At 64.4% G+C, this 90847-nt stretch carries 91 protein-coding genes, 1 other RNA gene and 1 pseudogene; 39 read left to right on the plus strand and 54 right to left on the minus strand.

Annotated elements, in window-relative coordinates:
• Window positions 1–124 precede the first annotated feature (124 nt).
• The 4 genes from VSX60_RS10535 to VSX60_RS10550 all read right to left on the minus strand — a co-directional run bounded on the left by VSX60_RS10535 (window position 125) and on the right by VSX60_RS10550 (window position 3391).
• On the minus strand, window positions 125–586 hold the full coding sequence (locus tag VSX60_RS10535) for a PilZ domain-containing protein (protein WP_327624127.1): 462 nt from the start codon (window positions 584–586) through the stop codon (window positions 125–127).
• A gap of 209 nt (window positions 587–795) precedes the next feature.
• Window positions 796–1815 carry a ketol-acid reductoisomerase gene (ilvC, locus tag VSX60_RS10540; protein ID WP_327624128.1) on the minus strand — a complete coding sequence of 340 codons (1020 nt, stop codon included), beginning with the start codon at window positions 1813–1815 and terminating at the stop codon, window positions 796–798.
• Window positions 1816–1826: 11 nt separating this feature from the next.
• Window positions 1827–2456 carry a TetR/AcrR family transcriptional regulator C-terminal domain-containing protein gene (locus tag VSX60_RS10545; RefSeq protein ID WP_327624218.1) on the minus strand — a complete coding sequence of 210 codons (630 nt, stop codon included), beginning with the start codon at window positions 2454–2456 and terminating at the stop codon, window positions 1827–1829.
• A gap of 188 nt (window positions 2457–2644) precedes the next feature.
• Window positions 2645–3391 (minus strand): pyridoxine 5'-phosphate synthase, encoded by a 747-nt coding sequence (locus VSX60_RS10550; protein ID WP_327624129.1) that lies wholly within the window; start codon window positions 3389–3391, stop codon window positions 2645–2647.
• Between the two features lie 294 nt (window positions 3392–3685).
• Between VSX60_RS10550 and VSX60_RS10555 the strand changes: the two genes are divergently transcribed.
• Window positions 3686–5308 (plus strand): hypothetical protein, encoded by a 1623-nt coding sequence (locus tag VSX60_RS10555; RefSeq protein ID WP_327624130.1) that lies wholly within the window; start codon window positions 3686–3688, stop codon window positions 5306–5308.
• A gap of 103 nt (window positions 5309–5411) precedes the next feature.
• Here VSX60_RS10555 and VSX60_RS10560 read toward each other — a convergent pair whose 3' ends face one another.
• From VSX60_RS10560 to miaA, 10 genes are all read right to left on the minus strand, one after another.
• Window positions 5412–6539 carry an ATP-dependent DNA helicase gene (locus tag VSX60_RS10560; RefSeq protein ID WP_327624219.1) on the minus strand — a complete coding sequence of 376 codons (1128 nt, stop codon included), beginning with the start codon at window positions 6537–6539 and terminating at the stop codon, window positions 5412–5414.
• Window positions 6540–6628: 89 nt separating this feature from the next.
• A complete protein-coding gene (locus VSX60_RS10565) occupies window positions 6629–6964 on the minus strand; it encodes a nitrile hydratase accessory protein (RefSeq protein ID WP_327624131.1) in 336 nt (111 codons plus the stop codon).
• On the minus strand, window positions 6954–7628 hold the full coding sequence (gene nthB / locus VSX60_RS10570) for a nitrile hydratase subunit beta (RefSeq protein ID WP_327624132.1): 675 nt from the start codon (window positions 7626–7628) through the stop codon (window positions 6954–6956). Before nthB ends, VSX60_RS10565 begins: the two co-directional genes overlap by 11 nt.
• Window positions 7625–8278: a nitrile hydratase subunit alpha gene (nthA, locus tag VSX60_RS10575; RefSeq protein ID WP_327624133.1), complete on the minus strand. Its 654-nt coding sequence runs from the start codon at window positions 8276–8278 to the stop codon at window positions 7625–7627. Before nthA ends, nthB begins: the two co-directional genes overlap by 4 nt.
• Window positions 8256–8915, minus strand: a complete 660-nt coding sequence (locus VSX60_RS10580) for a LysE family translocator (RefSeq protein WP_327624134.1) — start codon at window positions 8913–8915, stop codon at window positions 8256–8258. The genes nthA and VSX60_RS10580 overlap by 23 nt, the downstream gene beginning before the upstream one ends.
• 86 nt (window positions 8916–9001) lie before the next feature.
• A complete protein-coding gene (gene ilvN / locus VSX60_RS10585; RefSeq protein WP_327624135.1) occupies window positions 9002–9574 on the minus strand; it encodes an acetolactate synthase small subunit in 573 nt (190 codons plus the stop codon).
• Between the two features lie 133 nt (window positions 9575–9707).
• A complete protein-coding gene (locus tag VSX60_RS10590; RefSeq protein ID WP_327624136.1) occupies window positions 9708–11492 on the minus strand; it encodes an acetolactate synthase 3 large subunit in 1785 nt (594 codons plus the stop codon).
• A gap of 316 nt (window positions 11493–11808) precedes the next feature.
• Window positions 11809–12618, minus strand: a complete 810-nt coding sequence (locus VSX60_RS10595; protein ID WP_327624137.1) for a DUF1206 domain-containing protein — start codon at window positions 12616–12618, stop codon at window positions 11809–11811.
• Window positions 12619–12636: 18 nt separating this feature from the next.
• A complete protein-coding gene (locus VSX60_RS10600) occupies window positions 12637–13479 on the minus strand; it encodes a GGDEF domain-containing protein (protein ID WP_327624138.1) in 843 nt (280 codons plus the stop codon).
• Window positions 13480–13553: 74 nt separating this feature from the next.
• Window positions 13554–14462: a tRNA (adenosine(37)-N6)-dimethylallyltransferase MiaA gene (gene miaA / locus VSX60_RS10605; RefSeq protein WP_327624139.1), complete on the minus strand. Its 909-nt coding sequence runs from the start codon at window positions 14460–14462 to the stop codon at window positions 13554–13556.
• Window positions 14463–14475: 13 nt separating this feature from the next.
• Here miaA and serB point away from each other — a divergent pair, with 13 nt between their 5' ends.
• Window positions 14476–15366: a phosphoserine phosphatase SerB gene (gene serB / locus VSX60_RS10610; RefSeq protein ID WP_442873084.1), complete on the plus strand. Its 891-nt coding sequence runs from the start codon at window positions 14476–14478 to the stop codon at window positions 15364–15366.
• A 14-nt stretch (window positions 15367–15380) separates the two neighbouring features.
• Here serB and VSX60_RS10615 read toward each other — a convergent pair whose 3' ends face one another.
• The 8 genes and pseudogenes from VSX60_RS10615 to VSX60_RS10650 form a co-directional block, all read right to left on the minus strand.
• Window positions 15381–17009, minus strand: a complete 1629-nt coding sequence (locus tag VSX60_RS10615) for a Do family serine endopeptidase (RefSeq protein ID WP_327624141.1) — start codon at window positions 17007–17009, stop codon at window positions 15381–15383.
• 182 nt (window positions 17010–17191) lie between these two features.
• Window positions 17192–18178: an L-histidine N(alpha)-methyltransferase gene (gene egtD, locus VSX60_RS10620; protein WP_327624142.1), complete on the minus strand. Its 987-nt coding sequence runs from the start codon at window positions 18176–18178 to the stop codon at window positions 17192–17194.
• Window position 18179: 1 nt separating this feature from the next.
• A pseudogene (gene egtB / locus VSX60_RS10625) lies at window positions 18180–19453 on the minus strand (ergothioneine biosynthesis protein EgtB).
• 460 nt (window positions 19454–19913) lie between these two features.
• Window positions 19914–20099 (minus strand): DUF2065 domain-containing protein, encoded by a 186-nt coding sequence (locus VSX60_RS10630; protein ID WP_327624143.1) that lies wholly within the window; start codon window positions 20097–20099, stop codon window positions 19914–19916.
• Window positions 20096–21196 carry a protease modulator HflC gene (gene hflC / locus VSX60_RS10635; protein WP_327624144.1) on the minus strand — a complete coding sequence of 367 codons (1101 nt, stop codon included), beginning with the start codon at window positions 21194–21196 and terminating at the stop codon, window positions 20096–20098. The genes VSX60_RS10630 and hflC overlap by 4 nt, the downstream gene beginning before the upstream one ends.
• Window positions 21196–22371 carry an FtsH protease activity modulator HflK gene (gene hflK / locus VSX60_RS10640; protein WP_327624145.1) on the minus strand — a complete coding sequence of 392 codons (1176 nt, stop codon included), beginning with the start codon at window positions 22369–22371 and terminating at the stop codon, window positions 21196–21198. Before hflK ends, hflC begins: the two co-directional genes overlap by 1 nt.
• A gap of 199 nt (window positions 22372–22570) precedes the next feature.
• Complete coding sequence (locus VSX60_RS10645) at window positions 22571–23089, minus strand: dihydrofolate reductase (RefSeq protein ID WP_327624146.1); 519 nt, start codon at window positions 23087–23089, stop codon at window positions 22571–22573.
• Entirely contained in the window at window positions 23089–23883 is a 795-nt protein-coding gene (locus VSX60_RS10650) for a thymidylate synthase (protein ID WP_327624147.1), read from the minus strand. Before VSX60_RS10650 ends, VSX60_RS10645 begins: the two co-directional genes overlap by 1 nt.
• Before the next feature lie 231 nt (window positions 23884–24114).
• On the opposite strand from VSX60_RS10650, the gene ssrA reads away from it, so the two are divergent.
• The 4 genes from ssrA (at window position 24115) to VSX60_RS10670 (ending at window position 25629) form a co-directional block, all read left to right on the plus strand.
• Window positions 24115–24482, plus strand: a transfer-messenger RNA (tmRNA) gene (gene ssrA / locus VSX60_RS10655).
• Window positions 24483–24545: 63 nt separating this feature from the next.
• Window positions 24546–25139, plus strand: a complete 594-nt coding sequence (locus VSX60_RS10660) for an SspB family protein (RefSeq protein ID WP_327624148.1) — start codon at window positions 24546–24548, stop codon at window positions 25137–25139.
• Window positions 25140–25147: 8 nt separating this feature from the next.
• Window positions 25148–25396 carry a DUF4169 family protein gene (locus VSX60_RS10665; protein ID WP_327624149.1) on the plus strand — a complete coding sequence of 83 codons (249 nt, stop codon included), beginning with the start codon at window positions 25148–25150 and terminating at the stop codon, window positions 25394–25396.
• Entirely contained in the window at window positions 25393–25629 is a 237-nt protein-coding gene (locus tag VSX60_RS10670; protein WP_327624150.1) for a ribbon-helix-helix domain-containing protein, read from the plus strand. Before VSX60_RS10665 ends, VSX60_RS10670 begins: the two co-directional genes overlap by 4 nt.
• Window positions 25630–25737: 108 nt before the next feature.
• Here the strand turns inward: VSX60_RS10670 and VSX60_RS10675 are convergent, their stop codons facing one another.
• The gene (locus VSX60_RS10675; RefSeq protein ID WP_327624151.1) at window positions 25738–29694 is read right to left on the minus strand and encodes an AsmA family protein; all 3957 of its coding nucleotides are present in this window, start codon (window positions 29692–29694) and stop codon (window positions 25738–25740) included.
• Window positions 29695–29804: 110 nt separating this feature from the next.
• Entirely contained in the window at window positions 29805–31214 is a 1410-nt protein-coding gene (locus tag VSX60_RS10680) for an FAD-binding oxidoreductase (RefSeq protein ID WP_327624152.1), read from the minus strand.
• A 110-nt stretch (window positions 31215–31324) separates the two neighbouring features.
• Between VSX60_RS10680 and VSX60_RS10685 the strand changes: the two genes are divergently transcribed.
• On the plus strand, window positions 31325–31822 hold the full coding sequence (locus VSX60_RS10685) for a thioesterase family protein (protein WP_327624153.1): 498 nt from the start codon (window positions 31325–31327) through the stop codon (window positions 31820–31822).
• Between the two features lie 180 nt (window positions 31823–32002).
• Here the strand turns inward: VSX60_RS10685 and VSX60_RS10690 are convergent, their stop codons facing one another.
• The 5 genes from VSX60_RS10690 to VSX60_RS10710 all read right to left on the minus strand — a co-directional run bounded on the left by VSX60_RS10690 (window position 32003) and on the right by VSX60_RS10710 (window position 37511).
• Complete coding sequence (locus VSX60_RS10690; protein WP_327624154.1) at window positions 32003–32299, minus strand: hypothetical protein; 297 nt, start codon at window positions 32297–32299, stop codon at window positions 32003–32005.
• Entirely contained in the window at window positions 32244–33068 is an 825-nt protein-coding gene (locus VSX60_RS10695; protein WP_327624155.1) for a hypothetical protein, read from the minus strand. The genes VSX60_RS10690 and VSX60_RS10695 overlap by 56 nt, the downstream gene beginning before the upstream one ends.
• The gene (locus tag VSX60_RS10700; protein WP_327624156.1) at window positions 33037–33753 is read right to left on the minus strand and encodes an adenylate/guanylate cyclase domain-containing protein; all 717 of its coding nucleotides are present in this window, start codon (window positions 33751–33753) and stop codon (window positions 33037–33039) included. The genes VSX60_RS10695 and VSX60_RS10700 overlap by 32 nt, the downstream gene beginning before the upstream one ends.
• 71 nt (window positions 33754–33824) lie before the next feature.
• Entirely contained in the window at window positions 33825–35384 is a 1560-nt protein-coding gene (locus VSX60_RS10705; protein WP_327624157.1) for an NAD(P)-binding protein, read from the minus strand.
• A gap of 315 nt (window positions 35385–35699) precedes the next feature.
• The gene (locus VSX60_RS10710) at window positions 35700–37511 is read right to left on the minus strand and encodes a chloride channel protein (protein ID WP_327624158.1); all 1812 of its coding nucleotides are present in this window, start codon (window positions 37509–37511) and stop codon (window positions 35700–35702) included.
• Between the two features lie 241 nt (window positions 37512–37752).
• Here VSX60_RS10710 and VSX60_RS10715 point away from each other — a divergent pair, with 241 nt between their 5' ends.
• Window positions 37753–38817, plus strand: coding sequence for a serine/threonine protein kinase (locus tag VSX60_RS10715; RefSeq protein ID WP_327624159.1), 1065 nt, complete (start codon window positions 37753–37755; stop codon window positions 38815–38817).
• Between the two features lie 68 nt (window positions 38818–38885).
• On the opposite strand, the gene VSX60_RS10720 is transcribed toward VSX60_RS10715, so the two are convergent.
• Together VSX60_RS10720 and VSX60_RS10725 are read right to left on the minus strand one after the other, a co-directional pair.
• Window positions 38886–39920: an NAD-dependent epimerase gene (locus VSX60_RS10720; RefSeq protein WP_327624160.1), complete on the minus strand. Its 1035-nt coding sequence runs from the start codon at window positions 39918–39920 to the stop codon at window positions 38886–38888.
• Complete coding sequence (locus tag VSX60_RS10725) at window positions 39920–41206, minus strand: nucleotide sugar dehydrogenase (RefSeq protein ID WP_327624161.1); 1287 nt, start codon at window positions 41204–41206, stop codon at window positions 39920–39922. Before VSX60_RS10725 ends, VSX60_RS10720 begins: the two co-directional genes overlap by 1 nt.
• A gap of 181 nt (window positions 41207–41387) precedes the next feature.
• On the opposite strand from VSX60_RS10725, the gene VSX60_RS10730 reads away from it, so the two are divergent.
• The 3 genes from VSX60_RS10730 to VSX60_RS10740 all read left to right on the plus strand — a co-directional run bounded on the left by VSX60_RS10730 (window position 41388) and on the right by VSX60_RS10740 (window position 42978).
• Window positions 41388–41582, plus strand: coding sequence for a hypothetical protein (locus tag VSX60_RS10730; RefSeq protein ID WP_327624162.1), 195 nt, complete (start codon window positions 41388–41390; stop codon window positions 41580–41582).
• A gap of 232 nt (window positions 41583–41814) precedes the next feature.
• Entirely contained in the window at window positions 41815–42309 is a 495-nt protein-coding gene (locus VSX60_RS10735) for a tetratricopeptide repeat protein (RefSeq protein ID WP_327624163.1), read from the plus strand.
• Window positions 42310–42543: 234 nt separating this feature from the next.
• Window positions 42544–42978: a hypothetical protein gene (locus tag VSX60_RS10740; RefSeq protein WP_327624164.1), complete on the plus strand. Its 435-nt coding sequence runs from the start codon at window positions 42544–42546 to the stop codon at window positions 42976–42978.
• Between the two features lie 129 nt (window positions 42979–43107).
• Here VSX60_RS10740 and VSX60_RS10745 read toward each other — a convergent pair whose 3' ends face one another.
• Window positions 43108–43497: a hypothetical protein gene (locus VSX60_RS10745; RefSeq protein ID WP_327624165.1), complete on the minus strand. Its 390-nt coding sequence runs from the start codon at window positions 43495–43497 to the stop codon at window positions 43108–43110.
• A gap of 127 nt (window positions 43498–43624) precedes the next feature.
• Between VSX60_RS10745 and VSX60_RS10750 the strand changes: the two genes are divergently transcribed.
• From VSX60_RS10750 to VSX60_RS10800, 11 genes are all read left to right on the plus strand, one after another.
• A complete protein-coding gene (locus VSX60_RS10750) occupies window positions 43625–44440 on the plus strand; it encodes a helix-turn-helix domain-containing protein (protein ID WP_327624166.1) in 816 nt (271 codons plus the stop codon).
• A gap of 224 nt (window positions 44441–44664) precedes the next feature.
• Window positions 44665–46152, plus strand: coding sequence for a type II and III secretion system protein family protein (locus VSX60_RS10755; protein WP_327624168.1), 1488 nt, complete (start codon window positions 44665–44667; stop codon window positions 46150–46152).
• Window positions 46133–46423 carry a hypothetical protein gene (locus VSX60_RS10760; RefSeq protein WP_327624169.1) on the plus strand — a complete coding sequence of 97 codons (291 nt, stop codon included), beginning with the start codon at window positions 46133–46135 and terminating at the stop codon, window positions 46421–46423. Before VSX60_RS10755 ends, VSX60_RS10760 begins: the two co-directional genes overlap by 20 nt.
• A gap of 196 nt (window positions 46424–46619) precedes the next feature.
• A complete protein-coding gene (gene cpaB, locus VSX60_RS10765) occupies window positions 46620–47426 on the plus strand; it encodes a Flp pilus assembly protein CpaB (RefSeq protein WP_327624170.1) in 807 nt (268 codons plus the stop codon).
• A gap of 17 nt (window positions 47427–47443) precedes the next feature.
• Window positions 47444–48724, plus strand: coding sequence for an AAA family ATPase (locus VSX60_RS10770; protein ID WP_327624171.1), 1281 nt, complete (start codon window positions 47444–47446; stop codon window positions 48722–48724).
• Between the two features lie 90 nt (window positions 48725–48814).
• Window positions 48815–49249, plus strand: a complete 435-nt coding sequence (locus tag VSX60_RS10775) for a TadE/TadG family type IV pilus assembly protein (RefSeq protein ID WP_327624172.1) — start codon at window positions 48815–48817, stop codon at window positions 49247–49249.
• Entirely contained in the window at window positions 49246–49638 is a 393-nt protein-coding gene (locus VSX60_RS10780) for a TadE/TadG family type IV pilus assembly protein (RefSeq protein ID WP_327624173.1), read from the plus strand. Before VSX60_RS10775 ends, VSX60_RS10780 begins: the two co-directional genes overlap by 4 nt.
• Window positions 49639–49893: 255 nt before the next feature.
• Entirely contained in the window at window positions 49894–51315 is a 1422-nt protein-coding gene (locus VSX60_RS10785) for a CpaF family protein (RefSeq protein ID WP_327624174.1), read from the plus strand.
• A gap of 2 nt (window positions 51316–51317) precedes the next feature.
• Window positions 51318–52325: a type II secretion system F family protein gene (locus tag VSX60_RS10790; RefSeq protein ID WP_327624175.1), complete on the plus strand. Its 1008-nt coding sequence runs from the start codon at window positions 51318–51320 to the stop codon at window positions 52323–52325.
• A gap of 8 nt (window positions 52326–52333) precedes the next feature.
• Entirely contained in the window at window positions 52334–53305 is a 972-nt protein-coding gene (locus tag VSX60_RS10795; RefSeq protein WP_442873083.1) for a type II secretion system F family protein, read from the plus strand.
• Between the two features lie 2 nt (window positions 53306–53307).
• Window positions 53308–54693, plus strand: a complete 1386-nt coding sequence (locus VSX60_RS10800) for a pilus assembly protein TadG-related protein (protein ID WP_327624177.1) — start codon at window positions 53308–53310, stop codon at window positions 54691–54693.
• Between the two features lie 30 nt (window positions 54694–54723).
• On the opposite strand, the gene bhcD is transcribed toward VSX60_RS10800, so the two are convergent.
• From bhcD to bhcA, 4 genes are read right to left on the minus strand one after another with little or no spacing between them, the layout of a single operon-like run.
• Complete coding sequence (gene bhcD, locus VSX60_RS10805; RefSeq protein WP_327624178.1) at window positions 54724–55689, minus strand: iminosuccinate reductase BhcD; 966 nt, start codon at window positions 55687–55689, stop codon at window positions 54724–54726.
• 9 nt (window positions 55690–55698) lie between these two features.
• Window positions 55699–56862, minus strand: coding sequence for a 3-hydroxy-D-aspartate aldolase BhcC (gene bhcC / locus VSX60_RS10810; protein WP_327624179.1), 1164 nt, complete (start codon window positions 56860–56862; stop codon window positions 55699–55701).
• 12 nt (window positions 56863–56874) lie between these two features.
• Window positions 56875–57849, minus strand: a complete 975-nt coding sequence (gene bhcB, locus VSX60_RS10815) for a beta-hydroxyaspartate dehydratase BhcB (protein ID WP_327624180.1) — start codon at window positions 57847–57849, stop codon at window positions 56875–56877.
• A gap of 15 nt (window positions 57850–57864) precedes the next feature.
• Window positions 57865–59055 carry an L-aspartate--glyoxylate aminotransferase BhcA gene (bhcA, locus tag VSX60_RS10820; protein WP_327624181.1) on the minus strand — a complete coding sequence of 397 codons (1191 nt, stop codon included), beginning with the start codon at window positions 59053–59055 and terminating at the stop codon, window positions 57865–57867.
• 218 nt (window positions 59056–59273) lie between these two features.
• Between bhcA and VSX60_RS10825 the strand changes: the two genes are divergently transcribed.
• Together VSX60_RS10825 and VSX60_RS10830 are read left to right on the plus strand one after the other, a co-directional pair.
• Entirely contained in the window at window positions 59274–59504 is a 231-nt protein-coding gene (locus VSX60_RS10825) for a helix-turn-helix domain-containing protein (protein ID WP_327624182.1), read from the plus strand.
• A 23-nt stretch (window positions 59505–59527) separates the two neighbouring features.
• Window positions 59528–60202: an IclR family transcriptional regulator gene (locus tag VSX60_RS10830; protein ID WP_327624183.1), complete on the plus strand. Its 675-nt coding sequence runs from the start codon at window positions 59528–59530 to the stop codon at window positions 60200–60202.
• 191 nt (window positions 60203–60393) lie between these two features.
• Here the strand turns inward: VSX60_RS10830 and VSX60_RS10835 are convergent, their stop codons facing one another.
• Window positions 60394–61866 carry an NCS1 family nucleobase:cation symporter-1 gene (locus VSX60_RS10835; protein ID WP_327624185.1) on the minus strand — a complete coding sequence of 491 codons (1473 nt, stop codon included), beginning with the start codon at window positions 61864–61866 and terminating at the stop codon, window positions 60394–60396.
• A gap of 179 nt (window positions 61867–62045) precedes the next feature.
• On the opposite strand from VSX60_RS10835, the gene VSX60_RS10840 reads away from it, so the two are divergent.
• The 12 genes from VSX60_RS10840 to VSX60_RS10895 all read left to right on the plus strand — a co-directional run bounded on the left by VSX60_RS10840 (window position 62046) and on the right by VSX60_RS10895 (window position 71729).
• Window positions 62046–62894 (plus strand): MurR/RpiR family transcriptional regulator, encoded by an 849-nt coding sequence (locus tag VSX60_RS10840; RefSeq protein ID WP_327624187.1) that lies wholly within the window; start codon window positions 62046–62048, stop codon window positions 62892–62894.
• 139 nt (window positions 62895–63033) lie between these two features.
• Window positions 63034–64431 carry an allantoinase PuuE gene (gene puuE, locus VSX60_RS10845; RefSeq protein ID WP_327624220.1) on the plus strand — a complete coding sequence of 466 codons (1398 nt, stop codon included), beginning with the start codon at window positions 63034–63036 and terminating at the stop codon, window positions 64429–64431.
• Entirely contained in the window at window positions 64428–65294 is an 867-nt protein-coding gene (locus VSX60_RS10850) for a bifunctional allantoicase/(S)-ureidoglycine aminohydrolase (RefSeq protein WP_327624188.1), read from the plus strand. The genes puuE and VSX60_RS10850 overlap by 4 nt, the downstream gene beginning before the upstream one ends.
• Complete coding sequence (locus VSX60_RS10855; protein ID WP_327624189.1) at window positions 65291–65806, plus strand: ureidoglycolate lyase; 516 nt, start codon at window positions 65291–65293, stop codon at window positions 65804–65806. The genes VSX60_RS10850 and VSX60_RS10855 overlap by 4 nt, the downstream gene beginning before the upstream one ends.
• A 332-nt stretch (window positions 65807–66138) precedes the next feature.
• Complete coding sequence (ccoN, locus tag VSX60_RS10860; RefSeq protein WP_327624190.1) at window positions 66139–67797, plus strand: cytochrome-c oxidase, cbb3-type subunit I; 1659 nt, start codon at window positions 66139–66141, stop codon at window positions 67795–67797.
• Window positions 67798–67803: 6 nt separating this feature from the next.
• Window positions 67804–68538 carry a cytochrome-c oxidase, cbb3-type subunit II gene (ccoO, locus tag VSX60_RS10865; protein ID WP_327624191.1) on the plus strand — a complete coding sequence of 245 codons (735 nt, stop codon included), beginning with the start codon at window positions 67804–67806 and terminating at the stop codon, window positions 68536–68538.
• Between the two features lie 5 nt (window positions 68539–68543).
• On the plus strand, window positions 68544–68714 hold the full coding sequence (locus VSX60_RS10870; protein WP_327624192.1) for a cbb3-type cytochrome c oxidase subunit 3: 171 nt from the start codon (window positions 68544–68546) through the stop codon (window positions 68712–68714).
• Window positions 68705–69586: a cytochrome-c oxidase, cbb3-type subunit III gene (gene ccoP, locus VSX60_RS10875; protein WP_327624193.1), complete on the plus strand. Its 882-nt coding sequence runs from the start codon at window positions 68705–68707 to the stop codon at window positions 69584–69586. The genes VSX60_RS10870 and ccoP overlap by 10 nt, the downstream gene beginning before the upstream one ends.
• Window positions 69587–69605: 19 nt before the next feature.
• The gene (locus tag VSX60_RS10880) at window positions 69606–69791 is read left to right on the plus strand and encodes a hypothetical protein (protein ID WP_327624194.1); all 186 of its coding nucleotides are present in this window, start codon (window positions 69606–69608) and stop codon (window positions 69789–69791) included.
• 40 nt (window positions 69792–69831) lie between these two features.
• The gene (locus VSX60_RS10885; RefSeq protein WP_327624195.1) at window positions 69832–70611 is read left to right on the plus strand and encodes a DUF2189 domain-containing protein; all 780 of its coding nucleotides are present in this window, start codon (window positions 69832–69834) and stop codon (window positions 70609–70611) included.
• Between the two features lie 66 nt (window positions 70612–70677).
• Window positions 70678–71364, plus strand: coding sequence for a 5-formyltetrahydrofolate cyclo-ligase (locus tag VSX60_RS10890; RefSeq protein WP_327624196.1), 687 nt, complete (start codon window positions 70678–70680; stop codon window positions 71362–71364).
• Window positions 71361–71729, plus strand: a complete 369-nt coding sequence (locus tag VSX60_RS10895) for a DUF488 domain-containing protein (protein ID WP_327624197.1) — start codon at window positions 71361–71363, stop codon at window positions 71727–71729. Before VSX60_RS10890 ends, VSX60_RS10895 begins: the two co-directional genes overlap by 4 nt.
• 13 nt (window positions 71730–71742) lie before the next feature.
• On the opposite strand, the gene VSX60_RS10900 is transcribed toward VSX60_RS10895, so the two are convergent.
• The gene (locus VSX60_RS10900) at window positions 71743–72219 is read right to left on the minus strand and encodes an Rrf2 family transcriptional regulator (protein WP_327624198.1); all 477 of its coding nucleotides are present in this window, start codon (window positions 72217–72219) and stop codon (window positions 71743–71745) included.
• Between the two features lie 222 nt (window positions 72220–72441).
• Here VSX60_RS10900 and VSX60_RS10905 point away from each other — a divergent pair, with 222 nt between their 5' ends.
• The 3 genes from VSX60_RS10905 to VSX60_RS10915 are packed head-to-tail and all read left to right on the plus strand — an operon-like array spanning window position 72442 to window position 74517.
• The gene (locus VSX60_RS10905) at window positions 72442–72609 is read left to right on the plus strand and encodes a hypothetical protein (RefSeq protein WP_327624199.1); all 168 of its coding nucleotides are present in this window, start codon (window positions 72442–72444) and stop codon (window positions 72607–72609) included.
• Between the two features lie 11 nt (window positions 72610–72620).
• On the plus strand, window positions 72621–73316 hold the full coding sequence (locus VSX60_RS10910; RefSeq protein ID WP_327624200.1) for an NnrU family protein: 696 nt from the start codon (window positions 72621–72623) through the stop codon (window positions 73314–73316).
• Window positions 73317–73329: 13 nt separating this feature from the next.
• Window positions 73330–74517 (plus strand): NnrS family protein, encoded by a 1188-nt coding sequence (locus tag VSX60_RS10915; protein ID WP_327624201.1) that lies wholly within the window; start codon window positions 73330–73332, stop codon window positions 74515–74517.
• A gap of 85 nt (window positions 74518–74602) precedes the next feature.
• On the opposite strand, the gene VSX60_RS10920 is transcribed toward VSX60_RS10915, so the two are convergent.
• The 16 genes from VSX60_RS10920 to ahbB form a co-directional block, all read right to left on the minus strand.
• Entirely contained in the window at window positions 74603–76198 is a 1596-nt protein-coding gene (locus VSX60_RS10920; protein WP_327624202.1) for a gamma-glutamyltransferase family protein, read from the minus strand.
• Between the two features lie 35 nt (window positions 76199–76233).
• A complete protein-coding gene (locus tag VSX60_RS10925; RefSeq protein WP_327624203.1) occupies window positions 76234–77742 on the minus strand; it encodes a tripartite tricarboxylate transporter permease in 1509 nt (502 codons plus the stop codon).
• Window positions 77743–77760: 18 nt separating this feature from the next.
• Window positions 77761–78282 (minus strand): tripartite tricarboxylate transporter TctB family protein, encoded by a 522-nt coding sequence (locus tag VSX60_RS10930; protein ID WP_327624204.1) that lies wholly within the window; start codon window positions 78280–78282, stop codon window positions 77761–77763.
• 35 nt (window positions 78283–78317) lie between these two features.
• Window positions 78318–79292, minus strand: coding sequence for a Bug family tripartite tricarboxylate transporter substrate binding protein (locus VSX60_RS10935; RefSeq protein ID WP_327624205.1), 975 nt, complete (start codon window positions 79290–79292; stop codon window positions 78318–78320).
• Window positions 79293–80044: 752 nt separating this feature from the next.
• On the minus strand, window positions 80045–80440 hold the full coding sequence (locus VSX60_RS10940) for a bacteriohemerythrin (protein ID WP_327624206.1): 396 nt from the start codon (window positions 80438–80440) through the stop codon (window positions 80045–80047).
• 21 nt (window positions 80441–80461) lie between these two features.
• The gene (locus VSX60_RS10945) at window positions 80462–80959 is read right to left on the minus strand and encodes a hypothetical protein (RefSeq protein WP_327624207.1); all 498 of its coding nucleotides are present in this window, start codon (window positions 80957–80959) and stop codon (window positions 80462–80464) included.
• Window positions 80956–82527: a cytochrome b N-terminal domain-containing protein gene (locus VSX60_RS10950; RefSeq protein ID WP_327624208.1), complete on the minus strand. Its 1572-nt coding sequence runs from the start codon at window positions 82525–82527 to the stop codon at window positions 80956–80958. Before VSX60_RS10950 ends, VSX60_RS10945 begins: the two co-directional genes overlap by 4 nt.
• Window positions 82524–83348, minus strand: a complete 825-nt coding sequence (locus tag VSX60_RS10955; protein WP_327624209.1) for an SCO family protein — start codon at window positions 83346–83348, stop codon at window positions 82524–82526. Before VSX60_RS10955 ends, VSX60_RS10950 begins: the two co-directional genes overlap by 4 nt.
• Window positions 83336–84205, minus strand: a complete 870-nt coding sequence (gene cyoE, locus VSX60_RS10960; RefSeq protein ID WP_327624210.1) for a heme o synthase — start codon at window positions 84203–84205, stop codon at window positions 83336–83338. The genes VSX60_RS10955 and cyoE overlap by 13 nt, the downstream gene beginning before the upstream one ends.
• Window positions 84206–84215: 10 nt before the next feature.
• Entirely contained in the window at window positions 84216–85949 is a 1734-nt protein-coding gene (locus VSX60_RS10965) for a cbb3-type cytochrome c oxidase subunit I (protein ID WP_327624211.1), read from the minus strand.
• An 11-nt stretch (window positions 85950–85960) separates the two neighbouring features.
• Complete coding sequence (locus VSX60_RS10970; protein ID WP_327624212.1) at window positions 85961–86494, minus strand: hypothetical protein; 534 nt, start codon at window positions 86492–86494, stop codon at window positions 85961–85963.
• Between the two features lie 9 nt (window positions 86495–86503).
• The gene (locus VSX60_RS10975) at window positions 86504–86665 is read right to left on the minus strand and encodes a hypothetical protein (protein WP_327624213.1); all 162 of its coding nucleotides are present in this window, start codon (window positions 86663–86665) and stop codon (window positions 86504–86506) included.
• A gap of 77 nt (window positions 86666–86742) precedes the next feature.
• Window positions 86743–87537: a sirohydrochlorin chelatase gene (locus VSX60_RS10980; protein WP_327624214.1), complete on the minus strand. Its 795-nt coding sequence runs from the start codon at window positions 87535–87537 to the stop codon at window positions 86743–86745.
• Window positions 87521–89071 (minus strand): cytochrome D1 domain-containing protein, encoded by a 1551-nt coding sequence (locus tag VSX60_RS10985; RefSeq protein ID WP_327624215.1) that lies wholly within the window; start codon window positions 89069–89071, stop codon window positions 87521–87523. The genes VSX60_RS10980 and VSX60_RS10985 overlap by 17 nt, the downstream gene beginning before the upstream one ends.
• Complete coding sequence (nirJ, locus tag VSX60_RS10990; RefSeq protein ID WP_327624216.1) at window positions 89046–90254, minus strand: heme d1 biosynthesis radical SAM protein NirJ; 1209 nt, start codon at window positions 90252–90254, stop codon at window positions 89046–89048. Before nirJ ends, VSX60_RS10985 begins: the two co-directional genes overlap by 26 nt.
• Complete coding sequence (gene ahbB / locus VSX60_RS10995) at window positions 90254–90745, minus strand: siroheme decarboxylase subunit beta (protein ID WP_327624217.1); 492 nt, start codon at window positions 90743–90745, stop codon at window positions 90254–90256. Before ahbB ends, nirJ begins: the two co-directional genes overlap by 1 nt.
• Window positions 90746–90847: the final 102 nt, after the last annotated feature.

The raw sequence follows: 90847 nt of genomic DNA on the forward strand, positions 1-90847 counted from the left end.
CGCCAAATCCGACCAGCCCACGTCATTGCTTGGTCAACTTGGCGACGCGCCCACCAAGCCGCAGCTCGACAAGCGCATCTCAAATCCAAAGAGCAACTGTAATGCTAGGGGCCATGGCGCGATGCTACGACGCGGGATCGGTCCTGGACCAGGCGAACAGGCTTGAGAGCGCCGGCGGAAGGATTTCGGGCTCGATCCGGCGGATGCCGGGGGTCGACGCCGATTCGTGTTGAACCGAGTTCAGTTCGTCCAACGCCGCCGACTGACTCGCGACGGCCGCCTCCCTGTCGTCGTCCTGCTCATCCGCGATGTCGAGAAAGCGGATTCCCGCGAACATCGCCCGCCGGTAGACCAGGCGAGCGGGACGGGCGTGCTGGTCTTCTCCGACCCGAATTTCGAACGCCTTCGGCAGGTGCGCGGCTTCGTCGATGGTCAACAGCGCCCCGGTCGCCGAAAGATTGCGCACGATGCAATCGAAGGTCGAGAAGCCGCCGTTGAAGATCACCTTGGCGCGTTTGAGCGTCCGCATGCGCTGGGCGACGCGGCGTTCCGATCCATCGGGTTCGAGTTCTGGGAGCGCTGCCATGATGGCCTCCGGGACAATCTGCAAGCGGAATTATCCCAGACAGTCCTTTGCAAATGCTGAAGCCGGCCGGGACATTTTGACATTGTCGATCATGGCCGTTCGCCGCTCGGCTAGGAACGACACCTCTCGCAACGCTAAACGACGATGGCCGGGCAACCTCGTTGCCCGGCCATCCGATCTTCGATTCGGCGCGATAGGCGCGGGTCGAGCTAGTTGCGGGCCTTGTCGACCAATGCGCCGGACTTGATCCAGGGCATCATGCCGCGCAGCTTTTCGCCGACTTCCTCGATCTGGTGATCGTCGTTGCGGCGGCGGATCCCCTTGAAGCGGGCCATGCCGGAACGGTATTCCTGCATCCATTCGCTGGTGAACTTGCCGGTCTGGATGTCGTTCAGGACGCGCTTCATCTCGGCCTTGGTTTCGGCGGTGATGATGCGCGGGCCGGAGACGTATTCGCCCCACTCGGCGGTGTTGGAGATCGAGTAATTCATGTTGGCGATGCCGCCCTCATAGATGAGGTCGACGATCAGCTTGACCTCGTGCAGGCACTCGAAATAGGCCATTTCCGGCGCATAGCCGGCTTCCACCAGGGTCTCGAAACCAGCCCGGATCAGTTCCACCAGGCCGCCACACAGGACCACCTGCTCGCCGAATAGATCGGTCTCGCACTCTTCCTTGAAATTGGTCTCGATGATGCCCGAACGGCCACCACCGACGCCGCAAGCATAGGACAGCGCCAGATCGAGGGCGTTGCCCGAGGCGTCGCGATGCACCGCGACGAGGCACGGAACGCCGCCGCCCTTCTGGTACTCGCCGCGCACCGTATGACCGGGGCCCTTGGGCGCGATCATCACCACGTCGACCGTGTCCTTCGGCTCGATCAAGCCGAAATGCACGTTGAGGCCGTGGGCGAAGGCGATCGCCGCGCCGTCGCGAATGTTCGCGGCGATCTCGTCCTTGTAGATGTCGGCCTGCAGTTCGTCCGGCGCGGCCATCATCATCAGGTCCGCCCAGCCGGCCGCTTCGGCCACCGTCATCACCTTGAAGCCGTCGGCCTCGGCCTTCTTGGCGGTCGCCGAGCCCTGACGCAGGGCGATGGCGACGTCCTTGGCGCCGGAATCCTTCAGATTGAGCGCATGGGCGCGGCCCTGGCTGCCATAGCCGATGATCGCAACCTTGCGGGACTTGATGAGATTGAGATCGGCATCCCGATCGTAATAGACGCGCATGTCGTGTCCTCCTAGTTGATGTCTCCGGCCACGATCGGCCGGTTCTCGTCCGCCCCGTAAAGGGCGAAGAACTGATCCGCGGCGCGCTTGGCGTCGCGGTCGATATCGGCAGGGCGCAAATCAAGCGGTTCGCCGAGCAGAAGTCGGATCTGGACGTCGCGCACGACCAGACCGAAGAAGGTCCGGAAGGCGGCATCGACATCGTCGAAATCAAGAATTTCGGCCGCGCGCCCGGCCGCCAGCGCCGGCTTCAGCCGCCGGGCCATCGCGAACGGACCATTGTTCAGAACGATCGCACCGAGATCGGCGGTCTGGGAGCCGGCTTCTGCGACCGCGAGCCGGTTGAGCGCGACCGAGGTCGGCCCGGAGATTACCGTCAGCCAGTCGCGTGCGAATTGGGCAAGGTCGGAGTGAAGCTGCTGGCGCGTGTCGCGCCCGGTTCGGGCCGGAACGCCGCGCACCTTGGCCGCCTGCCAGCGGACGGTCGCGGTCAAAAGCCCGTCACGGTCGCCAAACCATTTGTAGAGCGTCTCCTTGGAACAGCTCGCTGCCCGCGCCACCGCCGCCATGGTCAAGGGACGCCGCGCCGCCACGACGAGGCCGAGCGCCGCATCGAGGACGTCGCGCTGGCGCGCCGTCATCGTGTTGCTGTCGAGATCCTCTATCGTCTGCACCCGCGCCACCCGTCCTGCTTGTGGTTCGCTTGCCCATCAGCCGTACCGTAACGTACGGTACGGCTATTTAGCGGCAATGGCGGCAGGGATCAAGCACCCGCTGAAAGGACGTCGGCAATGGCCCTGTGAAAGCCCTGCGTCACGAGAGCATCGGGTCAGGCATCCTGCCCGCAGGCGTGACAAAACCGGCGCACGGTCTCGGCCATACCGAATTCCAAAGCGTCGGCGGTCAATCCGTGGCCGATCGAGACCTCGGCGAGGTCGGGGATGCGCGCGACCAGCGGCGGCAGGTTGGCGACGGTCAAATCGTGCCCGGCATTGACTCCGAGACCGGTCGCCAGCGCCGCGTCGGCGGTACGCCCGAGACGCTCGATCTCGCGCGCCGCCGCGTCCGGATCGTCATGGGTCGCGCCATAGGGGCCGGTGTAGAGTTCGACGCGATCGCAGCCCGTTGCGGCGGCGGCCGCCATCGCTTCGGGTTCGGGGTCGGCGAACAGCGAGACCCGGGCGCCCTCGCCCTTCAACGCCATCACGATCGGCCTGAGAAACGCCGCCGCGGCAACGAAATCCCAGCCATGGTCGGAGGTCGGCTGGGAAGGATCGTCGGGGACCAGCGTCACCTGCTCCGGCCGCGCCGCGCGAACGAGTTCCAGGAACTCCGGCGTCGGATAGCCCTCGATATTGAACTCGGCGCCGGGAAATTCCGTATCGATCAGCCGGCGAATGTCCGGCAGGTCGGAAAAGCGGATATGCCGCTGGTCGGGACGCGGATGCACCGTCAGCCCGTGCGCGCCTGCCTGCAACGCGATCCGGCCCAGCGCGGTCACGCTCGGCCAAGGCAGGTCGCGCCGGTTTCTCAGCATGGCGACGGCGTTGAGATTGACGGACAGTTCGGTCGGCATGGCGGTCTCGCTCGGCGGCTAGAGCATCGGACCGAAAAGTGGATCCGGTTTTCGGATTATTCCGATGCTCAACCAAAGTGATAGAGCGTCCTTTGTGCGTCCGGATGGAAGCACTGGCGCTCTATTGCCGGCTCGGTAGCATAGAAGACGAAGGCTGTCCCTACTGGTGCCCTCCTCCCCGCCGAGCTCGGGTGCAGCGCGACACCACTGCGCTTGTTCGCATTGACAGGCCGGGGGCTCCCGACCCTATTCTGAAATCTCGGCGTTTTGCCGATGGTTCTGTGGGAGGACATGATGGGCGGCTCGAGATTTATCCCGATCCTGATCGCAGGCCTTGTGGGCCTGATCGTCGGCTGGTGGGCGGCGCCCGACTTCGATGAAGCCAGCGAAACCATGGCGGGGCAAATCGAGGAGCTGAAGGCCCCGATCGGTCAAATCCAAACCAACGTGGACGCGTTGAGCACTCGCCTCTCCGAACCGGCCCCCGACACTGGCGATACCGCGGCGACGGAAGCAGTCAACGCGCTGGGGTTGCGCTTCGACCAGCTGACGAACGAACTGCAGAGCCGCACCGACGCGATCACGCAGGCCGTCCAGGAACAGGCCGGCCAGGCCGCCGGCGGCGCGGCCGCCAAGCTGGACGAAATTGCGACCCAACTGAAGAGCCTCGAAGAGCGGATTGCGAGCGGCACGCCGCAGCCGTCGCCCTCCGAGGTGGCCGCCACGACGGCGACACCCGGCGGCGATCCTGCGGCGCTGGCAGAACAGATCGGCGCGTCCGGCGCCATCCTCCTGCCCGGTCAGGCGGCGATCTTCGGAGGCTACACTGTGCGGCTGACGGCGATTTCGGTCGAAAACGGCAGCGCGACCCTGGTCGTCAGCGATGGCGAAAACCAGGAGGTCGCGACGGGCGAGGCAATCAAGGTCCGCGAGACCTGCGAGGTCAGCGTCGCCGGCGTTACTGCCGGCGCGGCCTACCTCGCCGCGCAAGGGTGCGAGCAGTCGGCCGAGAGTGCGCCGCAGGCGGCAACGGCGCCGGAAGCTCCCGCCGATGGCCAACAGGCCGCGCGAGCCGCCACCGAAACGGCCCCCACGGATGGCGAGCAAGCAGCTTCGACCGGCGGTGAACAGCCGGCTCCGGAGACTGACGCCCAGGCAGCAGCGCCGGCAGAGCAGCAGCAGACCACTGAGGCGCCCGCTACTCCAGCAGCCCAGCCGGAAGGCCAGCAGCCGGCCGAACCCGTTAGCGCCTCGCAAAGCGGTGACGGCAACTCCGCCAGCGTGCCGACGGGCGGCACGGCCGTCTTCGGCGACACCCGCGTCTTCGTTTCGGCCATTGGCGAGAGCGACGCCTCGCTCTTCGTCGCCGGCAAGGGCCGCCAGACGGTCGCGACCGGTTCGGCGCTCGACGCCGGCAATGGCTGCATGGTGACCGTCGCCGGTATCGAGAATGGTCAGGTGCAATTGACCGCTGAGGGTTGCGCGAGCGGCGATTCCAGCGAAGGCCAGGCAGCAGCCGCGAGCGATGGCGCGCAACCCTCCGCCGCGGCGGACGCCGAGACGGCGGCCCCGACTGCCGAAGAACAGCCCACCGATGCAGCGGACAACGGTGCAGAGGCTGCGCCGGCCGCTGACACCGGCGAAGCCACGACACCCGCCGCCGATGAACCGGCGGCTCCGACAGGCGGCGACACGGCCGGTTCGGCATCCGGCCTGACGACCGGCCAGACCGCGACGTTCGGCGAGAAGAAAATCTTCGTCTCGGCGGTCAGCGACTCAGGCGCGACGCTCCAGGTGATCGGGGGCGATCGGCAGCAGGTGGAAACCGGCGGTGCGATCGATCTCGGCGATGGCTGCGTGGTCACGCTCGATAAGGTCGAAGACCGCAGCGCCTTCCTGTCAGCGGCGGGCTGCTGAGCCGGCCCGACGACAGCCCAATCAGCAAGAAGGCCCGCGATCACCGGATCACGGGCCTTTTTTCATGTCGCTTGGCCGTCCGCCTTCGCGACCGGGCGTCCATTTACTTGACGATCGTCAGCGTCTCCGCCGCGCGGGTGATCGCCGTGTAAAGCCAGCGCTCACGGGTTTCCTTGAAGGCCCAGCTTTCGTCGAACAGGACGACGTCGTTCCATTGCGAGCCCTGCGCCTTGTGGACGGTCAGGGCGTAGCCGAAGTCGAAATCGTCGAAGCGCTTCTTGGTCGCCCAGGGAATGTCGGCGTCCGGATCCTCGAAGGCGGCCTTCAAGAGCCGGATCTTCGCCGCGCCCTGGTCGATGTCGTCGTCGTCCGGCTTGACGATGAGATTGACGCCGGGCTTCGCTGTCTCGCGCGCGGCGGTCATCACCTGCCAGAGCGAGCCGTTGAGCAGCCCCTTCGGCGGATCATTTCGCAGACACACAAGCTTGTCGCCGGCCATCGGCAGCGGACCCTCAAAGCCCTTCAACTCGCGCAGTCGCGCATTGTAGCGCCGTCGCGTCCGGTTGGTGCCGACCAGAACCTGATCGGCGGCGAGCACCTTGTCGGTTTCCACATCGCGCTTGCCGATGATCTTGGCGGCCCCCCAGTCGCCATGCATCAGCTCCTTGCCCTCGCGGACATGCAGGGCGAGTTCGATGATCGGATTGTCACGCGCCTGGCGATGGATCTCGGTCAATAGAAAGTCGGGCTCGGCCTCGGTGAAGAAACCGCCGCCCGAGACCGGCGGAAGCTGGCCCGGATCGCCGAGCACGAGGATCGGCGTGCCAAAGGACATCAGATCGCGCCCGAGCGCCTCGTCGACCATGGAGCATTCGTCGACGATGACCAGCTTGGCCTTGGCGACCGGGCTCTGGCGATTGAGCGAAAAGGTCGGCGAGACTCGCGACGTCCCGCTCGCCTCGTCGGCGACGGTCTCCTCGCCGCGCGGTCGGTAGATCAGCGAATGCAGCGTACGGGCACTCTTGGCGCCCTTCGACCGCAACACCTGCGCCGCCTTGCCGGTAAAGGCGGCGAACTGCACCGAGCCATCGATGCCTTCGGCGAAATGGCGCGCCAGCGTCGTCTTGCCGGTGCCGGCATAGCCGAACAGGCGGAAGATCGGCTGATCGCCGTCTTCCAGCCATTGCGCGACGGCCTTCAGCGCGTCGTCCTGCTGGGGTGAGAGCTTCATGGGGGCAAATGGCAGGATTCGGGGCGACACGGCAACGACAAATCGACGCGCACTCTCGTCTTTCGACGTCTTTGCCCGGCCCCTCCGCCCTATTCCGTCCGGCCACGCCCCTCCGGATCGTTTGCCAGCACGATCGGCTGGCCATGCGGCGTCGCCCGCGCGGCGCGGCGCCAGGCGGCGGCCAGCCCCTCGACCTCTGCGGTGCCCGTCAGCCCTTTTTCGGCAAGCAACCCTTCGAGCGCGCCGAGAAAGCGCGGATAGTAATCGGACCCGTCCTCGGCCGCGTCCGACGCGTGCAGCGTTCGCCCGAGTGCTTCGGCCCATTCGGCGGCGGTGAAAACGCCGTTCTCCACGAGCGCGACCTGCAGTCCGAGAACTTCCGCCTGCCATGGCTCGGCGAAACGCTCGGGAGCGTCATTCGTCATCGTGCGGCACCGGTTCCAGATAACTTTCGAAGGCGTCGATCGAGACGGTCAGTCCCGGATCGCCATCCCTGCCCCACAACGCCGGACCGTCGAAGGCGACGGTGTAGAGCCATTGCGGCGCCTCCCCCTTGCCATGCGCGTCGGTGTCCGGAAACACATGGACGCCGTGGACGGAGTCGACCCGCCCGACGCGGCCACGGGCATAGCGCGGCAGCCGCGTGTGGCCGGTGGGATGCATCTCGATGGTGCGCACCCTGTCGCCGACAGCAAATCTGGCTGGCGTGATCGCCGGCCGGTCGACCGGAACGCCCTTGGCTAGCACCGCCGGCATGTCGGCGCCTGAGACCACGCGCTTCGGCGTCGGCGCATCGACGAGCGGCTCGCCACGATCGAGTTCGTCCTCTGTGACGAAACCATGGCGCAGCAGCAGCTTTTCAAGCGCCTTGGTCCAGATCTCGTAATAGCTCGAGCCGTAATAATCCGCCGGGTGCAGGCTTTCGCGCGCATGGCGGCTTTCGTCGATCGTCCAGGCGCCGAGCGTTCCCGCCGCAACGGTCAACCCCAGCGCACGCTTCTCCCAATCGGCGTGAAACAGCGGCTCGTTCGTCTCTGGGGCGACCGGGCCGAACCCCATCTGGCCGCCGAGATCCTGCGGGCCGTTCACTGGCCCGCACCGCTGATCGATTCCGGCGCGACGGCGAGCCCCGTCCCGATCATCGCGTCGCGCGTGACCAGATCGGCCAGTTGGTTCTCCTCCAGTCCGTCCGTCCCGGCCGGCCGCATCGGCACGACGAGATAGCGCATCTCTGCGGTCGAATCCCACACCCGGATCTTGACGTCCGGCGAGAGGCTTACACCGAACTCCTCCAACACCCCACGAGGGTCGATGACGGCACGGGAGCGATAGGGCGGCGATTTGTACCAGACCGGCGGCAGCCCGAGCACCGCCCACGGGTAGCAGGAGCAAAGCGTGCAGACGACGAGGTTGTGCGTTGCCTGCGTGTTGAATACCGCGCGCATGTGCTCGCCCTGCCGGCCGGTGAAGCCGAGCGAGGCGATCGCGGCCGTCGCATCCTCGCGCAGCCACGCCTCGAATCGTGGATCGGCCCAGGCTTTCGCCACCACCCGCGCGCCGTTGCGCGGCCCCACCTTGGTCTCGTAGGTTTCGATGATCGCGTCGATCGCGTCCCGGTCGACGAGCCCCTTGCGGGTCAGGATCGTTTCCAGCGCTTTCACCCGCGCCGTCATCGGGTCGAGATCATTGTCGTGGGCATGCCCATGATGGTGGGCGTCATCGTCGTGCGAATGGCTCATGGCCTAAAGCTAAGCCTGCCGCGCTTTCCTCGCAATATGCCTGGTCACAACAGCATCGCACCAGGGTCAGCGCCAGGAGCACCCCCATCGCGATGTTGAACCATTTCAGCCGCGCTGGATCGGCGAGGAAGCGCTTGAGCATCACCCCGAAGCCCGCCCAGGTCGACACGCTCGGCCAGTTGACCAAGGTGAAGGCCGCGGCAACGAGCACGACCGAGAGGAACGGTCGCGCGGGATCGGTGTAGATCGCCATCGCGGTGATCGCCATCACCCAGGCCTTGGGATTGACCCACTGGAACGCCGCCGCCTCGACAAAGGTCATCGGCCGCTCGCCACCCTTCCCCTCACTCATTCGGCGGGTCGTCGCGATCTTCCAGGCCAGAAACAGGAGGTAGGCACCGCCCGCGAGCTTCAGTGCGATATGGAGTGGCGGATAAGCTGCCAGCAACGCGCCGAGCCCAAATCCGACCGCCAGCAGCAACAGGCAGAACCCGCCGGCGATGCCGCACATGTGCGGGAAGGTCCGCCAAAAGCCGAAATTCACGCCCGACGCCAGCAGCATCAGATTGTTCGGCCCGGGCGTGATCGAGGCCACGAAGGCAAAGGCCAGCAGCGCGAGGAAGACGTCGGGGTTCATGACAATCAATCTTCAGGTCGGCTTTACTATCCTCTCGATCGGGACAGTCGTCGCGACCCAAGCGCCTGTACTCAACGCTTTGTGGCCTACATTCCCGCCTTGCCGCGCGACAGCGCCGCGACGCCCGTGCGGCAGACCTCGACGAGGCCGAGCGGCGCCATGATCGCAACGAATTTGTCGATCTTCGACGGCCTACCGGTGATCTCGAAGACGAAATGCTCGATCGAGGAGTCGATGACCTTGGCGCGGAAGACGTCGGCCAGCCGCAGCGCCTCGACGCGACCCTCGCCCTTGCCGGCCACCTTGACGATCGCCAGCTCGCGCTCGATCGGCGCGCTTTCGCCGTCTTCGCCCGCAACGCGGGTGAGATCGACGACGCGATGCACCGGCACGATCCGGTCGAGCTGGCTTTTCAACTGCTCGATCACATGCGGCGCGCCGCGGGTGACGACCGTGATGCGCGACAGATGCTTCTCGTGCTCGGTTTCCGAGACCGTCAGGCTTTCGATGTTGTAGCCACGGCCGGAGAACAGCCCGATCACACGCGCCAGAACCCCCGGTTCGTTGTCGACGATGATCGCCAGCGTGCGCGCCTCGTTCGCCTCCTTTTCGGGAGTGATGAAATAGGCCGAAGCGGGTGGCTGGACGGGTCTGTTCATGGTCGAACTCGGTACTCTGGAGATGGCGGCACCATAGAGGCGCGCGCGAAAAAGAAAAGCGTCGGCGCGGCGGTACAAACGCGCCGAAGCGCGAAAGCCGTCGAGACAATCCCCCGACGCGGCGCCGCTGCGTCTACACTAGCGCCTTGCCCTTGGCGTCGATGGCGCTGGCCACTGCCTCGTCGCTTGCCTCGTCCGGCAGCAGGATTTCGTTATGCGCCTTGCCCGACGGAATCATCGGGAAACAGTTGGCGAGATTGGCCACCCGGCAGTCGAACAGCACCGGCTTGTCGACAGCCAGCATCTCCTCGATCGCGTCATCGAGATCGCCCGGCTTCTCGCAGCGAATGCCGTGGCCGCCATAGGCTTCCGCCAGCTTGACGAAATCCGGCAGCGCCTCGGTGTAGGAGTGCGACAAGCGGTTGCCGTGCAAGAGCTGCTGCCACTGGCGGACCATGCCCATATACTGGTTGTTGAGAATGAAAATCTTGACGTTCGCTTGGTGCTGAACCGCCGTCGACATCTCCTGCATGTTCATCAGCACCGAAGCGTCACCGGCGATGCAGACCGACAAGGCATCGGGATGGGCGATCTGCGCGCCGATCGCCGCCGGCAGGCCGTAGCCCATCGTCCCCAGCCCGCCGGAGGTAAGCCAATGGTTCGGCTCCTCGAAACCATAGAACTGCGCCGCCCACATCTGATGCTGGCCGACCTCGGTCGACACGTAGGTTTCGCGGTCCTTGGTCGCCGCGTAGAGCCGCTGCACGGCGTATTGCGGCATGATGACGTCGTTGTTCGGCTTGTAGGCGAGGCAGTCGCGCGCGCGCCAGGTCTCGATCTGATCCCACCAGTTCGCCAGCGCCGCAGGTTCGCTCGCCTTGCCGCGCGCCTTCCAGAGTTCGACCATGTCCTTCAGCACATGGCCGACATCGCCTATGATCGGCAGGTCGACATGGACGTTCTTGTTGATCGACGAGGGATCGATGTCGATGTGGATCTTCTTCGAGTTCGGCGAGAACGCATCGAGGCGCCCGGTGATGCGGTCGTCGAAGCGCGCACCGACGCACAGCATCACGTCGCAGCCATGCATGGCGAGATTCGCCTCGTAGGTGCCGTGCATGCCGAGCATGCCGAGCCAATTCTTGCCGGACGCGGGATAGGCGCCAAGCCCCATCAGCGTCGAGGTGATCGGAAAACCCGTGCTCGCGACGAACTCCCGCAGCAGCCGCGTCGCCTCCGGTCCGGAATTGATCACGCCGCCGCCCGAATAGATCATCGGGCGCTTCGCGGCGGCCAGCATGGCGACCGCCGCCTCGATCCGGTCGCGGTCGCCGTCGAGCTTCGGCCGGTAGCTCTCATGCTGACGGATCGGCGGCGGCGGCGAATAGGTGCCGGTCGCGAACTGGACGTCCTTCGGCACGTCGACGACCACGGGGCCGGGCCGGCCAGTGGTGGCGACATGAAACGCCTCGTGCAACACGCGGGACAGGTCATTGACGTCCTTGACCAGCCAGTTGTGCTTGGTGCAGGGCCGCGTGATCCCGACCGTGTCGCATTCCTGGAAGGCGTCGGAGCCGATCAGCGTCGTCGGCACCTGGCCGGTGATGCAGACCAGCGGGATCGAATCCATCAGCGCATCCTGCAGCGCCGTCACCGCATTGGTCGCACCGGGCCCGGAGGTCACCAGCATCACCCCCGGTCGGCCGGTCGACCTGGCATAGCCCTCCGCGGCATGACCGGCGCCCTGCTCGTGCCGCACCAGAATGTGGCGAACCTCCTCCTGCTGGAAGATCTCGTCATAGATCGGTAGCACCGCGCCGCCCGGGTAACCGAAGATATCCGTGACGCCATTGTCCTTCAGCGCCTGGACGACCATTTCGGCGCCCGTCATTTCCCGCGTTTCCGCTGTCGCTTCCATCGTCGTGATCTTCCGTCTGCTGTCTGCCGGATTTGTCTGGCGCCGTTTCCTGTCCGGATATTTGCCGGAAATCGGCGCAATAAAAAAGGGCCGCTGGGGCCCTTTGGATGCGCACACGTGGCTATCGCCGGGCGGTCGCTAGACCGCCGCGCGTGTGCGCCTTCGTACTACGAGAATGCCGTTCGTGTTCATCGCACATGACGCTAAGCGCATCGGGACCGTCAGTCAACGCAATAGTGCGCGACCACTAAGGGCCGCGCACTATTGCAACAAGCTTAGATGTCGCGATCTCGAGACGCCGTGCCGATCGACGGCCTCAAACGACCGCCTCGATATTGATGCGGCGATACAGCGCCTCGGCCAGCGCGTAGATGCCAAAGGCCATCAGGCCAAGCCCGGTCAACGACAGCAGCGCCCAACCGTACAACCAACCTTCCATCGCCGCCAGCGCCGTGTCCAGCCCCGGCGTATCGCCACTGGCATAGGAGGCGGCACCGCTGAACAACAGCCCGGCAAGGACAAGGAAGGTGACGCCTCGGGCCATCAGTCCGAACTGGCAGACCGGGGTCAACCAGCTGCGGACTCCCTCGGGAATCTCCATGTACTTTTCAAAGCCGGCTTTGGCGCCCTTGAAGATGTGGGCCGCGCCCGCCGCTGCCATACCGAGGGCAACGATATAGGTGAGCCAGACGCCGTAGCCCGCCTCATAGGCCTTGGCGACAAGACCGTTTGAGCCGCCGCCACTCGCCATGCCGATCAGCAGGCTCGCGGCATAAAAGGCAAGCGCACCATAAGCCAAAGCGCTGAAGATCAGGCCAATCCGGACGAACATCCCTTTTGTGTCGGTACCGTGGTGGTCGACATCGAAGACGACCTGAACGATCCGCCAGGCGGCAAAGCAGGAAAGTGCGAGGACGAGCAGGCCGAGGAGAATGGTACCGAATGCCGACCCGGCGATCTGTCCGACCGCATCTTTGCTATCCATCGCCTCGCCGGAGGCGAACGCGGCGCGAAACGCGAAGTAGCCGATGATGAGAAACACCGCTCCCCGCGCCACATAGCCAGCCCTTGCGGCGTGCCGAAGCCAATCGCGGTTGTCGTCGGTCAGCTGGTGGGTGTCTGCCATAATCATCGCCTTATTTTACTAGGACGATACGCTATAGGACCGGATCCGTTCCCCGCCAAACGGAATTAGGCCGCCGGAATGGGCATAGACCCGATTGCGGCCGGATTGTTTGGCTCGGTAGAGCGCGATGTCGGCACGTTTGAGGAACGCGGCGTTCTCGTCGCCGGCGTTCGATACGGCCAAGCCGATCGACGCGGTGATGCGCAGGCTGACGTTGCCGACCCCGATGGTCAACATCGAGATAGCCTCACGGATCTGATCGGCGAAGCGTTGAAACTGCATCGCGCTCATGTTCGGCGCAACGACGGCGAACTCCTCGCCGCCCACCCTCGCGACGATGTCATGATAGCGCGTGCACTCGAACAGGCAGGTCGCCACCGACTTCAGGACCAAGTCGCCGACGTCATGCCCATGGGTGTCGTTGATCGCCTTGAAGTGGTCGAGATCGATCAGCATCAGCCCCAACGGACGTCCAATTCTGTCGAACTCAAGCAGATATTGCCGCAACGACTCGTCGAAAAAGCGGCGGTTGTTCATTCCGGTCAACGGGTCGGTCAGCGCGGCCCGTTCGAAATCCTGCGAGCGCTGCCGCAACAATCCCGCCAGCGAGTGCAGCTTGCCTTGCTCGCGGGCCTGTTGTCGGACCATCGGCAAGATCCAGAATAATCCGGCCAGCAAAGCGACGATCAGGCATGAAAACGTCGCCGCGAAGAGGATCGACTCGACCCGTTGTTCCTCTGGCAAACCGATTTCCGCCAGCGCCGACGCGGCGACACTGTGCCCCGCATAGGCACTCGCTGCCGCGGCGGCGATCGTGCACAGGAACAATGCGACCGACCATTCCGACTTGCTGATGTTCATGCAGAAGAAAAACCCGTTCTTTTCTGCCACGAATCACTAGCGCAATAGGTTCACCATCCGCTTAACCGTGTCGATCAAATTGACGAGATTAGATCGGCGTCGGGCGCTTCCAACCGCGCCCAGTCGGAACCGAACTGATGCCGGAACCAGGTTTCCTGGCGCTTGGCGTATTGCCTTGTGCGTGTCACCGCGCGGGCTGTCGCCGAGTCGAGGGTCAGCCCGCCGTCGAGCACCGCGCCGAATTCGGCGACGCCGATCGCTTTGGCCGCCGACCCCGCTAGCGCACCGGGAAGCGCTAAAAACGCGGCGACCTCGGCGAGCGCGCCGGCCGCGACCATCGCATCGAAGCGCCGCGCGATCGTCTCGCGCAGCCGACTTCGCTCCGGCGCAAGGATGATCTTCACGCATTTGCCACTGTCGAGCAGCCCCTCGCCCTCTCCCGCCTGCAAGGATGACAGCGGCGTTCCGGCTGCCTCGCCCACCTCCAGCGCCCTGACGATCCGTTGTCCGTCCGCCGGCTTTATGCGGGCTGCGGCGACGCGGTCCCGCTCCGACAAAAGCCGATGCAGCGCTGGCGCACCCTCTTCCGCCAGCCGCCGCCGCCATGTCTCGCGAAGCTCTGGCGCGACCTCTGGCATGGCATCCAGAAACCCTAGCAAAGCCTTGAAATAAAGCCCCGTTCCGCCGCAAAAAATGGGAATCCGTCCGGACGCGCGGATATCCGCGAGAACGGCTGCCGCCTGGCGTGTATACGTTCCAGCCGAGTAGGTTTCATGGGGGGGCACATGGCCGTAAAGGCGATGCGGAACCCGCTCGAGCTCGGCCGAAGTCGGCCGCGCCGTCAGGATTTCGAGCCCCGCATAGACCTGCATCGAATCGGCATTGACGATGACCCCGTCATGTCGCTCGGCGAGTTCGAGCGCCAGGCGCGACTTGCCGCTGGCGGTCGGCCCAGCTATCAGGATCGCCTGTTTTTCTGCCATCTCGGATCGCCATATCATGTTCGTCGCAACGCTCATCGCCGCACCGACCGGGGCCGGCCTGCCGGCTCGCGCCCTTGTCGACATCGCACGTGAGCTCGGTGTTCGACCTGAGACAGCCGACTGGCTCGACCCCGATTTCGCAGCCGATCTCGCCTTCGAGGCCGCTCCCTCACCTGAGCAGCGGCGCACCGTCGCCGAAATTGCCGCCGCCGGCCGCTTCGACTGCGTCGTGCAGCAGCGCGCGGAGCGGCGCAAGGACATTTTGATCGCCGACATGGATTCGACGATGATCGGCGAGGAATGCATCGACGAACTCGCCGCCGAGGTCGGAATCAAGGACCGCGTTGCCGCAATCACTGCCCGGGCGATGAACGGCGAGATCGAATTCGAACCCGCCCTCAGGGAGCGCGTTGCCCTGCTTGCCGGCTTGCCGGAGGCGGTCGTGGCCAAGGTGATTTCCGAGCGCATCACGCTCGCGCCGGGCGGCGCCTCGCTGGTCGCGACCATGCGGGCCAATGGCGCCTATACAGCCCTGGTTTCCGGCGGTTTCACGGTATTCACCGGTCCAATCGCCGCGCGCCTCGGCTTTCATGAAAACCGCGCCAACCGCCTGTGCGCCGAGGCGGGGCAACTCACCGGCCACGTCGAAGAGCCCATTCTTGGAGCCCTCGCGAAGGTGACGGCGCTGGAAGCGATCGCCGCAGAACGCGGTGTCGGGGCAGAGCAGGCGATCGCGGTAGGCGACGGGGCCAACGACCTCGGGATGATCAAGCGCGCCGGCACAGGCATCGCGCTCCACGCCAAGCCGGCAGTCGCCGCGCAAGCGCCCCACCGCATCGACCACGGCGACCTGACGTCGCTGCTGTTCGTTCAGGGCTACAGGCGGGACAAGTTCCAGCAATAGATCCCGGCACCGCCTCAGTCGATCGGCACCACGACGAAGCGCAAATCGCCATTGGCCGAGGCCAGGAGCAGCAGCGCGTTCTTGCGACCGTCCTCTTTCAGCTTGGCGATCTTGCTCGCGACCTCCTTGGCGCTGGACACCTCTTCCTGGGCGACTTCGCGTATCGTCACGCCGGCTTCGATGCCCTTTTCGGCGGCTCCTGAATTCGGCTTGACCGCGGTGATCACCACGCCTTTGGCGTCCTCGGCCAGGCTATATTGCTCGCGCAGCGGGCCATCCAGATCGGTGAGCGTCATGCCAAGGATTTCGACGCTCCCCATCTTGGAATTCTTGTCGCCGCTTGGTTTCGTCGAACTCCCCGTCGATTCCCCGGCCTTTTCCATCAGCTTTTCGCCGTCCTCCAGCCGGCCGAGGGTGACCTCGACCGCCATCGACTCGGCGGGATCGGCGGCGGCAGCCTTGCGCAGGATCTCGACCGGAACCGTCTGGCCGACGGGCGTCTCGGCGACGATGCGCGGCAGATCGCGGGACGTATCGATTTCGCGCCCGTCGAAGCTGACGATGACGTCGCCGACCTTCAACACACCGTTGTCGGAAGGGCCGCCGGGAACGATGCCCATCACCACCGCGCCCCTGGCTTTGCCGATGCCCAACCCCTTGGCGATGTCGTCGGTGACCGCCTGCAGCCGAATGCCGAGCCAGCCGCGCCGGGTCTCGCCGAACTCGCGCAGCTGGTCGATGACATTGACTGCGAGCTTCGACGGAATCGAGAAGCCGATGCCGATCGAGCCGCCGGTCGGCGAGATGATGGCGGTGTTGATGCCGACGACATTGCCGTGCATGTCGAACAGTGGGCCGCCGGAGTTGCCGCGATTGATGGCCGCGTCCGTCTGAATGAAATTGTCGTAAGGACCCGCGTTGATATTGCGGCCGCGGGCCGAGACGATGCCGATCGAAACCGAACCGCCGAGGCCGAACGGATTACCGATCGCCATCACCCAGTCGCCGATCCGCAGACTTTCCGAATCGCCGAACTGGACGGCGGTGAGCGGCGTTTCCGACTCGACCTTCAACACCGCAAGGTCAGTCTTCGGATCGGTGCCGAGCAGCTCGGCTTCGAGCTGCGTGCCGTCGGGAAAATTCACGGTGATCTTGTCCGCGTCGGCGATGACATGATTGTTGGTGATGATGATGCCGCTCGAATCGACAACGAAGCCGGAACCGAGCGACTGCAGGCGCCGCTCGCCGGCCCCGTCTTCCTGCTTCAAGAGATCGTCGAAGAAGTCCTGCAGCGGCGAGCCCTCGGGCGCCTCCAGCTTCGGCACGCCCCGCCCGGGCATATCGACATTCTGCGACGTTGAGATGTTGACCACCGCGTCGAGCAGCTTTTCAGCCAGATCCGCGACCGATTCCGGTCCCTTAAAGGGCGACGAGCCCGGAGTCTGCGGCGGCGTCGCGACATCTGTCTTGGGCACGGCGCCGTCGACCACCGGGGGAACAGGAAGCCCCGGCACGACGGCGTCGGGTGCCGGCACCGGATCGACCGGCTGCGCCCGGGCCGCGATCGGGGCAAAAAACGACGTAGCCGCCAGAACGAATCCAGCCGTGGCGGCAATCGAAAAGCGGCGCAGGCGGATTGTCATCATATGTCCTTTCGCAGGCTCGACACGGCGCCTCAAGCGCCGCGCGGCCACCTCATAGACGTGACCTCAAAAGGCCACGGAATCAAGAAGTATACGGCAAGGTGAAGCGTTGGTGATGGAAGCCACCCTGCACCCGTCCCGGCGTCCTGCGGTTGAGCGTCGCAGCATGTTGCTCCCTCGCCCTATGAGATCCGGGTCAGACCGGCATCCGCATCCCTTGGCGCAAGACCGACAATCGCGAAGCGTTTCCAGGAGTCGGTCCACACTTGATCGACGCTCCACGCGCTAGCGGCGGCAACGGCGGCGAAGCCTTCCAGCGAATATTTGCGCGAACTTTCGCTGTGGATCGTTTCACCGGCGGAGAAATCGAAGCGATGGCCGTCGATCCTGACGGTCCGGTCGTCGAGGCTCTTCAGGTGCATCTCCACCGCCGAGGTCTCGTCGTTCCAGCGCGCCTCGTGGACGAAGCGATCGAGAGGAAAGTCGGCCTCCAGCTCCCGGTTGATCCGGGCAAGAAGATTGAGGTTGAACGCCGCGGTCACGCCGTCTCGGTCGTCATAGGCGGCAAGGAGAATGCCGAGATCCTTCTTCAAGTCTATGCCGACTACCGCCCGCCCGCCGGACCCAGCGTGACGGCGCATCCGCCGCAAAAACGCATCGGTGTCGGCGGCGTCGAGATTGCCGATCGTCGAGCCGGGGAAAAAGCCGCAGCGCAGCCCATCGCTCGGAACATCCGCCGGCAGATCGAAATCGATGGTGAAGTCGGCGATCACCGGCACCACCTCAAGAGCCGGAAAGCGGCTTTCGATGCGGCGCGCCGACTGGCTCAGGAAATCGCCGGAGATATCGATCGGCACGTAAAGCGCCGGCTCGCCAAGTGCCTCCAGCAGGATTTCGGTCTTGATACCGGCCCCGGCGCCATATTCGAGCAGCGTGACGTGGGAGCCGCAAAAGGCCGCGATCTCCTCCGCTTCCGAGCGTAATATCCCGGTCTCGGTGCGGGTCGGATAATATTCGTCGAGCCCGGTGATCTCCTCGAACAACTCCGAGCCGCGGTCGTCGTAGAGCCAGCGGCTGGGCAGCACCTTGCGCGGCTGCGACAGCCCCGCGATCACGTCGGCGCGGAACGCTTCCCGCTGCCGATCGACCAACTCGGCCTGATCGAGCATCTCAGACGTCCTCCGCCAGCCGCAGACCGGAAAACTGCCAGCGGGCGTCTGGCGGGAAGAAATTCCGGTAAGTCGAGCGGATATGACTGGCCGGCGTCACGCAGGAACCGCCGCGCAAGACGAACTGGCCGCACATGAACTTGCCATTGTATTCGCCCACCGCGCCTTCGGCCGGCTTGAAACGCGGATACGGGGTGAACGGGCTGCGCGTCCATTCCCAAACGTCGCCGAACATCTGACGGAGCCCCTCCCCGGCCGCAGCGGCCGGCTTCGGCCGCAAGCGACCGGAATCGGCGAAGTTGCCTCCAGCTTCACGTCGCTCGCCGCGTGCTCCCACTCCGTTTCGCTGGGCAGGCGCCGCCCGGCCCACGTCGCGAAGGCGTCGGCCTCGAAATAGCTGACATGGGTGACCGGCGCCGATCGGTCGACCGGCTGCGCGCCGCGCAGCGTCATCGTCCAATACTCACCATCCCGCTCGTTCCAGTAGAGCGGCATCGACCATTTTTGCGCCAGGATCGTCGCCCACCCGGCCGAAAGCCACAACAGCGGATCGCGGTAGCCGCCATCGGCGATGAACTCCATCCACTCGCCGTTGGTAACCAGCCGGTCGGCCAGCCGGAAGGGCTCGATCAGCGCGCGGTGCCGCAGCCCCTCGCAGTCGAAGGCAAAGCCGTCCCCGTCATGGCCAATCTCGACGATGCCGCCCTCGTAGCTACGATAGCGCGCCGGGTCGGGCTCGCCGTTTCCAACGCCGAGCGGCTCCGGATCCTTGTAGGCGGGCCGCATCGGGTTTTGCGCGAACAGGTGCAGGATATCGGTCAGGAGCAGTTCCTGATGCTGCTGTTCGTGATGGCAGCCGAGTTCCACCAGTTCGGCCACTGCCGACGACGGGCTGGCATTCAACAAAGCCACGACGGCATCATCGACATGGTCGCGATAGGCGAACACCGCATCCAGCGACGGCCGCGTGATCATGCCGCGCATCGGACGAGGATGCCGCTCGCCGATCGTCTCGTAATAGGAGTTGAAGAGGAAATTGAAGCTTTCGTCGAACACCCGGTAGCCCGGAACGTTCGGCGCGAGCACCATGGTCTCGAAGAACCAGGTCGTATGCGCGAGATGCCATTTGGCGGGACTTGCGTCCGGCATCGATTGCACGGTCGCGTCGGCATCCGACAGAGGCGCGCCGAGACCGCGGCTCGCCTCTCTGACGGCACCATAAAGCTTCAGCGTCTGTGACGAGTCGGCCGAGCGGCTGGGGGAAGTAGCGACCATGACAACGGGTCCTTGTTCCAAGACTTCGCTTCAGCGAGCCATCCGGACATCGAGGCTCGCTGCGATCAGCCCCTGCAGCCCGCAGAAGCACGAAGGGCATGACGTAGCCCACGCAAAGCATCCTGCAAGGCGATCACGATCATTCTATCGGTCGGCGACCCACGATGCCTTTCGTCTCAGGCCGGATTTTAAGGTGATCGCTTCAGGGAGGACCAGACGCGTCGCAACATTGTGATGCGCGGCTGACAGGTCGACGCGTCTCGCGGGGCCGGCATCGCGCCTTCGGACCTGCAACGGAAGCGACACAGCGGCTGTCCAGAGCGCCGAATCGCCGGACGACCGACCGACGGGACATCAGATCCGGAAAATGCGACTTCTTCAATTTATCGAGAGGATTATCGCCGCATTCGCCGAAACGACCGCGCGCGTAAAAAGCCACAGGGTCAGGCGCAAGCCACCGTCAGTGGCGCACGAGCCAGACCAGACCGACACCGAGGATCATTGCGACGAGCCCACCGGCCCGCATCGAGGCATCCGGCATCGCCTCGGCCATCCGGCCGATCCGCCGGATCGTGTCGGGAGACATGCAATAGACGACGCCCTCGATCACCAGAAGGAGACCGAGGGCGGCAACGAAATCCGTCACTGGGTGGCGGCAGCCGGTTGATCGGCCTCAGCCGCCGCGCCCTGTTCGGCGGTGGGCGCCGCGTCTGACGCGGGCGCCAGTTCAGGGGCGGCCGCAGCCGCCTCGCCGCTCGTCGCCGAGTCCGTCGACGAAGGTGCGGCCGCTTCGGGCTGCGCCGGCGCTTCGGCGGATGGTTGTGCGCCCAGGAGATTGGCACCGGACGCACCGATTCCCTCATCAGAGCCGCCATCGGCCCTGAAATAGCGGAAGAATTCGGAGTCCGGCGACAACACCAAGGTCGTTCCGGAATTCGTCATCGCTTCCCGGTAAGCCTGCATCGACCGGTAGAAGTCGAAGAACTCCGGGTTCCGGCCGTAGGCTTCCGCGAAGATGCGGCTGCGCTCCGCTTCACCCTCACCCTGCAGGATCTCGGCGTCGCGCTGCGCCGAGGCGACCGTTTCGACGACCTCGCGATCGGCGGCGGCACGAATTCGGCGGGCGGCAACCTGGCCACGCGCCCTGAGGCGTTCCGCCTCGGCGAGGCGCTCAGCCTTCATGCGCTCGTAGGTCTGTTGCGAGACCTCCTGCGTCAGATCGGTGCGGCGAATCCGCACGTCGGTCAGCTCGAGGCCGAGCGAGGTGGCGTCCGGCCGAAGCTGGTCGCGCACCTGGCGCATCATGTCGGCGCGCTCCTCGGACAAGGCGGCCTCGAAGCCGCGCAGGCCGTAGACCCGACGCAGTGCCGCGTCGAGGCGGGTGCGCAGACGCTGTTCGGCCTGCTCGACCGATCCCGAGACCGTCAGCGCGAACCGAGCCGCGTCCGAGATATGGTAGACGAGAAACGCGTCGACCTCATAGAACTTGCCGCCGGACACCTGAACCCGGATGTTGTCGAGGTCGAAGCGCAACAACCGGTCGGGGAGCTTCCTGACATTGTCGGCACCAGCGAAGGAGAAGGGCAGCTTGAAGTTCAATCCCGGCGCGTCGACAACGCGCTGAATTTGGCCAAAGCGCAGAACGACGGCCTGCTCCTTCTCGTTGACGATAAAGATCGAGTTCCACAGGAGAAGCAGAACGACGGCAGCCGCGATGGCAATCGCGTAAAAGCGGTTGTTCATCAGTTCGCTCCCTGCGGTGCCGGTGCCGCCGTATCGCCGGAGTTCGCACTATTATCCGATCGGCTCGGACGCTGCAGTTCGTTCAGCGGCAGATAGGGCACGACCCCTTGGGTCCCGCCGGCGCCTTTCTCGACGATCACCTTGTTGGAATCGCGCAAGACCCCTTCCATGGTTTCGAGGAACAGACGCTTGCGCGTCACGGCCGGAGCCGCTTCGAATTCCTTCAGGATTGACGAAAAGCGCTGCGCCTCACCTTCGGATTCCTGGACGACTCGGTTCTTGTAACCGGCCGCATCCTCGCGGACCTGCGCCGCCTCACCGCGGGCCTGGCCGACCTTGTTGTTTCTGTAGCGATTGCCTTCCTCGACGAACCGGTCCTCGTCCTGTTCGGCGCGCTGCACCTCGTCGAACGCGTCCGCGACCTGGCTCGGCGGTGCGGCGTCCTCGATCGAAATCCCGTTTATCCGAAGACCGGCACCATATTCGTTCATGGTATCCTGGGTGATCTGACGCACCTCCTCGGCGATCCCGGCGCGATCGTCACGGAACACGTCCTGAACCGGGCGACGCCCGACCACTTCGCGCATGGCGCTTTCCGAAACCTGCTGCAGCATGGCAACCGGATCCTGAACGTCGAAGAGATAATTGGCCGGATTGTCGACCTGATAGAGAACCGCGAACTGCACATCCACGATGTTCTGATCACCCGACAGCATCAGACCGGAGTTCTCTCCACGCTGGCCGCTGCCAAGCGTCATCTGACTCTCGACGACCGGCACCGTATCCACCGTCTCGAGCGGCCACAGCATGAAATGCAGTCCGGGCTGCGACAATTCCTGCTTAGGCTTGCCGAACAACATCTCGACGCCGACCTCGTCCGGCTGGACGGTGTAGACGGACTTGAAGAGCCACAGCACCAACAGGCCGGCAAAGATGAGAATTCCCCATGCCGCGAAGCCCGGCACGCCGGAACTCCCGCTACCGCCGCCGCCGCCGGGTATCGCCCGCCGCAGCCGGTCTTGGCCACGCCGCAGGATGTCCTCCAGATCGGGAGACCCCCCAGCGCCGCCGGTTGGCCGTGGGCCTTGCGGGCGTTGGCCCCAAGGACCTCCATTGCCGCCATTGCCGCCGCCTTTCCAGCCGCCGCCGTCGCCGGTCTGATTGCTCCAGGGCATCGATATCCTTCCAGTTCCGAGAAATCCGTGGCCGTCGCCTGCGACGATCCAAGCGTCAATCTGTTAGTGTCCTTATAGGAACTGCCAAATCCGCTTTCAACGCAAGCGCAACCGTTTCACCTCCCTAGGCGTCATGATGGTGAACGGCAACCGCGGATCGGCGCACATTTCGGAAACGACGAACGCTCCCGACTCGACCTCAGCTCCGGCGCCGCTCGTAGATGAGGAAGCGGCTGTCGGCGCTGTCGTTCTCGGAGCGCGGACAGGTTTCTTCGTGAAATTTGTGCCAGACGGCGGGGTCGATCGCGGGAAATATCGCATCCCCCTCCACCACGGCGTCGATTTCCGTGACCATGAGCCGATCGGTTCGGTCGAAAAGCAGGCGATAGATTTCGGCGCCACCGACGATCGCGACCTCGTCTGCCCCGCGCCTTTGGGCACATTCGAAGGCAAGGTCGAGCGCCGTCTCCGGCGAGTGTGCCAGCAGCGCCCCTTCGTAAGGCAGGTCGGCCGAACGGGTCAGCACGATGGTGTCGCGTCCGTCGAGCACCCGACCGATCGCGTCCAGCGTCTTGCGTCCCATGATCATCGGCTTGCCCATGGTCAGACGACGGTAGCGCTTGAGATCGCTCGGCATGCGCCACGGCATCGCGCCGTCCTTGCCGATGACGCCGTTGCGGGCCATCGCGACGATGGCGACGAGTTCGGGTCGGCGCATCAGACGGCCACCTTTGCCTTGATGTGTCCGTCGGCCTCGTAGCCTTCGAGGCCCATATGCGCGATGCGGAAGGCGAACAGGTCGGTGATCTCGGGATCGAGCCACAGCGTCGGCAGTGAACCGGGCTTGCGGGTCAGTTGCAGCCGCGCCTGCTCGAAATGATTGGCATACAGATGCGCGTCACCCAAAGTGTGCACGAAGTCACCTGGCTGGAGGCCGGTCGCTTGGGCGACCATCGCGGTCAACAGTGCATAGGAGGCGATGTTGAACGGCACCCCGAGGAAGATATCGGCCGAACGTTGGTAGAGCTGGCACGACAGCCGCCCGTCGGCGACGTAGAACTGGAACAGGCAATGGCAGGGCGGCAGCGCCATCTCGTCGACCAGCGCCGGGTTCCAGGCCGTGACGATCAGTCGGCGCGAATGCGGATTGCGCCGGATCTCGTCGACGACCTTGGCGATCTGATCGATGTGGCCACCGTTATAATCGGGCCAGGAGCGCCATTGCGCCCCGTAGACCGGGCCGAGGTCGCCGTTCTCGTCCGCCCACTCGTCCCATATGCGGACCCCGTTCTCCCTGAGATAGGCGATGTTGGTGTCGCCCTGCAGAAACCACAGCAGTTCGTGGGCGATCGACTTCCAGTGCAGCCGCTTCGTCGTCAGCATGGGAAAGCCGGCGGACAGATCGAAGCGCATCTGATGACCGAAGACCGAGCGGGTTCCCGTGCCGGTCCGGTCGGAGCGGTCGGTCCCGTGGTCTAGGACATGGGCGAGAAGATCCAGATACTGGCGCATGGCGACATTCCCTCCGGTTCAGGCAAGACCGGCTCTCGGCAGATTACTGCGGCGACGTCCTCGATCGGGAGCGCGTGTTATCAGAGTTTGATCGGCGAAACGATCGATGAAGACGGTAACCGGAGAAGCCGGCCGACAGGGGCCTTGCGACCCGAAATCCTCCCAGCCGGCCGTCCCCGGCTGTTCAGTTGATCGACTTTGACCGATTCCCTCAAGTTTCGGAAGCGTCTAGCCCTTTTCATGCCGTGACGATCCCCTTATATTGCGCGTGCCGGCTTTCGGGTCGGCTATGGCGATAAACGGCCGATGTAATAAACCTATCGGACCCGGGGGCGGTACCCGGCGCCTCCACCTGGACCCACGTTTCGCTTCGCATGAGCGGTGGGTCCAGGCGGGGGCGAAATAGGATCGACGAGGGCGTAAAGATCGGACTTTTGCTCGGCATGGTACCACCGTTATCGGGCTGTTTTATAGTTGCAAACGACAACTATGCGGAAGCACGTCTCGCTGCGTAAGCAGTGTGATCGCTTCAATTCAAGTCCTGGGGGTTCGCACTTCTAGGCGGGGTTCGGAGGCACCTGGCAACAGAAGCCTCCACTTTTTTATGGGGTGCGTTTGAACCGCCCGCCCCCTCCGCAGCTACGAGAATTCAGGACACCGCAATGGGCCAGGACCTTATCCGTTACGATGTTCTCGCGCAGGAGGCGCTGCGCGGCGTGATCCGAAAGGTGATCGGCGAGGTCGTCAAGACCGGCCTTCCGGGCGAGCATCATTTCTTCATCACCTTCCTGACCTCCGCGCCGGGTGTGCGCATTTCCTCGCGGTTGCGCGAAAAATATCCCGAGCTGATGACCATCGTCATCCAGCATCAATATTGGGACTTGCAGGTCACCGACACGACCTTCGAAGTCGGCCTATCCTTTTCCGACATTCCCGAACGTCTGCTGATTCCCTTTGCCGCGATCCGGGGCTTCTATGACCCGGCGGTGAACTTCGAACTCGAATTCGACGTCAGGGGGATCGACGCCGCCAACGAGCAGTTGGATGCCTCCGAGGAAGGCGAATCGCACGGCCCGGTTCTGGTTGGCTCGCCGACCCAGATTGCTCCGGCCAAGGCCGCGACGAAGCCGAAGAGCAAGAAGTCGCCCAAGGATAAGCCGAAGACCACGACCGAGAGCGAAGAGGCCGGGGACGAAGCGCCGGAAAAGAAAGATGCCGACGTCGTCTCCCTCGACGCGTTCCGCAAGAAGACCTGAGCCCGGCGATGTCCGCCGACATCGTCAATCTCCGGCTCGCCCGCAAACGGCAGCGGCGTGGCGCGGCGGAGCTTGAAGCCGACGCCAATCGAATCCGGCATGGAACGCCGAAAGCGCTGCGGGACGAAGCCCGTGTCGAGCGGGAGCGTGCGAGCCGTCTGTTGAACGGTGTGAAGCGCGACCGTGCGGCGCCGGTGGAAGCCGAACCGTCCGCACCTGCCCTTAAGAGCCCGGACGAGACCGGCAAGCCGTCGTGATCGTCAAGCGCTCGCTGGCGATCCGTGGCCATGCGACATCGATCAGCATCGAGGACAAATTCTGGAACCGCCTGCGCGCGATCGCAGCGGCACGCGGTCTGGCGCTCGCCGCGCTGGTGGCGGAGATCGATGCGGCCCGCGCGCCGAACACGAACCTTTCCTCCGCCATCCGGCTGTTCGTTCTGGACGAGGCGCTGGCGCGCGCCGATCCTCCATCCGGGGGACACGGCTGACTCCATCGGGCGTCATGCCGATTTGCGCCGCATGAACCCGCGCGTTGCATTCGGCCGGAGAGACCCTTTCAGCGTAGGCGGATGAGCTCCTGTCACCGCGAGTTGGTATCAAAACTCCAGCGGATTCTCGACGCCCGGCAATGAGGGAAAGCGGGTTTTCCCACCCGACGGCGCGCTGGGAAGCGGCCTGTCGAAGTCCAGCCTCGGCGCCGCGCTGGCGCTCGGTGCCGGCGGCGGCTGGCTTTGCTGCTGGCGTCGGCGTTCCGCGGCTTGGCGTTGGCGTTGAGCTTCCGCTTCGGCTTCGCGGCGGCGCGCTTCCTCCGCCTCTTTGCGACGCGCTTCTTCGTTCTGCCGCGCCTCTTCTTCCTCCGCGCGACGCGCTGCCGCCTGTTCTTCCCGCAGTCGCGCCGCTTCGGCCGCCGCCTGCTCCGCCCTGAGCCTCTCGGCCTCCTCGGCGGCACGCTGCTCTTCCGCGATCCGCATCGCCTCCGCCGCCCGCCAGCGGTAGAATCGCGCTTCACGCCGCAGCCGCAGGGTCTCCTGAAGGCTCTCCTGCATCGCCTCCACCCGCGCCTGTTCACGCTCCAGCGCGCGCACCGCGAGGTAGTTGGCGAGCGCCGTCGCATCGACCAAAAGCGCCGGCTCGGCAAGCGGGCCGGTCAGGGAATAGAACACCGTCGGCTCAGCCCCTTCCACGCGGTCGTCACCGGGTTCGATGGCCAGTGTGAGATCGGCGGCGACCGTCAGATCGGTCAGGTCCACGGTCCCGTCCAGGGTCAGTTTCTCATCGCCGTCCTTTATGCTGACCGGCGCAAAGCGGGCGCGCCCCGCCGTCACGGAGAAGGCGCTCGTTGCGGCCGGAACGGCAAAGCTGGTTTCGGCCGACAGAGCCCGCAGCGTCGCGCCGGTATCAGTGTCGGGCTTGAAGCCCTCCTGATCAGCCGCCGCAAGCAGCGGCCGGAATACCCCCTGCGGCACGCCGGGCACGCGCGCATTGGCGATCGCGACCTGACCGGCGCCGGTTAGACCCGATACCAGCGCCCCATAGGACTGGCCGGTACTGTCGAGCCGGATATTGCCATCGAGACTCGCAGTCGCCCCATCGACTGCCAGATCAGGCCAGAATTTGGCGAGATCGAAGCCGCTGGCCTCGGCTTCGAGCGTCCATCCGCCAATGCCGTTGGCATTGCGCAGCATTAGCCGGCCGTCGAGACGTCCGCCCGCCGCGGCGACGCTCGCTTCGTCGAAGGTCAGATTGCCCGCGTCTGCCGACATCCGGGAGGCAAAATCCGTCATGACCGGACCACCAAGGTCGAGCTGCGCGGCGGTAAGCGCCACCGAAAAATCGAGACCGGCAAGAGAACTCGGCCGGAACGCCTCGCTTGGCCAAAGTCGCTTTGGGTCGCCGTCGTCGAGCGCGCGCCCATAGACCAGGCTCGCAAGCCACGGCATCGACAATTTGTCGAGGCGCACCGTCCCCTCGAAAGGTTGCCCGCGTTGTTTTCGCAAGGCGGCGTCGATCGTCGAACCGGCGATCTGGCCGCCCAGGTCGCGGATGGTCCAGTCACCTCGCTCATAGACGACCGTCCCGGTCAGATCGAGCGGGGCGGCGTCGAGCGACGCGCCAAGTTCGACGCCGCTCGTGCGCAGCCATGGCAGCGCGTCGCCGCTCTTGACATAAAGCGAGACGTCACCGCCGGAAATTCCCTCGGGCGTCATATCGAGGGTACCATCCAAACTGATTTCACTTCCCGGCGCGCGCAATGTCGCCGAGGTGACGATGGGCCCGGTCGCCGAGGCCGACAAAGACAGCTCCGCTTCCAGCGGCGCCGGCGCGCCGGCTTCCATGGCTGTCAGCCCGAGCTGGCCGAGCAAAACTGTCGGCCGATCGTTCTCCAGACGCAGATCGAGACCGAACCGACCACTCTCCGCACGCGCGTTGAGGCCGTTCTCAATCGAGGCCGACAGATCGATCTTGCTGCCATTGGCGGTCCCGTCGAGACGCACCAGCAGGCTCGGCGGTTGTCCCGCCTCGCCTCCGATCGTCTCCACCGCACCAGCGAGGGCCAGCGGCGCCAGACGCGCCGCCTGCCCGTCGATCGCTTCAAGCAGGGGTACTCCCGGAAACCGCGAACGAAGGAATTCGAAGAACTGCTCCGGCTTCCCGGAATCGAGCGCCACGGCGAGCCGCCCGCGGGTATCGCCGCTGAGTTGCGACAGCTCCCCCCGGGCCGACAGGCTGGCGCCGGCGAGACCGTCGACGTCGAGCTTGCCGATCGCCAGCGTGTCGCCGTCGTAACGGATATCGCCGTCGATGCGCTCGGCAGAGGCATTGCGGAACGTCACCGGGCCGGCGGTCAAGGCGACATCGAACTGGTCGGCGTTCGCCAGCGCGTCGGACGGGCCGGTAAACAGTCGCGTCAGGGCAAGTAGCGCGTCGAGATCGACCTTCCCCCCCTCCATATCCGCCGCGATCGTCGTCCGCTCGCCTACCCTGGAGCGCTCCAGCCGGCCGGTAAGTTGGTCGCCACCGATGTCGAGTTCCAGGTCGGTGAAGACCTGTTTTTCGGCGGTCAGCACCGTCTTCGCCGCCAACCCGGCGCCGGCCAGGGCGCGCACCGACGGGTCGACATCGCCGGTCAGCCAGTCGGAAAAGCCGGATGGCTGGCGGGAGACCACAAGCAGGTCGCCGCGAAAGCCGAAGCTCTCGTCGAGATCGACGACACCGCTCGCTTCCAGCCGGGTCCGGCCCGGCAGTTCCGCCGCGAAGCGGGCCAGCGTCCAGCCGGATTCGGTCGGGCTTGCCGAAAACGCGACATCGCGAATCGTCGTGTCGCCGGCGACGACCACCGGCAGCGAGATGGCCACGGTACCAGGGATCGTCGGCCGGGGAATGTCGGCGAGGACGGCGCGCACCGCCTCCAGCCGCTCCGCAAATCCGATCGCGGCGGCTTCCGGGCTCGCCTCGCCTGTCTCCGCGCCGCCGGATGCGATCGTGTCGACATCGACCTGCTCACCTTCGAGATCCAGCGCGAAATGCGGCACCGCCTTGAAATCGAGGCGGCCTTGGCCGGTCAGGAGATAGGGCTGCTTGCTGCCGCCCGCCTGGACCCTGAGGTCGAGGACTTCTGCGGCGGTGGGTGTCAGGGTCACCGCTCCGACCGCCCTGACCGGCAAGACATCCGGCTTCAACGACGTATCGGCCGCAGTGTCGGATGATGCCGCGTCAGCCGCCGCGAAGGGGTTGCCGTCGACCACCGCGGCGCCGCCCGTCGCCGCCTCCGGCAATGGCCGCCTGATGACGGCGGTGCCGGCGAATTGCGGCCGCCCGTCCTCGAACCGCGCGGCGCCGTCGAGCGCAATCTGGGTGGCGAGCGTCTCGTTGGCGGTGACGAGGCGAACCGGTACCGATCCATCCGCCTGCCGCGTTCCGGCCGCCAGCGTAAAGGCGACTGCCTCGCCGCCCAGCTTGAAGCGACCGCTTCCGTCGAGCGGTCCGGCCAGTGAGCCGGCCGACAATACCGCCTCGACGCCGGACAACTCGTGGCTGCGTCCGGTCAGGCCGTTCTCGATACGGACCGTGCCGTTGGTGATCGCGACATTGTCTAGCACCACCGTCGCGCCGGTTGGAATCTTCGACTTCTCCACCACCCAGTCGATCGAACCGTCCGGCCGAATCGGAATCCGGATGGAGGGCCGATCCAGCGACATCGAGTAGATGAAAATCTCGCCGGAGAGATAGGGCGCCAGTTCCGCGTCCATCCGAAACCGGCCGATCGTCGCCAGCGCCGCACCCGATTCGTCCAGCACCTCGACATCCCCGAAGATGACCGACGGAAACGGCAGCAGCCGCGCCGAGGCTTCACCCCTGACGACCACGTCGCGGCCGAGAATCGTCGAGGCCTCGCGCTGGAAATCGTCGCGATAGGCGGTCCAGTCGATGAAATACGGCGCCACCAGCGCCCCGATGAGCGCCAGCACCAAGAGGCCGCCGAAAAGAACGAAGGCTCTGACCAGGATGGGGCTCCTCTTCTCGTGGTCGCAATTGCGGCGAGCCCGCGCCACATGATGCCAAGCGCCGCTTGTCTCGCGCTGACCGCCGCCAGCCGTTCGGCCGGGCCTTCAAAGGATAGGCCAGAACCGGGCCCCGATGTCGAGACCTGACCGCGTCCGGATCAGGGCAGGATTTTGCCGGGGTTGAGGATATTGTCCGGATCGAGCGTGGTCTTGATGGCGCGCATCACGTCGACGGCATCGCCCAGCTCCTTGCGCAGATAGCCGCGCTTGCCCTGTCCGATGCCATGCTCGCCGGTACAGGTGCCGTCCATCGCGACCGCCCGCTCGGCGAGCCGCGCCATGAAGGCTTCCGCTGCGGCGATCTCCTCGGCGCTGTCCATGTCGAGCAGCAGCGTCACGTGGAAATTGCCGTCGCCGACATGGCCGACGATCGGCGCGATCAGGCCGGCCGCATCGATGTCGCCTTGCGTTTCCGCGATGCATTCGGCGAGCCGCGACACCGGCACGCAGACGTCGGTCGCGATGCCCTTGGCGCCGGGGCGCAGCGCCAGCGCCGCCCAGTAGAACTGGTGCCGGGCCTTCCAGAGCTGCGCCCGCTCCTCGGTCCGCTTGGCGCTCTGGAACGGGCCGCCGCCGTGGTCCTCGGCGATCGCGGCGAACAACTCGGCCTGCTCGGCGACCGAATTCGCCGAGCCGTGGAACTCCAGAAACAGCGACGGCCGCGCCTCCAAATCGAGCTGCGAATGGACGATCGCCGCCTGCATCGACAACGTGTCCAGCAGCTCGATCCGGGCCACCGGAATTCCGGCCTGGATGGTCTGGATCACCGCGTCGCAGGCGCTTTTGACGTCCGGAAACGGGCAGACGCCGGCCAGAATCGATTCGGGAATGCCGTAGAGCTTCAGATTGAGCTTGGTGATGATGCCGAGCGTGCCCTCCGAGCCGACCAGAAGCCGGGTCAGGTCGTAGCCGGCTGAGGTCTTCTTGGCCCGCCGCGCGGTGCGGATGATCTTGCCGTCGGCCATCACCGCGGTCAGCCCGATGACGTTGTCGCGCATCGTGCCGTAGCGCACGGCGTTGGTGCCCGACGCGCGGGTGGCGGCCATGCCGCCGAGGCTGGCGTTGGCGCCCGGATCGATCGGGAAGAACAGCCCAGTGTCGCGCAAATGCGCGTTCAGCGCCTCGCGGGTGACGCCCGGCTCGACCGTGCAGTCGAGATCCTCGGCATTGACGGCGAGCACCTTGTCCATGCGCGACAGGTCGAGCGAAATGCCGCCCTCCGGCGCGTTGACATGGCCTTCCAGCGACGAGCCGGTGCCGAAGGCGACGATCGGCGTTCGATACTCGCCGCAGAGCTGAACGAGCGTCTGCACCTCGTCCTCGGTTTCGGCGAAGAACACCGCGTCCGGCATCTGGTTCGGCAGATAAGTGGTCGAATGGGCATGGGCGCGCCGCACGTCCTCGCCGGTGACCAGCCGCTCGCCGAATCGCTGCTTCAGCACCGAGACCGCGCTGGCGATGCCCTCGCGCTTGGCCGGCCGTTCCGCCAGGATGTCCGCTAACGCCATGATGCTCTTGCTCCCTTCCCGTCCGTCGCCTCGATGGATCGCCGGATTTGACTTCCCTACGCCTTGCGGCTTTCCCTTGCCGCAACGTCCACCCGCAAAGAAGAGCCCCGATGACGCCAGAGCCGCCGCAGCCGTTCCGTTCGCCCCTGATGGACCTCGAGCCCGGTTGGATCGACTATAACGGCCACCTCAATCTTGCCTATTATCACGTTCTGTTCGACCGGGGCATCGACGCCCTGTTCGACGCGATCGGGCTCGGCGAGCCATATCGCGCCACGCGCGGCTACACCACCTACTCCGCCGAGACCCATGTCTGCTATCTGCGCGAGGTGCCGCCGAAAGCGCGCGTCTATGCGACCGCGCAGATCGTCGGCCTCGACGCAAAGCGGCTGCACATTTTCCAGGAGCTGTTCCACGAGGACGGCTGGCGCACCGCGACGCTGGAAAGCCTCAGCCTGTCGATCGACCAGAACCACCCGTCGGGCGGCCCGAAGGTGGCCCCCTTCCCGGCCGACGTGTTCGCAAGGGTGGCGGACGTGGCGGCGGAGCACGCGAAGCTGCCGACCCCGGACCGGCTGGGGCGTGCGGTGCGGTTGGGGCGGGGGTGAGGGTGAGGGTGAGGGTGAGGGATATGGTTCTGCACTACGGCCTTGGCGATCCTCGCGGCTGATGACCCCGACAATGTCCTCGGACCATGGCAGGAATGGCCTGAAGGTGAGCGGGAACGGGCGCGCTGCCCCTCGTCGCAGAAGCGCCAACGACAGCTTTTTCCAACCGTCGATCGGTCTCTACCGTGGCGGCAAACCCATTTCCACGAGGCGGTCCAGCTGGACTGTGATCCCCGCTACCAGCGCGGGCCATTTCGGAAAGTAGAACGAGTACTTGATCACATTATGGGTCAATTCGGGCCGGATCGTCAGCGCCTTTGACAAAGCCCGGTCCGCCACCGGCTGATCGTCACGTTTGAGCGCGACTACGGCGACTGCGATATGGACGAAGGCTTCCGCGCCGGGAAGCCGGCTGGCGGCATCAAGATGCTCGCGGACATTTTCGCCCAATTCCATATCCCGCATCCAGAGGGCCATGACGACCATCCAATGGAAGGACCAGGCCAACCGGGTCCCTTGGGCTGAGGCGAATGGCCTCCAGCCCCGCTCGCAGCATCTCGTCCGTATCGGGCTCGGCCTGGAAGAGATTGACGAATGTCTGGGCGCTGTAGACGGCAGCATCATTGTCGTTCAATGCCACGGCCCGGGCGAGGGCGTCGCGGATGGTAAGGAGCCGAGCGAGGGCGACATAGCCGGTCTCGAGCCGATCGTCGAGCCGTATCGCCATGCGGGCATGGTAGATGCCCGTCAGCATTTCGGCCCCGGGATCACTGCTCCGCCCGGAATAGATTCTCATTGAATGCCACTGACCCAGCAGGGCGTGGGGGAGCGCGTAGGCGGAATCGGCCTTGGTGGCGGAATGGAAAAGATCGAAGGCCGTGTGGATTCCTTCGATTGTCCGGGCCTCCATTTCGGAAAGGCCACGCTGGCACATTTCCCAGGCCGATAGGTTTTCGGGCGGCTTACGACGGGAGACCTGGCGTTCGTGTGCGCCGATTTCGGGAGCAAGGCGGGTGACGACCCGTCGGGTGATGTCATCCTGAAAATCGAAGAGGGAGGCCCTGTTCCCATCATACCTGTCGGACCATATCTGTTCGACGGTATCTGCTTCGATCAATTGTACGGAGACTCGCAGGCGATCTCCCGCTCCACGGACAGCGCCCTGAACCACATATCGCACACGCATATCCTGTGCGATCTGGCGAATATCCTTCTCACCCCCCCCTGTAGGAAAAGCTCGATCCACGGGCGATGACGAACAATGAGCGGAAACGTGACAGTTCGTTGATGATCTCGTCGGCGATTCCCTCGGCCAGAAATGAGTTCTCTCCCGAAGCCGACGCATCGTCGAAGGGCAGCACGATCACGGACGGGCGGTCGGCGCTTCCCGGTTGCACTGCGGCGCCGGCATCTTCCACACCGGTTTCGACCTGCCAGACCTCGACCGGAAACGGGATGTTGCGCACGAACTGCTTGCCGCGCGGGCAGACGCTCAGCTCGGTGTCGGCGAAGAGCATGTCGCGAACCGATCGCGAAATACAGACGCCGTTGGGAGGGCACAAGGTCTCCAAACGCGCGGCGATGTTCACCACATCGCCCAATACGTCGTCTCCGTCGATCAAGACGCTCCCGTGGTTCACGCCGATGCGAAAGCGGATACGGTTGTCATCGCACCGGCCCGCTTCGTGGCGGTGAACTGCCCGCTGCACGACCTGTCCGGCGCGAACGGCCGCCATAGGATGGGGGAATTCGACCAGAAGGCCATCGCCCATCGTCTTGATGATCCGCCCTCCTCCGGCAACAACGGCGGGATCGATGATATCCAGACGCAATTCGCGCAGGCGGGTAAAAACCTCTTCCTCGGCTCTTGCGACAAGCCGCGAAAAACCCGCGACATCCGCGGCGACGATCGTCGTTACCTTGCGCTCCATCACCTGCACGCCTGCCTCTGCACCCCATAGGCGTGGTGCAGCTTCCCTTCTGTAGGTCCGACGACGCCCCGTCAGGTCACCCGATCGATCCTCTCGATCGTCGTATTCAGCGTGACGTTGAGAGGCACCTTCGTCCTCATTTCCTCCCACAGTGCGAGCCACCCCTTCGACAGGACCGTCACCATCGGCGTTGCGTCCTTGCACTTGTAGCTCTTCAGGATTGCCTTAGTCAGTGGCAGCGATATCCAGATCATACCATAATAGGCAGGTATGTGCTTCAGCGGGCCGTACCCCTGCACGGAGTAGGAATATTCCAGCAATCCGGTGAGGATCAGCAGATCGTTTCGCTCGAGAAAATCATAGAAGCTGGAATAGCGTTTATCGAGAAGTTTCTGCGGTGGATTGAAGGGCAAGGGCAGTTCACTGCCTAAATATTGATGTACCAAAACATCGTATTTACCTAGTGCCTCCCCGATTTTCCTCTCCGTTTCCTTGGCCCTTCGGGGATCTGGCTTCTCGCCATTTGCAACCTGCCCTTTCAAAATGACGTATTCATCGTAGGAAATTGTGGCTTCCGACAGGTGGATACCAGGCGTGAGGCCTTCGGCTACCATCCCACGAAAACTGCGGTTTTCAGGATCGGAGTGATCTTTCATTATGTAAAAGCCATGACGGCAATTGCCTTCCAGGAAGCGCCCCAGTGCCGTGACCATTTTGTCATAGGCGGGTGAAAGGTAGCAGGTCCCCAGTTCGCAGGCGGTGGCAGCGCCGCTGTCATGGGGTGACGGCTCGTGAAGTGTGACCGTATGGGTCTTGCCTCCGATACGATCACTGGGCTCGAGGATCTCCACGTTGCTGTGCCCCCGTTCCTTCAGGAGGTGGGCAAACAACAAGCCGCTCGGACCTGCTCCCAGAACGATGATCGAAGCCGAGAGGTCAGAAGGAAGCCGCCAACCGAGCTCCTGCTGTTTTTCCAGCAACATGCCGCCGTATTGCCAGCATTGCAGGACGGACTCAAAGCAGGTTGAGCCGTGAACGTAAATCGTATGGCCCGTTCCTTGTACACCCAGATAGTTCCACGGCATCTTCGCCGTGAGGCCATCATTGTTGAAATGATCGAAGTAGGGGGTCGTTAGACAGACCGGATCACCGCTATCATCGTGAACCACCTCGAACTCGGGGTAAGGCCACCACTCCAGTTGCGGAAGCGTGGCCTTCAGATTGTTCAGGAACTGCTCATTGGTCCAGGGCGTCCCTGCCGCGCCCTGAAGCTGGTAGACGGTCACCAGATTCTCGACCATGCCGTTCGCGGTTTCAAGCGAGAACTGCTTGGCGGTTTCGTTGCGGTAGCCGCTGACTGCCCCGCCCATCTCATCGATGGCATCCGGATTGAGGATGATCCCGAATTCCGGCTTTGAGCTGGGCACCTTCACTTTCACCAACGTGGTGTGAAAGGTGAAGTTCGTCAGCCGAGAGAAAACCGAAACCTCCTCGCCGGTGAAGCTACAGACCATCCTGAGATTGCGGGGATCGCATGCCACGACCAACAGATCGCAGTTTTTTTCGACTGCTGGCGCGCCGTCAATCGAAACTCTCAGGCTGACGGGCGAGGCGGAATTCGCTTTTGACAAGACATCCTCCCTGGCTTTGCAGACCAAGGCCAGCCCGCTGCTTACGTTACGATAGCATGAATGTTCCTCTAGGAGAGAATGGATGGCTAGGGCGTCCCTGCTCCAGGTCCCAGTGCGCATCGCGTGAGTTCCAACAAGCAGGAACGCTCGGCGTTCGCCGATCCTGAGATCGCATGCCATGCAGACACGTCAATTGCGCAGAGCCCGGTACGAAGGATCGCTCCAATATAGCTGCATCGCCAGACCGCGGCAGATCATCGCACGAAGAGGCAACGGCCTACGAACGAGCGTTTTTTGCGAATAACCCCCACCCCCTCACCCGTAATGGTTCTGCACCACCGCCTTGGCGATTTCCTCGCGGCTGATGATGCCGGCGATGTCTTCCGGCCGCGGCAGACCGCGCACGTCGTTGACGACGATCGCGTAGGAGCGGTTCCTGCGGTTCATGCGGGTGACGACGGTGTTGAGGTTGTTCTGCGTCGAGGCGATGATGAATTCGGTCGAGCCAATGTCGGCGAGCGTCTGGCTGGCAAAACGGTCGGCGCGATAGGGGATCGTGCCGAACCGCACGAAGCCGGTGATGCGGTTGCCGTCGGTCAGGATCACCCGTGTCGTCTCGACGTCGATGTGCTTGAGCGCGTCGCTCACCGTCATCGACCCCGGCAGCATCTCGAAGCTCGTTTCCATCACCTCGCTGACCGGCTGGACCAGGAACATGTTGGTGGTCCGGTCGGTCGGGATCGGCCGGCCCCGTCGTCTCAGCTTGATCGTGTAGATGTCGGACTGGATCAGCGCGCGGCGCACGCCGATGGCGATGGCGACGGCCAGCACCAGCGGCAGGATGATCTCGTAGTCGCGGGTCATCTCGAAGATCATGACGATCGCGGTCATCGCCGCGCTGGTGGCGCCGCCGACCATGGCGCCCATGCCGATGACCGCGAAGGTCTCGACGCTGAGGCCGGAGTCCGGCGCCACCATCATGCCGAGCGCGCCTACCGCTCCGCCGAGGGTCGCCCCCATGAACAGGCTCGGCGAGAAGATGCCGCCCGAGGCGCCCGAACCGAGGCTGAGGCACGTGGCGACGAGCTTGCCGGCGAACAGCAGGAGCAAGAGCAGCGCGCTGGTGTGGCCGCCGTCGATGATGTCCTGGATGGTGGCGTAGCCGACGCTGTAGATGTGGTATTGCCCGCTGCTCAGCAGGAACACGTAGCCCATCAGCCCGACGCTGGTCATGCCGATGATGTTCTGGATGTAGGGATTGAGGTTGGACTGCTCGAACAGATCCTCGGAGGCGGCCAGCAGCTTGACGAAGAGCCACGCCGCGACGCCCACCACCACGCCGAGTAGCGCCGCCAGAACCAGTTCGGCGCCGTTCACCGCCTCGGTCTGCCCGAAGGCGCCGAGCGGCAGCAGGAACGCCGATTCGATGCCCATGGCCAGACGGAAGACATAGGTCGAGGTCGCCGTCGCCACGACCACCGGCAGGAAGGTTCGGGCCGAGATCTCCGGCAGCAGCACCTCGGAGGCGAACAAGACGCCGCCGAGCGGCGTGTTGAAGGTCGCCGCGATGCCGGCGCCGGCGCCGGCCGACAACAGCGTGATCTTCTGATGCCGGACGAGTCCGAGCGCCCGGGCGAATGTCGAGCCGAAGGACGAGCCGATCTGGATGATCGGCCCCTCGCGACCGACCGAGGCACCCGTGCCGATCGAGATCGCCGAGGCCAGCGACTTCACCACGGCGACGACGCCGCGCACGTTGCCGCCATTGTGGTAGATCGCATACATCACCTCGGGCACGCCGTGCCCCTTGGCCTCGGGCGCGAAGCTGCGCACCAGCCAGACGACGATCAGCCCGCCGATCACCGGGACCAGGATGATCCCCGCGCCCCACGGGCTGGGAGCGCCATAGGCGTTGGGATCGAAATCGAGGCTGATTCGGCCGTAGAAGGCGAAATTGTAGATAAAGGCGATCAGATATTTGAAGACGATCGCACCGAGGCCGGCGACGATGCCGACGACCAGCGCCAACAGCAGCATGAGCGGCAGCGCGACCTCGCGCTCCGGCGGCGCCTCCGCCTCCGGTGCGATTGGCGCAACGGAAGGGACGGAGGGACTCTCGACGGACATGGGCTTCGACTGACGGTGACTGGGTTGGTAAGGCGGGCGGAACGTATCTACTCTATTTCATTCTCACCCCGCGATGGGAAGGGCAGCGGCGCGAGGAATGCCGGTCAATGCGAATGGACCGTTAAGTGTGGTCACACCCGGCTTTCCTTTCGGCGATCCCCGGTCGATAATGGCGCTCATATCGAACGTGAGAGCCGGCGAGGCGGTCGCCAGTGCGAGACGTTCCGGTTTGACGGGGCCCATGCAGCGAACCTATCCGAGCCTTCCCGCCCCATTCGTCGCCGGCACGGTGCTCAAGCGCGATATTTTCGGCGAGATCGCCTTCGGCCATCTGGAGGGCGCGCCCGACACGGCGGTCACGCGTCGCCGCGTCAGCCGTTCGGCGCGCTGGGCGCGGCCGCTCGCCTGGCATCTGGCCGGTCGTGAAATCCGGGCTCTGGAGGCCCTCGACACGGTGGCGGGGACGCCGAAACTGCTCGGCGTCGACGAGAGCGCACTCTACCGCTCGTGGATCGAGGGCACGCCTCTGCATGTCGCCAAGCCGGTCGGCAATGTTGCGTATTTCCGCGACGCCAAGCGACTTTTGCGGCAGGTCCACCGCGCCGGCATCACCCACAACGACCTCGCCAAGCCGCAGAACTGGCTGATCACCCCCGACGGCACGGCCGCGCTGATCGACATGCAGCTCGCCACCATCTTCGCCCGCCGCTCCAAGCTGTTCCGCCTCATGGCGCGCGAGGACATCCGCCATCTCCTCAAGCAGAAACGCAGCTTCTGCCCGCAAGCGCTGACCCCGGCGGAAAAAAAGCTGCTGGCGACCAAGAGTCTGCCGGCGAGGCTGTGGATGCAGACCTTCAAGCCGATCTACAACGCCATCACCCGCGGGCTGTTCAACTGGTCCGACGGCGAAGGCACCCATGACCGCATGGATACCGAGGGCAAGGCGATCGGCGCGCGGCTGGCGTCCGACCCGGCGATCCTCGCCCATGCCCTGTCGCCCTTTCCCTATCCCAAGCGCCAGGGGGTCGGCATTTACGCCTTTGTCGAGACCGCTCCCGGCAACGACGCGCCCGCACTGGAAAAGCGGCTGCTCGCCGCCGCCGCGCCGCGCCCGGATGTCGTCCAGGCGGTCGAGCACCTTCCTCGCGACGCGAGCGGGCGGGTGCGCGAGGACTTGCTGCGGCTGGTCGCCATCAACCAGGTCGACCGCATCGAGGCGCTGGCCGGCGACGCCGACGCCCTCGCCGCGACCCGCGCCATCGCCGCCAATCGCCGCAATTTCACCGACCGCCGCCTAAAGGGATAACGAGGACGATCGCGCCTGGGAACCGCGACGCCTTGCGACCGAGGCGTGTCCTCGGAGGTCCTATCCTCTCAGCTCCCCGCGCCACCATCGTAGTAGCGCCGATACCAGTCCACGAACGCTTGCACTCCTTCGCGCACCGGCGTCGCCGGCCGGTAGCCGACCGCCCGCTCCAGTTCGCTGACGTCGGCGAAAGTGTCGGGCACGTCGCCCGGCTGCAGCGGCAGCAGTTGGCGCTCCGCCTTGCGGCCGAGCGCCTCCTCCAGCGCCTCGACGTAATCGAGAAGTTTCACCGGCGCGTTGTTGCCGATGTTGAACAGGCGGAACGGCGCGTTGCTCGTCGCCGGATCGGGATGGTCGCTGTTCCAGTCTGGATTGGGCTGGGCGATGTCGTCGCTCGCCCGGACCACGCCTTCGGCGATATCGTCGACGAAGGTGAAGTCGCGGGTGTGGTTGCCGCCGTTGAACAGCTTGATCGGCTCGCCCTTAAGGATGTTCCGGGTAAACAGGAACAGCGCCATGTCCGGCCGGCCCCAGGGACCGTAGACCGTGAAAAACCGAAGTCCGGTCGTCGGCAGTCGAAACAGATGGCTGTAGGAATGCGCCATCAATTCGTTGGCGCGTTTGGTCGCGGCGTAGAATTGCAGGGGATGATCGACGCTCTGATGCTCGGAAAACGGCATTGCCGTATCGGCGCCGTAGACGCTGGAGGTGCTCGCATAGGTCAGATGCCGGACCTGATTGTACCGGCAAGCCTCAAGGATGTTGGTGAAGGCCACGACGTTGCTCTCGACATAGGCGAGCGGATTTTCCAGCGAATAGCGCACGCCGGCCTGCGCCGCGAGGTGGATCACCCGGTCCGGCCGGTGCTCCGCGAAGCACGCGTTCACCGCGTCGCGGTCGGCGAGATTGGCCCGCACGAAGACGTAGTCGCCGTTTGATTTGCCGGCCGCCTCCTTAAGAACACGCAGCCGCGCTTCCTTGAGCGCCGGATCGTAGTAGTCGTTGACGACATCGAACCCGACGACGCTGTCGCCGCGTTCCAGCAGACGTCGGACCACGTGAAAGCCGATGAACCCGGCGTTGCCGGTGACCAGGGTTTTCATCAAAGGCGCCCGTCCGTCTCGTGTTCCGCGAAGATGCCCTTGACGTCGTAAAGCACCGCGCCCTTCCTACCCAAGCGGCGAATGGCGGCCGCTCCCATCTCGGCGAACCGGCTGTGTCCGACGGCGAGTACGATCCCGTCATACACCGCCTCGACCGGCGCCGTCGTCAGACAGTCGAAGCCGAATTCTCGGCGGCAGTCCTCAGGCGAAACCCAAGGGTCCCAGACGTCGATCCGGGCGTTGCACTGTCGCAGATCGTCGACGATGTCGATCACTTTCGAATTGCGAAGGTCGGGACAATTCTCCTTGAAGGCGATGCCCATGACGAGGATCCGACTCCCCACGACCGGCAACCCGCGGCTCATCATCGATCGCGCGACCTGGTCCGCCACATAATGCCCCATCCGGTCGTTGATCCGGCGGCCGGCCAGGATGACCTCGGGGTGATAACCGACCTCCTGCGCCCGGTGTGTCAGATAATAGGGGTCGACGCCGATGCAGTGACCGCCGACAAGTCCCGGCTTGAACGGCAGGAAGTTCCATTTCGTCCGGGCGGCGGCCAGCACGTCCAGCGTGTCGATGCCGAGCCGGTCGAAGATGATCGACAACTCGTTCATCAGTGCGATGTTGAGATCGCGCTGGGTGTTCTCGATGATTTTGGCCGCCTCGGCGACCTCGATCGAACTCGCCTTGTACGTGCCGGCGGTGATGATCGAACCGTAAAGCCGGTCAACAGCCTCGGCTGCGTCCGGCGTCGAGCCGCTGGTCACCTTGGTGATCGTCGTCAGCCGATGCTGCTTGTCGCCCGGATTTGCCCGTTCGGGACTGTAGCCGAGGAAGAAGCCCTCGTTCAGCGTGAGACCTGACAATCGCTCCAGGATCGGCACGCAGACATCGCGGGTGCAACCCGGATAGACCGTCGATTCATAGATGACGACGGCTCCTTCCGAGATCGCCTTGCCCACCGTCTCGCTCGCCCGCACCAGCGGCCCCAGATCCGGCCGGTTGGCGCGATCGATGGGGGTTGGAACCGTCACGATGAAGACGCCGCAGGCTTTGAGCGCGTCCGGGTTCGTGGTGAAGGTCACCAACCCCGCCGCAGCCAGGCCAGCGGCATCGACTTCCAGCGTGGCATCCCGCCCGCCCTGAAGCTCCACGATCCGCTCGTGGCGAATGTCGAATCCGACGACCCGGCGCTTTCGGCCGAACTCCACCGCCAATGGCAGGCCGACATAGCCAAGCCCGATGACGGCGATCGTCTGGTCGTCCAGGTCAAGTTTGCGCACGTTACAACTCATTCCAGTGCTCACCGCCGACAGGGATCTGACGGGCAGGCGGATCATGAAGAACCGGGATGGTCTTCATAGACGGCTTCTTGCGGTCTCTGTCGAGCTGTGCGGCGATGCCCCCAGACAGCGTTATACCAACCTGCGGTCATAGGAACCCATTCGACCGGGACGATCGCCGATGCGTGGCGAGGAGCGGGACGACGGGCGATGCGGCGCATCGGGCGAGGCCCGCGACGAAGCCAGGCGCGGCGAGCGCCCGGCCATAGGTGGGCTGGACGGGCTCGCCGGACGGCGTCGCACCGCTTGCCCGATGCGCCGCATCGAACTGCGCGTCGCTCCTGGCCGGACAAGCCCGTTCAGCGCCATCGAATAGGTCCCTATCACCGCAGGTTGGTATTAGACGTTCCGCGGCTTTCCGCCAATTCCCCTGCCCCGAGGGCCGTGCCGCAGCATCCAGCGTGCCGCCACCTGTCATCAACGGCGAATTAAGAGAATCCGTGGAAAGGTGTCCATCCGGGGAGCCGAGGTCGACTGTGGACACGGCTCACACGGACGGTGATCGGCGAGAAGGAGCAGCCTTCCGTCTTGATCACTGGAGGGGAAGCATGTCGATGACGAAACATCTGGTGATCATGGCCGTCAGCCTCGCCGCTGCCCTCTCCAGCTGTCGGTCCTCCAATCTGGACGACGCCTTCGGCGCTTCGTCCTTTGGCTATGCCGCCGCCATTGAAGACATTCGTCTGCTGCCCGAGGCCAGAACGCAATTCAAGGCCCGCAATTACGGTAAGTCCTACGCGCTGTTCAAGAAATCGGCGGAAGTCTATCCGAACAACCCGGCTGCCTGGCTCGGCCTTGCCGCCTCGGCCGATCAGCTCGGCCAGTTCGACACCGCCGATACGGCCTATGGCGCGCTCGCCAAGCTCATTCCCGGTACGGTCGAGTACTACAACAACATCGGCTACTCCGCGCTGCTGCGCGGCGAATTGCGCTCCGCCGCCCAGCACTTTGCCAAGGCGCAGGCGCTCGCCCCCCGCAGCGTTACCGTCGCCAACAATTTGCGCCTTCTCCGCAACAGCGTCTCTCGAGCCAAAAGGAGCTGAGCGCCTGTGATGAAAGGTCGATCGGTGACTGCCATGCCCGCGTGGGTTCACACCGCCCAGGTTCATGAAAATCCGACCCCCGCCCCGGCTCCAGCTCCCGTCACGGACCGGCAGGAGACGCAAACGCCGCCCGAGACGAAACGCTCCTGGTCGGCGGTCCTGCTTGTTTTGAACGGCGCCTGTCTGTCCGCCACTGTGGCCGTCGCCGTGACGATGTTGCTCGCATGGCGCCCCATGCAGAACCTCGACACCCTGGACGACCGCATGGCCAGGCTTGACGGTATCGAACAACGCCTGAGCGGCCGCGTCGACAGCGCCGCCGATCGTGTCGATCGCGCGATCCAGGGTAGGATCGACCAGGTCGACGCCGGATTGGCCGGATTGGCGGATGGGCTGGGACAGCTCCGGGTTTCCGTCGGCCAAAGCGTGGACACACTCGATGACACCAGCGCGAGGCTCGACGAGACCTTTGCCGGCGCCCTTCTGGCGATAACCGAACTGACCGAAACGGCCAACTCGAGCCAAAACACGGAGCAACGAAGAGCCGTGAAATTCGCCGCGCAAGGTGGGCCCCCATTCGATGAGTCGTTGGGGCCCGCCTCGCCGGAATTCCAGCGACAAGAGCTTCCCGATGGATCCGTGGCCTACCGGCGGGTGGAAGCCCGCTAGACCAGGACTGCTTCGGAGAGCGCGGCGATTACCAGTATAGCAGTAGAGATCACATTTTTCGGAGAGGCTTGATCGCTCCTCAGACGAGCAAATCGGTGCGATCGCAGACCTTCTGGTTCCGCACTTTCCTCAAGTCGCTACCATCCGGCTTACTGCATCCCTTTCCAGCTTGGCGAGGACGGCCACGACGGCTGCCTGTCCGAGGAGGAAAGCCCATCCTAAAGCATTGGGAGAAATGAGCGTGAAGGGGAGGATGATACTCGCAGCGATCCACGCCAAATTGCCGAGGATAACAGTCCAGACGGCCGCTAGCTGGGGCTGGGGGAATGCGGCGGCTATCGCCATGAAAGCGGCGATTGGGAACAAAATGGCGCCCGCATAGAAAAGCAGCTCCGCCGGAATTCGCGTCAATGCTTGCAAGGGACGCGATGCTGTCATCAGCAATGTACCCGTTAGGCCACAAGCCGCAGCATCGAGCATGAGAAGGGACCGGATTGAAAGAGAAGTGATGGCGGTCATGTTTGGTTCTCCTGGTTCTTGAACGGACCATCCGCGAAGGTCCTCGATCCAGTTTCCCGACCGCCTGCGCCAAGTCGATTACGTCAAAGGTAATTGAAAGCCCTGCGCTTTCGGCTAACCTCGCTCAATGACCGGAACCATGATCGCAGTGGGCGACATCTTGCGCGATTGGCGTCAGCGTCGACGTTTGAGCCAGCTTGGTCTGGCTGTGGAAGCGGAGGTGTCTCAGCGCCATTTGAGCTTTGTCGAGTCGGGACGGGCGTCGCCCAGCCGGGATATGGTCCTCCGTCTCGCGGAAGGCCTCGCTATGCCGCTCCGCGAACGCAACGCGATCCTGATTTCCGCGGGCTTTGCCCCGCTCTACCGGGAGCGACCTCTCGACGACGATGCCATGGCAGTCGCTCGACAGGCGGTGGATCAAATTCTGAAAGGCCATGAGCCACACCCTGCCTTAGCGGTTGATCGTCACTGGAACATGCTCTCCGCCAATGGCGCGATCGCGCCGTTCCTGGAAGGAATAGCGTCGCAGCTTCTGGCGCCACCGGTGAATGTTCTGCGCCTCAGCCTGCATCCCGATGGGCTGGCTTCCCGCATCTTGAATTTCCGCGAATGGCGGGCGCATCTGGTTTCCAGGCTGAAGGAACAGGTGGAGCAGTCCAACGATGCCGGTCTGAAATCGCTGCTCGATGAACTGACGGCCTATCCTGTTCCCGGCGACGCCAAACCATGGCGTCCGAACGATAGAGGCGCGGCACGCGCTCCCGTTGCCGTCAGGCTTGAGCTTGCTATCAAAGGCGGTAAATTTGCCTTTCTTAGCACGACAACTGTCTTCGGCACGGCCACCGATATCACCTTGTCCGAAATCGCAATCGAGTCATTCTTTCCGGCGGATGAAAAAACGGCTGCCGCAATGCGGGCAGGTAGTCCAAATGTGCAAGGTTAGCGCATCGGACGGTCCCGGCGTTTCTCGTGTTGACCCGCCCTTAACCATCTCGTCGCAAACTGCCGCGGAATGCGGGCTGCATCGCGGTCCGACGCACTGTCAGTCGCTCGAACCGCGTGGTGGATCCACGCGGCGGTGAGCATACGCCGCGCTCATCGGACGACAGCAGAGACTGGACGCGAAAGGTAGCCTCGATGGATGTGCTCCATCCTTGGAAACAGGCCGTGGAACTGCCCGCCGGCGGTCGCGCGCTCGCGGCTGTGCCACGGCTGCTGCGTATCGCGCTGACGACGCTGGCCTGCCTTGCGGCCCTTCCCGCAGCGGCCCAGCAGCGCATGCTCGACATCGGCAACGGCGGCGTGTCGAATGTGGTCGTGCGGCAAAGCTCGACGGTCACTATCACCACCAACCGGCCTTTCGCCAATCTCGTCGTTGGTGACGTCAAGATCGCCGATGTGGTGCCATTGTCCGATCGTTCCTTTTACATCCAGGGCCGGTCGAACGGGATCACCAATATCTCGATCTACGATGACGGCGACAGGCTGCTCGGCGTCGTCGACACTCGTGTCAGCATGGACTTCGCCAACGTCCATTCCGCGATTCGCGCCGCCGTCCCCAGCGCGACGGTGAAGGTGACCAATTTCAACGATCGCATTCATCTCAGCGGAACCGTGAAGAGCGCGCCCGACGCGGTGAAGGTGATGGACGTCGCCCAGCAATTCTCGTCCGAGCCGGTCATCAACGCGCTAGCGGTGACCGACGCCCAACAGGTCGCGCTGGAAGTGCGCGTGCTTGAGGCAAGGCGTAGTGCCGGCCGCGATCTCGGCGTCAACTTCCGCGTGTCCGGTGGCACTTCGCTCGGCGTCATCGGCTCCCGCGTCCGGTTGAATGCCGATCCCGACACCGGCCAGCCGAAATCCTATCTCGACGACAATGCCGGACGCAATTCGCAAGGCACGCCCTTCGGATCGCTGGTCGCTCAGGTTCTCGAGAGCGCCGGCGTTCGCGTCGACATGATCATCAATGCGCTCGAGAAGAAGGGCCTCGCGCGGCGGCTGGCACAGCCCAACCTGACCACCATGAGCGGCGAGAAGGCGAGCTTTCATGCCGGGGGCGAAGTGCCGATCCAGGCCGCCGTCGTCGGCGCCAACGGATCCTCCTCGACCCAAACCGAATACCGCCCCTACGGTGTCCGTCTCGAATTCCTGCCGACCGTTCTGGATAGCGGCTTGATCAATCTCAGGGTGATGACGGAGGTCAGCGAGATCGATCCAGCCGTCGTCGTCAACGGCAATCCCGGCTTCACGTCGCGCAAGGCGCAGACCGTCATCGAACTGCGCGACGGCCAGAGCTTCGCTATGGCCGGCCTGCTGCAAACCGTGAACGCCAAGACGATCGAGCAACTGCCGTGGATCGGCCAGGTTCCGATCCTCGGCGCCTTGTTCCGTTCGACCAGCTTCCAGAAGCAGGAAACCGATCTGGTGGTGGTCGTAACCCCCCGCCTCGTCCAACCGGCGAGCCCGGGCGAGCAACTTTATTCCCCGCTCGACCAGACCCGCTCTCCCGACGACGTCGAGCTGTTCGCGCTCGGCCTTCTCGAGGTGGATAAGGACATGCTGCGATCGTTCAAGGAAGGCCAAGGCATTTCGGGACCCTACGGCCACATCATCGACATCGAGACGGATAACGGCAATGCGCACGCCCAGCCTTGAGATCGTCGTCCTTGCCGCCACTGCCCTGCTGACGGGCTGCGCGGACTATGCCAATCAGCGCGATACGATCTCGCTCGGGGCGGGTAACGCGATGCAAGCGAACATGGCGGTCCACACGGCGAACGCCTTTCCCCCTCATCGCAACGTCACGGCAATACGCACAGACGGACAGGTCGCCGAGCGGAACGTGCGTCTGTATCGCGGCACCGGATCCGCCGCCAGTCCGGCGCAACCAGCAGCAACCGCGCCCGCGGCACCCGCGGCGGAATGACGGCTGCCCGGTTCACCCGGCAGGCACGATACGATCGAGCCCGTGACGACCACGACAATTCGACCTGTCCCGTTAACGTCCTTTCTTAACGGGTGGTCAAGCTCGCGGCCCTAAGCTCCCTCGGATTATGAGGAAGCAGGCGGGTTCGATAACAACCTTCCCGCACGGTAGGACAATGATTCGAGCTCTCATCTTCGTGGCCGCGCTCGGTTCGGGCGGGCTCGCTGCCTGGATCACATTCGCCCAGGACGACACTCCTGTTCGGGTCGAGCAGGCGCCTGAGATCGCGCGCATCGCGATGAGCGAAGTGCTCGTGGCATCCGCCGAGATCGGCCAGGGACGATTGCTGGAAGAGACCAGCATGCGCTGGCAGTCATGGCCGGAAGGTGCCGTGTCCGCCGGTTTCATCACCCGTGCTTCCCAACCCGACGCAATCGAGACGCTCGCCGGCTCGCTCGTCAAGAGTCAGTTCCAGGAAAGCGAACCGATCCGCAGCGACAAGTTGGCTCCCGCCGGCACCGGCTATATGTCCGCCCTGCTGCCGGCTGGCAAACGCGCGGTCGCGGTCCGGGTCTCGGCGGAAAACACGGCCGGCGGGTTCGTACTGCCCAATGACCGGGTCGATGTTGTCCACACCTACACGCGACCGAGCGTCGGTACCGAGCCGCCGCAGAGCGTCAGCCGCGCGATCTTGAGGAATGTCCGCGTGCTGGCTGTCGACCAAAGCCGCAACGCCGACCCGGCCAACCCGCAACAGGTCGTGGTCGGGCGGACGGCAACCCTAGAACTGGACATCCAGCAGGTGGAACAGATCACCGCCGCCGAGGCCTCCGGGACTCTGTCCCTGGCCTTGCGGTCGGCAGCGGATCTCAACGAGCCGAAGCTCGCGGTCAAGCGCCGAGAGCCGACAGTCGGCGTCTATCGTGACGGCAAGATGGAGGTCGTGAAGGTCGCGCCACATACCGCGGGATCGCTGTGGCGAGCTCGCCAGTCGTCGCCTTGACGGACGACGAGGCGCCCATGATGCCTGCTTCCTCCGCTACCGGGGACAAGGCACCGCCGAAACAGACGGCGACGAACGCGTCCGCCACCGGCAGCCTGATCATTCCGCAAATCGCCATCGCGGTCTTCACCGAGACCGAGGAGCTTGCCCGGACCGCCGAGGCGGCCGCGTCGGACCGACGCCTGCAACGGACGCGATTGACGGTCCATGGCGGCGGATTGCCGGCTGCGATCGAGCTTTACGGCAAGGGTCCGACCCCCAATCTCATCATCGTTGAAACGACGGCCGAGAATGCCGCGCTGTTCGCAGGGCTGAACGCGCTGGCCGATGTCTGCCTGACCAGCACCAAAGTCATCGTGATCGGACACCGCAACGACATCACGCTCTACCGGGAACTGATCGAGCAGGGCATCCACGAATATGTCGTCGCCCCGCTGGACGTAATGTCGCTGATCGCCACGATCGGCCGCCTCTACAAAAGCGCTGGCGCGCAGAAGCTTGGAAAGGTCTGCGCCTTCTTTGGCGCGCGTGGGGGCGTCGGTTCATCGACCGTGGCGCACAATACTGCCTGGTCGCTGGCCTCGTCCTTCGATTCCGACGTTCTTCTGATCGATATGGATCTACCCTTCGGCACCGCCGGCCTGGACTTCAACATCGAGGCGGCACAGGGGGTCATGGACGCGATCAGCGACGCCGACCGGCTTGACGACGTGCTGCTGGAGCGGATCATGACGCAGCGTGGCGAACGGCTCAGCATCCTGACGCCGCCGCTCGCGCTGACGAACGCCTACGATCTGCGGGAGACGGATTTCAACGGCCTCATCGACATCGCGCGATCGAGCGCCAGGCTGACGATCCTCGACCTTCCCCATATGTGGACCGCCTGGGTCAAACGGCTTCTGACCGACGCGGACGACGTCGTCATCACCGCTGCGCCGGACCTCGCCAATATGCGCAACGTCAAGGGCGTCATCGAATTCCTGCGGTCCACCCGGCCGCATGACAGCCCTCCCAAGCTGGTCCTGAACCAGATCGGCATCCCGAAACGCCCGGAGATCAAGGCTCCGGCCTTTGCCACTGCCGTCGCGCTCGAGCCCAGCCTCAGCATCCCCTTCGACCCGGCGCTTTTCGGCAACGCAGCCAATGACGGTCGCATGATCGGGGAAACATCGGCCCGTTCGCCCGTGGCCCGCTCGTTTGACGAACTCGCACACTCCCTGATCAGCGGCAAGGCGGTGTCGCGGCCCGCGAGGAAAGGCATCAATGCTCTTGCCGCGCGCTTGGTCGGGAGGCGTTGAACCGCGATGCGCGCTCTGCCGCCCTTTTCCCGGGACCGACGACGCAGCCGCCCTCGTCTCCGGCGATCGGCGGATCGCTTCCAGGCGCTGATGGCCGGCAGGGACGGCGTCTCGGCGGTCGAATTCGCTCTCTTCGCACCGATCCTGTTCTTCGCTCTCATCGCGACGGCGGATCTCGGCCTGGCGTTGAACGAACGAATGGCGATCGACCACGTCCTGCGCGCGGGCGCCCAGACCGCTATGGCCGATCCGGGTGAGCAGCGTGTCATCGACGTCATGACGGCCACCGCCACGCCGAATTTTCCGCCCCCGACAGACCCCGCGGTCGCCCCCGATCTGGTGATGTCGGTGTCGCGCTATTACGCCTGCCCGGAAGCGCCCGACGTCGCGGTGCCCGCCTCGACCAGTTGCGCCGGATCAGCGCCGACCTACAGCTTCTATCAAATTGGCGGGACAAAGACTTACAGCGGCTGGATCATTCCTGATCTCAACTTCCGGCCGCAGATTCAGGTGCAGGTACGATGAGCCTGCGGAACCGCTTTCGAAACGACGATGTGGGTGCGACGGCCGTCGAATTCGCCATCATATGCTTTCCGTTATTGCTTGTTTCGCTCGGCGTCGTCGAATTCGGGCGGGCCCTGAATGTCCGCAACGACCTCGCCTTCGCGGCGGATTTCGCGGTTCGCTCCGTTCTTAACGACGCGACGGTTCCAAATCCGGATCTGGATTCGACAATCCGCACATCCTTCACCGGCAACCGCCCCGACCTTCTTCAAATTGATTTTGGCACGGCTGCGGAAGCGGGCGTGTCGTTTCGCACGGTCGCGATCACCTATCCCTTTGAGTTCGTGGTTCCGGGGGTGTCGGCAAACGGCATGACGCTGAGCGTGTCCCGTCGCATTCCGCTGAACTGACCGCAGCCCCTTGCGCCGCTGGGTGCATTCCGCCCCGATTTATTCGCTATTGATTACAATTGCGTCGATCGATTTTACGGCGCTGCAATCGTGGTTCGATAGCATCCCCCCAGTCAGGCGATGACCGCTTCGAGATCCTGAGACGGCCGGTTCGCCGCAAGTGCGGCGCAACCGACACACGGCTTCAGGCGTCACAATGGACGTGACCCCATCCTCGGACGTCAGGCCGCCATAGCGTATCGCTGCGGAGGAACCATGTTCGGCAGGAAGACGGAAGAGGAGAGCACTCCAGCCGCGTCCAACGACGACGCTGTGGCTTGCGTCATCCCCACCAGCGAAACCGCCATCACGCCGCCGCGGGTCGTGCGCCCGGAAAAGCAGCCGCGCGGCGAAAAGCACTTTTCCCTGAAGCGAGAGATCTTCGACGCGTTGGTGGACGCGATCGACGTGTCCGTCCTGTCGACCATGAAGACCGACGAAGCGCGCGAGGAGATCGTCCAGGTCGTCAATGACATCATCACGGCGAAGAAGGTTCAGATCAGCATCGCCGAGCAGGAGGCGCTGGTCGGCGAAATCTGCGACGACGTGCTCGGCTACGGGCCGCTGGAGCCGCTGCTCGCCCGCGACGACATCGCCGACATCATGGTCAATGGTCGCAACCGCATTTTCATCGAGGTGAACGGCAAGGTGCAGGAGACGGACGTCCGTTTTCAGGACAACCAGCAACTGCTCAATGTCTGCCAACGGATCGTCAGTCAGGTTGGCCGGCGCGTCGATGAGTCGAGCCCGATCTGCGATGCCCGGTTGGCCGACGGCTCCCGCGTCAACGTCATCGCACCACCGCTGGCGATCGACGGACCGACGCTGACGATCCGCAAGTTCAAGAAGGACAAGCTGACGCTCGACGATCTGGTCCGGTTTGGCGCGATCTCCCCGGAAGGCGCCACCATCCTCCAGATCATCGGCCGGGTGCGCTGCAACGTCGTCATCTCCGGCGGTACCGGCTCGGGCAAGACGACGCTGCTCAACTGCCTGACCCGCTATATCGACGAAGACGAGCGCATCATCACCTGCGAGGATTCGGCCGAGCTGCAGTTGCAGCAGCCGCATGTCGTCCGGCTGGAAACCCGCCCGCCCAACATCGAGGGCGAGGGTGAGATCACCATGCGCGCCCTGGTCAAGAACTGCCTGCGCATGCGCCCCGAGCGGATCATCGTCGGCGAGGTGCGCGGACCCGAGGTGTTCGATCTCCTGCAGGCGATGAACACCGGCCATGACGGCTCGATGGGCACGATCCACTCCAACTCGCCGCGCGAATGCTTGAAGCGCATGGAATCGATGATCGCCATGGGCGGTTTCTCGCTACCGGCGACCACGGTCCGAGAGATCATCGTCGGCTCCGTCGACGTCATCATCCAGGCCGCGCGGCTGCGCGACGGCTCGCGCCGGATCACCCACATCACCGAAGTGCTCGGCATGGAGGGCGACGTGATCACCACCCAGGATCTGTTCGTCTACGACATGGTCGGCGAGGACGCCGACGGCAAGGTGCTCGGCCGTCACCGTTCGACCGGGGTTGGACGGCCGGGATTCTGGGATCGCGCCCGCTACTACAACGAGGATAAGCGCCTCGCGGCCGCCCTCGACGCCGCCGAGCAGAGCGCCGTGGCCGCCTGACCATGTTGTATGACGGCCTTTCCCCGACCAATTTGATCTACGCTCTCGCGGCGCTCTGCAGTGGTGGCCTACTGCTTTCCTTCGTCTATCCCGGCGGCGCCAAGCGACGCGCCTACGACAGCCGCTTCACCGCGATCGCCACCAGCGGTCCCGCGGTGGCCGGGCCCAACCGCAACTCCGAGAACGCCCGCCGCAAACGATCCGTCGAGGAGACCCTGCGCGAGATCGAGGAAAAGCAGAAGAGCCAGGCGAAGCGAAACAAATCGAAGCCCAAGCTGATCGTGCGCTTGCGGCAAGCCGAGCTCAGCTGGTCGAAACGAACCTATTATGTGGTTTGCGCCGCCGCCGCCGCCGTGACCTTCCTCGTCGTTGTGGCGGTGGGAGGCGAACCGCTTGCGGCCGGCGGGTTCGCGATCGCCGGGGGCCTGTTTCTGCCGCACCTCTTCGTCAATTTTCGACGCAACCGCCGCTTCAAGCGTTTCACGGCGGAATTCACGTCGGCCGTCGACGTCATCGTGCGCGGCATCAAATCCGGCCTGCCGCTGAGCGATTGCATGAAGATCATCGCGACGGAAGCGCAGGACCCGGTGCGCAGCGAATTCAAGACGGTCGTCGAGGATCAGACCCTGGGCGTCCCCATGGACGAGGCCGTGCAGCGCCTTGCCGAACGGGTGCCGCTCTCGGAGGCCAACTTCTTCGCCATCGTGATCGGCATCCAGGCCCGCAGCGGCGGAAGTCTGGCGGAAGCCCTCGGCAATCTTTCCAAGGTGCTGCGCGAGCGCAAGAAGATGCAGGCGAAGATCAAGGCGATGAGTTCCGAAGCCAAGGCCTCGGGGGGAATTATCGGTTCCCTGCCGGTCATCGTCGCCGGCCTCGTCTACGTCACCACCCCCGACTACATCTCGCTGCTGTTCACGGAGACCCTCGGCAATATCGTCCTGGCCGGCAGCGCCGTGTGGATGATGTTCGGCATCCTGGTGATGCGCAAAATGATCAATTTCGATTTCTGAGGATGATGATGGACTTCTCATTCATCCCGACCGACCCGAAACCAGTCATCGCCCTTCTGTCGGCGTTCTCGAGCTTTTCCGCCATCCTGTTGGTAAGCTGGCCGTATCTCGCCCGCGATACCCTCGGCGAGCGGATGCGGCAGGTGGGCGAGGAAAGAGAGCGCATTCGCCTGCGCGAACGTTCCCATCTTTCCGATCGCAAGGATCCGCTGCTGCTGCGGGCGCCGCCCAAGAAATTTTATCAGGCCATCGTGAATCACTTCAATCTGTCCGAACAGGTCGGGGACGGCGAGATCGCCCGGATGTTGGCGCGGGCCGGCTATCGCGGCCGAGGACCGGTGGTCGGTTTCCTGGCCGCGCGCATCCTCGCTCCAGTCGCCATGTTCGTCGCCGCCCTCGGTTACATGGTGATGTTCCTCAGTGAAGCGACACCACTGCTTCCCAAGATCGCCATCGGTCTGGGGGCCGGCTATTTCGGCTATTACCTTCCGATCATTCTTTTGAAAAACCGAACGACCAAGCGGCAGACGTCGATCCGCCGGGCCTGGCCCGAGGCGCTCGACCTGATGCTGATCTGTGTGGAATCCGGCATGAGCGTCGAGGGCGCATTCCGCAAGGTGTCCGAGGAGATCGGTGTCCAATCCATCGAGCTCGCGGAGGAGATGAACCTGACGACGGCGGAGCTTTCCTATCTTCAGGATCGCCGCAAGGCGTTCGAGAATCTCAGTCTGCGTACAGGCCTCGACGGGGTAAAAGCCGTCGTGACCAGCCTTATCCAGGCCGAGCGCTACGGCACGCCCGTCGGTCAGGCCCTGCGCGTGCTGGCCCAGGAAAACCGCGACATGCGCATGAGCGAGGCGGAAAAGCGAGCCGCCGCGCTGCCACCGAAGCTGACCGTTCCGATGATCCTGTTTTTCCTTCCCGTCCTTTTCGCCATCATCATCACACCGGCGATTATTCGGGTCATGCAGGCGCAATGACCATGCCAAAAGCTCTGAGCACCCCCAAGACCAATCAGCGCCGCGCCGCGGCGACCCCGCCGGCACGCGTCGCGCGCTTGAGAACCGGCCGCGTCCGACGGCTTGCGGGCGAAGCATTGCAACGGTTTGTCGGCGATCGGATCGGCAGCACGTCGGTGATCGCGGCCATCATGTTTCCGGTCGTCATCGGCGGCATCGGTCTCGGCGTCGAGACGGGTTATTGGTACATGACCCAGCGCGAATTGCAGCACGCGGCCGATGTGGCGGTCCATGCCGCGGCCGTCCGCAAGCGTTCCGGAGACACCGCCGACGGGATGCGTACGGCCGCGCTGTATATCGCCAATCAAACCGGCTTTTCGGGTTCGTCCGGCAATTTCATCGTCAATTCGCCGGTCGCGACCGGGCCGAATGCCGGCGATCCGGATACAGTCGAGGTCCTGCTTTCACAGATCGAGCCTCGACTGTTTTCGGCCATGTTCAGCAACGAGCCCGTCGACATCGGCGCCCGGGCGGTCGCCAAAATCAACGAAACGGCAAGAGCCTGTATCCTGGCCTTGTCACCATCCGCGCCGGGAGCGGTAACCGTATCGGGCTCGACATCGCTCAGCCTGACCGGCTGCGACGTCGCTTCCAATTCCAACGCGTCGGACTCGTTCCTGATGAAGGGCGCGGCGACCTTGTCGACCGGGTGCATCTATTCGGTAGGCGCGACCGTGACCACCGCGGCTCTCGATCTGACCGATTGCGACCAGCCGCAGGAATATGCTGCGGCCGTGGCCGACCCCTATGCGTCGGTGGCCGAACCAGTCGTCCAGGGGACTTGCCAAAGCAAGAATGTCGGAAAGCCCAATGCGTCGACGACGCTGACGCCGGTCGAAAACCATCCCAGCGGCGTCGCCGCAATGCGCTTCTGCAACGGCCTCAGCATCAAGGGAGACGTCGTCTTTCAGCCGGGTCTCTACATCATAGAGGGTGGCGACTTCACGGTGAACGGCGGCGGTGTCGATCCCGCTACCGCGGGTCTCGTCGGCTTAGGCGTCACCTTCTACCTGACGAACGGCGCCGGGCTGAAGTTGGGAGGCAACACCCGGATGAACCTGTCGGCGCCGATGAGCGGACCGTTCTCGGGCATCCTGTTCTTTGGCGGACGCGACCAAACGGGCATCACCCACACCGTCGCCGGTACATCCGACTCCATCCTGCAAGGCGCCGTCTATATGCCGGCGGGGGATCTCAAATACCGCGGCAATTCCAGTACCGGTGACGGTTGCACCCAGATCGTCGGCTACACCGTCGATCTCAGCGGCAACTCGACCTTCGAATCGCATTGCGAGGAGGTTGGCGGTAGCGACATCGTCTCCAGCGCGCTCATCCGCATCATCGAATAGGCTCGCACGCAACGCCAGGGGCGCCTGACCTCAGAGCGCCACTTCGGTGGCGTCGCCGGATCGCCGCGAGAGCACGACGGCGGCGGACGCCACCGCCAAATCCTGCAGGCCGACCCCGGTGCCGTCGAACAGGGTAATCTCGTCGTCGGACGTGCGCCCCGGATGAGTGCCGTTGATCACCGCTCCGAGCGGGGTGATCGCCTCCTCCTTGACCAGTCCCGCGGCGACGGCGTGCTGGAACTCGCCGATCGTCACTGATTGGGCGATCTCGTCGGTGAACAGCGTGGCCGCTGCGACCAGCGCCGGATCGACCTCCTGCTTGCCCTTGGTGTCGGTGCCCATGCAGGCAATATGGGTGCCCGGCTTGACCCAGTCGCGCATCATCAACGGCTCATGCGCGGAGGTGATGCTGACGATGACGTCGGCCTCGGCGCCGAGCCGTTCGCGCTCCACCGCCTCGAAGGGCAGGCCGATCTCCTCGGCCACCCCGGCCAGTGCCGGCAGCATCTCGGGGTGGAAGTTCCACGCGACCACCTTCTCGAACGACCGCTGCTCGGCCGCGGCGCGCAGCTGGAACGCGGCCTGATGGCCGGCTCCCACCATGCCCAACACCTTGGCGTCGGGGCGCGCGAGATGGGCGATCGAAACCGCGCTCGCCGCCGCCGTTCGGACCGCCGTCAGATAGTTGCCGCCGACCAGCGCCTTGAGTTGACCGGTATCGGCGTCGAACAGGAAGACGGTCGACTGGTGATTGGTCAGCCCCTTGGCCGCGTTGCCCGGCCAGTAGCCGCCGGATTTCAGGCCGAGCACGAGGCCTGAGCGATCAAAGCCGGACTTGAAGCCGTAAAGCGCGTCGGCGTGGCCGATCGCCTCGCGGATGACCGGGAAATTATACGCGTCGCCCTTGGCCATCGCGGCGAACACCGCCTCGACCGCCTTGAAGGCGTCGGCGCGACCGACCAGTTTCTTGCAGCTTTCCTCGGAAACGATGAACATGCGTCGTCCTCAGTACGCCAGGCCGCGGGCGGTGACCGGCCACAGGCTTTCGACCTTGCCGTTCCGCACGCCGACATACCAGTCGTGGACATTGCAGGTCGGGTCACAATGGCCGGGCACCAGGCGCAGCTTCTCGTTCACCTTCAGGACGCCGTTCGGGTCCTCGATGACGCCGTGCTCGTCCGAGCATTTGACGTATTTGACGTCGTCGCGCCCGTAGATGAACGGCAGGCCGCTGTCGACCGACTGCGCCTTTAGCCCGGCGTCGCAGATTGCCTTGTCCGCCTTGGCGTGGCTCATCACCGAGGTGAGGAGGAAGAGGGCGTTCTCCCACTCGCCGTGGTCGATCCGCTTGCCGTCCTTGTCGAGGATGCGGCCGTAATCGGCATCCATGAAGGCGTAGGAGCCGCACTGCAATTCGTTGTAGACGCCCGAATTGCCTTCGAAATAGTAGCTGCCGGTGCCGCCACCGCCGACGATGTCGCAGGCGAGCCCCTCGACCCTCAGCGCGTCGACGGCGTCCTTCACCATGGCGACGGCGATGTCGATCTTGGCCTTTCGGTCCTCGTATTTGTCCATGTGCTGCATCGCGCCCTGATAGGCTTGGATGCCGGAAAATTTGAGGCCCGGCGCGGCGTCGATCGCCTTGGCGATCTCCACGACCGCGGGCGTCGTCGTCACGCCACAGCGCCCGGCGCCGCAGTCGATCTCGACGAGGCACTCGATCGTCGTGCCATGCTTTTGCGCCGCCGCCGACAGGTCGGCGACGTTGGCGACGTCATCGACGCAGCAGATCGTGCGCGCGCCGAGCTTCGGGATGCGCGCGAGGCGGTCGATCTTGGCCGGGTCGCGAACCTGGTTCGACACCAGCACGTCCTTGATGCCACCGCGGGCGAAGGCCTCGGCCTCGCTCACCTTCTGGCAGCAGACGCCGCAGGAGCCGCCGAGGCTCTCTTGCAGCTTCTGCACGTCAACCGACTTGTGCATCTTGCCATGCGAGCGATGCCGCACGCCCATGTCCTTGGCGAACTTGCCCATCTTCTCGACGTTGCGCTCGAGCGCGTCGAGGTCGAGGATCAGGCAAGGCGTCTGGATCTCATCTTCGCGCATGCCAACGGCCGCGGGAATGTTGTAGCCAACCTCAAAGTCGTCGATCTTGATCGGTGCGTTCATGGCTTTTCTCCCTCAGCTCTGCATCCAGGGCAGCTTTTTCAAATCGACATTGCCGCCGGTCAGGATCACCCCGACCCGTTTACCGGCGAACAGCTCGCGGTTTTTCAGGATCGTCGCCAGCGGCACGGCCGAACTCGGCTCGATTACGATCTTCATGCGTTGCCACGTCAGGTACATGGCCTCGATGATCTCTTCCTCGGTCGCCAGTAGCACGTCGGCCACGTAACTCGATACGAAATGCCAGGTCCGCGGGCGCAGGCTCACTTTCAGCCCGTCGGCCACTGTCTGCGGCGCGTCGTCCTCGATGATCTCGCCGGCATGGAACGAGCGATAAGCGTCATCGGCGTTCTTCGGTTCGGCCGCGTAGACCTTGGTCGATGGAGACATGTGGGATAGGGTGAGACACGTCCCGGAGATCATGCCACCGCCGCCGATCGGCGCCACCACGGCGTCGAGCGATCCCACTTCCTCGTGAAGCTCCAGCGAACAGGTGCCCTGCCCGGCGATCACCCGATGGTCGTTATAGGGATGCACGAAGTCCGCGCCGGTGCTGGCCACGACCTCCTCCAGCATCGCCTCGCGCGCCGCCGTCGAAGGCTCGCACTCTCGCACCTCGCCGCCGTAACCGCGCACCGCGGCCTTCTTGGCCTCGGGCGCGGTTCGCGGCATGACGGCGATCGCCTTGATGCCGCGCCGGCCGGCCGCATAGGAGAGCGACAGGGCATGATTGCCTGACGAGTGCGTGGCGACGCCTTTTTGCGCCTGGTCTTCCGACAGGCCGAACACCGCGTTCGAGGCACCGCGCGCCTTGAAGGCCCCGGCCTTCTGAAAATTCTCGCATTTGAAGAACAGTTCGGCGCCGCTGAGCTCATTGAAATAGCTGGAGGTCAGCACCGGCGTGCGATGGATATAGGGCGCGATCCGCTCCCGCGCCGCCATGACGTCGTCGAATGTCGGTATGTCCGCTTCGCGCACTTTGGTGTCCATGTCCGTTGCCCGTCCTTACGCGGCCTTGGAGAGCGCGGCGCTCTTCGTCGACCGATAGTATTCCTGCGCCGCGGCAACGCCAGAGCCGAGCGTGATCGGATAATCGAGATCCTTCATCGCCATCTCCAACGTGGCAAGCCCCGACAGCGCCATCACCTCGGTCAGCGAACCCAGATGTCCGATCCGGAACGCCTTGCCGGCCATTTGCCCGAGCCCGACACCGAACGAGACGTCATAGGCATCGTAGGCATGATTGGTCAGCGTGTCGCTGTTAAAGCCCGCGGGAACCAGCACCGCCGTGACCGTATCGGAATAAAGATGAGGTGCCTGCGCGCAGAGCCGCAGACCCCAGGCATTGACCGCACGGCGGACGCCCTCGGCAATGCGGGCATGACGGGCGAACACATTGTCCAGCCCCTCCTCCAGCAGCATGTCGAGGCTCTTGCGCAATCCCTGGATCAATTGCACCGGCGGCGTGTAGGGAAAGCCGCCCTTGGCGTTGGCGCCGGCCATGTCACGGAAGTCGAAGAAGCAGCGCGGGCACTTGGCGCTCGCGACGGCGTCCATCGCCTTTTTGCTGACGCCGACGATCGCCATGCCGGTTGGCAGCATGAAGCCCTTCTGCGAACCCGAGACGGCAAGATCGACGCCCCATTCGTCCATACGGAAATCCATCGAGGCGAGCGACGAAACGGCATCGACATAGAGCATGGCGAGATGCCCAGCACCGTCCATCGCGCGACGGACCGCGCCGACATCGCTGACCACGCCCGTCGCCGTCTCGTTATGGGTGACGAGCACGGCCTTGATCGCCTGGGCCTTGTCGGCGGCGAGACGCTGACCGATCAGGTCGGCGGGCGCGCCCTGCCCCCATTCGCATTCGATGATCTCGACGTCGAGGCCGTGGCGCTGGCACAGGTCGATCCAGCGATGCGAGAACATGCCGTGCCGGGCCGCGAGAACCTTGTCTCCGGGCGACAGCGTGTTGGTGACCGCCGCCTCCCATCCGCCCGTGCCGCTGGCCGGAAAGGTGATGATGGTGCCGCTGTTGGTTTTGAAAACCTTCTTCAGGTCGCTCAGAACCGGGGCGAGAATGCCGACGAAATCCGGCGATCGATGATCCTCGGTCTGACCCGACAGCGCGAACCGCAGGCGATCCGGGATATTGGTCGGACCAGGTATGAAAACGGGGTTTTGACCGGTCATGTCTCTCTCCCTGACAATAGGCATATCCCAAACTAACGAGGCTTGCAGAATTTGCAATTTTTCTGAAAATGATTTCCGATAGTGCATATTTGTGATATTTTCTGTATATATTTCCGATGCTTATGTTTTTTCATTCTAGAGATGGAATTTTTTGCCCAAAATATTTTTCATGCCAAGATGGGGCTGAATTCTGGCAGGTGGGCCGTGGAGGAGCGATCATGAACAAGACGGACGATCTCCCAAGACGGTCGCGCGGCCGTCCGCGAACCCAGCCGATCGGCGAGCAAGCCGCTCCGGTCCAGGCCCTGGACCGGGGGCTGACGTTGCTGCGGACATTGGCGAAGGATAGCGGCCTGACGCTGACCGATATCGCGCTGCGGCTCGGCATGCCGCCCTCCTCCGCGCATCGGATTCTGGCGACCTTGCAGAAACATGGCTTCGNACGCTGACCGATATCGCGCTGCGGCTCGGCATGCCGCCCTCCTCCGCGCATCGGATTCTGGCGACCTTGCAGAAACATGGCTTCGCCGAATTTAATGGCTCCGCCCAGGAGTGGTCGGTCGGCATCGAAGTCTTTCGGGTCGGCAATGCCTATCTGGTGGGCACCAATCTGCTCGAGGCGGCGCGAGAGTTCATGCGGCGCCTGATGGACGAGACCGGGGAAACCGCCAACCTCGCCATCGCCGACAACGGCGAGGTTGTGTTCCTCAGCCAGGTCGAGTCGCACAATCCGATCCGGGCCTTCTTCCGACCGGGCACCCGCGGTCATCTGCACGCGTCCGGCATCGGCAAGGCGCTGCTGGCCAATATGGGGCGCGACGAGATCGAGACGATCCTGCAAAAACGGGGCCTGCCCGAATTCACCCCGAAGACCCTGACATCACCCAAGGCGCTCTATGCCAATCTGGAAACGACGCGGATGCGCGGCTGGTCGTTCGATGACGAGGAGCGCTATCTCGGGATGCGCTGTATCGCCGCGCCGATCTTCAACGGCTTCGGCGAGGCCATCGCCGGCATCTCCGTGTCCGGACCAACAGTCAGGTTTCCCGATGGCAAGATCGCCGAAATCGGTCCCGTGGTTAAACGCGCGGCGGACGAGGTGACTGCCAAGATCGGCGGCAGGGCGCCGGCTTTAGAGAGCGATTGATGCGCGGCGGGGAAACACACGGGCCTTCGTTTCACTGCGGCATGAGGCCGTTCGAATTTGCTGGCCCACTCTTCCGGCTTTGACGGCAAGTTGGCGACCGCACGACCTGACTTGCGTCGGCGGAAAATCAGGCAGGCTTTGCGGCGCTCTCTTCCCCGGCCCTGAACACGTCCGGACCGGGGAGAAACGGATCAGCGAAAATCCGAGACGTCGCTGAGGCTGGTTTCGATCTCGTCGACCTTTCGCATCATCACGAGATGCAGGCCGCCACCGAGCAAAGCGCCGATGAGCCAGCCGAAGCCGGACAGCGCGGCGAGCGCCGGCGTCCAGACCGTCGCCACCGAAAACACTGCGGCGATGGCGAAGGCGATGATCGCTTTCCTGTTCCAACCGGAATCGTAATAGTAATTCCCACTCGGATCACTGGAGAACAGGTCCTGCAGATTGATGCGCTGCTTGCGGATCAAATAGTAGTCGGCGACCAGGATGCCGTAGAGCGGAGCAAGGAACGCGCCGAGCGTATCGACAAAGGCGGCGATCCCGATATTGCTGATCACGGACACCCACAACGCGCCGATGAAGAAGGCGATGACCGCCGTGATGATGCCGCCCGTCTTGGCGCTGATCTTCGACGGCGCGAGATTGGCGATATCATAGGCGGGCGGGATGAAGTTCGCCACCAGGTTGATACCGACGGTGGCGGCGAAGAAGGTGATCGCCGCGATGATCGTCAGCCAGATGTTGTCGACCCGCTCGACGATGTCGGCGGGGTTGGTCAGCCGCTCACCGAACAGCACAACAGTGCCGGCGGTGATGAACAAAGCGATGAACGAGAAGAACGCCATCGACACCGGCAGGCCCCAGAAATTGCCGGCGCGCATCTGGCCCTCGGTCTTCACGAAGCGCGAAAAGTCGCCGAAATTGATCACCACGGCGGCGAAATAGGCGATCATGGTGCCGACGATCGCGATGAAGGCGCCGACCGTCGAGCGCTCGGTCTCACCCGGCGCCTGGAAGATGTTGCCGACCTCGGTGAGCAGCGCTCCGCCCGCCTGCCACCAGATCACCGCAAGCAGAACGATCATCACGATGTAGACGAAGGGGCCGGCCCAGTTGAGAAAACGGCCGACCCAGTCGATACCCATCATGAACAGCCCGACCTGGAACACGCAAACGATCAGATAGGAGATCCATCCCACCGTCGTCATGCCGAGAAGGGTCGCGCCGTCACCGCCGCCGAAAAGCGAGGTGAGGAGCAGCGCCACGGCGGTGGAGGCGAAGTATGTCTGCACCCCGTACCAGAAGATCGCGACGATGCCGCGAACCAGAGCCGGGAACTTGGCGCCCTGGACGCCCATGGCGACCCGCGCCATGACCGGATAGGGCACGCCGTACTTCACGCTCGCGCGGCCAGTCAGGTTGACCAGCGCCATCACGATAAAGCCCGCCACGACGATGGCGGCGAAAGTCAGCCAGCCATTCAGCCCGTAGGTGAAGAAAAGCGAGGCGGCCAGCGTGTAGCCGAACAGGCTCTGGATGTCGTTGTTCCAGACGTTGAAGATCTCGAAGGCACCCCATTTGCGCTCTTCCGGCGCAAGCGGTGCCAAATCCTCATTGTAGAGCGCGCCATCCTGTGACGCGATGCGAAACTGGTTGTCGGTCATCTCAAATCTCCTCCCGACCCGCCTGGCGACGCGCGTTTTGTCCGCGCTCTCCCTCTGCGTCCAAGCCCGCATTGCACGCGATATTGCAAGATGATTTCCAGTATGTCAATATTTATGGAAATGAGTTTCCACAGACTTCCGTGCGTAGTCTGTGTCGCCGAAAGGGAGACGAGGAGCCGATGAAACCGTTCGTGGAATCGATCCATCGGTCATATGAAAGCCTGAGTTCCCGCGAGCGTCAGGTCGCCGATCTCGTCCTGGAGTCGCCCGGCGAGGTCAGCATGTATCCGGCATCCGAACTGGCGAAGCTGGCCGGCGTCTCGAACTCCACCGTCACGCGCTTCGTGCAGCGCATCGGGTTCGACAATTATGACGACATGCGCGTCGCCGCCCGCGAGGCGCGCAACTGGGGCTCGCCGCTCTTCTTGGCGTCGGGGCGATCCCCCGAAAGCGGCGACGCGCCCGCAGATCCGATCGCACAGTTCGCCGAGCAGGAAATGGCGACGGTTCGTCTGGCGCTGGAAGGCTTGGACCAAGCGCGGCTCGACGAGATCTCCGCAGCGCTCTGGCAGGCACGCAATCTGGGCTTCATGGGGTTCCGGAACAGCCATTACTTTGCCGGCTATGCCCGCTGGCAGTTCATCCAGTTTCGCGAGCGCACCCGCTTGATACCCGGCGCCGGTGAGACGGTTGCCGAACGCATCGCCGATCTCGGGCCGGATGATGTCGTCATTGTCGTCGCCATTCGCCGCATCGTCGGCAAGCTCAAGCGCTATCTTGAGGCGCTGTCGGGCCGCGGCGTCAAAGTGCTGCTCATCACCGACCCATCGGCGCGGGTGACGCCGGCTTACGCGCGGTGGACGATCATCTGCCCGGTGGAAAGCTCCTACCCTCTCGATTGTTATTCGGGCGTCCTCGCCGTCATCCGCCTGCTGGCGCTGGAGACATTCAAAAAGGCCGGAAAACCCGGCCGCGACTATCTGGAGAAGATCGAGGCGCAGCACGAGATTCTGGGAGAGTTCGAATGAGCCGATCGAAGCAAAGCGCGGTGCGGCATACGCGCAAGCCACTTCGTGGATTATGTGACGATACGCCCTGCGGTTTCGACGTAATGATGGAAATCGCGACCGAGCCAAGGAGCCGCCTTTGACACGTTACCCACGCGATATGGCCGGCTACGGGCCGACGCCGCCCGACCCGCGTTGGCCGAATGGCGCCAGGATCGCAGTGCAGATCGTCCTCAATTACGAGGAGGGCGGCGAGAACAACGTCCTGCACGGCGACGCGGCGTCAGAAGCATTTTTGTCCGAGATCGTCGGCGCCACAGCCTGGTCGGGCCAGCGCCACTGGAACATGGAATCGATCTACGAATATGGCGCGCGGGCCGGCTTCTGGCGGCTGCACCGACTGTTCACGGGCATGGATATTCCGCTGACCATCTACGGTGTCGCGACCGCCTTGGCGCGCTCGCCGACGCAAGTTGCCGCGATGCAAGAAGCCAACTGGGAGATCGCCAGCCACGGCCTTAAATGGATCGAGTACAAGGACTTCAGTCCCGAGGACGAGCGCGCCCACATGGACGCGGCGATCCGCCTCCACACCGAGGTGACCGGAGAGCGGCCGCGCGGCTGGTACACCGGCCGCTGCTCGGAGAACACCGTGCGCCTCGCGGCGGAGGAAGGCGGCTTCGATTACGTCGCCGACAGCTACGCCGACGACCTGCCCTACTGGCTGCGCACCGGCGGCCGCGACCAGTTGATCGTCCCCTACACGCTCGACACCAACGACATGCGCTTCGCCTCGCCACAGGGCTTCAATTCCGGCGACCAGTTCTTCGCCTATCTGAAGGATAGCTTCGACGCGCTTTATGCCGAAGGCGAGGCCGGCAGCGCGAAGATGCTGTCGGTCGGGCTGCATTGCCGCCTGGTCGGGCGGCCAGGCCGGGTCATGGCGCTGAAGCGCTTCCTCGAATACGTCAAGGACCACGCTGGTGTCTGGTTCGCCACGCGGCTGCAGATCGCCGAGCATTGGGCGGAGCACCACCCACCCGTTTCCTTCGCGCGGCCGTCCGAGATGGAACGCGAGGCGTTCGTTGCGGCCTTCGGTGGCATGTTCGAGCATTCGCCCTGGATCGCCGAGGGCGCGTACGCGCTGGAACTCGGCGCCGCCCATGACAGCGCCAGCGGGCTGCACAACGCGCTTGCCCGTGTGTTCCGCTCCGCCGATCCAGAGCAACGTCTCGCCGTGCTCAAGGCCCACCCGGATCTCGCTGGTAAGCTCGCCGAAGCGAAGCGGCTGACGGCCGATTCCGCCGCCGAGCAGGCCTCCGCCGGCCTCGATGCCCTGACCGATGCCGAGCGCGCCAATTTCACGCGGATGAATCAGCGCTACGTCGAAAAATTCGGCTTCCCGTTCATCATCGCCGTGCGCGACCACGACAAGGCGGGCATCCTCGCCGCCTTCGAGCGGCGCGTCGAACACGACCGCGACGCGGAACTCGCCGAGGCGTGCCGACAGGTCGAGCGCATCGCGCGCCTTCGCCTTTCCACCATGCTACCCGAATGAAGGAGAGGCCATTGGCCGAACGCAGCTACTACGCGCCGCAGGGCGGCTTGCCGAAGCAGACCGAGCTGATGACCGACCGCGCGGTGTTTACCGAGGCCTATGCGGTCATCCCTCGCGGCACCATGCGCGACATCGTCACCAGCTCGCTACCCTTCTGGGACGGCACCCGCGCCTGGATTCTCGCCCGCCCGCTGTCGGGTTTTGCCGAGACCTTCTCCCAATACATCATGGAGGTCGCGTCGGGTTGCGGCAGCGACCGGCCGGAACCCGACGCCGGGGCCGAGGCCGTGATCTTCGTCGTCGAGGGGCAACTGACCCTGACGCTCGGCGGCGAAAAACACGTGCTCGAACCGGGCGGATACGCCTATCTGCCGCCATCGAGCGACTGGACTGCGCATAACAACGGCGACTCCGCCGTCCGCTTCCATTGGATCCGCAAGGCCTACGAGCCGGTCGACGGGCTCGCCGCGCCCGAGGCCTTCGTCACTAACGAAAACGACATCACCCCGACGCCGATGCCGGACACCGACGGCGCCTGGGCGACGACCCGCTTCGTCGACCCCGCCGACATGCGCCACGACATGCATGTGACCATCGTTACCTTCCAGCCCGGCGGGCTGATCCCGTTTGCCGAGACGCATGTGATGGAGCACGGGCTCTATGTGCTGGAAGGCAAGGCCGTCTATCGGCTGAACCGGGACTGGGTCGAGGTTGAGGCGGGCGACTTCATGTGGCTGCGCGCCTTCTGCCCGCAGGCCTGCTACGCGGGCGGACCGGGGCCGTTCCGGTACCTCCTCTACAAGGACGTCAACCGCCACGCGCGGCTCGGCCTGCCGGGTGGATTCGGCGGACAGCGCCGATGAGCCGGCGGATCGCGACCGAGCCGTTGACGGCGGGCGTATTCGTGCGGTTCGGCGATGTGCTGGAGGCGTCGGGCGAGCAGGACAGGCTGATCAACCAGGGGCTTTGCGGCCGCTGGCACGACCGCGCCCGACTGGACTTTTCAGACGGTCGCGCCGGCATCAGCCTGTTCAAGGCCGCGCCCCGCCCCCTGCCCTATTCGCTGGAAATGGTCGAGCGGCATCCGGACGGCTCGCAGGCATTCCTGCCGATGTCCGAGCACTCGTTCCTGGTCATCGTCGCAGAGGACGACGCCGGCCGGCCGGGCCGGCCGCGCGCCTTCCTCACCCGGTCCGGCCAGGGCGTCAATTTTCACCGCGGCACCTGGCACGGCGTCCTGACCCCGCTCCACGAGCCCGGCCTCTTCGCCGTCATCGATCGGATCGGGGACAGTCCCAATCTGGAGGAACACTGGTTCGACGCGGCCTATACGATTGTAGCCGGCGTCGGAGACGAAAGCCGCGCAATCGTGTGATCTCCGCAATGGCGGCGTGATGAGGGTTCGGGACCGACGATCGCCCGGACCTGACACCTGATGCCGCTTCGGGTTCGATGCAGAAAGCCGAGAAACGGCCCCTTGGTTCTGGAAATATGCTGTGTAATGTCACGCTGGGGGTCACGAAAAAATTCAAAGACCCCCGAGACCGATTGGGGATTTTGGCGTCCAGCTTCGTCTTTCACGAGAATGAACATATCAGAATCCGGATTTTTTCGGATTGTCGTCGGCAAAGTTTAAAGATATACGATCGATGCATCTTTCTTGAGCAATGACCGACGGTGGTCCCGCACCGACAAAGCGATGGCGATATGATCTCGCAACTGACCCGGAACGAGCGACAGCTTTCGATCGTCATTCTGGCGGTCCTGGCGGCTGTCGGGCTGACCATGGCGGCGGCGGGTCGCGCCGATCCGCTCGGCATTCACGGCGCCTTGGTGCTGGTCGCGGCCGCGGCGATGATCCTTCTGCTCCTCGCCCACCACGACAGCCCGGAGCCGGACGCGGAGCGTCTGTCCCACTATTACGACGATCCCAGCAAGGTCGGTATCGTCCTGACCATGGCCTGGGCCGTCTTCGGTATGTTCATCGGCGTGTGGGTCGCGGCGCTGCTGGCCTGGCCGGACCTGACCTTCGACGCCGCCTGGGCGAGCTTCGGGCGACTGCGTCCCGCCCATACGACGGCGGTTATCTTCGGCTTCGGCGGCAATGGCCTCATCGCCACGTCCTTCCACGTCCTGCAGCGCACGTCGCGCGCCCGCCTCGCCGGCCAGATCAGCCCGTGGTTCGTCCTGCTCGGCTACAATCTGTTCTGCGTCCTGGCGGTCACTGGCTATTTCATGGGCGTGACCCAATCGAAGGAATACGCCGAGCCGGAATGGTACGCCGACATCTGGCTGGTCATCGTCTGGGTGACCTATCTCGTACTGTACATCCGCACCCTGGCGCGCCGCAAAGAGCCGCACATCTACGTGGCCAACTGGTACTTCCTGGCGTTCATCGTCGTCGTCGCGATCCTGCACATCGTCAACAACCTGGCGATCCCGCTATCGCTGGCCCATGCCAAGAGCTATTCGGCCTTTTCCGGCGTCCAGGACGCGATGACGCAATGGTGGTACGGCCACAACGCTGTCGCCTTCTTCCTGACCGCCGGCTTCCTTGGCATGATGTATTATTATCTGCCGAAGCGAGCTGGCCGGCCGATCTTTTCCTACCGGCTGTCGATCATCAGCTTCTGGGGCATCACCTTCATGTATATGTGGGCGGGCTCGCACCATTTGCATTACACGGCCCTGCCCCATTGGGTTCAGACGCTGGGGATGACCTTCTCGATCATGCTGCTGGTGCCGTCCTGGGCCTCGGCCGGGAACGCGCTGCTGACCTTGAACGGGGCGTGGCACAAGGTGCGTGACGACGCCACCTTGCGCTTCATGATGGTCGCGGCCGTGTTCTACGGTCTGTCGACGTTCGAGGGCTCGTTCATGGCGATCCGCCCGGTCAATTCACTGTCCCACTACACGGACTGGACGGTCGGTCACGTCCATGCGGGAGCGCTCGGCTGGGTCGCGATGATCACCTTCGGCTCGATCTACAGCGTCGTTCCGTGGCTGTGGAAGCGCGAACGCATGTATTCGGCGGCGCTGGTGGAATGGCACTTCTGGCTCGCCCTCACCGGCACCATCGTCTACGTCTTCGCGATGTGGAACTCGGGCATCATCCAGGGCCTGATGTGGCGCACCTATACCGAGGAAGGCACGCTCGCCTATTCGTTCCTCGACTCCCTTCTTGCCATGTACCCCTATTACATAGCGCGGACCTTCGGCGGCCTGCTGTTCTTGATCGGCGCGATCGTCGGCTCCTACAATATCTGGATGACGATCCGCCACGCGCCGCTGGCAGTCGCGGACGAAGCCAAGGATACGCCTGCCACCCGCACCGCCGCCCCCGGCGCCTTCCAACCGGCGGAGTGATCGGACATGGCTGAGTTCTTCCACCGCAAGCTCGAGCGGACCGCCATCGGTTTCGTCGTCGCCATCATCGTCGTCGCCAGCATCGGCGGCTTCATCGAGATCGCCCCGCTCTTCACCATCGACGAGACCGTGGAGGAGGCGCCCGACATGCGGCTCTATACGCCGTTGGAGCTGGCCGGCCGCAACATCTACATCCGCGAGGGATGCTATGCGTGCCACTCGCAGATGATCCGCACACTGCGCGACGACGTGGAGCGCTACGGCCCCTATTCCCTGGCCGTCGAATCGCAATACGACCACCCGATGCTCTGGGGCTCGAAGCGGACCGGTCCGGATCTGGCGCGGATCGGCGGCAAATATTCGGACTTCTGGCATGTCGCGCATCTGACCAACCCACGCGATGTCGTGCCGCAGTCCAACATGCCGGCCTATCGATGGCTGATGCGCACGGCGCTGGAACTGGATGATCTGCCCCTGCACCTGAAGGCGCAGCAGCGGGTCGGCGTCCCCTACACCGACGAGATGGTGAAGAACGCCGCGGTGGACGCGGTCGGTCAGGCGTCGCCGGACGGGCGCTACGCCGCCGGCGTGACCGAACGCTACGGCGCGGCGACGACGATCAGCACCTTCGACGGGGTCGCGACGGAAGTCACCGAGATGGACGCGCTCGTCGCCTATCTTCAGATTCTCGGCCGGCTCACCAATGCCGCCCACGAGCAAACAGCGGCCGCGAGCGAGTAGGGAGCATGGATTTCGATCACGACACAGTCGTCGCCTTCTCCAAGAGCTGGGGCCTGTTCTACCTGATCGCACTGTCGATCGGCGTCCTGGTCTACGTCTTCTGGCCGTCCAACAAGAAGCGGTTCGACAAGGCCAAGAAGGACATCCTCGATAAGGACGATACGCCATGGACGTAGGCGAATACGATCCGGTAACCGGGCGCGAGACCACCGGGCACGAGTGGAACGGCATCAAGGAACTCAACACGCCGGTGCCGCGGGTTGTCCTGATCTTTCTTGCCGCCACCGCCACTTTCGCGGTGCTGTGGTGGTTCTTGATGCCGGCATGGCCATTGGGCTCGACCTACACCAAGGGTCTTCTCGGGATCGACCAGCGTGAGATCGTCACCGATCAGTTGCAAGAGGCCAAGGTCGAGCGGGCGGCGTGGGTGACCCGGATCGAATCGTCGAGCTACGACGAGATCCAGGCCGATCCGACGCTGATGCGGATCGTTCAGGAAACCGGCCCCCGGCTATACGGCGACAATTGCGCCGCCTGCCACGGCGTCGACGCCAAGGGCGCCGCCAACTATCCCGACCTGACCGACGATGACTGGCTTTGGGGCGGCGAGCCGGAGACGATCGCCGAAACCATGCGCGTTGGCATCAACTCGCCGCATGACGAAGGCAGGCTCGCCCAGATGCCGGCGTTCGGACGCGATCAGATGCTGGATCGCTCGCAGATCAACGATGTGGCGGCCTATGTTCTGTCGCTGAGCGATCCCGCTGCCTCGACCTCCAGGGACGCCGAAAAGATCGCCGCCGGAAAAGACGTCTTCCTGGCCAACTGCGCCGCCTGCCATGGCGACGACGCCACCGGATCGCGAGATCTCGGAGCGCCCAATCTGTCCGACCAGACCTGGCTTTATGGCGGCAATCTCCAAACGATCATCACCACGATCCACGGCGGACGGCAGGGCCACATGCCGACTTGGGAGAACCGTTTGAGCCCCGCTGACATCAAGATCCTCGCGCTGTATGTCCACTCCCTCGGCGGCGAGGCACCTTGAGGCGAAAGGAAAGCCGATGATGACGCGCGCTCGCAAAGCGAAATGGCTGATCGGGCTGGTCGTTTCTGCGGGCGTCTTGCTTCTGGTGGGGGTCAACGTGCATCTTGTCTACGTGGCATTCGCGTCCCAACCCGAATGCGTTTCTCATCTGAAGGAGAACGGTTCGGATTCGGGACGCTATCGAGCGGCGAAGTCCGCTTGCTGAAGGAGATCCGCGAAACCAACAAGTCGAACGGGAGGCAAAGATGAACGCGGCGAAAGTGACAAGCAGCGTAACGCAGGGCGCGAGGTGGCGGCGTGATCTGCCGGCATCCGCCGCTCTCGACTGGCTACGACGCGGCTGGAGCGATTTGACGGTGCGTCCCGGTCTCAGCCTGTTCTACGGCGTCGGAGTCCTGGCGGTTTCCCTTCTGGTGGTCTGGGGAATCTTCACTCTGGATTGGGGCTTTGTGCTCTTCCCCGCCTTGGCCGGCTTCATGATCGTCGGTCCGCTGCTGGCGATTGGTCTCTACGAGAAGAGCCGGTCGCTGGAGCGGAACGAGCCGGTGACGATGAAGCGGATGTTCCTCGTTAAGGCGAAATCCGGCGGCCAGATTTTGTTCATCGGCGTTCTTTTATGTCTGTTGATGCTGGTATGGATGCGCACTGCGGTGATCGTCTACGCGCTGTTCTTCGGTTATCGGCCCTTCCCCGGCTTCGACAACGTTATCCCCATGCTGGTCACCACCTGGAGCGGTTGGGGAATGCTGATCGTCGGCACGATCGCCGGTGGGCTGTTCGCCGCCTTCTCCTTCGCGATCAGCGCATTCTCGATCCCCATGCTGCTCGACGAGCGTAGCGACGCCTTCACCGCGATGGGAACCAGCATGGCCCTGGTCTGGAACAATCTGCCGGTGATGCTCGCCTGGGGCGCGATCGTCGTCGCCCTGTTCCTGTTATCCGCCTTGACCGGCTTGCTTGGGCTGATCGTCGTGTTTCCGCTTCTCGGCCACGCCACCTGGCACGCCTACAAAGCGGTCCGATGAGGATCTGACGCGCTTTTGCATCCCACACCGCGACCGACAGAAGCTGATCCACGAGGGAGGACTGAGATGACCGAGGAGAACGATCAGCCGGGGGAATTCGCCTCACCGCCCTGTTTTGCCCATGAGCTGCGGGAAACCCCGGAGGGCTTTGTCGCGGGCGACGCGGCGGCCGCGGCCGACCTCGCGCGCTGGCGCAAGGCCGAGCGCGAGCGGCTGATCGCGATGCGCCTGGCGACGGCCGTCGACGAGCGCAGCCGCGTCGCCGACGAGGTCGCCGCCGAGCTCGACGGGCTGGTCGATGTGCGGCCCGGGTTGGTCGTCAGCCTTTATTGGCCGATCCGCGGCGAACTCAACCTGTTGCCCTGGATGCGTTCCATGCATGAACGCGGCGCCCATATCGGCTTGCCGGTGGTGGTGGCCAAAGGCCAGCCGCTGATCTTCCGGCGATGGACGCCGGAAGGGCGAATGGAGCGTGGCGTCTGGAACATCCCGATCCCCGCCGATGGTGAGGAACTGACGCCCGACATAGTGCTATCGCCGGTGGTCGGCTTCGACGCCCAGTGCTACCGGCTCGGCTACGGCGGCGGTTTTTACGACCGCACGCTGGCGGCGCAGCCGCGAAAACCGCTGGTGATCGGCGTCGGCCTACCGACGATGCAAATCGCGACGATCTACCCGCAGCCCTACGACATCCCCATGGATGTGATCGTCACCGGAAAAGGCCAGATCGCCCGGCCCGAGACGCGTGGATGACCAGCCTCTGGGTGCGGCGGGCCTATGACACGCCGAGCCGGTCGGACGGCCAGCGCGTCCTGGTCGATCGCCTGTGGCCGCGCGGGGTCTCCAAGGATGCCTTGAAGCTCGATGACTGGGCAAAAGACATCGCGCCAAGCGAGGCCTTGCGCGATTGGTTCGGCCACGACGCCGCCAGATGGGACGAATTCAGACGGCGCTACGCCAAGGAACTCGACGCCAACCCCGAGGTGGTACAGGCGTTGCGTGACCGTCTCGCAAAGGGCCGCGTGACGCTCGTCTACGCTGCGAAGGACACTGCCCACAACAACGCCGCCGCACTGAAGGCGTATCTGGAAAAGCGCCAAGCCAGCGCTACTAAATGAGCGATGCCGCCCGCTACCCCGGGGCAGCGGTTGCGGGCGCGGCCTTGCCCGGGCCGACCGGAAGCCCGAGGATGTCCTGGAGGGGCGTGCGAGCGACAACGAGATCGGCGAGGGTGAAGCGGTCGAGAACCGCGAGATAGGCGTCGAGCGCCTCTGCCAGAGCGCCCCGCAGCCGGCAGGGGCCGGTGATGACGCAGCGATTGCGGGTCGGATCGAAGCACTCGACGAGACGGAAATCATCCTCCGTCGCCCGGACCACATCGCCGATGACGATGCTGGCGGGGTCGGTCCTGAGCCGGAGGCCGCCGCCCCGCCCCCTGACGGTTTCGACGAAACCGCCGCGGCCGAGTTCCTGGGCAATCTTCATCAGGTGGTTGCGCGAGATCCCATAGGCCTCGGCGACTTCCTGGATGGTCGCCAGCGCATCCGGCTTCACCGCCAGATACATCAGAAGCCGCAAGGCGTAGTCCGTATACATAGTCAGGCGCACGGAATTTCTCCCAAAAGATGCATGTACGGTATTGCTTTAATCGCGGCCGCGCAATATCCTTTGAAAAGATGGATTGGCAGCGCATCTTTTGGCATCGAGCACGGCGTCACCAGCCGGACCAGCGCGCAACACCCACTCGAAAAAGGCGACGCCCGCGCGGCAGGAGCGACTTGTCATCGGCCCCGTGGATGGCGCCCGCGTCGCGGAAATGAGGACGAAGCGATGAGATTTCTGCACATCCTGCTGGACGTATTTCTATTTCCCGGCAATCTCATGCTCCGCAAATGCGGCATCAGCATCGAGGAAGACGGAGGGTTGTTCCGGTCCTTCGTCAATATGTGTGTCTGGGGCGCCGCCAGCCTGGCCGTGGCGATGTATATCTTCCTGTAGAAGCGCCGGCCGTGGTTCAGTTCGCCCTCGCCTATGTCCTGTTCATGACCGCCCATCTCGTGCCGGCGGCGCCGCATCTGCGCCGCTTCGCCATCCACACGCTCGGTCGCAGGGCGTATTTTACGCTCTATTCCCTCGCTTCCCTTCTCCTGTTGGTCTGGCTGATTGCCGCCGCGCGCTCGGCGCCGACGCTGTTTCTGTGGCCGCTAACGCCTGAATTGGTGCTGATTCCGCTGATCGCCATGCCGTTCGCCTTCATCCTTGTCGTCGCCGGGCTGCTCCAACCCAATCCGCTGTCGGTGTCATGGCGAGGCGGCGTGTTCGACCCGGCCCGGCCGGGCATCGTCGCCGTGACCCGTCATCCGGTGCTGTGGGGTTTCCTGCTCTGGGCGCTGTCGCATGTGGCGGTGAACGGCGACGTGGTCTCGGTCGCTCTGTTCGGCGGCCTGGCGCTCTACGCCGTGGCCGGGTTTGGCCTCGCCGACAAGCGGGCGAAATCCCGGCTCGGACCCGATCGATGGAGCACTTTGGCTGCGCGCACATCGATCATCCCTTTCGCCGCCATTTTGAACGCCCGGCCCCGTCTATCTCCCGACATGTCAACGCTCGCCGGAATTCTCGGCGGACTGGCGCTCTATGTCGCGTTTCTCGCCGGCGGCCATTTCTGGCTTGTCGGCGTCGATCCGCTCACCTTCCTGACCCCCTGACCGAGGCCGCCCGATGTCGATGCCGCCACTTCTCAGTTACGGTTTCCGCCCGTTCTTTCTGCTGGCGGCCCTATGGGGCGGGGCGGCGGTGCCGTTGTGGCTCCTCGCCTATCGCGGCTCGATTCACATTTCAAATGCCTATGGCGACCTTGCCTGGCACGCGCACGAGCTGATCTTCGGCTATGCTGCGGCCGTGATCTGCGGCTTCCTCTTCACCGCCATCCCCAACTGGACCGGGCGCTTTCCGGTCAAGGGCGCGCCGCTCCTGTTTCTGGTCGTGATCTGGGTGCTCGGCCGCCTCGCGATGCTCGGCGCCGATTGGATCGGCCTCGCGGCCGCCGCCGTGATCGATGTCCTGTTTCTGGTCGCCGTGATCGGCTTCGCCGCCCGCGAGATCATCGCCGGCAGCAATTGGCGGAACCTCCGCGTGCTGGTGCTTGTCGGGGCGCTGCTCGCCGGGAACGTTCTCTTCCATGTCGCGATTCTGCGTGGAGATCCGACCGATCTCGCGCTGCGTCTTTCGATCGCCGCACTGATCGCGCTGATCACGCTGGTCGGCGGCAGAGTGATCCCGAGCTTCACCCGCAACTGGCTGGTCAAGCACGCCAAGCCGCTTCCTTCGCCTTTCGGGAAGCTCGACGCCCTGGCCATCGGCACGACAATCGTCGCGCTGCTCGCCTGGGTCGTCGCTCCCGAGGCGATCGTCACCGCCGGGCTGGCGCTGCTGGCCGCTGCGCTGCTGATTGTCCGACTCCTCCGCTGGCGCGGCTGGCCGACCTGGCGCGAGCCGATCCTCGCCATTATGCACATCGCCTACGCTTTTGTTCCGGCGGGATTCCTCTTGCTCGGCGCCAGCGTCGCCTGGCCGGACGTGGTGCCGGCAAGCGCCGTCATCCACAGCTGGACGATCGGCGCGATCGGCACGATGACGCTCGCGGTGATGACCCGCGCGAGCCTTGGCCACACCGGCCGGTCGCTCAATGCGTCTCCCGCGACCATCATCCTCTACGCCGCCATGCTGATCGCCGCGCTGGCGCGCATCGCTGCGGCACTCACACCGGAATTCGCACTGCCGCTTCTCAGCCTTGCGGGCGCCGGCTGGAGCATCGCCTTGCTCGGCTTCGCGATCGTCTACGGGCCGATGTTGGCGGCGGCACGGCCGCGCCGGGCAAAAGCCGAAACGTCACCGGCCGTTCGATAATCCAGCGTGGCATCGGCGGGACCTTGCCGCGACGCGATGCGCCAAGGACAGATTTCCGGCGAAACCACGTGTTAAGGCTCGATCTCTAGAAGCCGACCGCTTGGCCATCCTTGCGGGGATCGGAGCCCGCAACATAACCACCCGCGACGCGATGGACGAGTTGCGCGCCGCCAAAGCCGAAGGCGACGGCATCGCCGGTTTCGCGGACCACGCGATGCCCCTTCGCCTCGAGGGCTGAAAGCACGTCGTCGCCGGCCGCTGCCTCGATCGCCACTTCGAGACCCTCCATTGCCCGCCAGCGCGGCGCGTCGACCGCCGTCTGCGGATCCTGCCCCCAGAGCTGGGTGCGCAACACCATCTGCACATGCCCTTGCGCCTGGATCGGCCCCCCCATCACGCCGAAGCTCATCAACGGCTGACCGTCCTTCATCACGAAGCCCGGAATGATCGTATGGAACGGCCGCTTGCCGCCGGCGACCTCGTTCGGATGTCCCTTCGCCAAGGAGAACCCATGTCCGCGATTTTGCAGGCTGATCCCGGTTCCCGGCACGACCACGCCAGAGCCGAAGCCGGAATAATTCGACTGGATGAACGAGACCATCATGCCGTTCTCGTCGCACGCCGACAGACAGATGGTGCCGCCGTGCTTCGGCGCGCCGGCCTTGAAATCCTGTGCCCGATCCGGGTCGACCAGCTTTGCCCGATCCGCCAGATAGCTCTGGTCCAAAAGATGGGTTTCCTCGATCTCGCGCATGTGCTCGCGATCGGCGACGAACGTCCACATGTCGCGGAAGGCGAGCTTCATCGCCTCGATCTGAAGGTGCAGCGCCTCGACGCTGTCGGGTTCGAAACGCTCGATGCCAAGGTGCTGGAGAATGCCGAGCGCCATCAAGGCGGCGATGCCCTGACCATTCGGCGGAATTTCGTGCAGATCGACCTCGCCGAAGCGCTGATGGATCGTTCCGCACCAATCGCTTGCGTGGGCGGCAAGGTCGTCCTCGGTCATGGCGCCGCCATGCTCCTTGGCAAACGCCGCGATGCGGGCCGCGAGTTCGCCGCGATAGAACGCCTCGCCCTTGGTCTCGGCGATCAGCCGCAGGGAACGCGCGAGATCGTCGCTGCGAAACAGCGTGCCGGCGGCAGGCGTGTGTCCACCTGGCATGAAATGTTCGGCGAAGCCCGGCTGCTTGTGGAGAATTTCACCGCCCATCGCCCAGAGCTCGGCGATGATCGGCGAAACCAGAAAGCCGTTCTCGGCATAACCGATCGCCGGCTCGATCAGTGCCTCGAACGGCAGTTTGCCAAAGCGCGCCGACAGGTCGCGCCAGGCGGCGACGGCACCGGGAACGGTGACGCTCTCCCAGCCGCGCAACGGCATCGCATCGTTTCCGGCAAAGCGATCGGGCGTCCATGCCGCCGGGCTGCGGCCGGACGCATTGAGGCCATGCAGTTCCTTGCCGTCCCACAGGATCGCGAAGGCGTCGCTACCAAGTCCGTTGCCGGTCGGCTCGACCACGACGAGCAAGGCCGCCGCAGCGATGGCCGCGTCAACGGCGTTGCCGCCCTTGGCGAGCATCGAGAGACCCGCTTGCGAGGCCAGAGGCTGCGAGGTCGAGACGACATTGCGGGCGAAGACGGGCGAGCGGCGGGACGCATAAAGTGGGTCATGGCGATATTGCATGGGTCAGGTTTCCTCGCGGGTAATATTGCCGGACGTCAGGATGAACTCGGCGCCAGCATGCTCTTGCGACCCTTCATGTAAGCGCGAGCGCTCCAGACGATCGAAAGAACCGCAGCGACCAACAGAAAGGCCGAGATCGGGCGGGTGAAGAAGGTCGTCCAATCGGCATCGCTCATCAGGGCGCGGCGCAAATTGGTTTCCGCTATCGGGCCGAGAATCACGCCAAGCACCAGCGGGGCCAAGGGGTAGTCCAGCTTCTTCAGGACATAGCCCAGCAATCCGACGAAGCCGAGCAGATAGACGTCGGTGACGCGGTTGTTGAGCGCGAACGCGCCGACCACGCAGCAGACCGTGACGACAGGCACGATCACGAACTTCGGAATTTCCGTGACGCGCAGGAAGAACCGCATCGTGGTGATGCAGATGATCAGCATCATCAGGCTCGCCACCACCATGGCGATGAACATGCCGTAGACGAGGTCGCCATGTTCCATGATCAGACGCGGGCCGACGCTGACCCCATGCACCATCAGCGAGGCCATCAGGATCGCGTCGACCGCCGATCCGGGAATGCCGAGCGCGATCATCGGAATGAGGCCGCCGCCGGCGGTGGCGGAGTTGCCGGCTTCCGAAGCGACGACCCCGTCGGCTATACCGGTGCCAAATTTCTCCGGGGTCTTGGAGGCCCGCTTGGCCTGATCGTAGGTCAAAAGATTGGCGATCGAACCGCCGGCTCCCGGCACGGCGCCGACGAAAACGCCGAGCAGCGAGGACCTCAGGAGGTTCCCCGGGCGGCTGAGCACCTCCTTCATGACGGTCCATGTGTGGAAATCGATCCGGCCCGAGATCAACGCGGCATTCGTCTTGACCGCCGTGGGATTCTCGAGTTCGCTCATCAACTGGCTGATCGCGAAGATGCCGATGAGAACCACGAGAAACGGTAGCCCGGGCGCCAGCATCTCGATATCGAAGGTGAAGCGCGGCCGCCCCATCATCGGGTCAGGCCCGATCACCGCGATCGCGAGGCCGATGACGCCGGCAATCAATCCGCGCAGCAACGACGCGCCGACCAGACTGGCGACGATCGTCAGGGCGAAGACGATCAGCGAAAAATATTCCCAAGGCCCCAATCGAACGGCAACGATCGCCAGCGGCGGCGCGGCGACGATCAGCACGAGGGTGGAGATGATCGTCCCGAAGAACGAGGCCCACACGCCGAGCGAGAGTGCGCGGCCGGGCTCTCCATTGCGCGCCATTGGAAAGGCATCGAAGGTCGTGGCGACCGACGAGGGCGTGCCGGGAATGCCGAGCAGCGCCGCCGAGATGAGCCCGCCGGTGTAACCGCCGACATAAACCGACAGCATCACCGAGATTCCCTGCAGCGGTGGCATGGTGAAGGTCAGCGGCAGCGTCAGCACGATCGCCATGGTGACGGTGAAGCCGGGTATCGCTGCCGCGATGATGCCCGCCAGTGAGCCAAGCGCCATGTAAAGAAGCGTGTCGGGCGCCAACACCTGGACGAGCCCGAGCAGAAAATCGTCCATCTACGATGTCCCTCCCGCTCAGCCCAACAGGCCGCGAGGCAGAAAAACGGTAAAGCCTTCGGCAAACAGCCAGTTGAGGCCAAAGGAAAAGACGATGGCAACCAAAAGCGCGGTCACGATCGTCCGTCGGTCGCGCGGCGCCGCGATCAATTGCGCGACGAGCAGGAAAAGGAAGGTCGCGATCGAGAAGCCGAGCGTCCTCAGTCCGGCGAGGTAGAGGCCGAAAGCGAGAAAAACCAGGATGACCAGACGGTGCGAAAAAGCGAGGGCGCGGATGCGGGCAGCCCAGCCTGTCGGCAGACCCCAACGCGACAAACGTCTGGCCGACAGAAAGATCGCGACCAGACACAAGGCGGCGAGCAGCCCCATCACCAGCTTCGGGAACGCGCCGGCCCCGAGCGGCTCCCATCGCGATACCGGCAGGCCGATAGCGGCGACATACAGGCCGGCGGACACGATCAGGAAGACGACGTAGGAAGCGAGTTTGGCGACTTCGCCAGCGACCTCCTCGTCGGAAACCTGCGGGGATGCCGCAAGCATGGCACCCCCGTCAGAGATTTTCTTGTCCGGAGTGATCATCCCGCGAGACGGCCCACCAGGCGGTCGATCGTCGCGTCGAGTTTTTCCAGATAGGTGCGGTATTCTTCCTGGCCGCGGAAATCGACCTCGGCCCCGGCATTGTTGATCTGTTCGACGAACGCCGCATCCTCGGACAGTTTCTCCAGCGCCGATTCGAGGGTCTTGCGCGTCTCTTCCGGCGCCCCTTTGGGCATCACGATCCCGCGGGTGATGGTCAGTTCGAGATCATGGCCCAGTTCCTTCAGCGTCGGAACGTCGGGCGTGGCCTCCAGGCGCTCGGCCGCGCCGGTCGCCAGGAAACGCAGATCGCCGTTCTTGACGAATTCCAGTGATGAAGAAACATCGCCGATGGCCGCGTCGAGATTGCCGCCGACGAGGGCCCGGATACGCTCGCCGGTTCCCTCGTAGCCGACATAGGACAGCTCGATACCCGCCGCGTCCTCGATCATCGCCGCGTGCAGATGCGGGACGCCGCCGAGCGTGACGCCGGTCTTGATCTCGCCGGGGTTCTCCTTGGCGTAGGCCACGAACTCCTCGAACGTCTTCCAGGGGCTGTCGGCGCGCACGACCAGATATTGCGGCGACGACGTCATCAGCGCGATCGGGTCGAACGTATCCCAGTTGATATCGGTCAGGCCGGTCTTGTTGGCGACCGGCAGGCCTTCGTGCACCTGGCTGATCGTGTAGCCATCGGCCTCGCGCTTGCTGGCCTCAGTCAGGCCGACGGTGCCACCAACGCCTGGCATGTTGATCACCGCGAGCGGCTGACCGAGAAATGGCTCGGCGTTGTTGGCAATAATACGCATCAGCGTGTCGCTGCCGCCCCCAGGTCCCCAGGGAACGATGAACTCGACCGCACGCTCGGGATATTCCTGAGCCTGGGTGGACGATGCCAATCCCGTCAGTGCGGACAACGTCATCGCACCCGCGATGGTGAGGTTCCTCAGTTCGGCCAGCATAATCGCATTCATCCTTCTGTCTTGGAGTGCCCGCCCTATTCGACGGCCCCAAGGGTTGCGGTGGGAAATGGGCTACGCCCTCAATCGACAGCGCTGCCCGGCAGCTGTTGGGACGGAGCCTAAGAGGAGTGCCTGAAGATGGCAAGCAAGTCTGATTAATGCCTGGGACGCGACCCATTTACGCGGGGAACCTCTGCCGGCGACGATGTCGCATGCGGATTTCGATCCACATTGGCTGGGTAGCATCGGAATTGGCGACATGCCTGCGGGCGCGGACCAGCGTCCGGTCCGGCCATCTCATGTCTTGACCGGCTGCATGATCGCGAAATCGCCCCCCCCCCATCCGCCTGAAGGACCTCCTGGGCATAGATCCGATCGTAGCCGCGCCACCCTGGCGCCGGGTTCGACGGCGATCGGAAGGTCCGGCGCCGCCGTTCCAGCTCGTCGTCATCGACCTACTTTTCCGCACGAAGACGCGCCTCCCCGAAACAGCCGCGTCTTTGGCGTCGTTGAATCGGCTGCGCGACACATGTGTCCGCCACATCGTCGGGGACGCGCCGCACGCATTAGCAGACCCCGTTGCGCACGGTCACATGGTTGGGCAGTAGTATGGAATCATCGTCCACGGGATGCATGTCGGACGGGGGCCGGTCCGAATGTCGACGGCCGTTGGGCGATTGCAATGACTTGCGGAGATTTTGGTGGGCCCGGCAGGTGGCCTTGGCCCAATGGATCATGACGTGCGGTCTCCTGCGGCCCACCCGTCAATGCGGATGCTGGCCGAGGCGGGAATGGAGCCGGGCGTCATGCGTCTTGAAGTGCTCGGTGAACCAGGGATCCAGTGCCGCGACCAGCCGGTCGGCCTGAGGCCCGGTGCCGGATTCGTAATCGCTCATGATATCCCGCAACTCGTCGAGCAGCCGCTCGTGATCGGCCTTGTGCTGCGCGATCTGGTCGTAGTCGTGCTCGCGCATGAACTTCTCCTCCAGCGCGAAATGAGCAGATATCCCGCGCAGCAGATCGCCGAAGGCGGCGACCGCATCGCCGTCCCCGGTCAGCGCGTCGCCAAGCCGGTTGACGAGATCGATCAGCTCCTTGTGCTCGTGATCGACGGCCGGAACGCCGACGCTGTAGCTGTCCTTCCACTCCATCCGAGGCATCGGTACTCCTCCCACAAACAATCAGTTGAAGACAAATCCGCCCTGCTCGGGGCGAAAGTCGATGGCGAGATTTTGCTCCGCCGTTAGGGTAATGCGGCGCGCGGCCTCGTAGTCGAAGCCCTCGGCGCGCCCAGTGTCGGCCAGGCGGACGGCGATTTCATGATCCCCCGCGCCAAGCGGGAAACGCTGGTACACCCGAGCCGGGCCGTCGCCGGCCAGGCCGCTCGGCGGCAGTTCGGCGCGAAGCGCCGGCTCACCATCAATGTCGAGTTCGAACCGAAGCGCCGCGCGCTCGCGATCGCAGATCTCACGCTTGCGCATATTCGCCGGCAATCTCGCCCGTTCCTCTGCGTCGAGCTGTCGGCAGTTACGCGCGCCGCCATGGGTGAAGCTGAGTTTTACCACGCCGGTCCCTTCCGGCAGGCTCCGCCATGTCGGCGCGGCCGAAAAAAACGCGGCGCCAGTGGCGACCACCGCCGTCACAGCGCTGCCGAGGATCAGGCGGCGAACCCGGCTCATTGGTCGACCTCCTCGATCGACTGAGGGAACTGCCGCGTCGCTCCCGCTGGCAAAGCATCATCGGCTGGCAGCGCGGCGAGACGATCCTGGAAGGTCGCCAATTCGCGCGCAAGCCGCGCCGTTTCCGTCGGCCCCGCCCAGACCGTCGCCAGCCGGGCGCGCGGCACCCGGGCGCGCAGATAGGGATCGCGGGTCGCCGCGATACGCTGCTCGGTCCATTCGATGCCGAAGCGATGCTGGCATTCTCGCTCGGCGCAACCGGCGATCGCCACGCCATCGGCCAGATCACGGGACAGGATGAAGTCGATCAGCGATGGCGGGGCCATGGCGACACAAGGCAGCACGACCCGTCCCGGCAGATCCCTTCCCGCCGCGCCATGGGCGCAGGCCAGCGTCAGCACCCGCCCCGGCCCCTCCAGCGCCACAGCGGCCTCGATCACCTGTTCCCGCACCATCTTCAGCGACAGGTCGGGCAGGTCGATCCCGGTCACCAGATCGATGGAGCGGCGGAACGGCGTCGAGGACGGGCATGACCCCATGCAGATGCCGCAGGCGACGCAGCGATCGGGATCGACTTCGGCCTGGTGGGGAAACGGCGCGCCATCGGTGCGCGGCACCAGTGTGACCGCGCCGTAGGGGCAGTCCTCGACGCAACGGTTGCAGCCATTGCAATGGTCGAGGAACACCTCGACCGGCGCCGGACGGGGCTTGGGCGGCAACCAGGGAAGGGCCGACATTCCGACGCTGAAGAGCACCAACCCGGCCCAGATCGCGCCCGCCGGCACCAGATCCATCACCGGATAGAGCGGCAGGATGAACCAGTCGATACCGACCTGCGCCGGCACCATCGCCAGATCGGCCGCGGCTTGCGAGCGGGCCGGCAACAGCAGCGAGGCGATCAAAAGGCCGGCCAGAACGATGCCGCCGAGTTCCCGCGACGGCGCGGTCCGGGCATTGGTGATCCGCTGGATATGGATCCACATCACCAGCAACAGGATCAGCGGTACCGCGATATGGAGGAACACCAGGAGGGTGAAGAACCGTCCGCTCAACGCCTCGGGCGTGAGAAAATTCCGCGCGATCGGCTCGCCGAAGATGGGCAGCCAATCGAGCAGCTCGGTGCTGGCGATGGCGACGTATTGCGCCAGGCGGTCCCAGACCAGCCAATAGCCGGTGATGCCGGAGATATAGACCAGCCAGATCAGCGGCACGCCGGTGATCCAGGAGAACCATCGCGCGCCGCGATGGCGCCCCCTGGCGAACTCGCGAACCAGATGAACCAGCATGACCGCGATCATCAGATCGGACGCGTAGCGGTGAAAACTCCGCGCGATGCCGGCGTGGAACCAGTGGTCGTTGGTCAGCCACTCGATCGACGTATAGGCGTTCACCACGCCGGTATCGAAGAAGATGAAGAGATAGACCCCGGTCGCCGTGACGATCCAGAACAGGAACCAGCCGAGCGTGCCAAGCTGGGCCATCGGATTCCACTCGGGTCCGAAGATGGCGTCGAGTGCCCGTTCGACCCGGTCGAAGCCGCGGCTCAGGGTAGTACCGACGGCTCTCATACCTCGTCCCGACATCGCCCCACCGGCCGCCGGTTGCCCAGCCAGAGCCGCAGGATGACGATCCCCGTCAGGATCAGCGAGAGCCCGCCGAGCACGATGCCGAAGCCGATCGCATAGTCGAATTCGTAGACGCCGGTCGCCGGGTTGTAGGTCGTGCAGATGAACTTGATCCGATCGATCAGGCCCTCGCGGGTGATCCCGCGCAGGCTCGTGCCGTAGATCAGGTCCTTGAGCGGTTCCAGCAGCATCTGGATCGGAAAGTCGTCGCCATAGATATGGCGGTAGACGCGTCCCTCTGCGTCGAGGATCGTCGTCTGGGTGATATGCTCGAAGCCGCCGGCGGCGGCGCGATAGCTGAAACCGACATCGGCGAGAAGCCGCCGCAGCGTCGCCGCGTCGGCGCTGGCGAGCCGCCAGTCCGCCTCGGGAATACGCTGTGTTTTGGCGAACGCGTCGAGCCGGGACGGCGTGTCGTTGCGGGCGTCGAAGCCGAGCGTCAGCACCGAGAATTGCTGCGCGCCGAAGACGCGACGCGCCTCCTCGACCGCCTGGATTATCCGCTGCGTCGTCGGCGGACAGACCGACGAGCAGCTCGTATAGACGATGCTGACCACCAGCGGCCGGCCGCGAAGCTCGGCCAGCGGGAGCGACGCGCCATGACGGTCGACCAGCGTGTAGTCGCCCACGAGTCGGCCCAACGCCGCCTCGCTCGCGGCTACCACCGCGATCGGATCAAAACTCTCGGCGCCTTCGGCCCGGAGCGGTATGGCCACCGCGAACAGGAGCGCAATACCGACAAAGCGGCGGATCAGGTCGCCCATCGGACCGCGGCGTCGAGATAGACGCCCGTGACAAGCAGCGCGAATTGCACGAGCGAAGCGCGAAAATTGGCCATCGCGGTTTGCCGCGACGGCGCCGCCCAGAGCTGGGCCGAGCGCCACAGGAACAGCCCGCCGCCGGCCAGCGCGAAGACGCCGTAGACCAGACCCATGCCGGTGGCGAGCGGTAAGAGGGAGAGCACCAGCAACACCGCTGCGTGACCGAGGATGATCGGCGCCCATACCTTTTCGGACACGATCACTGGCAGCATCGGCACGCCGCACCGCCGATAGTCGTCGCCCTTCGCCGCCGCCAGCGACCAGAAGTGCGGCGGCGTCCAGAAGAACATGACGAGGGCGAGGATCACCGGCGTCGCCTGCATTTCGCCGCCGACCGCCGCCGCGCCGGCGAGGATGGCGAAACTGCCGGACGCGCCGCCGACCACGATGTTCCACACGCTCCGCCGCTTCAGCCATACGGTATAGACCCAGCCATAGGTGATGGCGCCGAGAAACAGCCAGAACGCCGCCAGTGAACCTCCGACCGACCAGGCCATGACCAGCGAGGCGAGCAGCAGGCCGGCGAAGGTCACCGGCCAGATCGGACCGGGCTTCAGGCGGCCGCTGGCGAAGGGCCGGGCGTGGGTCCGCCGCATGTCCCGGTCGCTCTCGCGCTCCCAGTAATGGTTGAAGGCGCCGGCCGCCCCACTGGCGCCGAGGACCGCGAGCAGGAAGACGCCGGCCTGGAGCGGCGACAGCGTCCCTTCGCTGGCCAGCATCCCGGCCAGCGCTGCCAGCGCGACGGCGAAGCCTATCCTCAGCTTCAGGATCGAACCGGTTATGCGGAGCGCGGCCAGCATCGCTTCGCCCTCACCGGAACAGCCAGAGGTCGGACAGATACTTCCAGTTGACGAAGTAGTAGAGCACAAAGGAGACGAAGAAGATCGTCACCAAAACGATCGTGCCCGGCAGCTTGACCGCCGCCTCGCTGCCGTAGTGCGATGCCGCATACGGTCCCTGTGCGTGCAGCGGGAAGTGCATCGGCTGCGCTCCTGCGGTGTCGAGCTTCTTGCCGAACAGCACGGTGCCAACCGTGATCAGGATGTAGAGCGCGCCGCCCAGGCCCGCGATGAGAGCGAAGATGCCGTTCAGCCCCATCATCAGGAAGGCACCGGGCGCATACTCGAAGGCATGCGCTGCATCGGTCAGGGTGATGTCCCAGTGCCGCCGCGCGACGCCGAGGGTGCCCGCCCCCATCATGAACAGCGAGATGCCTCCGGCGCCGATGCCGAACAGATAGGGCTGCCACTTCGCCAGCTTCGGCCAGATGACCTCGCGTTGGAAGATGAGCGGCAACAACAGATAGGTCACCGCCATGAAGGCGAGCGTGGTGCCGGCGACGACCGTGCCGTGGAAATGGCCGGGCACATAGATGGTGTTGTGCATCAGGACGTTGAGCTGTTCGGTGCCGAGCACGACGCCGGAGATGCCGCCGATGAAGCCGAACATGACGAGGCTGAGGAACATTCCCGAAAAGGCCGGGTTGCCCCAGGGCGCCTTCTGCAGCCACTCGAACCAGCCCTTCCGGAAGCCGTTGCGCCGCTGCGCCGCCTCGATCGCGCCGGGCACAGTCAGTCCGTGAATCATCGAGCCCATGACGGCCAGATACATCATGTAAGAGGTGTTGATGATCTTCCACTCGGCGCTCATGCCGGGCTCGGCGAGCAGATGGTGCGCCGAGGCGAGCTGCAGGAACAGGATGTACATCAAAAAGGCGGTCCGGCTGACCTTCTCGGACAAGGGCTTCGCCCCCACCACCAGCGCCGCGATCAGATACCAGACCGAAACATGCGCCGAGACGTTCATCTGCTGCGAGGAGTGGCCCATGCCCCACCAGATCACCTTGTACATCAGCGGATCGATATTCGAGATCAGCCCGAGCGACCAGAGCCAGGTCGGGATCAGGATGATCGCGCCGGAGGCGATGGTGAATACCGCGATGATCGCCGCGGTCAGTGCGCCGAAGGTGACCAACGGTATCGATCCCTCATAGGTGCGCTCGGCGCGGGCGATGACCAGAGTACCAAAGAAGACCGCGACCCCGATCAGTGCGCCGACCGAGAAGAGAATCAGCGATAGATAGAACCAGGACGACGCCATCATCGGCGGGTAGGAGGTGAACATCACGGATGAGTCGCCGCGCAGCACCGCGTAGTTCGCCATCAACGCGCCGACGATCATCAGCACGAAGCCGAGCCAGGCGAATTTGGGTGCCGCGAGACGCGAGTTCAGGAGAACCGCCGAGGCTAGATAGAGAATCGCGATCTCGAAGAATATGATCCAGAAGAGCAGCACATTGGCGCCGTGCCCGGTCAGGACCAGATAGAACCACTCGGCCGGCAGAAGATGCACCGCCGGCCAGCGGGTCAGCGCCACCGCCACCCCCATCAGCCCGCCGAGCATGAGAAAGACGACGGCGGCCACCGCATTGGCCTTGATCAGTCGCTGAGCGGCGACGTCCACCTTCAGCCCGGTGTAGCCGCATTTGCGGAACACGGCCTCGGAAAAAGCGCCCGGCGCGATGCCTGCATCGATCGTGGTCATGGCGCTCTCCTTTATTCAGTCACGCGAATCCGGCCGGTCATCTGGTGATGACCGATGCCGCAATACTCGTTGCAGACGATGCCGAACTCCCCCGCCTCGGTCGGCGTCAGGGTGATGACATGCTCGTATCCAGGCTGGACCTGGATGTTGATGTTGGTCGGCTGCAGCGAGAAACCGTGCTGCCAGTCGGCCGAACTCATATGGATGCGGTAGCTCTGGTCCTTCTTCAGCTCGAGAATCGGCCACCACTCCCAGAGACGCGCGAGTAAATAGACCTCCTCACCGGCCGGCGGGCGGACCACCGGCACGCCCTCCTCCTCGCCGACCTGCCACTGTTCGGCGAACGCCTCGACCTTTTCGACATATTTGTCCGGGTTGATCCGGTAGGTCTCATTCGCAAGGTTCTGGTCGCCGATGAAGTGCCAGGCGATCATGAAGAAGAACATGAACAGACCCCAGAGGAAGGCGATGACAATCCAGCTCAACTCGATCTTGTGGATCGGCTCGTTCCACCAAATTCGGTTCTGGGGAGGAGTTATGGCCATGTTGGACTCCTATTGGGCGAGCGGAATTGTGACGATCTCCATCACGCCCCAGATCAGATAAAGAACCGTGGGGATGGTGATCCCGAACACCAGCAGCAGGAAAGGGTTGTCGAGAAGCTGCTGCATGAATGGGATACGCTCCGGGCGCGGGGTTTCCTGTTCGTCGGCCATGCTATTCCCTTCCCTTCCGGATATTCCCGAGACCTTTCAAGAATACCGACGCCCGGGCGTCGGCGGCTTGACGAAAGTCAAGTATTGGAAATTCTCGTGCAGAGAGCACCTGAGCGAGTTGCCAAACGCGATACGGCCGCTCGAACCGGAATTTTTGTGGCATCCGTCGACAGCGCGGCCGCGACGATCTGCGCGACCTCCGGCCGCATCCCCACGGGCTCGAGGAGCGGGCCGGGAAAAATCGCCTGGGCGAGAGCCTGCGGCAAGTCCACATCGACATGCCCCGCATGCCCGGCAAAGAACGGCAGGCACAGGGCGGGGCCGTTGAGCCGCGCCACGTCGGCAAGATACGGAACCTCGTCCACGAAGCCGACGCGAACGTCGCGAAACAGCCCGGCGGCGGCGATGAAGCGCGCGGCCTTCTCGGCGGCTTCGCGTGGCCGGGGATCCGACGGCGATCCATGCGCGGCGAGAAGGATCGTGGTCTCCTCCAGCGATAAATCTCGCTCCGACGCAGCGCGGCGCACGCAATCGAGGCAGAGCGCGTGCAGAGACGGATCGAGGCCTAGCGGCGACAGCATCGCGAAGGCGCTGTCGCAGAGCTCGCCGATCCGCCGCGGCAACTCGCGGCTGACAAACCAGCCGTCCGACATGAACAATGGATAGATCGACACCTGCTGGCTTCCGAGCGTGTCGAGCGTGGCTTTGAGCGTGCCGCGACCGGCGAGCGTCGCGCCCCGCACGGTCCAGCCGTGAAGCCTCGCCGCCACACGATCGGCCAGCGCGTGCAGGTCCTCCTCGGGCCGCCCGGGCGCCGAGGGGGAGCCGTGCGCGACGATGAGCGCGGCGCGCGACTCAGTGGCTGGTGCCATCCGAAAAGCTGATCTTGTTCCAGACATTGTACTTCCCCGAGGGCTTTCTCATCGGCAACCGGGTGACTTCCTCGAGCGTTTGCGCATCGTAGACAATGACCGCGCCCTCATCCTCCCAGACGCTGACCAGCGCATACTTGCCGTCCCGATCGAACTCGACATGGGCGACGGTGGCGCCGAGAACCGGACGCAGGGTCTTGACGATCTCCAGCGTCTGCTTGTCGATTACATGCATCGCGTCGCGGTTCGGGCCGAAGAACACATCGGCCCAGACATAGCGGCTGTTTTCGTGGCTGCGCAGGAAGAAGCCGGGACCGAGCGTCTCGATCGTCTTGACCACCTGCCAGGTCTCGATGTCGATGACCGACAGCCGCGCCTGCTTCAAATGCGGCGTCGCCATCACCCGCCGGCCGTCTCTGATCCAGGAGATGCCCGAGCCGAGATGCGGCAGGCCGGGCAGCGGCAGTTCCGCGATCTCGCGACCGACGGTCAGGTTCACCACCACCCCGCGTTCGCCGTCGCGCGCCGCGCCGATCAGGTGGCGATAATCCGGCGTGAAGAAGAAGTCGTCGAGCGGGCTCGTCACCGCAATCCGGCGCAGCGCGAACAGCCCCTCGGACCCCGCGATCGCTTCGACCATCCCCTTCTCGTAACTGTGGACATAGCCCTCATAGACCGGTGCGGCATTGGGATCGGTCGCGATTTCCCAAATCTCCGGCGCATCCTTGAGCGCCAGGATGAAACTGTCGCGCTGCGGCGCCTGATAGACGGCGGATACCCGCGAGGGCGTGCCGTCCTTGTCCGCCACCTCGAAGACTTTCTCCACCGACAAATCGGCGGTCGCAAGGATGGTCAGGGTGCGCGGCAGATAGTTCGCCACCGCCAGATGCTTGCCGTCCTTGGAGATCGCGATGTTGCGGCTGTTCAACCCGGCGCGGACACGGCCGATCTCGGCAAGGCTCCACAGATCGTATTTCTGCACCCAACCGTCGCGCGACATGATGAAGACGAACCGCCCGTCGGGCGTGAATTTCGGCCCGCCATGCACGGCAAAGGGCGTCGGGAAGCGATCCAGCACCGTAAAGCTGTCCCCGTCGACGACACTGACGTGATGATCGCCGGTCTCGACGACGAGGAACAGGTTCAAAGGATCGGCGTCGAAGGCCGGGGCCGTGACGGGCACATAGTCCGGGTCGAGCGTCCGGGTTTGTTCGATCTGCCCCGGACCCCAGTCCGGGATTTTCGCCAGCGACGTGGTCAGGTAATCGCCGAGAGCGGCGATCTCGTCCGGGCTCAGGGTGTCGGCGAAGCCGGGCATTTGCGTCGCGGCGCGGCCTTCGGCGATCACTACGCCAAGCTTCGGCCCGCGCATGCGTTTCAGCGTCTCCGGGATCAGCGCCGGCCCGGTGCCGCCGAGTCGGTCGGCGCCGTGGCATTCGGCGCAATACCGCGAATACTGCGCCCGCGGCTCGCCCTGCACCGCCCCGGCGAAGGCCGTCAGCAGCAGGCTAGTGAAAACGATGAACCGGATCATGGCTCTTTCCCCGAAACGGCGTGACAGTCAGGCGCCCACCCGCTTTGACCCCGATCTCAGCGTCGCTCACGTAGCAGGCAGGATCCTCGGCCCAGGGGTCGCCTGTGAGCTGCAATGCACGGATTCGAGTATTGCCGCCGCACACGCTCTGATAGGCGCAAGCCCCGCAACGGCCCTTCAGCGGGCGCGGACGGCGGCGGAGCTGCGCCAGCATCGGGTCGTCACCGGTCCACAGTTCGGAGAAGCGGTGCTCCTTGACGCTGCCGATGGTGTAGTCCGACCAATAGGTGTCGGGATGCACGTTGCCCTGCGGGTCGATGTTGGCCACGCCCAGACCGGAGGAATTCCCGCCCCAGGCCTCCAGATGCGCGCGCAGATGCGCGACCCGCTCGGCCGGGAATAGGCGTTCGGCCCAGCGCAGGAAATAGACCGCGTCAGCGTCGTTGTTGCCGGTGACGATCTCCAGCGGCATGCCTTCGGCCGCCGCAATCCATGCGCGATCGATCAGAAGCTCCATCGCATGGCGCGTCCGCGACCAGCCGACATCCTCGCCGCGGTGCTTGTCGCCCCGTCCGGCATAGACCAGATGCGACAGGTAGAACTTGTCCACCCCTTCCGCATCGGCCAGCGCCAGCATTTCGGACAACTGATGGGCGTTGTCCTCGGTGATGGTGAAGCGCAGGCCGACCTTGATGTTGCGCTCCTTGCAGGCCCGCACGCCCGCCAGCGCCTCGTCGAAGGCGCCGACCTTGCCCCGGAACCAGTCGTTGGTCTCGCCGATCCCGTCGAGGCTGATGCCGACATAGTCGAAGCCGATCTCGGCCACCCGGTCGGCCGTCGCGCCGACGATGGCGGTGCCATTGGTCGAGAGCGCGAGATACATCTTCATCTGCCGCGCCCGCTCGGCAATCTCGAAGACGTCGCGGCGGGCCAGCGGTTCTCCGCCGGAAAGGATCAGCGCGGGGATACCGAAATCGCCGAGATCCTCCAAGACGCCCATCGCCTGCTCATGGGTCAGTTCTCCGGGAAACGCCACATCCGCTGAACTGGTGTAACAGTGGCGGCAGCGCAGGTTGCAGCGCCGGGTCAGGTTCCAGATCACCACCGGCTTGACCGGCCCGCGGCGCGCGCGCACCGGGGTCGGGTCGACCAGTTGACGCATATAATGCGAGAGGCGGAACATCAGCGCCCTCCTTTGCGGCCGAGCCGCAGACCGGTTTTCTTCAGGATGCGGGTCGAATAGAGGATGTCGCCGCTGCGGCGGGCGGGACCGAGCAATGCCGCGATGCGCTCGCGTTTCGCCTCGACCTGGTTGCGATCGCTGCCATGCACCATGGCAAAGAGATTGTAAGGCCAGACGGGTTGCGCGCGGGGCCTCAGATAGCAGTGCGAGACGAAGTCGAGCGCGCCCACCTCGGCGCCAATCCGCGCCGCGGCGCTGTCCTCCACGTCCCAGACCGTCATACCGTTGGCGGTCATGCCGAGCGCGTAATGATTGGGCGCTGCCCCGATGCGGCGGATCACGCCGCGTTCCCGCATGGCCGTCATGCGCGCGATCACCTCAGCTTCGTCCAGTCCCAACTCCGCCGCGATCGCGGCATAGGGCGCGGGCGTCAGCGGAAGCCCCGCCTGGGTGGCCTCGATGATCCCGCGGTCGATCGCGTCGATGCTCATCAGGCAACCTCCCGCCGACGCTGGATCAGTTTAGAAGCTGAATGGGCGTTGGTTCCTGGCCGCCGTGGCGACAGCCTCGGTTGCTTGCCTCTCGAAGGCCCG

Source organism: Aurantimonas sp. A3-2-R12, assembly GCF_036016755.1.
Lineage (GTDB): Bacteria > Pseudomonadota > Alphaproteobacteria > Rhizobiales > Rhizobiaceae > Aurantimonas > Aurantimonas coralicida_A.

Bases quoted from the DNA above. Each gene is read 5' to 3' on its own strand.
- VSX60_RS10870 (WP_327624192.1), top strand. From the start codon at position 68,544: ATGGATTTCGATCACGACACAGTCGTCGCCTTCTCCAAGAGCTGGGGC.
- VSX60_RS10955 (WP_327624209.1), bottom strand. From the start codon at position 83,348: ATGGGCGACCTGATCCGCCGCTTTGTCGGTATTGCGCTCCTGTTCGCG.
- VSX60_RS10745 (WP_327624165.1), bottom strand. From the start codon at position 43,497: ATGACCGCCATCACTTCTCTTTCAATCCGGTCCCTTCTCATGCTCGAT.
- ccoP (WP_327624193.1), top strand. From the start codon at position 68,705: ATGGACGTAGGCGAATACGATCCGGTAACCGGGCGCGAGACCACCGGG.
- VSX60_RS10535 (WP_327624127.1), bottom strand. From the start codon at position 586: ATGGCAGCGCTCCCAGAACTCGAACCCGATGGATCGGAACGCCGCGTC.
- VSX60_RS10565 (WP_327624131.1), bottom strand. From the start codon at position 6,964: ATGACGAATGACGCTCCCGAGCGTTTCGCCGAGCCATGGCAGGCGGAA.
- VSX60_RS10545 (WP_327624218.1), bottom strand. From the start codon at position 2,456: ATGACGGCGCGCCAGCGCGACGTCCTCGATGCGGCGCTCGGCCTCGTC.
- cyoE (WP_327624210.1), bottom strand. From the start codon at position 84,205: ATGCTGGCCGCGCTCCGCATAACCGGTTCGATCCTGAAGCTGAGGATA.
- VSX60_RS10750 (WP_327624166.1), top strand. From the start codon at position 43,625: ATGACCGGAACCATGATCGCAGTGGGCGACATCTTGCGCGATTGGCGT.
- VSX60_RS10590 (WP_327624136.1), bottom strand. From the start codon at position 11,492: ATGGAAGCGACAGCGGAAACGCGGGAAATGACGGGCGCCGAAATGGTC.
- VSX60_RS10580 (WP_327624134.1), bottom strand. From the start codon at position 8,915: ATGAACCCCGACGTCTTCCTCGCGCTGCTGGCCTTTGCCTTCGTGGCC.
- VSX60_RS10595 (WP_327624137.1), bottom strand. From the start codon at position 12,618: ATGGCAGACACCCACCAGCTGACCGACGACAACCGCGATTGGCTTCGG.
- VSX60_RS10760 (WP_327624169.1), top strand. From the start codon at position 46,133: ATGCGCACGCCCAGCCTTGAGATCGTCGTCCTTGCCGCCACTGCCCTG.
- VSX60_RS10555 (WP_327624130.1), top strand. From the start codon at position 3,686: ATGGGCGGCTCGAGATTTATCCCGATCCTGATCGCAGGCCTTGTGGGC.
- VSX60_RS10925 (WP_327624203.1), bottom strand. From the start codon at position 77,742: ATGGACGATTTTCTGCTCGGGCTCGTCCAGGTGTTGGCGCCCGACACG.
- VSX60_RS10980 (WP_327624214.1), bottom strand. From the start codon at position 87,537: ATGGCACCAGCCACTGAGTCGCGCGCCGCGCTCATCGTCGCGCACGGC.
- VSX60_RS10550 (WP_327624129.1), bottom strand. From the start codon at position 3,391: ATGCCGACCGAACTGTCCGTCAATCTCAACGCCGTCGCCATGCTGAGA.
- ccoO (WP_327624191.1), top strand. From the start codon at position 67,804: ATGGCTGAGTTCTTCCACCGCAAGCTCGAGCGGACCGCCATCGGTTTC.
- bhcB (WP_327624180.1), bottom strand. From the start codon at position 57,849: ATGGACACCAAAGTGCGCGAAGCGGACATACCGACATTCGACGACGTC.
- VSX60_RS10965 (WP_327624211.1), bottom strand. From the start codon at position 85,949: ATGACCACGATCGATGCAGGCATCGCGCCGGGCGCTTTTTCCGAGGCC.
- VSX60_RS10680 (WP_327624152.1), bottom strand. From the start codon at position 31,214: ATGGCGTTAGCGGACATCCTGGCGGAACGGCCGGCCAAGCGCGAGGGC.
- VSX60_RS10835 (WP_327624185.1), bottom strand. From the start codon at position 61,866: ATGACCGACAACCAGTTTCGCATCGCGTCACAGGATGGCGCGCTCTAC.
- VSX60_RS10940 (WP_327624206.1), bottom strand. From the start codon at position 80,440: ATGCCTCGGATGGAGTGGAAGGACAGCTACAGCGTCGGCGTTCCGGCC.
- VSX60_RS10660 (WP_327624148.1), top strand. From the start codon at position 24,546: ATGGGCCAGGACCTTATCCGTTACGATGTTCTCGCGCAGGAGGCGCTG.
- VSX60_RS10720 (WP_327624160.1), bottom strand. From the start codon at position 39,920: ATGAAAACCCTGGTCACCGGCAACGCCGGGTTCATCGGCTTTCACGTG.
- VSX60_RS10950 (WP_327624208.1), bottom strand. From the start codon at position 82,527: ATGAGAGCCGTCGGTACTACCCTGAGCCGCGGCTTCGACCGGGTCGAA.
- VSX60_RS10770 (WP_327624171.1), top strand. From the start codon at position 47,444: ATGATGCCTGCTTCCTCCGCTACCGGGGACAAGGCACCGCCGAAACAG.
- VSX60_RS10975 (WP_327624213.1), bottom strand. From the start codon at position 86,665: ATGGCCGACGAACAGGAAACCCCGCGCCCGGAGCGTATCCCATTCATG.
- egtD (WP_327624142.1), bottom strand. From the start codon at position 18,178: ATGCTCGATCAGGCCGAGTTGGTCGATCGGCAGCGGGAAGCGTTCCGC.
- nthA (WP_327624133.1), bottom strand. From the start codon at position 8,278: ATGAGCCATTCGCACGACGATGACGCCCACCATCATGGGCATGCCCAC.
- VSX60_RS10795 (WP_442873083.1), top strand. From the start codon at position 52,334: ATGGACTTCTCATTCATCCCGACCGACCCGAAACCAGTCATCGCCCTT.
- nirJ (WP_327624216.1), bottom strand. From the start codon at position 90,254: ATGTTCCGCCTCTCGCATTATATGCGTCAACTGGTCGACCCGACCCCG.
- VSX60_RS10885 (WP_327624195.1), top strand. From the start codon at position 69,832: ATGAACGCGGCGAAAGTGACAAGCAGCGTAACGCAGGGCGCGAGGTGG.
- VSX60_RS10930 (WP_327624204.1), bottom strand. From the start codon at position 78,282: ATGCTTGCGGCATCCCCGCAGGTTTCCGACGAGGAGGTCGCTGGCGAA.
- VSX60_RS10600 (WP_327624138.1), bottom strand. From the start codon at position 13,479: ATGAACATCAGCAAGTCGGAATGGTCGGTCGCATTGTTCCTGTGCACG.
- VSX60_RS10735 (WP_327624163.1), top strand. From the start codon at position 41,815: ATGTCGATGACGAAACATCTGGTGATCATGGCCGTCAGCCTCGCCGCT.
- VSX60_RS10790 (WP_327624175.1), top strand. From the start codon at position 51,318: ATGTTGTATGACGGCCTTTCCCCGACCAATTTGATCTACGCTCTCGCG.
- VSX60_RS10615 (WP_327624141.1), bottom strand. From the start codon at position 17,009: ATGACAATCCGCCTGCGCCGCTTTTCGATTGCCGCCACGGCTGGATTC.
- VSX60_RS10560 (WP_327624219.1), bottom strand. From the start codon at position 6,539: ATGAAGCTCTCACCCCAGCAGGACGACGCGCTGAAGGCCGTCGCGCAA.
- ilvN (WP_327624135.1), bottom strand. From the start codon at position 9,574: ATGAACAGACCCGTCCAGCCACCCGCTTCGGCCTATTTCATCACTCCC.
- VSX60_RS10690 (WP_327624154.1), bottom strand. From the start codon at position 32,299: ATGGCCCTCTGGATGCGGGATATGGAATTGGGCGAAAATGTCCGCGAG.
- VSX60_RS10650 (WP_327624147.1), bottom strand. From the start codon at position 23,883: ATGCGCCAGTATCTGGATCTTCTCGCCCATGTCCTAGACCACGGGACC.
- hflC (WP_327624144.1), bottom strand. From the start codon at position 21,196: ATGAACAACCGCTTTTACGCGATTGCCATCGCGGCTGCCGTCGTTCTG.
- VSX60_RS10915 (WP_327624201.1), top strand. From the start codon at position 73,330: ATGTCGATGCCGCCACTTCTCAGTTACGGTTTCCGCCCGTTCTTTCTG.
- VSX60_RS10840 (WP_327624187.1), top strand. From the start codon at position 62,046: ATGAAACCGTTCGTGGAATCGATCCATCGGTCATATGAAAGCCTGAGT.
- VSX60_RS10645 (WP_327624146.1), bottom strand. From the start codon at position 23,089: ATGCGCCGACCCGAACTCGTCGCCATCGTCGCGATGGCCCGCAACGGC.
- VSX60_RS10850 (WP_327624188.1), top strand. From the start codon at position 64,428: ATGAAGGAGAGGCCATTGGCCGAACGCAGCTACTACGCGCCGCAGGGC.
- VSX60_RS10970 (WP_327624212.1), bottom strand. From the start codon at position 86,494: ATGGCCATAACTCCTCCCCAGAACCGAATTTGGTGGAACGAGCCGATC.
- VSX60_RS10985 (WP_327624215.1), bottom strand. From the start codon at position 89,071: ATGATCCGGTTCATCGTTTTCACTAGCCTGCTGCTGACGGCCTTCGCC.
- ahbB (WP_327624217.1), bottom strand. From the start codon at position 90,745: ATGAGCATCGACGCGATCGACCGCGGGATCATCGAGGCCACCCAGGCG.
- bhcD (WP_327624178.1), bottom strand. From the start codon at position 55,689: ATGTTCATCGTTTCCGAGGAAAGCTGCAAGAAACTGGTCGGTCGCGCC.
- VSX60_RS10665 (WP_327624149.1), top strand. From the start codon at position 25,148: ATGTCCGCCGACATCGTCAATCTCCGGCTCGCCCGCAAACGGCAGCGG.
- VSX60_RS10715 (WP_327624159.1), top strand. From the start codon at position 37,753: ATGCAGCGAACCTATCCGAGCCTTCCCGCCCCATTCGTCGCCGGCACG.
- VSX60_RS10945 (WP_327624207.1), bottom strand. From the start codon at position 80,959: ATGAGCCGGGTTCGCCGCCTGATCCTCGGCAGCGCTGTGACGGCGGTG.
- bhcC (WP_327624179.1), bottom strand. From the start codon at position 56,862: ATGAACGCACCGATCAAGATCGACGACTTTGAGGTTGGCTACAACATT.
- VSX60_RS10700 (WP_327624156.1), bottom strand. From the start codon at position 33,753: ATGGAGCGCAAGGTAACGACGATCGTCGCCGCGGATGTCGCGGGTTTT.
- VSX60_RS10920 (WP_327624202.1), bottom strand. From the start codon at position 76,198: ATGCAATATCGCCATGACCCACTTTATGCGTCCCGCCGCTCGCCCGTC.
- VSX60_RS10935 (WP_327624205.1), bottom strand. From the start codon at position 79,292: ATGAATGCGATTATGCTGGCCGAACTGAGGAACCTCACCATCGCGGGT.
- VSX60_RS10895 (WP_327624197.1), top strand. From the start codon at position 71,361: ATGACCAGCCTCTGGGTGCGGCGGGCCTATGACACGCCGAGCCGGTCG.
- miaA (WP_327624139.1), bottom strand. From the start codon at position 14,462: ATGGCAGAAAAACAGGCGATCCTGATAGCTGGGCCGACCGCCAGCGGC.
- ccoN (WP_327624190.1), top strand. From the start codon at position 66,139: ATGATCTCGCAACTGACCCGGAACGAGCGACAGCTTTCGATCGTCATT.
- VSX60_RS10710 (WP_327624158.1), bottom strand. From the start codon at position 37,511: ATGTCCGTCGAGAGTCCCTCCGTCCCTTCCGTTGCGCCAATCGCACCG.
- VSX60_RS10685 (WP_327624153.1), top strand. From the start codon at position 31,325: ATGACGCCAGAGCCGCCGCAGCCGTTCCGTTCGCCCCTGATGGACCTC.
- hflK (WP_327624145.1), bottom strand. From the start codon at position 22,371: ATGCCCTGGAGCAATCAGACCGGCGACGGCGGCGGCTGGAAAGGCGGC.
- VSX60_RS10740 (WP_327624164.1), top strand. From the start codon at position 42,544: ATGCAGAACCTCGACACCCTGGACGACCGCATGGCCAGGCTTGACGGT.
- VSX60_RS10855 (WP_327624189.1), top strand. From the start codon at position 65,291: ATGAGCCGGCGGATCGCGACCGAGCCGTTGACGGCGGGCGTATTCGTG.
- puuE (WP_327624220.1), top strand. From the start codon at position 63,034: ATGGCCGGCTACGGGCCGACGCCGCCCGACCCGCGTTGGCCGAATGGC.
- VSX60_RS10780 (WP_327624173.1), top strand. From the start codon at position 49,246: ATGAGCCTGCGGAACCGCTTTCGAAACGACGATGTGGGTGCGACGGCC.
- VSX60_RS10785 (WP_327624174.1), top strand. From the start codon at position 49,894: ATGTTCGGCAGGAAGACGGAAGAGGAGAGCACTCCAGCCGCGTCCAAC.
- VSX60_RS10800 (WP_327624177.1), top strand. From the start codon at position 53,308: ATGCCAAAAGCTCTGAGCACCCCCAAGACCAATCAGCGCCGCGCCGCG.
- VSX60_RS10730 (WP_327624162.1), top strand. From the start codon at position 41,388: ATGCGTGGCGAGGAGCGGGACGACGGGCGATGCGGCGCATCGGGCGAG.
- bhcA (WP_327624181.1), bottom strand. From the start codon at position 59,055: ATGACCGGTCAAAACCCCGTTTTCATACCTGGTCCGACCAATATCCCG.
- VSX60_RS10890 (WP_327624196.1), top strand. From the start codon at position 70,678: ATGACCGAGGAGAACGATCAGCCGGGGGAATTCGCCTCACCGCCCTGT.
- VSX60_RS10830 (WP_327624183.1), top strand. From the start codon at position 59,528: ATGCCGCCCTCCTCCGCGCATCGGATTCTGGCGACCTTGCAGAAACAT.
- VSX60_RS10775 (WP_327624172.1), top strand. From the start codon at position 48,815: ATGGCCGGCAGGGACGGCGTCTCGGCGGTCGAATTCGCTCTCTTCGCA.
- ilvC (WP_327624128.1), bottom strand. From the start codon at position 1,815: ATGCGCGTCTATTACGATCGGGATGCCGATCTCAATCTCATCAAGTCC.
- VSX60_RS10880 (WP_327624194.1), top strand. From the start codon at position 69,606: ATGACGCGCGCTCGCAAAGCGAAATGGCTGATCGGGCTGGTCGTTTCT.
- VSX60_RS10905 (WP_327624199.1), top strand. From the start codon at position 72,442: ATGAGATTTCTGCACATCCTGCTGGACGTATTTCTATTTCCCGGCAAT.